Origin of the sequence: Nodosilinea nodulosa PCC 7104, assembly GCF_000309385.1 — a bacterium.
Lineage (GTDB): Bacteria > Cyanobacteriota > Cyanobacteriia > Phormidesmidales > Phormidesmidaceae > Nodosilinea > Nodosilinea nodulosa.
Window position 1 is genome coordinate 5,907,059 of the sequence record NZ_JH976537.1, and the last position, 113,011, is coordinate 6,020,069.

General features: G+C 58.0%; 104 protein-coding genes and 3 pseudogenes (2 of these 107 cut by a window edge). 60 read left to right on the forward strand and 47 right to left on the reverse strand.

Annotated features, from left to right (window positions below; all coding sequences use genetic code 11):
• Positions 1–598 carry the start of a PAS domain S-box protein gene (locus LEPTO7104_RS35630; protein WP_017301791.1) on the reverse strand. It extends 1,319 nt beyond the left edge of the window, so only the first 598 of its 1,917 coding nucleotides appear in the window; the start codon lies at positions 596–598; its stop codon lies beyond the left edge, outside the window.
• 1,084 nt (positions 599–1,682) lie between these two features.
• Between LEPTO7104_RS35630 and LEPTO7104_RS0127425 the strand changes: the two genes are divergently transcribed.
• Positions 1,683–2,672, forward strand: coding sequence for an IS110 family RNA-guided transposase (locus LEPTO7104_RS0127425; RefSeq protein WP_017301792.1), 990 nt, complete (start codon positions 1,683–1,685; stop codon positions 2,670–2,672).
• Positions 2,673–2,901: 229 nt separating this feature from the next.
• Here the strand turns inward: LEPTO7104_RS0127425 and LEPTO7104_RS0127430 are convergent, their stop codons facing one another.
• From LEPTO7104_RS0127430 to petB, 9 genes are all read right to left on the reverse strand, one after another.
• Complete coding sequence (locus LEPTO7104_RS0127430; protein WP_017301793.1) at positions 2,902–3,693, reverse strand: peroxiredoxin-like family protein; 792 nt, start codon at positions 3,691–3,693, stop codon at positions 2,902–2,904.
• Positions 3,694–3,777: 84 nt separating this feature from the next.
• Complete coding sequence (locus LEPTO7104_RS0127435) at positions 3,778–4,671, reverse strand: M23 family metallopeptidase (protein ID WP_051158638.1); 894 nt, start codon at positions 4,669–4,671, stop codon at positions 3,778–3,780.
• 11 nt (positions 4,672–4,682) lie between these two features.
• Positions 4,683–4,880, reverse strand: coding sequence for a hypothetical protein (locus LEPTO7104_RS0127440; RefSeq protein ID WP_017301795.1), 198 nt, complete (start codon positions 4,878–4,880; stop codon positions 4,683–4,685).
• 74 nt (positions 4,881–4,954) lie between these two features.
• A complete protein-coding gene (gene def, locus LEPTO7104_RS0127445; RefSeq protein WP_017301796.1) occupies positions 4,955–5,524 on the reverse strand; it encodes a peptide deformylase in 570 nt (189 codons plus the stop codon).
• Between the two features lie 96 nt (positions 5,525–5,620).
• Positions 5,621–6,016: a hypothetical protein gene (locus LEPTO7104_RS0127450; protein ID WP_017301797.1), complete on the reverse strand. Its 396-nt coding sequence runs from the start codon at positions 6,014–6,016 to the stop codon at positions 5,621–5,623.
• Between the two features lie 88 nt (positions 6,017–6,104).
• Positions 6,105–7,301 (reverse strand): glycosyltransferase, encoded by a 1,197-nt coding sequence (locus LEPTO7104_RS0127455; protein WP_017301798.1) that lies wholly within the window; start codon positions 7,299–7,301, stop codon positions 6,105–6,107.
• A 59-nt stretch (positions 7,302–7,360) separates the two neighbouring features.
• A complete protein-coding gene (locus tag LEPTO7104_RS0127460; RefSeq protein ID WP_225887060.1) occupies positions 7,361–7,816 on the reverse strand; it encodes an ATP-binding protein in 456 nt (151 codons plus the stop codon).
• Between the two features lie 133 nt (positions 7,817–7,949).
• Positions 7,950–8,432: a cytochrome b6-f complex subunit IV gene (petD, locus tag LEPTO7104_RS0127465; RefSeq protein ID WP_017301800.1), complete on the reverse strand. Its 483-nt coding sequence runs from the start codon at positions 8,430–8,432 to the stop codon at positions 7,950–7,952.
• Between the two features lie 136 nt (positions 8,433–8,568).
• Positions 8,569–9,237, reverse strand: coding sequence for a cytochrome b6 (gene petB, locus LEPTO7104_RS0127470; RefSeq protein WP_017301801.1), 669 nt, complete (start codon positions 9,235–9,237; stop codon positions 8,569–8,571).
• 565 nt (positions 9,238–9,802) lie between these two features.
• Here petB and ctpA point away from each other — a divergent pair.
• Both ctpA and LEPTO7104_RS0127480 read left to right on the forward strand, forming a co-directional pair.
• On the forward strand, positions 9,803–11,044 hold the full coding sequence (ctpA, locus tag LEPTO7104_RS0127475) for a carboxyl-terminal processing protease CtpA (RefSeq protein ID WP_017301802.1): 1,242 nt from the start codon (positions 9,803–9,805) through the stop codon (positions 11,042–11,044).
• 20 nt (positions 11,045–11,064) lie between these two features.
• Positions 11,065–12,348: an HD domain-containing protein gene (locus LEPTO7104_RS0127480; RefSeq protein ID WP_017301803.1), complete on the forward strand. Its 1,284-nt coding sequence runs from the start codon at positions 11,065–11,067 to the stop codon at positions 12,346–12,348.
• Between the two features lie 7 nt (positions 12,349–12,355).
• On the opposite strand, the gene LEPTO7104_RS0127485 is transcribed toward LEPTO7104_RS0127480, so the two are convergent.
• Positions 12,356–13,393: a hypothetical protein gene (locus LEPTO7104_RS0127485; RefSeq protein WP_017301804.1), complete on the reverse strand. Its 1,038-nt coding sequence runs from the start codon at positions 13,391–13,393 to the stop codon at positions 12,356–12,358.
• A gap of 388 nt (positions 13,394–13,781) precedes the next feature.
• On the opposite strand from LEPTO7104_RS0127485, the gene LEPTO7104_RS0127490 reads away from it, so the two are divergent.
• The 7 genes from LEPTO7104_RS0127490 (at position 13,782) to LEPTO7104_RS0127520 (ending at position 22,418) form a co-directional block, all read left to right on the forward strand.
• Positions 13,782–16,382 (forward strand): trans-splicing intein-formed DNA polymerase III subunit alpha N-terminal partner DnaE-N, encoded by a 2,601-nt coding sequence (locus LEPTO7104_RS0127490; RefSeq protein WP_017301805.1) that lies wholly within the window; start codon positions 13,782–13,784, stop codon positions 16,380–16,382.
• 146 nt (positions 16,383–16,528) lie between these two features.
• Positions 16,529–17,935 (forward strand): hypothetical protein, encoded by a 1,407-nt coding sequence (locus tag LEPTO7104_RS0127495; RefSeq protein WP_026073139.1) that lies wholly within the window; start codon positions 16,529–16,531, stop codon positions 17,933–17,935.
• A gap of 179 nt (positions 17,936–18,114) precedes the next feature.
• Complete coding sequence (locus LEPTO7104_RS0127500) at positions 18,115–18,396, forward strand: DUF433 domain-containing protein (protein WP_026073140.1); 282 nt, start codon at positions 18,115–18,117, stop codon at positions 18,394–18,396.
• Positions 18,393–18,740 (forward strand): DUF5615 family PIN-like protein, encoded by a 348-nt coding sequence (locus LEPTO7104_RS0127505; RefSeq protein WP_017301808.1) that lies wholly within the window; start codon positions 18,393–18,395, stop codon positions 18,738–18,740. Before LEPTO7104_RS0127500 ends, LEPTO7104_RS0127505 begins: the two co-directional genes overlap by 4 nt.
• A 17-nt stretch (positions 18,741–18,757) precedes the next feature.
• Positions 18,758–18,979 carry a hypothetical protein gene (locus LEPTO7104_RS0127510; protein ID WP_155523811.1) on the forward strand — a complete coding sequence of 74 codons (222 nt, stop codon included), beginning with the start codon at positions 18,758–18,760 and terminating at the stop codon, positions 18,977–18,979.
• 94 nt (positions 18,980–19,073) lie between these two features.
• Complete coding sequence (locus LEPTO7104_RS0127515; RefSeq protein ID WP_017301810.1) at positions 19,074–21,116, forward strand: thioredoxin domain-containing protein; 2,043 nt, start codon at positions 19,074–19,076, stop codon at positions 21,114–21,116.
• Positions 21,117–21,221: 105 nt separating this feature from the next.
• Positions 21,222–22,418 carry a class I SAM-dependent methyltransferase gene (locus tag LEPTO7104_RS0127520; RefSeq protein ID WP_017301811.1) on the forward strand — a complete coding sequence of 399 codons (1,197 nt, stop codon included), beginning with the start codon at positions 21,222–21,224 and terminating at the stop codon, positions 22,416–22,418.
• 150 nt (positions 22,419–22,568) lie between these two features.
• Here LEPTO7104_RS0127520 and LEPTO7104_RS0127525 read toward each other — a convergent pair whose 3' ends face one another.
• Positions 22,569–23,312: a phycobilisome rod-core linker polypeptide gene (locus tag LEPTO7104_RS0127525; protein WP_017301812.1), complete on the reverse strand. Its 744-nt coding sequence runs from the start codon at positions 23,310–23,312 to the stop codon at positions 22,569–22,571.
• Positions 23,313–23,851: 539 nt separating this feature from the next.
• Positions 23,852–25,030, reverse strand: a complete 1,179-nt coding sequence (locus tag LEPTO7104_RS35635) for an alpha/beta hydrolase (protein ID WP_017301813.1) — start codon at positions 25,028–25,030, stop codon at positions 23,852–23,854.
• A 497-nt stretch (positions 25,031–25,527) separates the two neighbouring features.
• Here LEPTO7104_RS35635 and LEPTO7104_RS35640 point away from each other — a divergent pair, with 497 nt between their 5' ends.
• Positions 25,528–25,968: a hypothetical protein gene (locus LEPTO7104_RS35640; protein ID WP_017301814.1), complete on the forward strand. Its 441-nt coding sequence runs from the start codon at positions 25,528–25,530 to the stop codon at positions 25,966–25,968.
• A gap of 81 nt (positions 25,969–26,049) precedes the next feature.
• Here the strand turns inward: LEPTO7104_RS35640 and LEPTO7104_RS42560 are convergent, their stop codons facing one another.
• The gene (locus tag LEPTO7104_RS42560; RefSeq protein ID WP_017301815.1) at positions 26,050–26,175 is read right to left on the reverse strand and encodes a hypothetical protein; all 126 of its coding nucleotides are present in this window, start codon (positions 26,173–26,175) and stop codon (positions 26,050–26,052) included.
• Positions 26,176–26,407: 232 nt separating this feature from the next.
• On the opposite strand from LEPTO7104_RS42560, the gene LEPTO7104_RS0127545 reads away from it, so the two are divergent.
• From LEPTO7104_RS0127545 to LEPTO7104_RS0127560, 4 genes are all read left to right on the forward strand, one after another.
• A complete protein-coding gene (locus LEPTO7104_RS0127545) occupies positions 26,408–28,189 on the forward strand; it encodes an ABC transporter ATP-binding protein (protein ID WP_017301816.1) in 1,782 nt (593 codons plus the stop codon).
• A gap of 159 nt (positions 28,190–28,348) precedes the next feature.
• Complete coding sequence (gene tumA, locus LEPTO7104_RS0127550; RefSeq protein ID WP_017301817.1) at positions 28,349–28,579, forward strand: antitoxin TumA; 231 nt, start codon at positions 28,349–28,351, stop codon at positions 28,577–28,579.
• Positions 28,569–28,961, forward strand: a complete 393-nt coding sequence (tumE, locus tag LEPTO7104_RS0127555; RefSeq protein ID WP_017301818.1) for a toxin TumE — start codon at positions 28,569–28,571, stop codon at positions 28,959–28,961. The genes tumA and tumE overlap by 11 nt, the downstream gene beginning before the upstream one ends.
• Positions 28,962–30,731: an ABC transporter ATP-binding protein gene (locus LEPTO7104_RS0127560; RefSeq protein ID WP_017301819.1), complete on the forward strand. Its 1,770-nt coding sequence runs from the start codon at positions 28,962–28,964 to the stop codon at positions 30,729–30,731.
• Between the two features lie 36 nt (positions 30,732–30,767).
• Here LEPTO7104_RS0127560 and LEPTO7104_RS0127565 read toward each other — a convergent pair whose 3' ends face one another.
• The gene (locus LEPTO7104_RS0127565; RefSeq protein WP_155523812.1) at positions 30,768–31,559 is read right to left on the reverse strand and encodes a GDSL-type esterase/lipase family protein; all 792 of its coding nucleotides are present in this window, start codon (positions 31,557–31,559) and stop codon (positions 30,768–30,770) included.
• A 269-nt stretch (positions 31,560–31,828) separates the two neighbouring features.
• Positions 31,829–32,107 carry a hypothetical protein gene (locus LEPTO7104_RS0127570; RefSeq protein ID WP_017301821.1) on the reverse strand — a complete coding sequence of 93 codons (279 nt, stop codon included), beginning with the start codon at positions 32,105–32,107 and terminating at the stop codon, positions 31,829–31,831.
• A 98-nt stretch (positions 32,108–32,205) separates the two neighbouring features.
• Here LEPTO7104_RS0127570 and LEPTO7104_RS43815 point away from each other — a divergent pair.
• From LEPTO7104_RS43815 to LEPTO7104_RS39515, 3 genes and pseudogenes are all read left to right on the forward strand, one after another.
• Positions 32,206–32,453, forward strand: a pseudogene (locus LEPTO7104_RS43815) (DUF433 domain-containing protein).
• Between the two features lie 782 nt (positions 32,454–33,235).
• Entirely contained in the window at positions 33,236–33,637 is a 402-nt protein-coding gene (locus LEPTO7104_RS40515) for a hypothetical protein (protein ID WP_155523813.1), read from the forward strand.
• Positions 33,627–34,550: a hypothetical protein gene (locus LEPTO7104_RS39515; protein WP_017301823.1), complete on the forward strand. Its 924-nt coding sequence runs from the start codon at positions 33,627–33,629 to the stop codon at positions 34,548–34,550. Before LEPTO7104_RS40515 ends, LEPTO7104_RS39515 begins: the two co-directional genes overlap by 11 nt.
• Positions 34,551–34,643: 93 nt before the next feature.
• Here LEPTO7104_RS39515 and LEPTO7104_RS0127585 read toward each other — a convergent pair whose 3' ends face one another.
• The 3 genes from LEPTO7104_RS0127585 to LEPTO7104_RS0127595 form a co-directional block, all read right to left on the reverse strand.
• Positions 34,644–35,756, reverse strand: coding sequence for an IS630 family transposase (locus LEPTO7104_RS0127585; RefSeq protein WP_017297916.1), 1,113 nt, complete (start codon positions 35,754–35,756; stop codon positions 34,644–34,646).
• Positions 35,757–36,214: 458 nt separating this feature from the next.
• The gene (locus tag LEPTO7104_RS0127590) at positions 36,215–36,439 is read right to left on the reverse strand and encodes a DUF2283 domain-containing protein (protein WP_017301824.1); all 225 of its coding nucleotides are present in this window, start codon (positions 36,437–36,439) and stop codon (positions 36,215–36,217) included.
• Complete coding sequence (locus LEPTO7104_RS0127595; protein WP_017301825.1) at positions 36,424–36,747, reverse strand: DUF4258 domain-containing protein; 324 nt, start codon at positions 36,745–36,747, stop codon at positions 36,424–36,426. Before LEPTO7104_RS0127595 ends, LEPTO7104_RS0127590 begins: the two co-directional genes overlap by 16 nt.
• 285 nt (positions 36,748–37,032) lie before the next feature.
• Between LEPTO7104_RS0127595 and LEPTO7104_RS0127600 the strand changes: the two genes are divergently transcribed.
• Positions 37,033–37,242, forward strand: coding sequence for a hypothetical protein (locus LEPTO7104_RS0127600; protein WP_040697735.1), 210 nt, complete (start codon positions 37,033–37,035; stop codon positions 37,240–37,242).
• 90 nt (positions 37,243–37,332) lie between these two features.
• Here the strand turns inward: LEPTO7104_RS0127600 and LEPTO7104_RS0127605 are convergent, their stop codons facing one another.
• The gene (locus tag LEPTO7104_RS0127605) at positions 37,333–38,022 is read right to left on the reverse strand and encodes an SOS response-associated peptidase (RefSeq protein WP_017301827.1); all 690 of its coding nucleotides are present in this window, start codon (positions 38,020–38,022) and stop codon (positions 37,333–37,335) included.
• Positions 38,023–38,095: 73 nt separating this feature from the next.
• On the opposite strand from LEPTO7104_RS0127605, the gene LEPTO7104_RS0127610 reads away from it, so the two are divergent.
• On the forward strand, positions 38,096–39,073 hold the full coding sequence (locus LEPTO7104_RS0127610) for an SDR family NAD(P)-dependent oxidoreductase (RefSeq protein WP_017301828.1): 978 nt from the start codon (positions 38,096–38,098) through the stop codon (positions 39,071–39,073).
• Here the strand turns inward: LEPTO7104_RS0127610 and LEPTO7104_RS0127615 are convergent.
• Positions 39,070–39,666: a DUF6962 family protein gene (locus tag LEPTO7104_RS0127615; protein ID WP_017301829.1), complete on the reverse strand. Its 597-nt coding sequence runs from the start codon at positions 39,664–39,666 to the stop codon at positions 39,070–39,072. The two genes, LEPTO7104_RS0127610 and LEPTO7104_RS0127615, sit on opposite strands and share 4 nt — an antisense overlap.
• A 92-nt stretch (positions 39,667–39,758) precedes the next feature.
• Positions 39,759–40,667, reverse strand: a complete 909-nt coding sequence (locus tag LEPTO7104_RS0127620) for an SDR family oxidoreductase (RefSeq protein WP_017301830.1) — start codon at positions 40,665–40,667, stop codon at positions 39,759–39,761.
• Positions 40,668–40,878: 211 nt separating this feature from the next.
• Between LEPTO7104_RS0127620 and LEPTO7104_RS0127625 the strand changes: the two genes are divergently transcribed.
• From LEPTO7104_RS0127625 to LEPTO7104_RS0127640, 4 genes are all read left to right on the forward strand, one after another.
• Positions 40,879–41,292 carry a MerR family transcriptional regulator gene (locus LEPTO7104_RS0127625; protein WP_017301831.1) on the forward strand — a complete coding sequence of 138 codons (414 nt, stop codon included), beginning with the start codon at positions 40,879–40,881 and terminating at the stop codon, positions 41,290–41,292.
• A complete protein-coding gene (locus LEPTO7104_RS0127630) occupies positions 41,252–41,668 on the forward strand; it encodes a carboxymuconolactone decarboxylase family protein (protein WP_017301832.1) in 417 nt (138 codons plus the stop codon). The genes LEPTO7104_RS0127625 and LEPTO7104_RS0127630 overlap by 41 nt, the downstream gene beginning before the upstream one ends.
• A gap of 348 nt (positions 41,669–42,016) precedes the next feature.
• On the forward strand, positions 42,017–42,991 hold the full coding sequence (locus LEPTO7104_RS0127635; protein ID WP_017301833.1) for an aldo/keto reductase: 975 nt from the start codon (positions 42,017–42,019) through the stop codon (positions 42,989–42,991).
• Between the two features lie 264 nt (positions 42,992–43,255).
• The gene (locus LEPTO7104_RS0127640) at positions 43,256–43,831 is read left to right on the forward strand and encodes a TMEM175 family protein (RefSeq protein ID WP_017301834.1); all 576 of its coding nucleotides are present in this window, start codon (positions 43,256–43,258) and stop codon (positions 43,829–43,831) included.
• 423 nt (positions 43,832–44,254) lie between these two features.
• On the opposite strand, the gene LEPTO7104_RS0127645 is transcribed toward LEPTO7104_RS0127640, so the two are convergent.
• Entirely contained in the window at positions 44,255–44,950 is a 696-nt protein-coding gene (locus tag LEPTO7104_RS0127645) for a VTT domain-containing protein (protein WP_017301835.1), read from the reverse strand.
• A gap of 219 nt (positions 44,951–45,169) precedes the next feature.
• Between LEPTO7104_RS0127645 and LEPTO7104_RS35650 the strand changes: the two genes are divergently transcribed.
• Positions 45,170–45,757, forward strand: a complete 588-nt coding sequence (locus LEPTO7104_RS35650) for a DUF421 domain-containing protein (RefSeq protein ID WP_196358160.1) — start codon at positions 45,170–45,172, stop codon at positions 45,755–45,757.
• Positions 45,758–45,978: 221 nt separating this feature from the next.
• On the opposite strand, the gene LEPTO7104_RS42565 is transcribed toward LEPTO7104_RS35650, so the two are convergent.
• The 3 genes from LEPTO7104_RS42565 to LEPTO7104_RS0127665 form a co-directional block, all read right to left on the reverse strand.
• On the reverse strand, positions 45,979–46,101 hold the full coding sequence (locus tag LEPTO7104_RS42565) for a hypothetical protein (RefSeq protein WP_017301837.1): 123 nt from the start codon (positions 46,099–46,101) through the stop codon (positions 45,979–45,981).
• A gap of 80 nt (positions 46,102–46,181) precedes the next feature.
• Positions 46,182–47,270 (reverse strand): sensor histidine kinase, encoded by a 1,089-nt coding sequence (locus tag LEPTO7104_RS0127660; protein WP_017301838.1) that lies wholly within the window; start codon positions 47,268–47,270, stop codon positions 46,182–46,184.
• A complete protein-coding gene (locus LEPTO7104_RS0127665; protein ID WP_017301839.1) occupies positions 47,261–47,977 on the reverse strand; it encodes a response regulator in 717 nt (238 codons plus the stop codon). The genes LEPTO7104_RS0127660 and LEPTO7104_RS0127665 overlap by 10 nt, the downstream gene beginning before the upstream one ends.
• Before the next feature lie 363 nt (positions 47,978–48,340).
• Here LEPTO7104_RS0127665 and LEPTO7104_RS0127670 point away from each other — a divergent pair, with 363 nt between their 5' ends.
• The 6 genes from LEPTO7104_RS0127670 to LEPTO7104_RS41890 all read left to right on the forward strand — a co-directional run bounded on the left by LEPTO7104_RS0127670 (position 48,341) and on the right by LEPTO7104_RS41890 (position 56,690).
• On the forward strand, positions 48,341–49,444 hold the full coding sequence (locus tag LEPTO7104_RS0127670; RefSeq protein ID WP_155523814.1) for a hypothetical protein: 1,104 nt from the start codon (positions 48,341–48,343) through the stop codon (positions 49,442–49,444).
• 147 nt (positions 49,445–49,591) lie between these two features.
• Entirely contained in the window at positions 49,592–51,571 is a 1,980-nt protein-coding gene (locus LEPTO7104_RS0127675) for an ABC transporter ATP-binding protein (RefSeq protein ID WP_017301841.1), read from the forward strand.
• A 114-nt stretch (positions 51,572–51,685) separates the two neighbouring features.
• Positions 51,686–53,761: a potassium channel family protein gene (locus LEPTO7104_RS0127680; RefSeq protein WP_017301842.1), complete on the forward strand. Its 2,076-nt coding sequence runs from the start codon at positions 51,686–51,688 to the stop codon at positions 53,759–53,761.
• 130 nt (positions 53,762–53,891) lie between these two features.
• Entirely contained in the window at positions 53,892–55,553 is a 1,662-nt protein-coding gene (locus LEPTO7104_RS0127685; protein ID WP_017301843.1) for a S8 family serine peptidase, read from the forward strand.
• 79 nt (positions 55,554–55,632) lie between these two features.
• Positions 55,633–56,355 carry a lipase family protein gene (locus LEPTO7104_RS0127690; protein WP_017301844.1) on the forward strand — a complete coding sequence of 241 codons (723 nt, stop codon included), beginning with the start codon at positions 55,633–55,635 and terminating at the stop codon, positions 56,353–56,355.
• A 107-nt stretch (positions 56,356–56,462) separates the two neighbouring features.
• Complete coding sequence (locus tag LEPTO7104_RS41890; RefSeq protein WP_225887061.1) at positions 56,463–56,690, forward strand: hypothetical protein; 228 nt, start codon at positions 56,463–56,465, stop codon at positions 56,688–56,690.
• 293 nt (positions 56,691–56,983) lie between these two features.
• Here the strand turns inward: LEPTO7104_RS41890 and LEPTO7104_RS37500 are convergent, their stop codons facing one another.
• Positions 56,984–57,307, reverse strand: coding sequence for a hypothetical protein (locus LEPTO7104_RS37500; protein WP_017301846.1), 324 nt, complete (start codon positions 57,305–57,307; stop codon positions 56,984–56,986).
• 477 nt (positions 57,308–57,784) lie between these two features.
• Between LEPTO7104_RS37500 and LEPTO7104_RS38740 the strand changes: the two genes are divergently transcribed.
• The 4 genes and pseudogenes from LEPTO7104_RS38740 to LEPTO7104_RS43820 all read left to right on the forward strand — a co-directional run.
• A complete protein-coding gene (locus LEPTO7104_RS38740) occupies positions 57,785–58,453 on the forward strand; it encodes an Abi-alpha family protein (RefSeq protein ID WP_071527337.1) in 669 nt (222 codons plus the stop codon).
• 162 nt (positions 58,454–58,615) lie between these two features.
• Positions 58,616–59,683, forward strand: a complete 1,068-nt coding sequence (locus LEPTO7104_RS38745) for a hypothetical protein (protein ID WP_017301847.1) — start codon at positions 58,616–58,618, stop codon at positions 59,681–59,683.
• A gap of 266 nt (positions 59,684–59,949) precedes the next feature.
• On the forward strand, positions 59,950–60,738 hold the full coding sequence (locus tag LEPTO7104_RS40525) for a hypothetical protein (RefSeq protein ID WP_155523816.1): 789 nt from the start codon (positions 59,950–59,952) through the stop codon (positions 60,736–60,738).
• 238 nt (positions 60,739–60,976) lie between these two features.
• Positions 60,977–61,183, forward strand: a pseudogene (locus LEPTO7104_RS43820) (PIN domain-containing protein); the annotation flags it as partial.
• A gap of 243 nt (positions 61,184–61,426) precedes the next feature.
• Here the strand turns inward: LEPTO7104_RS43820 and LEPTO7104_RS0127705 are convergent.
• A complete protein-coding gene (locus tag LEPTO7104_RS0127705) occupies positions 61,427–65,131 on the reverse strand; it encodes an NACHT and WD40 repeat domain-containing protein (protein ID WP_017301848.1) in 3,705 nt (1,234 codons plus the stop codon).
• 240 nt (positions 65,132–65,371) lie between these two features.
• Between LEPTO7104_RS0127705 and LEPTO7104_RS0127715 the strand changes: the two genes are divergently transcribed.
• The 3 genes from LEPTO7104_RS0127715 to ybaK all read left to right on the forward strand — a co-directional run bounded on the left by LEPTO7104_RS0127715 (position 65,372) and on the right by ybaK (position 69,566).
• Positions 65,372–67,888: a cyclic nucleotide-binding domain-containing protein gene (locus LEPTO7104_RS0127715; RefSeq protein WP_017301849.1), complete on the forward strand. Its 2,517-nt coding sequence runs from the start codon at positions 65,372–65,374 to the stop codon at positions 67,886–67,888.
• 213 nt (positions 67,889–68,101) lie between these two features.
• Positions 68,102–68,962, forward strand: a complete 861-nt coding sequence (locus tag LEPTO7104_RS0127720; protein ID WP_017301850.1) for a hypothetical protein — start codon at positions 68,102–68,104, stop codon at positions 68,960–68,962.
• Between the two features lie 130 nt (positions 68,963–69,092).
• On the forward strand, positions 69,093–69,566 hold the full coding sequence (gene ybaK, locus LEPTO7104_RS0127725) for a Cys-tRNA(Pro) deacylase (protein WP_017301851.1): 474 nt from the start codon (positions 69,093–69,095) through the stop codon (positions 69,564–69,566).
• A gap of 42 nt (positions 69,567–69,608) precedes the next feature.
• Here ybaK and LEPTO7104_RS0127730 read toward each other — a convergent pair whose 3' ends face one another.
• Both LEPTO7104_RS0127730 and LEPTO7104_RS0127735 read right to left on the reverse strand, forming a co-directional pair.
• Positions 69,609–70,016, reverse strand: a complete 408-nt coding sequence (locus LEPTO7104_RS0127730) for a L,D-transpeptidase (protein ID WP_225887111.1) — start codon at positions 70,014–70,016, stop codon at positions 69,609–69,611.
• A gap of 263 nt (positions 70,017–70,279) precedes the next feature.
• Positions 70,280–71,158, reverse strand: coding sequence for a LysR family transcriptional regulator (locus LEPTO7104_RS0127735; protein WP_017301853.1), 879 nt, complete (start codon positions 71,156–71,158; stop codon positions 70,280–70,282).
• 245 nt (positions 71,159–71,403) lie between these two features.
• On the opposite strand from LEPTO7104_RS0127735, the gene LEPTO7104_RS0127740 reads away from it, so the two are divergent.
• Positions 71,404–72,108: a pirin family protein gene (locus tag LEPTO7104_RS0127740; protein WP_017301854.1), complete on the forward strand. Its 705-nt coding sequence runs from the start codon at positions 71,404–71,406 to the stop codon at positions 72,106–72,108.
• Positions 72,109–72,188: 80 nt separating this feature from the next.
• Positions 72,189–72,425, forward strand: a complete 237-nt coding sequence (locus LEPTO7104_RS0127745) for a CDGSH iron-sulfur domain-containing protein (RefSeq protein ID WP_026073146.1) — start codon at positions 72,189–72,191, stop codon at positions 72,423–72,425.
• Positions 72,426–72,558: 133 nt separating this feature from the next.
• Here LEPTO7104_RS0127745 and LEPTO7104_RS0127750 read toward each other — a convergent pair whose 3' ends face one another.
• From LEPTO7104_RS0127750 to asnB, 4 genes are all read right to left on the reverse strand, one after another.
• Complete coding sequence (locus LEPTO7104_RS0127750; protein ID WP_017301856.1) at positions 72,559–72,744, reverse strand: hypothetical protein; 186 nt, start codon at positions 72,742–72,744, stop codon at positions 72,559–72,561.
• Between the two features lie 172 nt (positions 72,745–72,916).
• Positions 72,917–73,384, reverse strand: a complete 468-nt coding sequence (locus LEPTO7104_RS0127755; protein ID WP_017301857.1) for a globin family protein — start codon at positions 73,382–73,384, stop codon at positions 72,917–72,919.
• Positions 73,385–73,638: 254 nt separating this feature from the next.
• Entirely contained in the window at positions 73,639–73,953 is a 315-nt protein-coding gene (locus tag LEPTO7104_RS0127760; protein ID WP_017301858.1) for a hypothetical protein, read from the reverse strand.
• Between the two features lie 190 nt (positions 73,954–74,143).
• The gene (gene asnB / locus LEPTO7104_RS0127765; RefSeq protein ID WP_017301859.1) at positions 74,144–76,177 is read right to left on the reverse strand and encodes an asparagine synthase (glutamine-hydrolyzing); all 2,034 of its coding nucleotides are present in this window, start codon (positions 76,175–76,177) and stop codon (positions 74,144–74,146) included.
• A gap of 419 nt (positions 76,178–76,596) precedes the next feature.
• On the opposite strand from asnB, the gene LEPTO7104_RS35660 reads away from it, so the two are divergent.
• The 4 genes and pseudogenes from LEPTO7104_RS35660 to LEPTO7104_RS40530 form a co-directional block, all read left to right on the forward strand.
• A complete protein-coding gene (locus tag LEPTO7104_RS35660) occupies positions 76,597–77,313 on the forward strand; it encodes a DUF1028 domain-containing protein (protein ID WP_040695701.1) in 717 nt (238 codons plus the stop codon).
• A gap of 428 nt (positions 77,314–77,741) precedes the next feature.
• The gene (locus LEPTO7104_RS0127775; protein WP_017301861.1) at positions 77,742–81,395 is read left to right on the forward strand and encodes a hypothetical protein; all 3,654 of its coding nucleotides are present in this window, start codon (positions 77,742–77,744) and stop codon (positions 81,393–81,395) included.
• Between the two features lie 103 nt (positions 81,396–81,498).
• Positions 81,499–82,011, forward strand: coding sequence for a YcxB family protein (locus LEPTO7104_RS0127780; protein WP_155523817.1), 513 nt, complete (start codon positions 81,499–81,501; stop codon positions 82,009–82,011).
• A gap of 196 nt (positions 82,012–82,207) precedes the next feature.
• A pseudogene (locus LEPTO7104_RS40530) lies at positions 82,208–82,318 on the forward strand (IS630 transposase-related protein); the annotation flags it as partial.
• 91 nt (positions 82,319–82,409) lie between these two features.
• Here LEPTO7104_RS40530 and LEPTO7104_RS0127790 read toward each other — a convergent pair.
• Positions 82,410–84,044 (reverse strand): ABC transporter permease, encoded by a 1,635-nt coding sequence (locus LEPTO7104_RS0127790; RefSeq protein WP_225887062.1) that lies wholly within the window; start codon positions 84,042–84,044, stop codon positions 82,410–82,412.
• A 429-nt stretch (positions 84,045–84,473) separates the two neighbouring features.
• Here LEPTO7104_RS0127790 and LEPTO7104_RS0127795 point away from each other — a divergent pair, with 429 nt between their 5' ends.
• From LEPTO7104_RS0127795 to LEPTO7104_RS35675, 9 genes are all read left to right on the forward strand, one after another.
• A complete protein-coding gene (locus LEPTO7104_RS0127795) occupies positions 84,474–85,601 on the forward strand; it encodes a YdcF family protein (RefSeq protein WP_017301865.1) in 1,128 nt (375 codons plus the stop codon).
• A gap of 90 nt (positions 85,602–85,691) precedes the next feature.
• Complete coding sequence (locus LEPTO7104_RS0127800; protein WP_017301866.1) at positions 85,692–87,440, forward strand: ABC transporter ATP-binding protein; 1,749 nt, start codon at positions 85,692–85,694, stop codon at positions 87,438–87,440.
• Positions 87,441–87,553: 113 nt separating this feature from the next.
• Positions 87,554–87,796, forward strand: coding sequence for a hypothetical protein (locus LEPTO7104_RS0127805; protein ID WP_040697745.1), 243 nt, complete (start codon positions 87,554–87,556; stop codon positions 87,794–87,796).
• 2 nt (positions 87,797–87,798) lie between these two features.
• Positions 87,799–88,224 carry a type II toxin-antitoxin system VapC family toxin gene (locus LEPTO7104_RS0127810; protein ID WP_026073147.1) on the forward strand — a complete coding sequence of 142 codons (426 nt, stop codon included), beginning with the start codon at positions 87,799–87,801 and terminating at the stop codon, positions 88,222–88,224.
• Between the two features lie 305 nt (positions 88,225–88,529).
• Positions 88,530–88,901 carry a hypothetical protein gene (locus LEPTO7104_RS35670; protein WP_225887063.1) on the forward strand — a complete coding sequence of 124 codons (372 nt, stop codon included), beginning with the start codon at positions 88,530–88,532 and terminating at the stop codon, positions 88,899–88,901.
• Positions 88,902–89,045: 144 nt separating this feature from the next.
• Positions 89,046–89,213: a hypothetical protein gene (locus LEPTO7104_RS0127820; RefSeq protein WP_155523818.1), complete on the forward strand. Its 168-nt coding sequence runs from the start codon at positions 89,046–89,048 to the stop codon at positions 89,211–89,213.
• A 160-nt stretch (positions 89,214–89,373) separates the two neighbouring features.
• A complete protein-coding gene (locus LEPTO7104_RS0127825; RefSeq protein WP_026073148.1) occupies positions 89,374–90,288 on the forward strand; it encodes an alpha/beta hydrolase in 915 nt (304 codons plus the stop codon).
• A gap of 15 nt (positions 90,289–90,303) precedes the next feature.
• The gene (locus LEPTO7104_RS43825) at positions 90,304–90,672 is read left to right on the forward strand and encodes a DUF6629 family protein (protein WP_422879841.1); all 369 of its coding nucleotides are present in this window, start codon (positions 90,304–90,306) and stop codon (positions 90,670–90,672) included.
• Complete coding sequence (locus LEPTO7104_RS35675; protein WP_225887064.1) at positions 90,599–90,979, forward strand: DUF6629 family protein; 381 nt, start codon at positions 90,599–90,601, stop codon at positions 90,977–90,979. The genes LEPTO7104_RS43825 and LEPTO7104_RS35675 overlap by 74 nt, the downstream gene beginning before the upstream one ends.
• A gap of 345 nt (positions 90,980–91,324) precedes the next feature.
• Here the strand turns inward: LEPTO7104_RS35675 and LEPTO7104_RS0127840 are convergent, their stop codons facing one another.
• A complete protein-coding gene (locus tag LEPTO7104_RS0127840; protein ID WP_017301874.1) occupies positions 91,325–92,776 on the reverse strand; it encodes an MFS transporter in 1,452 nt (483 codons plus the stop codon).
• A 161-nt stretch (positions 92,777–92,937) separates the two neighbouring features.
• Positions 92,938–93,876 carry a glycosyltransferase family 2 protein gene (locus LEPTO7104_RS0127845; RefSeq protein ID WP_017301875.1) on the reverse strand — a complete coding sequence of 313 codons (939 nt, stop codon included), beginning with the start codon at positions 93,874–93,876 and terminating at the stop codon, positions 92,938–92,940.
• A 145-nt stretch (positions 93,877–94,021) separates the two neighbouring features.
• Between LEPTO7104_RS0127845 and LEPTO7104_RS0127850 the strand changes: the two genes are divergently transcribed.
• On the forward strand, positions 94,022–94,552 hold the full coding sequence (locus LEPTO7104_RS0127850) for a hypothetical protein (RefSeq protein ID WP_155523820.1): 531 nt from the start codon (positions 94,022–94,024) through the stop codon (positions 94,550–94,552).
• Between the two features lie 22 nt (positions 94,553–94,574).
• Here LEPTO7104_RS0127850 and LEPTO7104_RS0127855 read toward each other — a convergent pair whose 3' ends face one another.
• Positions 94,575–97,724 carry a UPF0182 family protein gene (locus tag LEPTO7104_RS0127855; RefSeq protein ID WP_017301877.1) on the reverse strand — a complete coding sequence of 1,050 codons (3,150 nt, stop codon included), beginning with the start codon at positions 97,722–97,724 and terminating at the stop codon, positions 94,575–94,577.
• A gap of 433 nt (positions 97,725–98,157) precedes the next feature.
• On the opposite strand from LEPTO7104_RS0127855, the gene treZ reads away from it, so the two are divergent.
• A complete protein-coding gene (gene treZ, locus LEPTO7104_RS0127860) occupies positions 98,158–100,005 on the forward strand; it encodes a malto-oligosyltrehalose trehalohydrolase (protein WP_026073149.1) in 1,848 nt (615 codons plus the stop codon).
• A gap of 281 nt (positions 100,006–100,286) precedes the next feature.
• Here treZ and LEPTO7104_RS0127865 read toward each other — a convergent pair whose 3' ends face one another.
• From LEPTO7104_RS0127865 to LEPTO7104_RS0127890, 6 genes are all read right to left on the reverse strand, one after another.
• Positions 100,287–100,976: a DUF4079 family protein gene (locus tag LEPTO7104_RS0127865; protein ID WP_017301879.1), complete on the reverse strand. Its 690-nt coding sequence runs from the start codon at positions 100,974–100,976 to the stop codon at positions 100,287–100,289.
• A 137-nt stretch (positions 100,977–101,113) separates the two neighbouring features.
• Positions 101,114–101,881, reverse strand: coding sequence for a hypothetical protein (locus LEPTO7104_RS0127870; RefSeq protein WP_017301880.1), 768 nt, complete (start codon positions 101,879–101,881; stop codon positions 101,114–101,116).
• A 428-nt stretch (positions 101,882–102,309) separates the two neighbouring features.
• A complete protein-coding gene (locus LEPTO7104_RS0127875) occupies positions 102,310–102,915 on the reverse strand; it encodes a TetR/AcrR family transcriptional regulator (protein ID WP_017301881.1) in 606 nt (201 codons plus the stop codon).
• Positions 102,916–103,078: 163 nt separating this feature from the next.
• On the reverse strand, positions 103,079–103,636 hold the full coding sequence (locus LEPTO7104_RS0127880; protein WP_083887154.1) for a DUF4168 domain-containing protein: 558 nt from the start codon (positions 103,634–103,636) through the stop codon (positions 103,079–103,081).
• 54 nt (positions 103,637–103,690) lie between these two features.
• Positions 103,691–104,542 carry an S-formylglutathione hydrolase gene (gene fghA / locus LEPTO7104_RS0127885; RefSeq protein ID WP_017301883.1) on the reverse strand — a complete coding sequence of 284 codons (852 nt, stop codon included), beginning with the start codon at positions 104,540–104,542 and terminating at the stop codon, positions 103,691–103,693.
• 125 nt (positions 104,543–104,667) lie between these two features.
• On the reverse strand, positions 104,668–105,777 hold the full coding sequence (locus tag LEPTO7104_RS0127890; RefSeq protein ID WP_017301884.1) for an S-(hydroxymethyl)glutathione dehydrogenase/class III alcohol dehydrogenase: 1,110 nt from the start codon (positions 105,775–105,777) through the stop codon (positions 104,668–104,670).
• A 279-nt stretch (positions 105,778–106,056) separates the two neighbouring features.
• Between LEPTO7104_RS0127890 and LEPTO7104_RS0127895 the strand changes: the two genes are divergently transcribed.
• Positions 106,057–106,617 carry a pilus assembly FimT family protein gene (locus LEPTO7104_RS0127895; protein WP_017301885.1) on the forward strand — a complete coding sequence of 187 codons (561 nt, stop codon included), beginning with the start codon at positions 106,057–106,059 and terminating at the stop codon, positions 106,615–106,617.
• Positions 106,618–106,691: 74 nt separating this feature from the next.
• On the forward strand, positions 106,692–106,883 hold the full coding sequence (locus tag LEPTO7104_RS0127900; RefSeq protein ID WP_017301886.1) for a hypothetical protein: 192 nt from the start codon (positions 106,692–106,694) through the stop codon (positions 106,881–106,883).
• 109 nt (positions 106,884–106,992) lie between these two features.
• Here LEPTO7104_RS0127900 and fcl read toward each other — a convergent pair whose 3' ends face one another.
• Positions 106,993–107,946: a GDP-L-fucose synthase gene (gene fcl / locus LEPTO7104_RS0127905; protein WP_017301887.1), complete on the reverse strand. Its 954-nt coding sequence runs from the start codon at positions 107,944–107,946 to the stop codon at positions 106,993–106,995.
• A gap of 473 nt (positions 107,947–108,419) precedes the next feature.
• Here fcl and LEPTO7104_RS0127910 point away from each other — a divergent pair, with 473 nt between their 5' ends.
• The 3 genes from LEPTO7104_RS0127910 (at position 108,420) to LEPTO7104_RS42570 (ending at position 111,449) form a co-directional block, all read left to right on the forward strand.
• Positions 108,420–109,427 (forward strand): ArsJ-associated glyceraldehyde-3-phosphate dehydrogenase, encoded by a 1,008-nt coding sequence (locus LEPTO7104_RS0127910; RefSeq protein ID WP_026073151.1) that lies wholly within the window; start codon positions 108,420–108,422, stop codon positions 109,425–109,427.
• 148 nt (positions 109,428–109,575) lie between these two features.
• Entirely contained in the window at positions 109,576–110,820 is a 1,245-nt protein-coding gene (gene arsJ, locus LEPTO7104_RS0127915; protein WP_017301889.1) for an organoarsenical effux MFS transporter ArsJ, read from the forward strand.
• Positions 110,821–111,317: 497 nt separating this feature from the next.
• Positions 111,318–111,449, forward strand: coding sequence for a hypothetical protein (locus LEPTO7104_RS42570; RefSeq protein ID WP_017301890.1), 132 nt, complete (start codon positions 111,318–111,320; stop codon positions 111,447–111,449).
• Here LEPTO7104_RS42570 and LEPTO7104_RS0127925 read toward each other — a convergent pair.
• Positions 111,446–112,318, reverse strand: coding sequence for a phosphatidate cytidylyltransferase (locus LEPTO7104_RS0127925; RefSeq protein WP_026073152.1), 873 nt, complete (start codon positions 112,316–112,318; stop codon positions 111,446–111,448). The two genes, LEPTO7104_RS42570 and LEPTO7104_RS0127925, sit on opposite strands and share 4 nt — an antisense overlap.
• A 326-nt stretch (positions 112,319–112,644) precedes the next feature.
• Positions 112,645–113,011 carry the 3' portion of a 7-cyano-7-deazaguanine synthase QueC gene (gene queC / locus LEPTO7104_RS0127930; protein WP_017301892.1) on the reverse strand. It continues 311 nt past the right edge of the window, so only the last 367 of its 678 coding nucleotides appear in the window; its start codon lies beyond the right edge, outside the window — the gene reads right to left on this strand; the stop codon is at positions 112,645–112,647.

Here is a 113,011-nt window from a genome sequence, read left to right on the forward strand (position 1 = left end):
AGTCAATGCCACAGGCTCCGATCAACGTTCCACCACTGGGATTGTAGACGGGAATACTGGTGGCGATCGCGGGCCAGTGGGTCGTGAATCCTAAATAAATCGGGCTCCAGGTGGGCTGACGAGCCTCCTTTGCCGCTTTGTACCAGGGGCGGAGGCGAGCATCAAAGGGCTTGGCATCTTTGTCAAATTCGCCATTGCGGTTGCCCTGCTCGTCCAGGCCGTAAAAGTAGGGAATATGGTTGGTCGAGTCATTCACGAGCCAGGTTTGCAGGTGGACCTTATTGGTCATTTTGCCCACGCCCACCAGGTTCCCTTTTTCGTTGCCGCAATAGACGAAACTCGCCGTCGAAAAAATCTGATTTTGCTGCCAGAACGTGGTTTCTCCGGCGGCGCTGTCCGGGTTAATGTCTCCCCTGGCCAGGGCGATCGCATTCAGGCGATTGATGTTGTGAGCCACCTGGACATAATCGTCCAGTTTGTCTTTAATCTGATGGAGAATCTCGTTTTGCAGTTCGTTCGCAACCTGGTTGACCGCCCGCTGGCCATTTCTAAAGGAAAGATAACCGACAACCCCAACCGCCCCCGTCATCAGCAGCATCAGAGGTACAATGAGGACGACTCACAGCGGCAGCTTGTTAGGCAGATCAATAATTTCATTGATCAACGAATTCCTCCTCAGTTTCACCCCCATCGGATCAATGCTCCTGTGAATGTGAGGCCTTGTGGTTATTTAGTATTTAGTTGGAGCGTGCGATGAATGAATCCCTGAAAGGTAAGGGCTTAGGCCCTGCTGGGCGAAGTTTGGCTGAAAATTAAAATTTTTTGTTCAGCAAACATTGTTCAGCGCCCAGCAAAACATCCTGCATTCTCTTCTATATTGATCAAACCTGATTGGTTAAACCTGGAACTTCAGTCGCTTAAGACACTTAGCTCAATGGGTATGGGTCAGCGAAACGGTTGGCCAGATTCGGAGCATCTCCCCTAGAGCCTGTCCGAACACCGTTGGGCCGATGCCAGTGTGTGTTATTTACCCTACAGCAGATCAAAGCGTCTAGCAATCAGCACCGATCGCTAGACGCCTATTTTGGGTCTACCCTGGGACTCTCGCGTTTGCTCAATCGCCGCCGCCGCGTCTGGTATGCCGTTTGAAAATGCTGCCAATCCTCACCTGGCAACTGCCCGCTCAGGGGTTCCATCGGGATGACTCGACGCCAGATTGCCGGGGTTTGCGGTGATTTTGACTTATCCCTGACAATGCACAGCCTGGTACCTGGTTGACTGACAAAACCCCTGAAACCCTTATGCTGCCGTAGCCGCCGTAGGTTGTGGTTGATCGAAGTGTTCGCGTTGGCGACGTCGCCCCTTTGGGGCTAGCGTCTCCAGGGGTGAAAACCCAACACTAGCAAGGGTTTTGTTGGGTTTCCTGCGTCAACCCAACCTTGTATATAAGCGGTACGCCCCTCGGATTTATCCTAAAGGCCTATCGTTGTGGGGAGGACTCCGAACCCAACCTCAAGCTTCCAAGCTTGCTTCGTAGATTCATCAGAGCCTCCCCACCCCTCAAGCCGTCACCCCAAGCAGCCTGGACAGTATGCTGGGCCACCCTCTAGTAGGAACCCGGATTCCGCAAGGATAGTGCGCTTGTAGAGTGACTCGGTGACGACAAACACAGGAGTAGGCTGATGAGTGCATCCCCGATCGCGGTTCCGTTAGGTATCGACATTAGCAAAGCCAGGTTTGACGTGGCCTTGCTGAAAGAGAGGCATCGCGCGAAACGAGCCAAATTCGACAATACAGCCGCTGGTTTCGACCAGCTCAAGGCGTGGCTGAGAGCTCAAGCTATTGAGCAGGTCCACGCCTGCCTGGAAGCCACCAACACCTACGGTCATGCCCTAGCGCGCTATCTGCACCACCAGGGCCATCAGGTCAGTATCGTCAATCCAGCCCGTATCAAAGGCTATGGCAAAAGTCAGCTGAGTCGAACCAAGAATGATGCCGCCGATGCCAGTCTCATCGCCCGCTTTTGTCGCGATCTCAAACCGACGCTCTGGCACCCCGCCCCTGATGAGGTCGCCACACTCCAGCGGCTCACTCGGCGCTTAGAGGCGCTTGAACAGATGATGACGCAAGAAAAGAACCGCCGGGAGCTGTGCGACGACGACGAACTCAGGGCCGATATTGACGCTCATATTGAGTTCCTGGAGGCGCAGGAGACGTCGCTAAAAAAGCGCTTGCAGCAGCTTATTCAAGTCCATGACCGCCTAGCTGAGCAACAGGCCCTCTTGGAATCCATCACCGGCATTGGAACCCAGACCGCGCTCACCGTGCTCGGCGAGATTGGCTCGATTGAGGTCTTTGGTTCAGCACGCCAATTAGCAGCGTTTGCCGGGCTTACCCCCCAAGAGTTTCAGTCCGGTAGCTCTATCCACGGGAAAACCCGGTTGTGCAAGATTGGCCATGCCCGTCTGCGTAAGGCCCTCTATTTCCCAGCCCTCGTGATGATTCGCTATTGCCCTGAAATCCAAGCCTTTCGCCAACGCCTCCTAGACGCTGGCAAGCAGAAGATGCAAGTCGTCGGTGCCGTTATGCACAAACTCATCCGCATCATCTACGGCGTCTTGTCTTCCGGGAAAACATTTGACTCCGCTAAATTAGTCTCTCAGAACACTTGACCTACAGCGACTTAAACAGTATCTACGGCAGTATAAGGGTTTAAAGGGTTTTGTCAGTCAACCAGCAAGAATGCTCACACCAAAAGTCAAGTGGCACTTCTGAGTAACCCACGAAACTAAATGGAATGTGCCTCCCCACCTCCCCCACCTCCTCTTAGATAGGCGGTTTCTGCCGACAGCCTTGCCGACTTAATCTTGCCAATTCAATTGAGTTTTAAGCGATCGATCGCTAGGGTCGCTCCGCCACCGGAGCGCAGTCAGCCAAAAACGCCAGCGGGTTAGCCATGGTGGCGGCAAAGCCGAGAATGCCGCGATCGCGGTGTTCGTACAGCAGCGCCCCCGAGGAATCAAACAAAAAGGTGCCCCCTCGCTGGGTCAGGTAGGCGGCATTGGGCACGTAGGTGCCCCAGTGTCTCAGCACCTCAGTCATGTTGCGCAGGCGCAGGGTGGCCAGTTCGAAGGGGCGCTGAAACCCTTCGCCCCCGGCCCAGCGAAAGGTTTTGCCCGACAGCGGCAGCAGCGGTCCGGCTTTGACCGTGTCATCGTTGTCGATTAGCTGGGGGGCGCGGCGATCGCCTGTGTAGCCGCGCAGCACCTCGCGGAGCGTGCCTGGGCTGGCGATTCCGGCGCACATCAGCATCAAATTGAGCCAGGCGGTCTGGGGAGGGTTCAACCCCGGCAGATTCAGGGTCAAGCCTTCGTACAGACCCAGTTCTCGGTGCAGGGCGGCGGTTTCATCCACAAACAGGTGCTCGGCGGGAAAGCCTGTGTAGGCACAAAACCGCTGGCCCGAGGCGCGATCGCCAATGCCCACCGCCCGCACGGCAATCGATCGCTGGCGCAGGGTCTCGGCATCCCGCTGCACCCACCAGGCGTATTCCAGGCTGTCGAAGTCGCCCAGCTGGGGCCACACCAGCACCAACATTTGAGCCGCACTTGCGCAGCCTGTTAGCAGGGGTACAGTTTCGCCATCGCTTACCCGCTGCCGATGGGTCTGAGCAAAGCTGTCGTAGAGGCTCATTCAATCGTCCTTGGCGATCGCGTCAACCTGTTCTGGCGATGGTGGGCGGTGGTCTCCAGCGGCGATCGCCCTAACCCACCGGCTCTACCCAAAGCCGCCGTTGCGCCACTGGGCCGGGTCCACTGCAATTTCGTGCACGTACAGCCCCCAGTGCAGGTGCGGCCCGGTGGATGCGCCCGTGGTGCCGATGGCCCCAATCGTTTGGCCTGCCTGCACCATGTCGCCCTCGTTTACGTTGATACGGCTGAGGTGAATCATGATGCTGAGCACCCCCTGGCCGTGATCGACGCCGATGGTGTTGCCGTTTAGCTCAAACCCTTCCGACACCCGCCCCACCAGACCAATCCGCCCGGCGGCGGGGGCAGCTACGGGCGATCCGGCGGGGGCGGCGTAGTCTACCCCCCGGTGGTAGTAGTCCTGGGCAAACACGCCGTTGTAGTAGCGACGGACGCCGTACTCGGTGCTGACGCGGCCCTGGCTGGGGCGCTGCATGGGGCCATGCCAGTACTGCTCGGGGCTGACGGTGCGCTTAAAGGCGGCGATGCGGTCAAACTCCTGCTGGGTGCCCAGGTCGCTCTGCCCAGGCGACAGCGTGATCCGCTGGGTGGGAAAATTGCGGCTGCGCAGCCCCACGGCCAGGTTGCGGGTGTCTTCGCTGCCAATCACCCGAATGACCGTGCGACCGGGCGGATCGAGCGGGCTGGTGGGTATTAGCGCCCGAAACCGATTGCCGCCGATGGGAAAGGTGGGGTATTCGGTGGTGTCGTTGACGGTTACTTTGGGGGCGGTGGCGGCCCCAGGGTCTTTGGGAATGACAACCACCGAGATGGTATCGCCCAGCTGGGGGGCGGTGGGGTCAATCAGGACGTCGTAGGCCTGGGCCGGGCGGCGACCCAGCAGCACCACCGTTGAGCCTGCCGCCGCCGCCGCCAGCAGCGATCGCCGGGTTAGCAAAGGGATATTTTGATTTGGCTCCATGGCTTCGCTCGTCACTCTTGATTGGCCTTGGCGTCTTTTACCGCCGCGTAGAACAGCACGCCCACCAGCGGCACGCAGAGGCCCAAAATCACGGTGGTGGGTACTGTTCCCCAGTCGGGGCTGCCGGAGGATAGCTCAAAGATAGAGCCTACCGCCGCGATCGCAGCAATGCAGGAACCAGCCAAAAAAAGGCCACTCTTGGGGGTCACAGAGGTTTCTCCTAAAGGTCTGCCCAGGCCGTTCGCGGCCCTATCGAGGCAGCATACCACGGGGCCTTAACCAATTATTTGACCGTTACCGGCTGCACATCTTTGGCGTAAAAGCCGTGCTTTTTCAGCTCCTGATTCAGGGCCAGGGCATTCTCCACGCGATCGACAAACAGGACGCCAGTGAGGTGGTCCATCTCGTGCAGAATGCAGCGGGCCAGCAGATCGCTGGCCTGAAGTTTTTTGGGCCGCCCGTTCTCGTCTTTGTAGGACACCTCCAGGGCAGCGGGGCGCACCACGTCTAAATAAACCCCAGGAATGCTGAGGCAGCCCTCCTGACCAGTGGCCAGCTCCTGGGAGATTTTAATGATTTGGGGGTTGATCAGCACCAGGGGCGGGGCGGCGGCATTTTCGGGGTCAACATCGACCACCAGCAGCTGCTTGTTGACGGCCACCTGGGGTGCTGCCAAACCAATGCCATCAGCGCTGTACATGGTTTGCAGCATCTCCCGCACCAGCGACCGAATCTCATCGTCGACCTTGGCCACCCGCTTGGCGGGCTGGCGCAACGCGCGATCGCCCAGGGTGTGAATCTCCAGGGGCGGCTGTTTGAGCTTGGTTTTCTCGACTTGAATGGCGGCGGGCATAGCGATGCGTTCCAGGGGATGTCTTGTTCTGGTATCTATCCTAACAACACAGACTCACTTCGACATAGCAGATGCTCATAACCCACCAGGGGCAGGTCAGTCGCCTTCGGGTAAAACGGGTTTGGCATCTACCGTGACATCGACGGCGGTGATGTCAATGGTGCCCGCCTCGGTCACCCGCGTAAACCCATCGGCTTCGGTGTGTAGCGGCGTGCCGCAGCTGAGGCAGCGGGTTTCGGTGCCTTTAATGCCGGTCAGCGCGGTGGAGCACACCGGGCAAGGCCCCTGCACCAGATTGCGCCGCAGCCAAAACCGCAGGCCAATAAACCCCAGCACCGGAGCCGCCAGCAGCAGCACGATCAGCACCGCCAGCGACTTCACCAGCCAGCCCAGGCCCACGGCCCCCAGCAGCCAGACGACGCCGATCAGGGTGAGCCAGCAGCCCAGACCCGATAGATTGACCCGAATTTGGTTGAAGTTATTTTGGTTCACGGGGGCTGTCTCAACTCGGCAAAGGCTGGAGCAAGCTTGCCCCAAAGGCAATGCCCTGGCTCTAACACTGTATTGTAACGCCGCTGCCCTACCCCGTTGTGGGTAGCTCCCCAAGCCCCCCGCCAAGGGCCTGATGCAGCTGCTGGGCCAGGGCGTCGGGGCCAAAGGCCGCCAGGGTTTCCTGCCGCAGCCATGCCCCCTGGCAGCGCGGGTCTTGGCCCGCCAACATCTCCAGGCAGGCGGCGGCGACGGCCTGGGCATCGCGGTGGGGGACTCGCCAGCCCAGGCGACCATCTTGCAGGGGATCGGCGGACCCGTCGCGATCGCCCGCCAGCACCGGCACGCCGCAGGCCATGGCCTCCAGATAGACAATGCCAAAGCCCTCCTGGGAGGGCATGACGTAGGCATCGGCCAGGCGGTAGTGGGCCGCCAGCGCCTCGTTGGGCACATACCCGGCAAACACCACGCGATCGCCCACCCCCACCGCCTCAGCCAGGGCAGCCAGCCGGGGCTGATCGTCTCCCCGGCCAATCACCAGATATTTCACCGTGGGCTCGGCGGCGACAATGGCGGGCAGCGCCCGAATCGTCACATCCACCCCTTTGTAAATATCCCCCGACCACAGCCGGGCTACGGTCATCAGCACCCGGCATCCGGCCAGGCCGTAGGCTTCCACTAGCTTCGGATCGGCGGGGCCGGGGCTAAATACATCGCCATCCACCACGCAGGGAACCAGGCGAACTCGATCTGGGTCAAGGGCGTTGGCGGCGCAGGCGCGATCGCGGCTGTAGCGGCTGATCGCCCACACCTGATCGGCCCGGGCCAGAGCCGTTTGCTGCCGGGGCGGCAGGGGATCCCACACCTCCTTGCCGTAGGTGACGACGCTGTAGGGCAGCCTGAGCCAGCGGCAGATAGGGGCCACCAGGGGCAGCAGCAGCACGTGGCCGCACACCACCCGACCGGGGCGCTGCTTGAACAAATGCCCCAGCAGCAGCGCCCCTAGCCTGGCCCTGCTCAAGGGGGCGCTGGCCGAATCTAGATAGTGAAATCGCAGCGGGGACAGATCGTAGGGATTGTCGACCTCCGCCCCATCCCGCAGCAGAAAGACCTCCGCAGGCGATGGGTAGGGCCGTTCCAGGTAGGCCTTGAAGAGGTCTTTAATATAGGACTGAATGCCCCCTTCGCAGGAGAAAATTTGGATAAAAACAAACGTAACCGTCCCTGAGTCAATTCCAGACGACCTGGCCAGATCGGGGACAGATAAGTTGGTAGTCGAAGAACCCATCGCAGGCAGCAATCAAACGGCAGTTTGCCCCTAGGCTACCCACTCGCCCTCTGGCAGGCTCAGGGCAGGCAGGTGCCATACTTCACAATCGACAGGCAGTTGCGTCCGTCCTTTGAGCGGTAGTACGTTACCTTATCTGCCAGACGGCGCAGCAAAAACCAGCCGTAGCCGCTCTCCAGCAGCTCCCCTGGCTGGGGCTCAGGCAGCAGCTCTGGGTTGAAGGGATCGCCGTAGTCCCAAATCCGAATTTCCACCTGGTCGGTGTCGAGGGCCAGGTCAATATCAATGCCGGTTTCTGGGGGCAGGTGGGCGTGGGCATGGCGCACCGCGTTGGTAAAGCCTTCGGTCAGGGCCAGGGCGAGGCGATCGCAGTGGCTGCCCACCCAGGCCGAGTCCCCCTCCAGCGAACGACAGGTGTCGCGAAACCAGCGCTGCACCTGGGCTACCACATCGAGCTGGCTTTTGACCTGTAAATGCACTCGTCTAGACGCCCGCCTGGAATCTGCCATTGCCATAGCTCACTCCCGTATCAACGCCTACCAGCCGCCCTTAAATTTAGCTTAGCGAAAGAGTAGTCCCTCAGCAAAAAGACCTGCGTAAAACGATACAGTTCTACGCAGGTCTTGCATAACCAATAGAATTAGCCGCCTAGAACAGGCCCAGGGTCAGCGATTCTTGGATGGGGAAAGTAGCCCCGATACCCAGCCACAGGGTCACCGCCGTGCCAAACAAAAACAGGGTGGTAGCCACGGGGCGACGGAAGGGGTTCTGAAACTTGTTGACGCTCTCGATAAAGGGAATCAGCATCAGGCCCAGGGGAATGGCGGTCATGGCGCCAATACCCAGCAGCTTGTTGGGCACAATCCGCAGAATTTGGAAGGTGGGATACAGGTACCACTCAGGCAAAATTTCTAGCGGGGTGGCAAAGGGGTCAGCGGGTTCACCCACCAGAGCGGGATCTAGCACCGCCAGACCCACGCAGCAGGCAATGGTGCCCAGAATAACCACGGGAAAGATGTAGAGCAGGTCGTTGGGCCAGGCGGGCTCGCCGTAGTAGTTGTGGCCCATGCCCTGCTTGAGCATTTCTCTTAACTTAGGATCACTCAGATCCGGTTTTTTAATGGTCGCCATCGAAAAACTTCTCCTGTTACAGCCAGTTGGGCCAGGCCCAAAGTTTAAACCATCCAGCTAGGGCAATTGGTCCAGCAGAAACCAAACGTCATGCCCCCCAGTCTTGCCTTCCTAAAGGCACGCTCCCAAGGAATCTTTAGAGCGGGCCAGAGATGCCCTGCTTGCGAATCATCAGGAAGTGTAGCAGCATGAACACCGCGATCGCCCAGGGCAGAACGAAGGTGTGCAGGCTGTAGAAGCGGGTCAGGGTTGATTGCCCAACGGCCTCGCCGCCGCGCATCAGCTCGACCACGGTGGAACCCACGACCGGAATAGCACCGGGCACCCCAGACACAATCTTCACGGCCCAGTAGCCCACCTGATCCCAGGGGAGAGAGTAGCCGGTCACGCCGAAGGTAACGGTGATCACCGCCAGCACCACGCCGGTCACCCAGGTTAGCTCGCGGGGCTTCTTAAAGCCGCCGGTGAGATAAACCCGAAACACGTGGAGAATCATCATCAGCACCATCATGCTGGCCGACCAGCGGTGGATGGAGCGAATCAGCCAGCCGAAGTTGACGTCGGTCATCAGGTACTGCACAGAACTGAAGGCTTCAGTGACCGTCGGCTTGTAGTAAAAGGTCATCGCAAACCCAGTGGCGAACTGGATCAGGAAGCAGGTCAGGGTAATGCCGCCCAGGCAATAGAAAATATTGACGTGGGGCGGCACGTACTTGCTGGAGATGTCGTCGGCCAGAGCCTGAATCTCAAGCCGCTCGTTAAACCATTGGAAGGTCTTAGAGTCAGTAACTTGCTTGGTAAACATGAAGCGGGTAACTCTATATATCAATAAATGCCGTCAATGAAAAATGTAACATAGCCGTAATGGCTGCGCTAAATTCTCTGCTATAGATTCTAAGGCCTGGGGGACCTACTGCCATCTTCCCCGCCTTCGGGATGGAAGAAAATCGGACTTTTAGGGCAGAAATCAACCTCCCTGGCCACCAAAGTTCCTAAAGATATAGATGAGAATCCTTGGGCGGCTTGCAACATTTCGTTACAATTTGACAGCGCTGCTGCGGTGAGGCGAGACCCTGGCGCTGGTCGGGCATGCCCTGGGGCAATTGGGTGAAGGGTCGGCCGCTGCGGCAGGGGGGGCTACCGGCCAACGGGCATGCCTGGTGCCGGTTGGGTGCAATTGGCAAAAAATGGTCAGAATAAACTAATGTGAAGCCGATGCCGCACGGCTGTGTATATCGCCCATTCTTGAATGCAGCTGGATTGCAGTCAAACCTAAGGGTAATGGTCGAAGATTAGTTATCCTGGCGTGACCCGTTTCGGCGCGATCGCCCTCTCCGCTCAGTACCACCGCCTGCCTTTGCTCTGCTTGTATGTTCAGACCCCTATTGCGTCTCAGTATTCTCTGCCTGTGTCTGATTGGGCTGGCGGTCGGCGGCGTGTCAGCCGGTCCGGCCCTGGCCCTTACCAACGAGCAAAACCTGGTGGCAGAGGTATGGCGCATTGTCAATCGAGCCTACGTCGATGAGACCTTCAACCACCAAAACTGGTGGTTTACTCGCCAGCGAGCCCTGGAGCGCTCCCTGGCCAGCCGCGAAGATACCTACCAGGCAATTCAGGACATGCTGGCGGGGCTGGATGATCCCTACACCCGGCTGCTGCCTCCCAACCAGTACCGCAGTCTGCAAACCAGCACCGCTGGCGAGCTGACCGGGGTGGGGCTGCAAATTTCTAAAGACGAGCACCCCGGCTGGCTGCGGGTAATTGCCCCGATCGAAGGGTCTCCGGCGGAGCAGGCCGGCATTCAGCCCCAGGACGTGGTGCTTGAAATCGACGGTACGGCCACCACCGATCTGACCCTGGATGAGGCGGCGGCTCGGATGCGGGGGCAGCGGGGCACGATGGTCACTCTGCAACTCCGTCGCCCCGACGAAACGGCCTCTCGCCAGGTCTTGCTCACCCGCGATGTCATCACCCTCAACCCCGTGGTGTCGGCCCTAAAAACCACATCGACCGGGCAGCGGGTCGGATACCTGCGGCTGAGCCAGTTCAACGGCAATGCCGTGGAGAAGTTAGCCACCGCCATTCGCGATCTGGCCGACCAGGGGGCGGAGGGGTACCTGCTGGATCTGCGCAACAACCCCGGCGGCCTGCTCCAGGCCGGGATTGAAATTGCTCGGCTGTGGCTGCCCCAGGGCACCATTGTCTACACCGTCAACCGCCAGGGCATTTTAGACAGCTTTGAGGCCTTTGGTCAGGCCATCACCGACGCGCCCCTGGTGGTGCTGGTCAACGAAGGCACCGCCAGCGCCAGCGAAATTTTGGCCGGGGCGCTGCAAGACAATGGCCGCGCTACCCTGGTGGGCAGCACCACCTTTGGCAAGGGGCTGATTCAGTCGCTGTTTGACCTGTCGGATGGGGCGGGGCTGGCGGTGACCGTGGCCAAGTACGAAACCCCGGCCCACCACGACATCAACAAGCTGGGCATTAAGCCCGATCGCATGGTTGCCAGCGTGCCCCTCAACCGCGACACCGTGGCTACCGAGGCCGACCCCCAGTACCAGGCCGCCCTGGAGATGCTCAGCAAAGCCCCGGTCCTGGCCAGTGCGCCTTAACCCAGCACCTCTGCAAAGCCATGTACCTTAAGGCCAGCCGCTCGTACCACGACCCCCTCCACGGCGCAATTACCCTGCACGCCAGCGACCCCGACGAGGCGCTGCTGACCCAGCTAATTGATACCCCAGCTTTTCAGCGGCTGCGGCGAATTCGCCAGCTTGGCCCCGCCAGCCTCACCTTTCACGGCGCGGAAAGCTCGCGCTTTACCCACTCGCTGGGGGTGATGGCGATCGCCCGTCGCGCCTTTGACCAGCTCCAGCGCCGCTACCCCGAACTGGCCCCCCACCGGGCTACGGTGCTGGTGGCCGCCCTGCTCCACGACATTGGCCACGGCCCGTTTAGCCACACCGCTGAAGAGGTGTTTGGCCTCCAGCACGAGCACTGGACCCGCACCATCATTCGCGAGCTGCCGGAGATTCACGACGCCCTAGAGGCAAGGGCGGCGGGGCTGGCGGCAGCGGTGGATCAGGTCTACACCCATCAGCACCCCGTCGCGCTGGTGTGGCAGCTGGTGAGTAGCCAGCTCGACTGCGATCGCCTCGACTACCTGCTGCGCGACAGCTACTTTACCGGCGCTAGCTACGGTCAGCTCGATTTAGACCGCATTCTGATGGCGCTGCGGTTTGAGCCAGCTAGCGGTCGGCTGGTGGTGGCCCACAAGGGTCTGTCTGCGATCGAGCACTACCTGGTGGTGCGCCACTTTATGTATGTGCAGGTGTACAACCACCCCAAAAATATTTCCGTTACCTGGCTGCTGGAGCGCGCCTTTGAGCGCGCCCGCGCCGACCTGCAAGCGGGCAAGCTGGAGGCCGATCCGACGGTGACTGCCTGGCTGCTCGCCCCCGATCGCCCCCTGCCGCTGGAAACCTACCTGGCCGGGGACGACATTGTCTTCACCTACCATCTCCAGCGGTGGCGGCACAGCCCCGACCCACTGCTGGCCGACCTGTGCCGCCGCTTCCTCGATCGCGACCTGCTCAAAACCCTGGAAGTAACGCGGCTGTCGGCGGAGCAGCAGAGCGACCTGCTGCGCACCGTGCGCACCCACCTGGACCAGCAGGGCTACAGCAGCGAACAGTACAGCGGCCTGCGCCGCACCTGGAGCCGGGGCTACACCACCTACAACGAGGGCATTTGCCTGCACAGCGACAACGCCTTTGTCGACATTAAAGACCTGTCGCCGCTGGTGCAGACCCTCAGCCAGCCCTTCGAGCGCACCTGGCTGCTCTACCCGCGCGACATTCACCCCTGGCTGTGGCAGACCTGGGCCAGCTACGGTTCCACCGCCGCAGAAATGGTGTAGGCACAACCTACCCTCGACCCGGCCGGGGCAGCGGCGGCACCAGCTCCACCAGGGCCAGCAGCGTCAGGCTGAGGGGCCACAGAAAATACTGCAAAAACAGCACCGAATTGAAGTAGAGAAACACCATCATTACCATGGCGGAGGCGACTAAAAGACTCACCTTTTCCCGCCAAAAACTCAGGTAAATGAGCCCCATTAGCGACAGCATTAGCAGTTTAGCTTTTAACCCCACCATCCACGGCAACTGCTGAGAAAACATCACATCAAAGGAAGGGGCGCCGTCAATGTGCGAACTTCCCCATCGGGTGGCCGAAAAAAGGATTGACTTAAAGAATCCTTCAGCGTTCCAAACCAGGAACGGCAGTGAGGTTAACACCGGAATGCTCACAATAATTAAAAACCCCCATGCCAAATTTTTTAGGCGTGCATCTTTGTCCCCATTGGTCCAGAGATAGATCAGGTAAAGGGGCAGCAAAAAGATGGCGATTTGCTTGATTCCCAGGGACAGGCTAAAAGCCAGCAGCGACAGCCTGGGTTTTGCCCGCAGGAGCACTAGCGAAAGCAGCAAAAAAAAGATGGCCGCAAATTCCAGGTGGTGAACCCGAACAATATAAATGCTCCAGCGCCCCAGCAGGAGAATAGCGGCGGCGGCAAAGCCCAGCAGCCCCAGACCCCGCCGGTAGAAATAATGCAAAACCAGGGCTACTATGCCCATGTGAAAGAGAAACGAGAGGGGTCGCCACAGGTAAAGCCACTGCAAGAAATCTGGCAGGCCCAGTATTTGCACCAGCGCCGAGGCGAGATAGGCCAGGGGAAAATAGGTCGCGTACTTATCGTTAACCCGCATGTCGCTAGCCAAAACCCTGGCGTAGGGGTTTTCCCCGGCGATAATTCGTTTGCCTTCCAGCCAAACGTAGTAAATATCCTCGCCCATCAAATCTTCGGCGGGGATAGACCAGAAGCTCATGTGCACGAGCAGCCCGGCAGCGATTAGCAACAGCAGCGCCAGCCAGTATCCTCTGTTTTTTTGGTACAACCCTGGCATGGTCAAGGCTATTCTCCCGACGTGCTGTTGTTGCTGATCTAAAGCACCCCTGGCGCTGAATTGGCCCGGGTTTTCCTGCGGCCTGGGGCGGGGGCAGGTTCTGGGCCGAAGTCGTGGGTGACCGAGCAGCCCGGGTCTGGGTTTCGTTCGGCGCAGACCAGTGAGGGCATATTGACACAGAGTGGCCTGGCAGGCTAGACGCTAACCCGCCCTGACCTCTACATGTGGGGGTTTTAAATTCTGTAGATCTGAAAAATCGCTAGATGTAGGTTCATAGATCAGCCCAAGATCCGTTAACCTAGGGGTCAGCTTGGGCGCCCTGGCCCGGGTTGACCTGGCAAAAATGAGGCCCAGGACAGTAAAATTGTACTAATAGAGCCGCTGCGCCATGTCCTTCGTTGGTCTCCATATCCACAGTGCCTACAGCCTGCTCGACGGGGCCAGTCAGCTGCCCCAGCTGGTGGAGCGGGCCAAGGAGCTGGGCATGCCCGCGATCGCCCTCACCGACCACGGGGTGATGTACGGCGCGATCGAGCTGATCAAGGTGTGCAAGGGGGCGGGCATCAAGCCGATTATCGGCAACGAGATGTACCTGATCAACGGCGACATTTCGCAGCAGCAGCGCCGCCCCCGCTATCATCAAGTCGTTTTGGCCAAAAATACCCAGGGCTACAAGAACCTGGTCAAGCTCACCACCATCTCGCACCTGCAAGGCGTGCAGGGCAAGGGCATTTTCTCGCGCCCCTGCATTAACAAAGACCTGCTAGAGCAGTACCACGAAGGGCTGATCGTCACCAGCGCCTGTTTAGGGGGCGAGGTGCCCCAGGCCATCCTGCAGAAGCGGCCTGATGTGGCCCGCAAGGTGGCCCAGTGGTACAAGGATCTCTTCGGTGAAGACTACTACCTGGAGATTCAGGACCATGGCTCCCCCGAAGACCGGGTGGTGAACGTGGAAATTCTCAAGATCGCCCAAGAACTCGACATCAAGGTGATCTGCACCAACGATTCCCACTACATCTCCTGCAACGATGTCGAGGCCCACGACGCGCTGCTCTGCATTCAGACCGGCAAGCTGCTGACCGAAGATAAACGCCTGCGCTACAGCGGCACCGAGTATGTTAAATCTGCCGACGAGATGCGGCGGCTGTTTCGCGATCACATTCCTGAAGATGTGATCGAAGAATCGATCGCTAACACCCTGGAGGTCGCCGAAAAAGTTGAAGAGTACACCGGCATCCTGGGCCAGTCGCGCATTCCCGACTTCCCTATTCCGCCAGAATTCAACGAAGACGCCGGGGCCTATATGGGCCACGTGGCCAGGGAAGGGCTGGTCAAGCGGATGAAAGTGGCCAGCTACGGGGAGATTGAGCAGGAGTACCGCGATCGCCTCGAATACGAAATCGAGATGATGATCCAGATGGGCTTCCCCACCTACTTTCTCGTCGTGTGGGACTATATCCGCTTTGCCCGCGACAACAACATTCCCGTCGGCCCCGGTCGCGGCTCAGCGGCGGGTTCCCTGGTGGCCTACGCCATGGAAATCACCAACATCGACCCCATCCACCACGGCCTGCTGTTCGAGCGCTTCTTGAACCCCGAGCGCAAGTCGATGCCGGATATTGACACCGACTTCTGCATCGATCGCCGGGAGGAGGTGATTCAGTACGTCACCCGCCGCTACGGCGAAGAGCGCGTCGCCCAGATCATCACCTTCAACCGCATGACCTCCAAGGCGGTGCTCAAAGATGTGGCCCGGGTGCTGGACATCCCCTACGCCGAGTCGGACCGAATGGCCAAGCTGATTCCCGTCGCGCGGGGCAAGCCCACCAAGCTCAAGGTGATGATCTCCGACGACACCCCCGCCCCCGAATTCAAAGAAAAGTACGACAACGATCCCCAGACCCAGCGCTGGATCGACATGGCCCTGCGCATTGAGGGCACCAACAAAACCTTCGGCATGCACGCCGCCGGGGTAGTGATTTCGAAAGACCCGCTGGATGAAATTGTGCCCCTGCAGCGCAACAACGACGGCCAGGTGATCACCCAGTACTACATGGAAGACGTCGAAGCCCTGGGCCTCTTAAAAATGGACTTTTTGGGCCTGCGCAACCTGACCATGATCCAGAAAACCCTGGATCTGATCGAGGCCACCCACGGCACCAAAATCGACCCCGACGACCTGCCCATGGATGACCCCGCCACCTACAAGCTGCTGGAGCGCGGCGACCTGGGCGGCGTCTTCCAGCTGGAGTCCTCCGGCATGCGCCAGATCGTGCGCGACCTCAAGCCCTCCGGCTTGGAAGACATCTCCTCCGTGCTGGCCCTCTACCGACCGGGGCCGCTAGATGCGGGGCTGATTCCCAAATTCATCAACCGCAAGCACGGGCGCGAAAAAATCGACTTTGCCGACGAAATCCTCAAGCCGATTTTGAGCGAAACCTACGGCATCATGGTCTACCAGGAGCAGATCATGAAAATCGCCCAGGATATGGGCGGCTACTCCCTCGGCCAGGCCGACCTGCTGCGGCGGGCCATGGGCAAAAAGAAAATGTCGGAAATGCTCAAGCACCAGGAAAACTTCGTCAACGGTGCCATGCAAAAAGGCGTCGCCAAAAAGGTGGCCGAAGAACTCTGGGACCAGATGGTGAAGTTCGCCGAATACTGCCTCAGCGCCGACACCGAACTGCTGACGCTGGAATACGGCCCGTTGACCATTGGCGAAATTGTGGCAAAGCGCATACCCTGCCACGTGTTTAGTGTGGATGAGAGTGGCTACGTGTACACCCAGCCCGTGGCCCAGTGGCACCAGCGCGGACACCAGGAGGTGTTTGAATACCAGCTCGACGACGGCACCACCATTCGCGCCACCGCCGACCACCAGTTTATGACCGAGTTGGGAGAGATGATGGCGATCGACGAAATCTTTCAGCGCGGGCTAGAGTTGAAGCAGGTGGAAGCACCCTGGCCGCAGGTGCTGCGCAGCGCGTAGAAAAGGCAAGGTCAATTTTGGCAAAAACACTCCAGCAAAGATCGGTGCATTATCATTGATAATCCTTGTGTCAATCAGGATTAAAAGATAGGAGAAGATAGCTGAATCAAACACAAGCAAAACATATATTGCTAGATTGAAAGAAAATGCCTATCAAACGCTTCGAAGGTAGCAATAAATCTGAAAGATACTTGAAGTCTCTCTGTGATCGAACCTTTCTGTCTTTATGGGGATATTCAGGAGTTTATAGTGATGAAGGTTTAGACAGGCGAGGCCAGGGAGAAGAGGTCTGCGACCTGTTGGTTGTCTTCGAGAATAAAATACTAATTTTTTCTGATAAAGACTGTAAATTCCCAGAAAGTGGAACTCTTTTGACTGATTGGAAAAGATGGTTTAAGAAATCTATCCAAAAATCTGTCAAGCAACTTAGAGGTGCCGAGAAATGGATAAGAAGTCGCCCAAACAAACTATTTCTAGACAAAAAATGTAGTCAACCTTTTCCCATTTATTTACCTGAAAAGTTAAATTTTCATTTAATTGCTGTAGCTCACAATAGTTCTAACCGTAGCAAGAGAGAAATTGGTGGGAATGGAAGTTTGAATATCGAAGTACCTTCTCTCCAGGAAAACAAGGAGATTAACTTTGAGGAAACTCCTTTTTGCATTGGAGATTTAGATAGAGATAAGACTTTCATTCATATTTTGGATGATATCTCATTGGATATGACCTTAAGCGTGCTTGATACGGCACCAGACTTCATATCATATTTAGAAAAGAAAGAACTCTTATTTAGATCGGGCCGTAGAATCTCATCTCCAAGTGAACTGGATTTATTAGCTTACTATCATCAATTTATAACGATTGAGGATAAGCGTGACTTCGCAATAATGCATGAGCCTGAAGGAGCGATGCAGAATCTTATATTAAGTGATGAGTGCTGGCCAAGATTCAACCATAGTCCTGACTATCAGATTAAATTAGAAATGGACTCTATTAGCTATCAATGGGATGCATTGATTGAGAGATTAAGTCACCATGCATTACAAGAGAGCTTATTTTTTTTAGGTCAAGACACTTTGGCTGAACAAGAAATATTGATACGCCTCTTGGCAAGGGAGTCTCGCTTCCATAGAAGGTTTCTTTCTAAACTTTTATTCGAACTTATTTCGACTGCACCGATGGATAACACCGTGACAGTTCGATATGTACCATCCCTAACAAGTCATGACACTATATACGTCTTTTTGGTATGCTCGTACTCTCAAACCATGATTTATGAAGAATACCGGGTTGTAAGAAAAGAAGCTCTCTACTCAAGATGCTTAGTTGCAAAGTCACGTTTCCCAGAAATTCAACATGTAATAGGTATAGCTACCGAAAATATGTTTTTAGGTGTGGAAGGCCGATCTGAGGATCTTATTCATGTTGACGTAACAGACTGGACGGAACAAGATGAATTTCAAGTCAAGAAAATAAGACAAGATTTAAAACTTGATCAGGATTTAAAGGTTAGAGTCCATCATGATGATGAATATCCTCAATTCTTGCAATAGAAATTCTAAAGTTTCCTAAAGAATCTAGACATTGTTTTCTTGATAAGTCTTTAGAGTAGGTAGGTTGGGTGAAATAGAGGCGAGCGAATTAGTAAGTAGGTTGGGTGAAACCGAGTGGAACCCAACACATTGGAAGGCTTCGCTAAGTCTTGAATTCAGTTTGATTCCAGGGAGTGAGTATGGTACAAGCAACCGAATATCTCTACATAGTACGAGATGACAGCATTCTCAACGGAGAGCCGATTATTCAAGGCACACGTACTCCTGTCAGAGCTATTGTAGAAACCTGGCGGATGGGGGTTGCCCCAGAAGAGATCCCCCAAGGATTGCCTCATCTAACTTTAGGGCAAGTTTTTGGAGCCTTGACCTACTACAGCGATCACCAAGACGAAATCAATGGCTATATCGAAAAAAATCGTATTCCCGATGAGTTGATCGACCCATTGGTTAGAGACCTGTGAATAACCTTTTCATACGTCTGTACCTGGATGAAGATGTTCACGTCTTGGTAGCTGATTTGCTCCACGCACGAGGGTTTGACGTAGTGACTGCGCGAGATGCAGGAAAACTTCAGAACTCAGATGAAGAACAATTAGCCTATGCAGTCAGCCAAAGTAGAGCACTAGTAACCCACAATAGAACAGATTTTGAAGCTCTCGTTCAAGACTATTTTACTGCTGAGAACATGCACTATGGTGTTATTTATGCAGTGCGTCATCCACCTCAAGTTATTGCCCAACGGCTCCTTATAATCCTTAATCAGGTCACGGCAGATGAGATGCAAAATCAAGTTCGATATATTTGAATGTGGCTAAGGATACTTTGCAATCATCACTGACGCGCCTCAAACGCTACTTAGCAGAATATCGGCCGCAGCTTGAGAAGGCGATCGCAGCCATTCAAACCCTTGAAACCCCCGATGCAGACGAAGAAACCTTCAGCCAAGCCCTGGCTGACCTCCACAGGTGTGCCACTGTCCTAGAGTCTTACTCCGAAGGGATGGTGGATGCGATCGACCAATTTACTGAGGAGCAGCCGGATTAGAATGAAACCGCCCTGCTGTCGGAAGAGCAGGAAGTACAGCCAACCATACGTTCAGTAGTGGTAGGGTGTTCATGCCCTCACCCGCCTCGCTCCTATGACTAATCGCCTGGCAGATTCGCCCAGTTTGTATCTGCGTAAGCATGCCGAAAACCCGATCGCCTGGTGGCCCTGGTGCGATGAGGCCCTCGCGCAGGCCAGACAGGACGACAAGCCGATTTTTCTCTCGATTGGCTACTCCAGCTGCCACTGGTGCACAGTGATGGAGGGCGAGGCGTTTTCGGATGGGGCGATCGCCGCCTACATGAACGCCAACTTCATCGCCATCAAGGTCGATCGCGAAGAGCGACCCGACATCGACAGCATTTATATGCAGGCGCTGCAAATGCTCACCGGGCAGGGGGGCTGGCCGCTCAACGTGGTGCTGCACCCAGAAACGCGGGTGCCCTTTTATGGCGGCACCTACTTTCCGGTGGAGCCGAAGTACGGACGGCCCGGTTTCTTGCAGGTGCTTACGGCCCTGCGCCAGTTTTACGACACCGAAAAAGCCCGACTAACGGAAGTCACCGATGCGGTGCTGGGCAGCCTGCAGCAGGGGGCGCAGTTGCCAGTCACCGAGGGGATGCCTCTGGCAGAATTGCTGCAACCGGGGCTGACGACGAATGCCAAAATCCTGATTCCGAGCGGGCAAGGCACCTGCTTCCCGATGATTCCCCACGCGACAGCCGCGCTGGGCGGGCTGTGGTTTGATCTGGAACTAGATGTGGCCCATATCTGCGGCCAGCGGGGGCGCAATCTGGCCCTGGGCGGCATTTACGACCATGTCGGCGGCGGCTTCCACCGCTACACCGTAGACCCCAACTGGACGGTGCCCCACTTTGAAAAAATGCTCTACGACAACGGGCTGATTGTGGAGTATCTGGCCGACCTGTGGGCCAGCGGAGAACGAGAACCGGCCTTTGAGCGGGCGATCGCGCTGACCCACACCTGGCTACGCCGCGAGATGACCTCCCCTGACGGCTACTTCTACGCCGCCCAGGATGCTGACAGTTTTGCCACTCGCCACGACGCCGAACCCGAAGAAGGCGCCTTCTACGCCTGGCCTTACCCGGTGCTGGAATCTGCGCTGACTGCTGAGCAACTGGAGGCGTTGGCCAAGGCCTTTGCGATCGCCCCCGAGGGCAACTTTGAACAGCAGATCGTGCTGCAACGAACCTCCCTTGGCCCCCTCTCAGCCGCCGTGGAGTCCGCGCTGGATAAACTGTTTACCCTGCGCTATGGCGCTCCGGCGGCAGATCTGGCCACCTTCCCTCCCGCCACCACCAATCAGGCAGCCAAAACTCAGCCCTGGCCGGGCCGTATTCCCCCAGTGACCGACACCAAGCTAATTGTGGCCTGGAACAGTCTGATGATCTCTGGCCTGGCCAAAGCGGCCATGGTGTTGCAAAACCCCGATTATTTTGCCACCGCAGCGACGGCGGCTGAGCATATTCGCCAGCACCAGTGGATTGGCCGTCATCTATATCGCCTCGGCTACGACGGCAGCCCTCAGGTCGAGGCCCAAGCCGAAGACTACGCCCTTTTAATTAAGGCGTTCCTCGACCTGCACCAGGCCAGTCTGGCTCTGGCCAACTCCCCGGCAGAAACTGACTGGCTGACGCTGGCCATGTCTACCCAGCAGGAGTTTGATCAGCAGCTGTGGAGTGCTGCGCCGGGCGGCTACCTCAGCGCCCCCGCCGATCGGGCGCTGCTGGTGCAGGAACGACCTTACCAAGACAGCGCCACCCCAGCGGCCAATGGGGTAGCCGTCGCCAACCTCGTCCGTCTATCGCTGCTCACCGACAATCTGGACTACCTGAATCGCGCCGATTGCGCCCTGCACGCCTTTGGCACCGTGATGGAAGACATGCCCCGCGCCTGCCCCAGCCTGCTGGGCGGTCTCAACTGGTTTCTCCACGGCACCGTGGTCAAGGCCCAGGCCGCAATCGTCCCTGAGCTGGCAACAGAATACTGGCCCACGACCGTCTTCAGAGTCGGCCACGACTTGCCCCCCCAGGCCGTTGGCATGGTCTGTCGCGGCACCAAGTGCCTGGCCGTGGCAGACTCCCTCGACAAACTGCGGCAGCAGCTCAAAGGATAAGCCATATACCCCTGCCATCAGTACCTCCAGCCACACAAAAGCCCATTGCGCCTCCCCCCCCTCCCCCCATCTCCCCATCTTCCCCATCTCCCCCGCCCCCCGCCCATGCCCCACAATCCAGCTCTATTCGAGGCCTTACGCGATCGCATCCGCCAGTCACCCCAGGGCCGCATCCCCTTTGCCGAATTCATGGAGCTGGCCCTTTACCATCCCCAGGGCGGCTACTACACCAGCAAAGACGCCATCCTCGGGTTTGAGGGCGACTATGTCACCTCCGCTCACCTGGGCCACGACTTTGGCGAACTACTGGCCGCCCAGTTTGCCGAAATGTGGGAGCATCTGGACGGCCCAGAGCGTTTCTCGCTGATCGAAATGGGCGCTGGTCAGGGCTTAATTGCCGCCGATGCCTTGGGTGCCCTGCAAAACCACTATCCCCAGTGCTTTGCGGCCCTGAGCTATCAAATTGTGGAGAAGTCTGCGCTGCTGAAAACGGCTCAGAAGCAGCGCCTCGCCCCCTGGGCCGACAAGGTCGCCTGGGTAGAGCTAGAGGCGTTGCCTGACAATAGCGTTACCGGCTGCCTGTTCTCTAACGAGCTGGTCGACGCCCTGCCCGTGCATCAGGTGGTGATGGCCGAAGCGGGGCTGCAAGAGGTCTACGTCACGCTCTCCGACACCGCTGGCGGATCTGGACAAGAATCTGTGCAAGAACTAGTGGATGTGCCCTCCACCCCTCGCCTCGCCGACTACTTTGCCTTCGTTGGCATCGACTTGGCCGACCCCCAGTACGCCCCGGGCTATCGCACCGAAGTCCACCTGGCGGCGCTGGACTGGATGAAAACCGTGGCCGCCAAGCTCAATCGGGGCTACGTCCTCACCGTCGACTACGGCTATCCCGCCAGCCGCTACTACAGCCGCGCCCGCGCCCAGGGCACGCTCCAGTGCTACTATCAGCACGCCCACCACGACAATCCCTACAGCCACCTGGGCCACCAAGACATCACCGCCCACGTCAATTTCACGGCCCTAGAGCGCCAGGGCGATCGCTGCGGTTTAGAGACCCTGGGCGCGACCCAGCAGGGGATGTTTCTGATGTCCCTGGGGTTGGGCGATCGCATTGCCGCCCTCGGCCAAATTCAGGCCAGCGACCCGGCCACCGTCAGCCTCGCCATTCAGCGCCGCGACCACCTGCACCAGCTCATCAATCCCATGGGGTTGGGAAATTTTTTAGTGCTGGTGCAGGGCAAAGGGCTGTCGGCCCCGGCTAAGGTCCTGAAAGGACTCACGGTGCCGCCGCTGATCTAGGGCGGTGCTCCAGGGCACAGCGATCGCCGCCCCGCAGCTCTACTCAAAACATGTAAAAAAAGCCCTCCGGCAGTGCCGGAGGGCCAAGTCACAGGCGAACTTTACAGCCGCAATAGAGCAGAATTTCTGCGGGCGCTGCCCCGCCGCCAGCTAGAGCGAAAGCCAGCCGAACCACGACAGCACCACCGCTGCCGCCACTAGGCCGAGGAAAACGGCTAGTCCAGCCGTCACCGCTCCAGCCGCCTTGCGGACCTCATCCGGAGTCTCCATCCAGTCGCCCTGGTTCAGACGGCGATCGCGCGAGAAGTCGTAGCCCAGGGCCTCCAGCGTTGTCAGGTGGTCGTGGGTGTAGCGGGGCATCCGCTCAAAGGGAATGTCGCCCTGCGATCGCTGGGGCAGCACCCGCCGCCGCTGGTAAGGCACCGTGCGATCGCCAAAACCTGTCCTGTATTCCTCGCTCTCCAGCAGGGCATCCACCAGCCCTTCTACCCCCTTTGTTGCCAGCACAATTGACCAGGCCAGGGTTTCCTTATCATCGTAAACATTGCGCCCCAGCAGCCGCTGCACGCACAGTTCGACAAAGCGATAGTTGTTGTTTACCTCATAGTTCCAGGTGCGAAACGCATCGGAGATCGCCAGTCCGCGCACAAAATCTTTCACCGAAATCAAACCGCCCCGCAGTTGCGACTCCAGCAGCGTTTGGCGATTGCTCTTCAGCATTTGCTGTTCATGAAATATCTGCCGATACGCCGCCGAAATCAGCGCATCCATATCCACAGTGGAGAAGGTTTTATCTAGGGTAAAAATCCCAGAATGCTCGTCTCCCGGCACCTCGTAGCCCTCCACGCGCTGGTTCTGGCTGCTGGGCTCATAGGCTAATAGCGGCAAATTCACGGCTAGTTTTCCTCCACTTACGAAATAAAAATCTGCTTTTCCGACATACAGAAACTGTAGGCAGATGGCAGCCTTCACCACTATTTTCGGAGCCAAATACACCCCTAGCCGATAGTTAAATCAGCGCAATAATGGCTAAGGTTTAGCCTAGAAGAAGTGGGGATCAGGCATTCTTATTTCGACAGGGAGAGTAACAAACAGACATGTTTCTTCAAACTATCGAGAGCGGATCGATTAATCTTTTATAGGAAATTAATTATCGCCCCGCCATCTGTGTGAAAGTGTGTGAAAGGTTTAGTCTGAGGGCATTCGCAGCGGCACCCAGGCCTGACGCGATCGGCCAGATTGCTCAGGCCACCGCAGGACGAATGTCTCTGAAGCAATCGGTTCGCGATCGCCAAAAACCCTGGTTTGCCCCAGGGCGGGCGGTGTCTGTCGGCCTTAACTCAGCGCTATTCGCCCATAGGCAGACCGTCCATCGATCAAATTCAGTTTTGGCGCTAGGGCGTGATCTCCATGGGCGGCCTCAACCCGGCGGTTTAGCCATCGCTTTTGTAGCTTATGATTTCGCGGGCTATTTTTTCGGCAATGCCCTGGGTATCAAAGTAGTTGCCGTGGTCAATTTGCATATTGCTCAAGGTTGAGGCATTGAACGAATACATGTTGGGCGGGGCCGGGGGCGGGGCCGGGTTGAGTCCCAGACTGTCCTCGTAGAGATTATTTATGTTGCGCCCCACGATTAATTCTTTGAGGTCGTCGGCCCGCTCCCTCAGCTCTTTTTCTACCTTAGAAGCTTTGAGGGCCTCGTCGTGGCGTGAGTAGAAGAGATATACCCCGCCCACCAGGTGCAGCAGCCCTTCAAAAAATGGCCCCAGGTAGTAGACGTCTTCCATTTCGTTCTCTTTTTGGGCCGAATACTGCTCGCGCTGGTAGGTGGGTTCGCCGCTTCTATAGCACTTGGTCACGTGGCGACGCTCCACATCCGGGGCCAGCATGAAGTAGCCATCGATAAAGAATTTGTCAGAACCGCTATTCTGGCCTCGCAGAGACAGTTGTCCCTGATCGTACTTGTCGTAGTCGTAGGGTACATACTCCCGGTCAACGAGCTGCTTGAGCATGTTGCAGGCGAGAAAATTACCCATGCTGTGGGCGATTACAAAAATCTCCGCCGCCGGGTTAAATTTGTGGATGATGCTGATCATATTGGCCAGGGCCGGGCCGGAGCTAACCGCCTCGGTGCGGTCAGAATTGTAGGCCAAAACGCTGCCGTTGGCGGGCCAGGAAAAGCCCACCACAGCCGTTAGATTGTCCTCAGTGTTGAGTCGATACTGCTCTTCGGGCAGGAGCGGATCGACAATTAAATTTAAGCGGTTTTCAGGGGGCTTGAATGCATCGAGGTCGCGAATGGTGTCGGCCAGGATGGAAAACGAGGTCAGTGCCCCGTGGAGCGGCACGTTAAAGCCGTGGATGCCAATAATAATTCGCCTGATCGAGGGCTTAGACAAAAATGCTTGAAATACCGTCTCTTCAGAATTAATTATTAGCGATTCTTTGGGCATTTGTTGGGCATTGGTTTCGGCCAGATAGTAGGCCATGTACCGTCTGGCATCGATCCAGTTGTAGCCCCCGCTCTGCATATTTTTGCGGTCTTTGAGGGAGACATCGCGGGCCAAATTGTCGCGATCGCGGTTGGTGGCAAAGTAGCGAATATAGGTCATAGCTGTGCCCCTGGGCTGTACTTTGGCGGATCGAACCTGGCGGATCGAACCTGGCGGATTGTACCACTTCCGACTGCTGTAAACCCTGGCTCACCCGCCAGCGCCATCGGAGATTGTCGCCAGGCAAAATTAGGCCCTAATCCCCAAAGGCGATCGGCCCTTCCGGTGCTGAGGCCAGTCGATTGGTGGTTGCCCCTTCAGCGACGGGTGGCCTGCTATTGCCCATCTATAGACCATAGCCCCCGGCACCATCGCCTGCACCGCCTGCCTGCAAGAGACTGTAACCCTGTTGGCGGTAGGTTTGACACTGGTTTGACACATGCCCTTTCTATACTTCGGCAAGTATGTGTTCATTCCAGGAAGCCGACATGAAATTTCAGCTAGCCACTGCTCTTTTAGCCGGTTCAATGGTCTTTTACGCTGGTTGCAGCGCTGGTTCACATTCCGACGGAATATCGATCACAAATCCGGCTGGGGAAGCTGCCCTGCGGAACCAGTTGTCTGGGCAGACTGGCGAGAAGGCCACAGCGGTTTCGGAGACAACAACTGGGCAAAAACACGCCTCAGGACTGTCGGAGCTGTCCAATATTATTGATGTGCGCATTGCCGACGACAAAATTACGACCAGCTACGACAAGGCCGATGCGGGCATTGTCAGCCTGGATATTCGCAATGACAGCGGCAGATCGCTAAATTTAATCCTGCTGAAAACCGATTTATCCGCTGACCAGATTCCTATCAAAGCGGGCAAAATTGACTTTTCTGGCAAAACGGTTGCCCTGTCGGGAAGTTTACTCAGCAATCCCCTGCCCGCTGGTGGAACAGATTCAATTGTTAGCGATCTCGATCCGGGCAACTATATCTTGATGGCCTATGCTCCAGGCAATGTCAGGGCAGCTATAACCCAGCGCATAACCGTTCAGGCTCCGGGCACCTGATGGTCGTCGCCCTGCGGAAGGGCCAGGCGAATTGTTTTGCCTTCAGCTCTGGGCTGGCGGGCTTTTGGAAAATCGCGGCGTTTACCGTTTCTTTTTCTTGCGGGTGCTCGGGGCTGTGGAAGGAAACAGCCAGGCCAATATACCCATACTGGCCAGGAGCAGGAGGGCCAGCACTAGCACCCCCGCCGGAACCGATAGCGTCGCCATGGCGAATACCTTATATTTCTTAAACCCTCACAGTAGGAACTGTGAGTGGCTAAGCTGTGCCAAGGCTGTGTCAATTCGGCAGCGGCACGGATTTTAGCAGCCGCTCTGTGGGGCGGATCTATACCAGGGCCGCTGGCCTCGCCTGTAGAATTCGCTACCCTGCCGCAAGAATTTCGCCAGAGAATTCTGAGCGCACCGTCTAGAATGATGCAGACGCTGTAGGAGTAGGGGATTGGTGCAGGTTTCTGGGCCTCAAGACGGGTCTTCGCTGCGGCAGCTCCAGCGGGTGTTGGGGAGCTTGAGGGTTTACCCCTGGCTGGCCCTGGGCGCGTTGGGCAGTGCCCTGCTGCTAGTAGCTGCCTATGCGGTTACGCCGCAGCTGTTTCGCTGGGCCATCGACCAGGGCATTGCCGAAAATAATTTGACCATCGTGCTGCAGAGCGGGGCGGGGCTGGTGGCGGCGGCCCTGGCCCGGGGGCTGTTTAACTTTGGCCAGAGCTTTTGCGCCGAGGCGCTATCCCAGAGCGTGGTCTACGATCTGCGCAACCGCATTTTTAGCAAGATCCAAACCCTCAGCTTTAGCTACCACGACCAGGCCCAGACCTCCCAGCTGCTCACCCGCGTCACCAGCGATATTGAGCAAATTCGCACGTTTCTCAGCACCAGCCTGATTCAGGTGATTAGTGGGGTGGTGACGCTGGTGGCGATCGCCATCATTTTGCTGGCGATGAACTGGCGGCTGGCGCTGATTAGCCTGACGGTGGTGCCCGCCGCCGGATGGCTGATGGCGCGGTTTTTTAGCCGCAACAACCTGCTGTTTCGCCAGGTGCAGGAGCAGCTCAGCGACCTGAATGCGGTGCTACAGGAAAACTTGCTGGGGGTGCGGGTGGTAAAAGCCTTTGTGCGGGAGGAGGTCGAAACCGATCGCTACACCCAGCTCAACAACGGCCTGATTGCCGCCAACATGAAGACCATTTTGGCGATTCGCAACACGTTTCCGTTTATTTTCCTGGTCAGCAACCTGGTGATTGTGGCGGTGGTGGGCTACGGCGGAGTAGCGGTGATTGACGATCGCTTTTCGGTGGGGCAGCTGGTGGCCTTTAACGCCTACCTGCTGCTGATTTTGCAGCCGATTTTGCTGATTGGCTTTGCCGCCCCGGCGATCGCCCAGGCGGCCTCGTCGGCGGAGCGGGTCTACGAGGTGGTCGATGCCGCCATTGAAATCCGCGATCGCCCCAACGCCGTTCCCTTTGCCACCTGCGGCGGACGCATCACCTTTGAGCATGTGTCGTTTCGCTATCCGGGGGCGACCAGCCCGGCCCTGTGCGAGATTTCCTTTGAGACCAAGCCCAACGAGCTGATCGCTATTTTGGGCATGACCGGCTCGGGCAAAAGCACCGTCACCAACCTGATTCCCCGCTTTTACGATGTCACCAGCGGGGCCGTGCGCATCGACGGGCGCGATGTGCGCGACTTTACCTTAGAAAGCCTGCGATCGCACATCAGCACCGTGTTCCAGGAGACCACCCTGTTTTCGGGCACCATTTTCTCGAATATTACCTACGCCAAGCCCGAGGCCACCCTGGATGAGGTGATTACAGCGGCCAAAGCGGCTCAAATTCACGACTTTGTGGCAGATTTGCCCGACGGCTACGACACCGTGGTGGGCGAGCGCGGGGTGGGCCTCTCGGGGGGGCAAAAGCAGCGAATTGCGATCGCCCGCACCCTGCTGACCAACTACAGCATTTTGATCCTCGACGACAGCACCTCCGCCGTGGATGCCCAGACCGCCGCCCAAATTCAGGCTGCCCTCGACGACCTGATGCGCCGCCGCACCTGCACCGCCTTTGTCGTCGCCCAGCGGATCAGCACCGTGCGCACCGCCGATCGCATTTTGCTGATGGATAAGGGCCGCCTGGTGGCCCAGGGCACCCACGAGCACCTGATGGCCACCAGCCCGCTCTACGGGGTGATTTTAGAGTCACAGGTCGGTGCCACTCCGGTGCTGACTTAATTTTTCAGGGCAGTCAGCCCAGAAAACTTCGGAACCTTCTATACAACTTTACAATTGGACGATGCGGCATGCCCAAATAAATACCCTAATCACAAGGTATTGTTTACGGTGGTGAGTATTAGATAAAGCGGTGAAAGTATTTGATTTCAAGGATTACTTATGCGTAAACAAATTACCGAATATACGTCTCCCCTAGATGCATTGATTGCCCTAGCCAAGCAGCTAAACACGTACGAAATTCAGTACCAAATGGATTCTGCTGAATTCTTCACCAAGTACAGTCAGGGCGAAACCTCTGACGCAGAAGACTTTGTTGAGTGGGCTGGCAACTACCAGCACTACTTGGCCCTGCATCAAGAACTCGCAGACAGGCTGCAAAATGTCGCGTAGTGCTCTACTAAACTATTTTGACGGCATTGAGCAGCAGTTCTTCACGTTGCCTAACCTATATGTTGAGCAGTTCAATGCCACCATTCTGACGGCAGAACGAGGCAACCTCAAACTGCGGTTACGGTTCAAAGGTAGATACCTGCTAGCTATCAGCGAAGCCCTACAGGTTGTGAATGGTCGCATTACACAGATTGACTATCGCTATCACCTCCAAGACGAGAAAAATCAGCTAATCTTTCGCTACGACAGCACTCCTCACTTTCCTGAACTGCCCACCTTTCCCCACCACAAACATCTCCCCGATACTGTTATCTCTGCAAATAAACCTGACCTTGTTCAAGTGCTCCAGGAGGCTAGTACTTTTGTTGAGGCCCAAAACTAGATGACTACCGCTGCAACTGACTCGATCGCAGAACCCAAGCCCAAGCTCTCCACCGTGGGGCGCTTTTTGCAGTACTTTGCGCCCTACCGCCAGGATCTGCCCGTGGCGCTGCTGCTGGTGGCGATCGGGGCGACTACCCAGGCGATCGGGCCGCTGCTGATTGGCTGGTCGATCGACAACCTGATTTTGGCGGGCAACCTGCCGGGCCTGGCAAAAATGCTGGCGGCGCTAACGGCCATTTACCTCGTGGGCGTCTGGGCCATTCGGGGCCAGATTTTGCGCATGGGCTCGATTGTGCAGCGGCTGCTGGGGCAGCTGCGGCAGGATATTTTTGACAAAGTGCAGAGCCTGCCCGTCAGCTTTTTTGACCGCAGCGAGGCGGGCGACCTGATGAGCCGCCTGCTCAACGACGTGAACACCGTGAATCAGGCCTTTGGCCTCACCATTCCCCAGGTGCTGGGCCAGACCCTTAGCCTGGTGGCCATCATCATCGCCATGCTGTCGATCAATTTGCAGCTGGGGCTGCTGAGCAATCTGGTGGTGCCGCTGATGATTTTCACCACCGGGTTTTTCTCCCGCTGGGCCAGGGGCAGGTTTCGGGTCACCCGGCAAACCATTGGCGACCTGTCGGCCAAGCTGGAAGAAGACATCGGCAGCGTGAAAGAGGCCCAGGCCTTTAACCGCACCCAGCTCAACATTGAAGAGTTCGACAGCCTCAACGCCGCCAACCGCAAGGCCAACGTGCAGGCGGTGGCGGTGACGGCGGCGTTTTTGCCCTCCATCGACTTTCTCAACACCCTGGCCACGGCTGGGGTAATGGCCTACGGCGGCTATCTGGCCGTCACCGGGGTAATGACGGTGGGCACGGTGACGGCGTTTTTGCTCTACGTGCAGCAGTTCTTTCGCCCGATTCAAATTCTCAGCCAGTTTTATACCCAGGCCCAGTCGGCCCTGGCGGGACTCGATCGCATCTTCTTTCTGCTCGATGAGCCGGTCACCCTGCAAGATGCCCCCAATGCCACCGAGATGCCGCCCATTCGCGGCGAGGTGCGGTTTGAGTCGGTGGGGTTTGGCTACACCCCCAACCAGCGGGTGCTCAAGGATGTCAACCTCTGCGCCCAGCCGGGGCAGATGATTGCCCTGGTGGGGCCAACCGGGGCGGGCAAAAGCACGATTATCAACCTGATCATGCGGTTTTATGACGTGTCGGAGGGAGCGGTCAAGATCGACGGCATCGATGTGCGCGATGTCACGCAGGCCAGCCTGCGCCGCCAGATCGGCATTGTGCTGCAAGACAATTTGCTGTTTACCGGCACCGTGGCCGAAAACATTGCCTTTGGTTCCCCCAACGCCAGCCAGGCCGAGATTGAGGCGGCGGCCCAGGCGGCCAATGTGCACGAGTTTGTCAGGTCGCTGCCCCAGGGCTACAGCACCCGCCTGGGCGAGCGGGGCGCCCCGCTTTCCCAGGGGCAGCGGCAGCTGGTCAGCATTGCCCGCGCGGTGCTGATCAACCCGCGCATTTTGGTGCTCGATGAGGCCACCAGCAGCATTGACACCCGCACCGAGGCGCTGGTGCAGGACGCGATCGCCACCCTGCTGCAAAACCGCACCAGCTTTGTGATTGCCCACCGCCTTAGCACCGTTACCCAGGCCGACCAGGTGCTGGTGATTCAGCAGGGCGACATTGTAGAGCAGGGCACCCACGCCGAGCTGATCGATCGCCAGGGCATCTACGCCAACCTGTACAGCCTCCAGCTGGGCGCAGATTAGCGATCGCCCACCCCGTACCCAAATCCAAAATTGCCCTCAGATCCGGCCCAGATAGGCCGTCAGCAACCCATACCCCTGCTCGTTGAGATGCAGTCCGTCAGTGGTCAGCTCCGCTCGCAGCAGCCCCTGGCTATCTTTAAAGGCGGGCTGGAGATCGACGAAGGTTGCCCCCCGCCGCTGCACCGCGATCGCGATCTGTTGATTGAGCTGGCCCACCGCTGGCTGGGGCAAATTGGATAACCGGGTCGGCAAAATAGACAGCACCACAATCCGCGCCTGGGGATGCTGAACCCTGAGCCGCTGCACAATCAGCTCCATATTCGACACCGTGACATCAGGGGCAACCCCGGTCTTCAGGTCGTTGACGCCCGCCATGACGTAGACCACGCTGGGCCGTGCGCTGGCAAAGAAGGTAATCCGCCGCACCATGTGGGCGGTGGTTTCGCCAGAAATGCTCTGGTTGAGCCAGAGGCGATCGCGCGGCAGCTGCTCCTGGGGCAGCCACAGACAGAGCGAATCGCCCACCACCACCGCCAGCGGGCTTTGTCCCTGGCTGGCCGCCATGGTGGTCGCCTCGTGGGCCAGCAAACTCTGCCACTGCTCGTGGGTGGGCTGCTGCCAGGGGGCCTGCCACTGGGCCGCGAAGGTGCCGGGCGCAATGCGGCTGTAGAGCTGCCCCGCCTGGAGGGTAGCGACGCGCTGTACGTAGAGCTGGCCGCCCGTGTGGGGGCGGAGCGCACCCAGGTTGGGGGTGTTGGCGCTGTGGCCTGGGGCGGCGATCGCCACGCCCAAAAGGCTTAAAAAAATCGACGGTGCCAAACGCCGCATGGTGGGTTGCCATCCTGTAGCCAATGCGCTCAAAGCACCGTAACTATAGCAATCGGCTGTTAGGTTGGAACAGGTTTGCCGTGGCTATCTCAGGCCGCATTGAGGGGTTTGATGCTACTGGGCACTCTCCACCTTCGACATAGCGTGGCGCGGCGGTGATGTGGGGAGGGAGCGCGATCGGCACGAATTCGTTGTAAGACTGGCTGATAAACGACTTTTATCGGCTTTGCACAGGATCTTCAGCAGGGGGATGGCGACCCACCGTTTTGTTAATCGGTAGGCTGTGGCTGGTTAAGGTAGAGGTTGCGAATGGCGCGGTTCACGAAGCTCAGATAGTCGTCGATATCTTCATAGCGATCTAGTTCGACGACTTCTTCTAAACTGAGACCGTCATCTGCTTGCTTATCAATTAAAGCTTCTATGCGCTTCTGAACGATTTGAGAAGCCCGAAAGATAGGAATGCCTTCTTCTACCACAATGTTTACGGCTCCCTCGACGGGGAGGGAGTCCGGGAAGGTTTGTAGCTGAGGGGGAAGGAGAATGCTCATAGGGTCTATGCTGGCAGCTCCTCCTAGGAGTTATCCCCCATTGTCTACCCTACTAGCTAAAATGTTAATCAATCTCATCCACTACAGCGCTAGCGACGATGACTGATAATGAGCTTTTAGACCGAATTGCCACCGATCCAAAAATTATGGTTGGCAAACCTGTGATTCAAGGTACTCGCCTTACGGCTGAATATATTCTGAATCTTCTGGCCATGGGGCGACGATAGCTGAAATTCTAGAAGAATACGAAGGCTTAGTTAAAGAGGATATTCTGGCCTGTCTTCTGTTTGCCTCACGGTTTTTAGAAAGCGCAAGTTTTATGCCTCTAGAGAAGGAGATTGCTTAGTTGCGCTTTTTGGTTGATGAGAACACGGGAGTTGTCGTTTTGCAAAGTGAATAACCTGCACGACAACCAGATGAAGCATGGTTTGATGCAGTGCCCTATCAATAGGAGTTTTCAAGTTTTCGGCGGTTTGTCAGGGAGGGTTTTTATGAGGAAGATTGGGGATGCAAGTGCAAAGGGAAGGAGACAGTAGTTGAGTTTGAGGGGGAGGGGTTGGTGGTGGGTGAGTAATGGGGTAGTGGGCATTGCCCACCCTACTAGCTACATCCATTAAAATCTAGTTGGTCGCGAATTGGTGCACGCTCTGAAAGATTAGTCCTATTCAATCTTCCATCGCTGCTCTGTTGAGCATAGAGGATGGCTTGAAGATTGTGGAATTAAGATCAGATTAGTTTGCTGGAGAAGATTGGTACAGAGTAAAAGCTTCTGCTATGTGCTGGATTTTACGCACACACCCCGACTCGCAAAAGATTTTCAATCGCACTTATCATGTAGCATTACCTTAAGATCAGATGGAAAATCACATATCTCCTGAAGTGGCAGGCCTTAATCTCGTTCATTATTCAAATAGCTTGAATAAGAGATTTTCAGATGAGGATCTGAGGAAATTTCTGAAAAATTTCCAGCTCAATAAAGCTCTTAGTTTAATAGGGACAACATCATATAATCTCTTTAAAGACTCTCGGACCTTTGGAACAATCAATAAAAAACCTGTCGCCGAGTACATCTTGGCATATATTTCTATTCAGTTCATTAAGTCATCAAACGATTATAAAAGCAAGGTAATGACAGACATTGATCTTGCTTTTGCTTGCGAAATGTATTTCAACTTGGAAGATCCAGTTTATCAGGATTATAAATTTGATGAATTTAACGTCCGTCTAGGAAATAGCCAACTGGATTTTGATAGAGAAAGAAGGAACTCTCTATCTAGAGCATTAGTGATTTACAAAAAATTATGGAATGAATTTGACCACAATCAATTGAATATTGAAAGCTGCATCAAGGAGATAACTGGATTAAGAATTGAAGAATCTTTATTCTTGAGCTACTTCTTTGCTTTAAGTTCTCAAAAAGGTTATTTTCGGCGAGTTGATCTCCAAGAAGCAACCAAAACCGATAAAGAAAACTCAAAAATTATCAATGCTTTGAGCCCCTTAAAACAAAAGATATTTATTGATTATTGATTGGGTCTCCAGGGGTTATGGATTTTTTAGAAAAGATGACGAGCTTGCCATAAATCATTTTTACGATAAATATCAGTTCAATCCTTTAAGGAAGTTTCCTGTCTTAGTTTCCGACAAAAAACTAATTCAAACAGGCACGGAAACTTATATCGTCCCAATACCAAGGCTGTTATATGAACGTGTTTCTCGGGGAATATACTTTGATTTGGCAGACTATCATAAAGGTAATGGTCGGAACAATAAATTTCGCGAATCTTTTGGATACGTGTTTCAGGAGTATGTAGGCGAACTTTTAAGGGAAACTATAGACTATGCGCAAATAATAAAGGAGTGGGTGTATGCAAAACCAAACAACAAGACTCCTGATTGGATTGTTTGTGCAGAAGGCAAAGCTATACTTGTAGAAGTGAAACAATCTGGATTATACTTACGTGCAAAGAGTTTAGGCAATATAGAAGATGTTAAGAGCGACATCAAGAAAACTATTGCCTCGGCTGTCAAACAGTTGTGGAATTTTGAAGACAATATTCGTAATGGGAGATATGAAAATATCGATTTTATCAAGGATTGTGAAATTGTTGAAAGACTGATTGTTGTATACGATTCAAGTTACTTCTTTAATTCTATTTTGAGAGATTTTACTTTAGAAGTGCTCTCTAGTGTTCCCAGTAGTTACTCTTGGCATGTTATTTCAGTTGAAGAATTAGAGCAGGTTCTTGGCTTAATTGACTTGAACCTATTTGAGCTTTTAAAGGAAAAAAGAGTTGATTCGAATGGCTATTTAATGGACTTTAAAAATTATATTGGCCGAAAATATAGGGGAAGAGCTATTAAAAACAGGTATCTAGATTCCATACAAGATGCTTTCTGGACTAATGAACTGGGGCGTTCAATTACAGAACTTAGATATTAACTCACCTTTCCACCCAGCTATTAACAGCCAATCGCGAACGTTACCTTAAACTCCCCTCCCTACTTCCAAATGCCCGGTTAAGCTGTTGCGCATCTAAATTGCATCAATAGCACTTCCCTTGTTTTTCACCTTCCGATGCCAATTTATGGCCAGTTCTCCTTCATTGAGAAGCTTATTGATAAGAGCCTCGAGATCTTCAATAGACTTAAATAAACGATTTGAGATGAACTCTTTTGCTGAATGCCAAACCAATTCGACCAGATTGTAGTCCGGGCTATACTCAGGTAAAAACTCCAAAACTAAATTTGGCATCTCTAACTTTATCTTCTCTGTAAATTCCTCCTTTTTGTGAATACTCGCATTGTCTAAAATAATCACAACCTTAGGCCCGTCTTTCTCAAATTCGCTCACGCTCCTATCCTCGCCAGCCCAGTCATAAATAACCTCCTCGTAAAAGTTCTTGAGAACCTTATAAAAATTTTCACCGGTTCCTTTGGGGAGAAAGTCCACCAACCGCTTCTTGTCCGAATAGCGGATTCCTCCCATCACATTGATACGTCCTTTCCGTCGAATTCCAGAAACCTTCTTGCGCGTCCCTTTCTTGACCCAATCCTTTCGACGTGTCACTCTCAAACTAAAGCCACATTCATCCCAAAACCAGACCTGGAGCTTCTCTGGGGATTCTTTAGTAATTCTTAAATACTCCTCCAGTTTTGCCTTGAAGAGTTTTCGCTTCTCTGGATCTTGCTTCTCCTCTAAGCTATATTTGGCCCAGAGGTAAACGTACTTTTTTGACTTGAGAATCCTCCTCACTTGACTCCCACTTAGCTGAATCCCGGTTTCTTGTTCTAAATATGTGGCGAGCCGAGCCGCCGTCCATCGACCAAATTCGTACCCCAATTCTTGAGGCTCTTTCTCAATGACATCCAATAATAAGTTGACATATTGATCGGTGGCCTTATGATAATTCCCATGCATTCGTTCATCGGTTAAACTGGCTAAGTCACTTGGATTTCCGTGGGCACACCAATAGGCTACTTTCCTTAAGGAGCAACCTAGAAAGTCTGCAATCTCTTGCTGTTTTCTGCCATCATTTCGCAATAGCAGAATTAGAATACGCTCACGAACGTCGGGATGCTCATGAAATTTAAGCTGCTTCTGCAATTCCTGTTTCTCTTCGGCCGTTAGGTAATTCTTGATTGGCATGTATAACTCACCAAAATACACTCCCTGATATGTAGTTTAGATGCTTAACAGCTTATCAACGAGCCTACGCTCCCGGCGGGGCAATCTTTTTCACCCTGGTCACCTCCAACCGCAGACCCATCTTTGCAAAACCCGACAACGTAAAGCGCCTGCGCCAGGCGGCAGCCATCGTTGAGGCTGAAATGCCCGACAAGTTTGAGGGGGAGGGGTTGGTGGTGGGTTAATAGATGGGGTGGTGGGCAGTGCCCACCCTACTTGACGCCTGAGTAAGAGGGCCTTAGTGGTGCAGAAAACTTTTTTGAGTCTCATGATGGACGACCCAGACGGCCAAAATAGCGGCTGAAACCCACTGCCTTCGTTCAATCCCTTAGAAATCCCAAATCTGTTGTCTCAGTAAGAATCCTTTATTCATAAGGGTTTCAGGAGTTTTCTGCACCACCAAGGTAAGAGGGCTAAGGCTAAGCGGCGTCTTCGGTGCCTGCCAAGAGTTCGGCTACTAGCGGTGTTGACTGGGCCAACTGGCTCACCGCCAAAATCGAAAACCCCAGCAGATTGCCATCTTGGTCGATCCGCTCCATAACCGCATCATTGGCGGTTTCTCTCATATACCCAGGTGCATCAGAAAACGTGACCTCTAAAAAATCGGCTTCCCGGTCAAACCACACCTTCACGTGCTTTGCCATAGAGTGTTCCCTCGTTTAGGTTTATCGGTAAAGTAAGCCGTCACGATAAAAGCATCACCTTGCAGGTACTTGACCACCACGCATAGCCACTTGTCGCCAATTGTAGTTTGAGTATAGAAGCGGTAGTACAGCTCTGCGGTTTTGTCACTACGAGATTGGCGCACAAGTTGCGGGTACCGCAAGGTTTCTGCGATCAGAGTTTCCATCCCCGCCATTTCAGGATGGGCCAAGATATGCTCCAATCGCTCGTTGGTTAGGCGAACCTGTCTATCTTGATAGTCAATTAACACAGACCAGTTGTCTCTCATGGTCTAATCCTTACTTCCCGGCCTGACGGGGCAAGCTCCGTCTAGCACTGTAGGGTGGGCCATACGGTTGAAATCACCGATCGCATCAAGTAATATATGCAACGCGGGGAATGAGGCTAGGCGGGGAATGAGAGAGCCACTAACTCTCCCAAACCCCTGATCATTCCGCTTATCCGGGTAAGCTGAAATGACTGGACTCATTTTAGGAGATCTAGACAATCGGTTTCGCACCTTTACGGAGTGCTAGATGAGTTCCCCGTTTTCCTGACCCTAAAGGTGAACACCATGACCTATGAATTCAAACTGCCCACGCGGCAGCAAGAAGTATTGCGCCTAATTGCCCTGGGCGACTATTCAGCCGTACGAGACACGATCCATCAACTCGGGGCAATTGGCTACGCCGACCCCGATCGCTGGACCAAGCTAATACCCACTGGCAGAGAAGGCGAGTATATCTCGATACACACCCGGCGATACGCCCCCGCAGCAGACTAGCCCATGCAAAACCCCTAGGGATTCACTCCCTGGGGGGTTTTTAGAAGTAGGTTGGATGAAACGAAGTGGAACCCAACAGGCCCACAGAAACTAAGGCTGCTGATCGAGGGGTTCAATGCAGTCTGGAGAATCATTCTGGGGCTTGTTCACCACCGTTGAAACCGGGTAGCGCTCCATCGCCTCGGCCTCGTAGGGGCGCAGCATGGCCTGGAGCGCCTGGGGCTGGGCGAAGTCGGGGTCGAGCCAGGCGGCGTAGTCTGCGGCGGGCAAAATCACGGGCATGCGGTTGTGAATTGGCTCCATCAGCGAGTTGGGGTCGGTGGTCAAAATGGTGCAGGTTTCTAGCTCGCCGCCGCCCACCGGGTCGCTCCAGTGCTCCCACAGCCCGGCAAAGGCAAAGGGCTGATGCTCCTTCAAAAAAATGTAGTGGGGCTGTTTGGGCTTGCGATCGCCCGTCCGCTGCCACTCATAAAAACCATCGGCCAAAATCAGGCACCGCCGCCGCTTAAACGCCGCCCGAAAGGAGGGCTTTTCGGCCACGGTTTCGGCCCGAGCGTTGATCATGCGGCTGCCGATCGCCGGGTCCTTAGCCCAGCTCGGAATCAGGCCCCACTGCAAAAAATGAAAGTGCGGGTCTGGGTTTTCTGCGGTGGCCACCACCGCCGCCACGGGCTGCGTGGGGGCAATGTTGTAGCGAGGGGCCACAGGCGGCGCGGGCCTGAGATCAAAGGCCTCGGCCAGGTCTTCGCCGGTCTGATTGAGGCTAAAGCGTCCACACATCGGCGTTTTCCTCCCCAAGCCCTGACCCTGCCATTACCATCTAAATTGTAGCAAGCGCCCCAGGAAAGCCGAGATGAAACCACTTGAGGGAACCATTGCCCTGGTCACCGGAGCCACCCGAGGCCTGGGCAAGGGCATCGCCATCGGCCTGGGGGAAGCCGGGGCCACGGTCTACCTGACCGGGCGCACCCTGGCGGCCACCGCCGAGTCGGTGGGGTCGCTAGAAGAAACCGCCGAGGCCGTGACTCGGGCGGGCGGAGTCGCCATCCCCGCCCAGGTTGACCACAGCGACGACGACCAGGTGCGCGCCCTGTTCGATCGCATCGAGAGCGAGCAGGGCGGACGGCTCGACCTGCTGGTCAACAATGCCTACGCCGGAGTACATGCCCTCAAAGCCGCCTACGGCAAACCCTTCTGGGAATCTGACCCCGACTTTTGGGATGCCTGCAACAACGTCGGGCTGCGCAGCCACTACGTGGCCAGCGTCTATGCGGCCCGGCTGATGGTGCCGCGCCAGCGGGGGCTAATCTGCACGCTGTCGTCGTGGGGCGGGCTGTCGTACATTTTTGGGGTGCCCTACGGGGCGGGCAAGGCCGCCTGCGATCGCATGGCCGCCGACATGGCCGTCGAGCTAAAAAAGCACCGGGTCACCTCGCTCTCCGTCTGGCCCGGCATCGTGGGCACCGAGCTGATGAGCCAGTTTGCCGCCGACATGGGCCTGGGGGGTAGCGCAGTCAACGATGGTCCCGCCGCATCGATCGCAGCCAACTACAACTGGGAAACGCCCCTGCTGACGGGCCGCGTGATTGCCGCCCTAGCGGCCGATCCCCAGCTGCTGCGCCGCACCGGGCAGGTGCAAATTGTGGCCGAGCTGGCCCGGCAGTACGGCGTGGTGGATGCCGACGGCAAGCGGCCCGCCTCGCTGCGATCGCTGCGGTTTGTGCTGCCCTCAGCGGTGCCGGGGCTGAGGGACTACGCCGAACTGGTGCCCGATCTAGAGCTGCCCTGGCCGTTTTTGCTGCTGGGGCCGCTGGGGTCTCCCAAGGCTTAACTCCCTTTGACGCTGCGGTAAATGCAGTACAAAGCCACCATTTGCACCAGGTGATAGCCCGCCAGGGGGCTGATGATGAATGCCTCAGGCGGAAGCAAAAGAACGCAGGCCGCTAGCCCCGAGATGGCGATGCCCGCCGCCAGCCAGCCTGGCTGAGCCTTGGGGTGGCGGTGGCTTAGCCTTTGGCCCAGCTGCACCAGCAGCACGATCGCCAGAGCGCTCAGGTAGTCGGCCACCCGCAGGGCAAAGGCCCAGAGGCTGGTGCTCAGCAGCGTCACCAGCGCCAGTTTGGCCGCCGCCAGGCTCAGCAGCCCCAGGCGCAGGCCCCGCCCCAGGGGGCTGGCGGCGGCCACAACGGCCAAAAAGCTGGTCAGGCTCAGCCCCAGCCCAATGCCCTGCCAGAGCCAGAGGCGGTGCGGCCAGGAGAGAAATTCTGCGAACCCGTGGTAGGTGCCGCCCAGGGCCGCCGCCCCGCTGACGCTGATAAAGACCGCCGCCCACAGCCAGGCGGCCCGGCCCAGCAGCAGCCCCGCAAACACCAGGCACTCTAGGGCGATCGCGTAGTCGGTCAGGGTTGTCAGGGGTTCTGCCATGCCGGGGGAAAACGGGTAGGGTAGGCCCAGGGCGATGGGGGCGATCGCCGCTGTGGCCTAGATTCTAGCGAGAACCTGCCCTGGCGCTAGCGTCAGGAAATCGGTGCGCCACCCGTGACGCCAATGATTTCACCTGTGGTAAAGCCTGACTCCTGGGTCGCTAGAAAGACAAAGGTGGAGGCAATTTCCGCTGGCTGGCCGGGGCGCCCCATGGGCACCGAGGTGCCAAACTGCTCTAGATTATCCTGGCTTTGGCCACCCGAGGGTTGCAGCGGCGTCCAGAATGGGCCGGGGGCAACCCCGTTGACGCGAATGCCTTTTTCGAGGGCCTGGGGTGCGAGGGCTTCGGTGAAGCCGCGAATGAAGAACTTCGTCGAGGCGTAGTCAAGCAAGGCGGTTGGCGGCTTAAACCCCACCACTGAGGTCACGTTGATAATGGTCGATCCGGGCGGCATCAGCTGGAGGGCTGCCTTGCTCAGCCAGAACATGGCGTAGCAGTTGGTCTTCAGCGTCTGGTCAAATTGTTCAGTGGTAATGTCCTGAATCGACTGCTGCATGACCTGCTTACCGGCGTTGATCACCAGCGCGTCAAGTCCACCCATTTGCTCGGCTGCGTTTTTGACCAGGGAGGTGCAGAAGTCCTCATCCATCAAGTTGCCGGGCATGGGAATAATGGTGCCGCCTTCGCGCTCGGCCAGATCTAGCAGCGACTGCACATCCTGTTGCTCCTCTTCCAGGTAGTTGATGGCGACGCTGGCCCCCTCGCGCATGTAGGCGATCGCCACGGCCCGGCCAATCCCCGAATCACCCCCGGTAATTAGCGCCTTGCGGCCCTTCATGCGGCCTAAGCCCTGATAGCTTTTTTCCCCATGGTCGGGCTGGGGGTCCATTTTGGCGGCCAGCCCCGGCGCTTCCTGGGGCTGACGAGGAAAGGGCGGCTGGGGGTATGCGTTGCGAGGATCGCGAATGTCGTATTGGTTAGCGGTTTGAGTAGTCGTCATAGGTTGCGTTGTGTTGGATTGCGTTGTGTTGTGAGCCGTGAGAACGCTAAAGAGATGGCCGTATGCCTCTTTTCAGGTTCACACCTGTTCATGGTTAACCCTTGTCTCGGTTTTGCAATCTTCAAAGGGGATCAATCAAAAGATAGACATCCGACATCAGCCAAAATTTCTGCTTGACTTAGAGTGCGCTCTAACATTTAACGTGCAACCTATGGAACAGGAACTCACCATTCAGCAGGTCGCCGCCGCCACCGGGCTCAGCGTGCACACCCTGCGCTACTACGAGCGCTGCCGTCTGATTGCAGCGATCGGGCGCTCCACCAGCGGCCATCGGCGCTACTCAGCCGACGACCTGCGCTGGATTGAGTTTTTAAACAAGCTGCGGCTGACGGGTATGCCCATTCGTCAAATGCAGCAGTATGCGGAGCTGGTGAGGTCTCAGCCCAACTCCGGGTTCCACAGCCGACGGCAGATTTTAGCCGACCACCGCGAAGCCGTGCTGGCCCAAATTCAGCAGCTTCAGGACAATCTGGTCGTCATTGACTGGAAGATTCAGCACTACTGCGAGCTAGAGGCAAATTTCAATGACTCCCTCAAACCTTCTCCACAAACCCAATCCGCCTGAGGCGCAAACCGATCGCTTTCAGCAGGGCTGGCAGCAGCTCAAAGCCATTGACGGGGCCGCTGGCGAACAGGTGATCGCCAGCCTGCAAGACATTGCCCCCGACCTGGCCCGCTACGTGATTGAGTTTCCCTTTGGGGACATCTACAGCCGCCCGGGGCTGGACTTAAAATCGCGAGAAATTGCCACAATCGCCGCCCTTACCGCCCTCGGCAACGCCAAACCCCAGCTCAAAGTCCACATTCAGGCGGCGCTCAATGTGGGCTGTAGCCGGGAAGAAATTGTCGAAGTCGTGATCCAGATGGCGGTGTATGCCGGGTTTCCGGCGGCCCTAAACGGCATGGGCGCTGTCAAGGAAGTTTTTGCCGAACAGTCTTAGGGAGGGGTGAAAAGTGATCTGCTGTAGCTTTAGCCACCTGCTAATCCCCCCTGCCCCCCTTAAAAAGGGGGGTAAAAGTCCCCCTTTTTATAGACGCTTGCGGCTTTCCTCAGGGTAGGGGGATTTAAGGGGATCTCCACTTTTGCTGCAAAAAATAGGACTTTTCAAACACCTCTAAGGGGCCGCTAGCTTGGCCCCGGTCAGCTAAATCCCCCCCTTGCGCGGGGTGAAGGGCAGGCAGAGTTTGGGCGATTTTGAACAATCAGGCCACCTTTAGCCTGGAAAAAGCCGACCTACTTTCACCCACACAGATCAGAATCAGCATCAACACAATCTAGGAGTTAATTCATGAAAACCCGTAAATTAGGTCAGCTAGAGGTTTCCGCCATTGGCCTCGGCTGCATGGGCATGTCGGAGTTCTACGGCGATCGCGATGAGGCAGAGGCGATCGCGACTCTGCACCGCGCCCTGGAGCTGGGCGTCACCCTGCTCGACACCGCCGACATGTACGGTCCCTTTACCAACGAAGAGCTGGTGGGCCGGGCGATTCAGGGTCGCCGCGACCGGGTAGTGCTGGCCACCAAGTTTGGCAACGTGCGCACCGCCGAAGGCGGCTGGGGCGGCGTCAACGGCAAGCCTGAGTACGTCAAGCATTGCTGCGATGCCTCGCTCCAGCGCCTGGGGGTGGATGTGATCGACCTCTACTACCAGCACCGGGTGGACCCCACGGTGCCCATCGAAGACACCATTGGCGCCATGGCCGAGCTGGTGCAGGCGGGCAAGGTGCGCTACCTGGGCATGTCAGAGGCGGCCCCGGCCACCCTGCGCCGCGCCTGCGCCGTGCACCCGATCACCGCTCTGCAAAGCGAGTACTCCCTCTGGAGCCGGGAGCCCGAGGACGAGATTTTGCCCACGGTGCGCGAGCTGGGCGTAGGTTTTGTGCCCTACAGCCCCCTGGGGCGCGGGTTTCTCACCGGCGCCTTCCAGAGCCCCGACGACTTTGCCCCCGACGACTATCGCCGCCACGCGCCCCGCTTTCAGGGCGAAAACTTTGACAAAAACCTGGCCCTGGTCGATCGGGTCAAAGAGATTGCGGCGGAAAAGGGCGTCACCCCGGCCCAGCTGGCCCTGGCCTGGCTGCTGGGCCAGGGCGACGACATCGTGCCCATCCCCGGCACCAAGCGCCGTAAGTACCTGGAGGAAAACGTGGCGGCAGTGGAGATTGCCCTCTCCCCGGCTGAGCTAGAGCGCCTGGCGGCGGTGGCTCCCCAGGGGGCGGCGGCGGGCGATCGCTATGCCGACATGAGCACCGTCAACCGCTAGGGGCTGTCATCAATTAGTTGCTGATGGGCCAACAATCAACGGTTACAGCCCCTAGCCTGTTTTTGGGGTCGGGCGTGACAAGGCTGGTGGAATCAGGATCTTAGCCAGAATTGATGACCCGCCCTAGGGCCAATCGCTGGCCCGGGGATCTAGAACCAATCGCTATAGGCTCGTCATCGGGTTGTCACATGGCTTCTGTAAAGTCTTGCCAGACAACCCGGCGGGCTTTTATTGCACCGCCGGATAGTGCCTGCGGAGGGACCCATGAAGCGAGACAAACTCGGGCTAGACCGGATTATATTCTTTAGCGATGCCGTATTTGCGATCGCCATCACGCTGCTCTCCATCAATCTCCAACTGCCCCGCTATGCCGCCCAGGACGGCATCTCCGACGATCTGCTGCACATGCTGCCGGAGTACCAGAGCTACGCGATTAGCTTCGTTGTAATCGGCCTCTACTGGGTCAGCCACCACTACTACTTTCGCTTTATTCGGCGCTACGACTACACCTTTGTCGCCATCAACTTTGGGCTGCTGATGTGCATTGCGTCGCTGCCCTTTGCCACCTCAGTCCTCAACAGCTACGGCGATCACCGCAGCGCCGTGGCGTTCTATGCCCTCTGCATGGCCGCCACCGGACTGATGAAAACCCTACTGTGGCACTATGCCGCCCACAATTCCCGCCTCATTTCCAGCCGTCTCTCCGCCCAGCGAGTGCGGCGACTGACGCGCCAGGCGGCTATTCCACCCCTGGTTTTTCTGGCCTCGATCGCCATCACCCTGTTCAACCCAATGCTGGCAAAGCTGAGCTGGGCCAGCATCGCCCTGATCTTTGCCTAGCCGCTGCCCGCAGAAATCAATAGCGCTGCCCTCAGCTCAAAACGCTCAAACGCTCAAACGCCTCCGGATGTCCCAACCTATGTAACCTGAGTTCGGGATCAGAAAAGACCTTGGCAAAGCAGGCCCACTGTCCCCTCCTTGGGAGGGGTAGGGGTGGGTTGTCTATGCCAGCATGGCAACTCACCCTATCTAGAAGCTTGTATTTTGCCGTAGGTTTAACCCACCCCGCCCTTCGGGCACCCCGCCAAGGAGGGGACAGCGTTATCCCGAACTGAGGTTATGTAGCTGTCGCTATCAATCAACGATTCCCTAGTCCCTAGTACTTGAAGGCTGAAATATGCCGACTATTCCAGCTCGCTTGGCTCCCCAGCCCCCCTGCTCCTTCGCGATTGACAACAGTCGTCACACTTGTGCCGCAGTCTACTAGGGAATCGTCTCGTTTGAGTCGGAGCTGTTAAATTTGGACCGAGAAGCAGACTGCGCCTCGGTCCTGCTTACCAGCCGCTGCCGCCGTCGCAGCGCCCGCTTGTGGGCCTGTTTAGACTGCCACAGGTGCAGCGCCGAAGGGGCCACCGACACCACCACAATGGCCACCACGATGGGCAGCAAATAGCGATCGACATTGGGAATCGCGTTGCCCAAAAAAAAGCCCAGCAGCGTCAGAACAACGGTCCACAGCAGCCCGCCCGCCAGGTTGTAGCCCAAAAACGTGGGGTAGTGCATGGCCCCCATGCCGGCCGTAATGGGCGTAAACGTGCGCACCACCGGCACAAACCGGGCCAGCACCAGCGCCTTGCCGCCGTGGCGCTCAAAAAAGCGCTGGGCCTTCCTGAGATTGTCCTTGTGGAACAGCCAGGAGTCCTGGCGCTGAAACAGTCGCGGGCCAAGGTGGCGCCCGGTGGCGTAGCCCACATTGTCGCCCAGCACCGCCGCCACCGCCGCCCCTGCAATCAGCAGCCAGGGGTTGAGCAGCCCCTGGGAGGCCAAAAAACCAGCGGTAAACAGCAGGCTGTCGCCGGGCAAAAAGAACCCAATCAACAGCCCAGATTCAGCAAACACCATAGCCCACACCCCCAAATAACCGATCGATTGAATCAGCGTGGGCAGGTCGATGTGCATAGTCGGTATCCAAACAGTAAAAAGAAGAGGGGGCCTGCACTGGGCAAGCGCTCTCAACTTAGACCATCCGTGTGTCAAAGGGATGGCAAATTTGTGCTGGTTTAACGTAGCTTTAGCCTGGGCTGGCCAAGCCAGTTAGCAGCTTTACCGAGGGGGTAACTGGGGTATCCAGACCCCTCAATTTGCGGCATGATGCGCTCAAAAGCGCAGGTGACCCCTATGACCATGGCCAGCGATCTGTGGATACCCGACATTTCCATTTTTGAGAAGATATTGCGCCCCATGGTGGTCTACGGCTTTTTGCTGGTGGCCCTGCGCCTGGGGGGCAAGCGCGAGCTGGGGCAGCTCACCGGCTTTGACCTGGTGGTGCTGCTGATGCTCTCCAACGCCGTGCAAAATGCCATTATTGGCAGCGACAATTCCTTGACGGGGGGGCTGATCGGGGCCGTAACGCTGCTGCTGACCAACTACCTGATGGTGCGGCTGGCCTACCGCTATCCCCGCATCGAGCACATGGTAGAAGGTCGGCCCACGCTGCTGCTCTTAGACGGGCAAATCATCCCCGAAAACCTGGCCAAAGAGCTGATTAGCGAACGGGAGTTTCGCACGGTGCTACGGCGGCAGGGATTTGAGGATCTGGCCGAAATCAAAGCGGCCATTCTAGAGACCACCGGCAGCCTTACCGTTGAGCGAGCCGTCGATCTGCCCACCCCGGTGGAAGCCGAAATTCTCCAGCGGCTGGAGAGACTGGAGCGGCAGCTCCAGCAGTTGTCGGCCCCCTCCCCGCCGGAGGAGCCGTCTTCCTAGGAGTCTCACACCAAATCCGGGCCGCATACCCCCGGTTCCCCAGGGCCAGCCTTTAGGGGCGGTGGCGCTGCTATGCTCGCAGCATAGAACATTCGCCCTGAGCAGTCGGGCGTAACCCAACAGAATGTATAGCCACAGTCACTTAGGTTGTTAGGACATCCAAAAACGTTCGAGCGTTTGAGCGAAATGTCTTAACCAGACCGGCTACATCCATAGCATCCCTAGCGGTTCTTTCGATTGCCGTCGAGGGAAGCATGGGGAAACAGCCGGGTCAAAATGCCAACGCTGAGCAGCAGCAGCAGGACAATGGGCAATAGCCCGGCAAAAATTGGCAGCATCATCATAGCGCAGCTCTCCACGAGTAGATGATTTTCACTCTAAGAACTGGGGATGGCAAAACTATGTCCAGGCTGTGTCAAATCGACTAGGCTTTGGGCAGCCAAAACCTGAAGGTGCTGCCCTGGCCCAGGGTGCTCTCGGCCACGATGTTGCCCCCCTGGAGTTCTACCAGGCGCTTGGCGATCGCCAGCCCAATGCCCGTTCCGGTGTGGGCCTGGGCCACGGCCTGGGAGGAGCGCCAAAACCGCTCAAACACGTGGGGCAGTTCGGCGGGGGCGAGCCCAACCCCCGTATCGGTCACCGCAATCCACACCTGAGCCCCGGCCTCCCAGGCGCTGAGGGTAATGTGCCCGTGGTGGGTGTGTTTGATCGCGTTGCCCAGCAGGTTGACCAAAATTTGCTCCAGGCGATCGGGGTCGGCCAAAACCTTGGCGATCTCCTCGTCGCAGCGCCAGCCCAAGTGCGGCCCATCCTCCACCACCTGGGTCTCAAACCGCAGCAGCAGCTTTTCAAACAGGGGCGGCAGGGCAATGGGTTGGAGCGTCAGCGGCAGCTGCCCCGCCTCAGCCCGCGAGAGCTCTTGCAAATCGTTGACCAGGCGCTCTAGCCGCCGGGTTTCGCGCACCAGCAGGTGGGCCGTTTCGGAGGTGATGGCCTGGCGCTGTTCGGCAACTTCCTCTAGATACCCCCGCACAATGGTTAGCGGCGTTCTAAGCTCGTGGGTCAGGTCGCCAATCAGCTCCCGCCGCTGCTGCTCCACATCCTGCAGGCTCAGGGCCATGCGGTTGAAGCTGGCGCTCAGCCGCGCCAGTTCGGGAATATCGCTGGTGGGTACGCGCTCCGATAGCTGTCCGGCGGCAAACAGCCGGGCCGTGCGCTCCATCTGGGCCAGGGGGTGGGTAATCCGGTGCGCCACCCAGTAGCTCAGCCCGGCGGCGGTCAGCCCACCAATGATCAGCGACCAGGTGGTGCTGCCGTTCCAGGCGGTTTCAAAGCCATCCACCAGCTCCTCACGAATTTCATCGATGGCTCGCCCCATGTGGGCCATTTCATCGAGATGCCCCGTAAACAGGTGATGGGAGGTAGCCCGACTGATCACGATGAAGCTGGACAGCCCCACCAGCATGACCACCAGGTGGGAGAAAAATAATCGCCCCTGCAACCCTACTCGCATGACTCCCCATCCTCGAACTTGTAGCCAATGCCCACGACGGTCTGCACAAACTTGGGATGGGCGGGGTCTGGTTCAATTTTTTTGCGCAGGCGGGCTACGTGGGTATCCACAACCCGCTCTTCGCCAAAGAAATCGTCGCCCCAGAGTTTTTCGACCAGGTAGGCGCGGCTCCAGGCCCGCCCAGGGTGGCTGAGAAAGGTGGCCAAAAGGTCAAATTCTATGGTGGTGAGGTCCAGGGGCTGGGATTCTCCATCCACCTGCTGGGTGGCCAGATGACGATCGATATCGATGGTGAAATGGGGGGTGCGGTAAATCTGGCTCTGGGCCTCCTGGCGCAGGCTGCGCCGCAGCAAAGCCCGCACCCGCGCGATTAGCTCTATGGGGCTAAAGGGCTTGACCAGGTAGTCGTCGGCTCCGGTGGAGAGGCCGATCACCCGGTCAAACTCTTCGCCCTTGGCGGTGAGCATCAAAATGTAGGGGTCGTGGGCTCCGGCCTGCTTGCGAATGCGGGTACAGACCTCTAGCCCATCGAGACCGGGAAGCATCCAGTCGAGAACGACCAGGTTGGGTTGATGGGCCTGACACTGGCGCAACGCATCCTGGCCGTCCCGACTGTGAAGGCAGCTGAAGCCTTCTTTTTCTAAGAGCTGCTGAATAAAGCGGGCAATCTCTGCCTCGTCTTCGACAATGAGAATGGTTTGAGCCATGACCTAACTGGAGATAGGTGTCAATTGCTGCTGATGGGAATACCCTAGCACTGCCAGGCTCAGGGCACCCTCCCAACTAAATTGGCACCGCGCTCCGATGATATGGCTGTAACCAGTCTGGTTAAGACGTCTGGTTGAGACATGGCTCCTATGAATGTTCAAACGTTTGAACGTCCATAGGGTTTCTGGATGTCCTGACCGACGCGACTGTGGCTATAGCGCCAACGCTGGACGCTGCCCCGCATGGCTCTGTTCCGTATCGGATTTTGTAACTGCCGCCGTGGCCCAACCGGCGCTGGCTATTTTAGAGAAACGCCCCAATTTCTCCCTGTTTCCAGGGATTTACAACAAGGAGTTTGTCTAGTGTCCCTTCGCACCGTTGGTATCTGCGCCAGTTTGATGATGTTGGCCAGTCAGGGCGCGGTTCTCGCCGCCCAGCCCTCTGCCCCGATGCCGCTGGCTGCGAGCGATCGCGCCGCCCAAATTACGTCCCCCGCCCCAGGGTCTTTTTCCCGCACGGTGCCCCTTCGCGTTCAGCGCGACTTGGCCAGCCGCCTAAACGTCGCGCCCAACAGCCTGCAAATTATTGAAGTCACCCCGCAGACCTGGCCCGATCAGTGCCTGGGGTTGGGGCGACCCAACCAGCGCTGCATGGGCGGCGAAGTGCAGGGCTGGCAGGTGCAGGTGGCCAGCGCCCAGCAGATGTGGACCTATCGCAGCGATCGCTTCGCTCGCCACCTGAAGCTGGAGCCGCTGGCCGCCGCCCCCGACTTTGGCACGGGCGACTTTTCGATCGAAACCAGCCAGCGGCTGCTGCAAACCGTCGCCCAGCAGGTGAACCGGCCCGTCGATAGCCTGGAGGTATTGGCGGTTCAGCCCGCCACCTGGAACGGCTGCCTGGGTATTTACGAACCCGACCGGGCCTGCACCGCGATCGCGATCGCGGGATTTAGAGCGCTGATTACCGACGGCCAGACCGTCTGGGTTTACCACCTCAACGAAACGGCCGAGCAAGTTGCCCAAAACGAAACCGCCAGCGGCGCGGGCGATGCGCTCATGGTGTCTTTTGCGCCGGTAGACACTGCTCCAGACTCCATCGACAGCCAGATTGTGTTTCAAAGCCAGCTCAGCGGCGATCTGGCCGGTTCGGTGCACAAAACCATCCTCACCACCGACGGCCAGCTCTACCGGGAACACACCAGCTACCTCAATGGCGGCCGCGTCGTTCGCGAAGACCTAAAAACCCTCACCCCGGCGGAGGTACAGGCCTTTCGCCAGCAGCTAGAGCAGCATCGCTTTGCCAATTTTAACCGCCTGCGCTATCTCACCTCAGCGGCCTTGGCCGACTATCCCACCACGCGCCTGCAAACGGCCTATGCCGCCGTCGACTACATTGACCTGGAAGCGGAAAATCTGCCCCCCGACTTGCAGGCTGTCATCGCCGCCTGGGACGAATTGGCCCAATAGTCAGCGGCGATCGGGTTTGAACGGCAGTAGGCAGGGCAGATGTGCCCTGTTTCAGTTTCGGCATCGAGAATCGATCGCCCATCTGAATTGATTTCGCGCCTAAACTGAAGACTGCCCCCGCCGTTCTCCCGCTAACGCATCGCCTCTATGACCGCTACCCCCACCATCCCCAGTAACGACAGCAGCCGCCACCCCGACAGCGACTGGCGGCTGTTTATGCGCATGTGGCCCTACCTGTACCAGCACCGCCGCGCCATGGTGCTGCCGCTGGTGCTGCTGGTGCCCCTGTCGCTGTCCAATGCCCTGCAGCCGGTGCTGATCGGCCAGGCCATTTCCCTGATTCGCCAGGAGCCGGTGATGGGGTTTCTGGAGGGCCGCACCCTCCAGGGGGGGCTGAATTTGCTGGTGGGGCTGCTGGTGGTCACGGTTTTAGTGCGGCTGCTGCTGGATGGCTTTCAGAGCTACCTGGTGCAGGCCGTGGGCCAAAACATTACCGCCGACATTCGCACCGATCTGTTTACCCACGTCACCTCCCTGGCGGTGCGCTTTTTTGACCGCACCCCGGTGGGCAAGCTGATCACCCGCATCACCAGCGATGTGGACGCGCTGGGGGACGTGTTCTCCACCGGGGCGGTGGGCATTATCACCGACATTGTGTCGATGCTGGTGCTGGTGGTGGTGATGTTTACCATGCAGTGGGAGCTGGCCCTCATGCTGCTGGGGCTGCTGCTGCCGGTCACCTGGCTGATCATTTACTTTCAGCAGCAGTACCGCAAGGCCAACTATAAGGCCCGCGAGTACCTCTCTGAGCTCAATGCCACCCTGCAAGAAAATGTGGCGGGCATTAACGTGGTGCAGCTGTTTCGGCGCGAGCGCTACAACGCCGAGGGCTTTCGCCGCACCAACCAGACCTACATCACCGCCGTCGACAAGACCATCTTCTACGACTCCGCTGTGTCGTCCACCCTGGAGTGGATTTCCCTGGTGGCGATCGGCGGGGTGCTGTGGCTCGGCGGCCTGCTGGTAATGCAGGAGGCCCTCACCTTTGGTACCCTGGCCACCTTCATTCTGTTTGCCCAGCGCCTCTTCGACCCCCTGCGCCAGTTTGCCGACAAATTTACCGCCATCCAGGCCGGGCTGACGGCGATCGAGCGGATCACCGACCTGTTTAACGTGCCGGTGGAGATTCGCGACCCGGAGCAGCGGGGGGGTGGGGACGGTGGGGACGGTGAGGAAGATGGGGAGATGGGGCGCAGGGGCGCGAATGGGCTGGTGCGTGACGGTTCTTTAGCGGCAGGAAACGGTAGCTCAGGCCTCTTTCCCACCACCTACCCGTCCACCCATCCACCCACCGATTCTTCCCCAACCCCTCATCCCCTCATCCCCTCATCCTCAAAGGCTTCCGAGATCTGCTTCGACCACGTCACCTTCGGCTACAAGGCCGACGAGTACGTGCTTAAAGACCTCACCTTTACCATTCGCCCTGGCGAGAAGGTGGCCCTGGTGGGGCCGACGGGGGCGGGGAAAAGCTCGATCATTCGCCTGCTGTGCCGCCTCTACGACATCAACCATGGGGCTATTTTGCTGGATGGGGTAGACATTCGCGACCTGCCCCAGGCGGAGCTGCGGCGGCGGATGGCGGTGATTTTGCAGGATGGCTTTTTGTTTGCGGGGGATGTGAAGAGCAACATCACCCTGGGCGAGGAGTATCCCCTGGAGGCGGTGGTAGAAGCGGCCCAGAAGACGAATATCCACGGGCTGATTGAGCAGCTGCCCCAGGGCTACGATACCGAACTGCGGGAGCGGGGCACCAACCTTTCGGGCGGGCAGAAGCAGCTGCTGGCCTTTGCCCGCGCCGCCATCCGTGACCCCGGCATTTTGGTGCTGGATGAGGCCACCGCCAACCTGGATGTGGGCACCGAGGCAATGATTCAAGAAGCCCTGGAGCGACTGCTGGAAGGGCGCACGGCGATTATCATTGCCCACCGGCTGTCGACCATCCGCAATGTCGATCGCATTTTGGTGCTCAAGCACGGCGAGCTGGTGGAGCAGGGTAGCCACGACGAACTGCTGGCGCGGGAAGGGCTGTATTCCAGCCTGTACCGCCTGCAGCGGCTGGGGGTTTAGAGCTTTTCTCAAAAACCTCAGGCTCGCTCTTACAATGGCCCCTAGATGCGATGTCTAGGGTAGCGTTCTAGGCAGCGCAATCCGCTGGGTTTTGTCTCCATTGTTTGATGCGCTATGGTCACTGCGGCTCCCCCACCTGAAAAGCGCGCAACTCCGCCCTCGAACGACGGCTTTTTGGTCTGTGGGTTGGGCAGCCTGGGGCAAAACTGCGTGGCCAACCTGAAGAGTTTTGGGGTGCCGGTGCACGCCATCAACGACGCCCTGCCCGACCAGTGGGAGGTGCCCCACCTGCGGGATTTAATTGACCACCTGGAAATCGGCGACTGCCGAACGGCGGCGGTGCTGGAGAAGGCGGGCATTCGCCAGTGCCGGGCGGTGCTGCTGGTCACCCAGGATGAGCGGGTCAACCTGGAGGCGGCGCTGACGGCACGGGTGCTCAACCCCAGGGTGCGGCTGGTGATGCGATCGGACAAGCAGAACCTGAACGACCTGATTGGGCAGCAGTTGCAGAACTTTGTCGCCTTTGAACCCACTCAGCTGGCGGCGCCAGCCTTTGCCCTGGGAGCCTTTGGGGAGGAGCTAATCGGCTACTTTAGCCTCGACGGCCATCGCTTTCAGGTGGTGAAGCAGCGGCTGGAATCAGGGCAGCCCTGGTGCGATCGCCGCCAGATCCACGAGCTCGACAACAGCCGTCGCCGGGTGCTGTGCCATACGGCGGCGCCTCAGTGTTCGGCCACCTCCATCGACAGCCCCTCTACCCTGTTCTATACCTGGCTGCCGGACACCGTCCTGCGGGCGGGGGACGAGATTGTCATGGTCGACTGCAACGCCGAGCTGCGTGCCCTCTACAGCGGCGTGCCCGCGCCCCCTCCCGCCCAGCGGGGGGTACTGAAGGGGCTGAGGCAGGCGATCGCCCGCCTGCGCGACTGGCCCGCCCTCAAGCAGCTTTTCCTCAGTTTCTGGCAGGCCGGAGCCGAACAACAGCTGCGCCGGGTCGCTCTCATCTGCGGGGTGACGGTGGTTGCCCTGTGCCTGGTGGGCACCCTGCTGCTCGATGCCAACTCGCCTGGGGAAATCTCTGTTTTCCAGGCATTTTTGTACACCTTTATCACCCTGTTTGGCGGCTACGGCGATGTATACGCCGCCCTGGAAAACTTTAACCACCCTCAACTGGTGCAGGCTTTTGGCCTGGTGCTCACCGTGGCCGGGGCCGCCTTTGTGGGAGTGCTCTACGCTCTGCTCACCGAAAAGCTGCTCACCCTGCGGTTTGAGTTTATGGAGCGGCGTCCGCCCGTGCCCGAAAAAGACCACGTGGTCGTGATCTGGCTGGGCCGGGTCGGTCGTCAGGTGCTCACCATGCTCCAGGAGCTAGAGCAGCCGGTGGTCGGCATTGCCCCCCAGGCCCCCGACGGCGACCTGCTGCCTAAAATTCCGCTGCTGACGGGCAATGTTATCGCGGCGCTAGACAAGGCCAATCTGGCCACCGCCAAGAGCGTGGTGGCAGTCAGCGAAGACGAAATTCAAAACCTGGAGATGGGGCTGCTGGCCCACCGCCTCAACCCCCACTGCCGGGCCATCATTCGCACCTACGACCAGCAGTTTACCGATCGCGTCGCCCAGATTTTTCCCTTTGCCCAGGTGCTCTGCGCCTCGGCGCTGTCGGCGGAGGCCTTTGCCGGGGCCGCCTTTGGCGAGCACGTGATTGGCCTGTTTCGGCTCCACGACCAAACCATTCTGGTCACCCAGTACGAGCTGGAACCGGAGGATACTCTGACCGGGCTGCTGCTGGCGGAAGTGGCCTACGGCTATGGCGTGGTGCCCCTGTGGCACCAGCAGCAGGGGGCGCCGGGGAGCATTATGCCCTCTGACGATACTCGGCTGCGGGCGGGCGATCGCCTGGTGGTGCTGGCCACCATTGGCGGCCTGCGCCGCATTGAGCAGGGCCACCTGGCCCCCCGAGATTGGCACATTCACCTCGAAGCGGCCCTGACCGCCAATGCCCTGTTCGACGGTGCCGCCGAAATTGCCCGCAGCTCCGGCTACCGCCTGGGCGAGGCCCGCGAGTTCATGGCCCAGCTGCCAGGCACGCTGCCTGTACCTCTCTACCGCCACCAGGCCCTCAGGCTGGTGCGGCTGCTCACCCGCGCCCAGGTCAAGGCCCAAGTCATTTCTCCCCCCAATTCTGCTTAACTCTCCCCGCCAGGATCCCAGCCCTGGGGCCGTATCTCTGCCTAGGTTGCAAGATCCAAAATTTTCATGCTCTAGGCCTAGCCTTTGCGATAGAGTTTGCCCAGGGATTAATCCAAGCAGGACATTAACTATGGCTAAGCAGCGCCGGGGGCAGTGGCCCAAAACCCGCCCCTCAGGGCCATTGCCCATTGTCAAAGCCATTCTCTGGGCCGCAGGCGTGGGTGGTCTGGTGCCCCTGGCCCTGCCGGCCCTGGCCCTGAGCGAGTCGGTCGGCCCCGGCGGCATCGACGCCCTGCGCCTGCACGCTGCCCCCTACAATCTGACCGGGGCCAAAATCGGCATTGGCCAGGTCGAGATTGGCCGCCCCAGCCAGTTTGGCCTGGATAAAGTGGCCACCGAAACCCTGCCCGTGATGGTGCGGCGGGTGCTGCTGCTCGACGGTGTCGCCCACCCCGATGAATACGTCGATGGCCATGCCGCTAACGTGGCCAGCGTCATGATCAGTCAGGACAAAAAGCAGACCGGAGTTGCCCCCGAAGCCATGCTGTTTTCCGGCGCGGTCGGTCCCCTGGGCGATCGCAGTTCCCAGCCCGAAGAGTGCCTGGCCGCCCAGTCCGTAGCCCAGGCCAACAGCGGCGACGTGCGCGCCATCAACTTCAGCTTTGGCGAACCCCTCACCCGCGACCCCCGCCCTAGCCCGGTGCTCGACGGCAACGCCCTGCTCACCCAGTGCATTGACTGGTCGGCCCGCGTGCACGGCGTGCTGTACGTGATTGCTGGCAACCAGGGACGCGGCGGTATCCCCATTCCCACCGACAATTTTAACGGCATCAACGTGGCCTATTCGCGCCAGGTCAACGGCGAATTCAACCGCGTTGACTCCTCCAATCTGGGCAGCGAACCGACCATTGCCGCTCGCCCAGGGGCACCCTTTGAAACCAACGAAGGTCCCCGCCGCTCGATCAATCTGGTGGCCCCCGGCAGCGGCATTGAGCTGATCGATCCCGATGGCCAGCTGCGCACCTCCAGCGGCACCAGCTTTGCCGCTCCCCACGTGGTGGGCACCATCGCCTTGCTAGAGCAGCTCGTCGATCGCCAGTTTCGCGCCGGAACGCCCAACTGGCCCCTGGAGGGCCGCGATCCCATGGTGATGAAGGCGGTGTTGCTGAACTCCGCCGACAAAATCAAAGACAGTGGCGACGGCCTGCGCCTGGGCATGAGCCGCACCCTGCTCGACAACGCCAGCCACTCCTGGCTGGAGTCAGACGCCTACCGCGATCCCAAAATTCCCCTCAACAAAGACCTGGGCACCGGCCATCTAAACGCCTACCGCGCCTACGAACAGCTCTCCCCCGGTGCCTTTGGCCCCGACCAAGCCATCCCGGCGATCGGCTGGAACATTGCGGCCCTCCCTTCCCCAGCCGGGCCAGCCGCCTTCCAGGACTACGTCTTTGAGGCTCCCCTGAAGGGGGGCAGTTTTCTGTCGGCTACCCTGACCTGGGAGCGGCTAGTCGATCTGGTGGACACCAACAAAAACGGCATCTACGACCTGGGCGAAGGCTTTACCGACAAGGGCCTCAACAACCTGAATCTGTACCTCATGCCCGCCGACAGCGACGACATTGCCCAGAGCATCTGGTCATCGGTGAGCGATGTCGACAGTGTTGAACATATTTTTTATCAAATTCCGGAAACGGGACGGTACAAACTGAGAGTTATCTATCAGCAGCAGGTGCATGACGAACCCAGCCAGCCCTACGCCCTGGCCTGGTGGTCGGTGCCTGCGCCCTAGGGGTGAGCAGAGTTGAGCCATGGGGCTGCGGCTCTGATTGCTCCCAGGAGAGATCCCCCGCTCTTTTGAGGACCAGCCCATGGTAGACTACGCCGCCGCGCTCAAATGTGCCCACCTCTGCCAGGAAATCTACCGCGACTTCAGCGGTCTGCGGTTTTCGGATTACCCCGATGTCGAACCGGTGTTTGCGGAAAGCCAGGACAATGGCTTTACCGATACCCAGGTGGCAATTCTCAATCAGCTCAACAGCGATCGCCTCTATATTGTCTTTCGCGGCTCCGACAAATCCGTCGACTGGATCAACAATTTTGAGTTTCGCCAGCAGATCTACCCCTACGGCGACGGCAACACCGACGTGCAGTTTCACCGGGGGTTCATGATGGCCTACTTTGCCGTGCGCAAGCAGCTGCTGGAGGCCATGGACAAATTTGTCGGTCAGCACGTCGTCGTCACTGGGCACAGCCTGGGCGGGGCGCTCGCCACCATCGCCGCGCTAGACATTCAGTACAACCTGGGCCAAAAGCGCGACCTCAGCTTTGAGGTCTATACCTTTGGCTCTCCCCGCGTCGGCAACAGCGCCATGGTCAAGTCGTACAATGGCCGCATTCCCAACAGCTACCGCTTTATCCACGGCTGGGATATTGTCACCCGCGTTCCCCGCACCTGGCAGGGCTTTGACCACGTGGACAAAGCGATTCAGATTGGCTCGCGCTGGACCTGGGAAGTGCTCAGCCGTCGCTTCAAAGATCACGCCATTGAAGGCTACAGTGCCGCCCTAAAAGCCGAAATTGGCGCGTCGTAAGGGGACTGAAAACCGGGTTTACGATCGCCGCCGCCGCCGCCGTAGGTGGGGTGAAGCTTCAGCGAAACCCAACAAAACCGTCTGTGGATGGCCTACGCCACGCCCGTATGGCACGAGGCGCAGGCCGCCCTGGCCTTAGGGCGATCGCCGATCTGCAAGAGGCGTTTGATGAGAGCGATCTGCCGTTTAGGGTTGATCTGCTGGGGTGCATGAGCTGCCCCAGCAATTTCACCAAACCATTGCGGCAGACTATGCGGTGGTGCAGCAAGGTCTGGGCCGCGATTGCCAAACTGCTGCGCCACTTTAGCGATCGCAGGCTTGCAGTTAATAATTAGCAGAGGCAACATGCTAAACAGCTGTGCCACTTTAACGATCACAGGCCTGTGTTTAACGATCATCGGGCTGAATACGTTAAACAGCTGTGCCACTTTGCCAAACAGCGGTGCCTGCTTAACGATCACAGGCCTGTGATTAGCGATCGCGGGGCTCAACATGCTAAACAGCGGTGCCACCTTGGCGATCGCAGAGCGCAGATTACGAATAGGGGCAGTAAGGTACCGGGTTCCTGGTGCTGTTGCCCAAAACCAGGCTATGAGCAAAGAAACCCGGTACCTGCGACGAAGAGGCTTTACTCAATCAGCACGGTTTTGGTAAGAATGGCCATCCAGGTTTGGGGTTGGCCAGGGTGCCCTGGCTCGATGCTGGTGGGTGGCACAGGAATAGGGTCGCTCCAGTCATTGGGGTCGGCGTAGCCAAGGGCGTGGAGGATTTTGATGGTGCGGTCTATTCCGGCGAGGCTGCCGTAGAGCATGTGGCGCACTTTCTCGGGGGTTGGGGGCTTTAGGGACCGGGTCCCTCTGTCGTTGCCCCCAGTTCCTAATGAAAGCGGCAGGGACCCGGTCCCTGGGTTCATTTGATCGTCGCTGGCGTCGGGTTCGAGATAGTCAAACATCGGTTCTGTCTCCAGGTGTGGGTTAGGAAGACAGAACGCGAAAACCCTAGCATCCGCAGTTAAAGTGCAAACTGAGGGGGCTAGGGTACGATGGACCTTAGCCTCGCAATCTGCCGGTCAGACTTGCGGGGTTAGCTGTCTGTTGGTGTTCCACCACCTTCAGACAGCGCCAAGATTTTCGAGTTCTGCGTAACCACCGCTCTGCTGAACGGCTTAACGCTAGACAATAGCGCTACAACCGCTCCCCGTCAACCGTGGAGAATGGCACGATGATCTGGCAAATACTTAGACAGATTAGTTCTGCCTATTTAACCTTGCGAGGGCTATTATGCAAATTATTCGCTACCTATTTAACCTCTAAGAGGTATTAGACTGCGAGTAGTCTGCCTATCTATTCCGCAGAGAGCATTAGGCAGACAGGAGCGATCCAATGACTTGTTAAGTCGCAGTGTCACACATTATTTCATTTAGGAATTTATGTCTGAAGATCGAAGCCTTGATATTGCCGGTATCGGAAAGCTTGCTGAAGCTGTTCCTGATCAGGTGTGGACATCAGTAGTAGATACAGCTTGTATTACCTTCAAGCAGTTGATTTCACCACTTACGGCGATTACAAGTGGCACTGGACGATTAATTGAAGCGAAATTCGATCGATTAGTTGATGCTGAGAAGGTCATTGCATCTCAAACTATATCGCATGCCGTTGACAAGGCATCGCATAGTAGTCGGAAGCGAAAAAATGAACCAAAACCTTCAATTATATTGAAAGTCATAGAAGATTCATCTAGCGAGGTTGATACGACGCTACGGGAACTGTGGACAAATTTAATTGCCAACGAATTTGTGGATGGCTCTGTTCATCCAGAGCTTGTCCGCATTTTGTCGCGACTAAGTGCTGTCGATGCTCAAAGGTTGATAGAAATTGCACAAAAAACCGAACAAAAGCTAACAATTAAATTAGCTTTAGAAATTCTAAATCTATTAAATTCAAAAATCCCTCTATCTGAAGATGAGCCCACAACCTTCATTGATGCTCACTTATCAAATCTAAACTTAATCAAGAAATCAGATGGTATTTGGAAGCTGACTGTTACAGGCAGGGCGTTTCTTGAAGCTGTAAGTGATCCCTCTATAGAAGCGACCTAACAACCGCAATGCACCGGAACTTTGGAGTATAGTAGTTAGTAGCCGGAGTTGTATGAGTCCGGTGTTGCGAACGTTAGACTAACTTCCTTCTAGGATTCACAATCTTAGAATATAGTAATCGCAAGCTTAAATAGTGTTAAGTTAATCAAAGATTTGCTAAAGATGACATCCCAGCGAGAAGCAATTATTTTCATTCACGGTTTCTATCTAGGCAAAGATAGAAGCTACTTTGTTGATTGCCTGACAACTGGTTTTACAGAGCTATTAGAGGCAAACAAAGTTGAGGAGATTGGAGAAGAAAAAATTGCAGGACACATAGGAAAAAAATTTAAGGTATTTCTAGGCAAGAATGAAGCAAAAGAGGTAGATCTTTATGATGCTTACTGGAATGACTTAATCGGCAATGAGTTAAGTAGTAAAAGTTTAAAAGAACAGGTATCTCGGGGCATTTATATGCTCTTTTACTGGCTTTCCATAAAAAACTTTATTTCCTTAAGAAATTCTCCACCTTTACTTATAGGTCTAGGCATATCTTTTCTGTTATGGATTTTTTGGTTTTATGGAATTATTGCACTTATATTTGTAGCTATAGGTCAAGAACCAAGCTTATTGGGCTTTACTATTCCTAATGATTGGTCAAGCTGGATTGGTTCTTTTGGAAAAAGCATGACTAATTGGTCAGTTTGGCTTGTTGCCAGCGGAGTAGTGAGTTTTGTGCCAATTAACATGATTGCTAATATGGCAGATTTTGCCACACGATATTTGGAGGAGAATCCGGAAGGAAAGATTACAAGATCAAAGATCCGAAAACAAGTTGCAGATATATTAAGTCATGTATTAGAGGCAGGTGTTTATGACAAAATAACCGTCCTAGCTTCTTGCTTCGGGGCTGTGATTGCAACTGATGTGCTTGCTGATTATCATCAAGATCATCAAATTCGGTACATTACTTTAGGTACATCTCTCAAGCTCTTCTCCTCGAAATCGGCAGAAATTGAAAAAGAGATTAGAAGGTGTATAAATAATGTTCACATAAACGAGTGGATTGACTTCTATTCACATCAAGATTGGCTATGCTCAAAAGCACCTGTACCTAAAGGTTGTAATCCCGAAAGAATTTTTCATCGAGAAAACAAGCTCCCTTCTTCTCTAATAAAGCAGCTTAGTGGAAAGTATCATGATCACTATCTTATTAATGAAGAGGTTTTAAAGGCAGCTTTGAATTTATAGAGTCAAGATAAATTACTGTATATCTTCTGATTTTACATGTATCTTGGCTCCAATTGGTCTAACTATTCAAATGCAGTGGGCAGAGCGATCGCAGATCTCCTGTAGGTTGGGTTGACGAAGGAAACCCAACAAGCTCGAAAGGACTTTGCTCTCAAACCATTCTGTCTTGAGGGATGATATGTTCATCAGTTCCTGAATTATTTTGGTTGAATGGTTGCGTCGTTTTTTTAAGTGTTGGGTTTCGCAAACTACTAATTAAAGAAGAAATGACTCAAGTTAATCTTGATAATGTTTTAAACATTGCTTGTCTCGGTATCCGTCGAGCCATCATATTCATGGGCTTAGGTTTAAATGCAGCTACCGATCCAAACTTCAAAGACTATAGCTTAATTCCTCATACTGGAATCTCGCTTGTACCTAATGCAGCATCAGACGAAGTAATTGAAGAATACAAACGTGAGTTTTCTTCTTGGATAGTTGCTGGAGGTTTACGTGAAATCATTGAGTCATTTTCAGTTTTTCTCGATGAGGTCTATACATTTTGTTTGCAAACATCTATTTCCAACGATACCCTGACATTGGAGGATGCTCAGAATAAGAACAAGTGCTTCAAGCAAGTTTTTCTGAATAAAAAGCTCAAGCTTCTTTCAAAGGATTATCCTATCGATTCTGAAATCAATCAGCTTCTTCTAGACTTAGGGCGGGTTCGGAATTGTCTAACGCATCGAAGGGGAATCGTTTCCAATGAGGATTGTAACACTGAGCATGGATTACAAGTGTCCTGGAAAGCGTTAGAAATAGTAGCTAAGCAACAGACCGGAGCTGAAACTCCTATTCCATTCCCAATTAAAGAACCAGTTTTTCTAGCACAGGGTGGAACCTTGAATGCTCAATGGTATATTAAGTCAGCTGTTTTCCCAGTAGGAACTTCAATTCGCTTAAAGCCTAGAGACTTATCAGAAATTGCCTTTTTGGTCAATGAGGAAGCCAAAAAAATCATATCTTCTGTGATTTTAATAGCTCGTTCTGCAGGAGCTGACATAACAGAACACTAATTTATTTAAAGCTAACACCTTAGTGTAGCGGATTGTCCAAAACTACTTGGATGAGAGCGATCGCAGATCTCCTGTAGGTTGGGTTGACGAAGGAAACCCAACAAGCTCGAAAGGGCCTTACTCTCAAACTATCGTGACTTGAGGGATAATATCTTCATCAGTTCCTAAATTATTCTGGCTGAATGGTTGCGCCGTTTTTTCAAGTGTTGGGTTTCGCAAACTCAACCCAACCTACAAACTCACGAAAAGTAATCTTCCACCTAAAGCTGCTGACGATGCTCTTCATATTGCAGTCGCTACAGTTTTCGGCTTGGACTACTTGCTAACATGGAACTGTAAACATATCGCAAACGCTCAAATCCAGAAAAAGTTGGCTCAGATTAGTTTTAATGCTGGGTATGAGCTGCCAACAATTTGTACACCCTACGAATTAATGGGAGATTAGAAATGTGGAAAGATGAGGTTTTAGAGGAAATCTATAGAATTCGAGAGGAGCACGCGAAAACATTCAATTATGATTTGAAGGCTATTTGCAATGATTTGCGGAAACGACAAGCAGCAGGTGGTAGAAAAATAATTTCTCAACCTCTCCGCCAGCCTCGCTAACCCCATAACAAGTCGCTGCACTCGACCGTCTGAAAGCTATCTGCTGAGAGTCATAAGTTTTGGCGACGGGTGAGCCTGGTTGTTAAACCCCGATCGCGCCCAGCATTTGCAACGTCGCCCGCGTTGCTGGGGTCAACCCTGTAGCCCCGCTCAAATTCATACCCTCATAGAGCCGCTTCGCAATCAGCACCCGCAAACAATCCCCCGTCGCCGCATCCCAAATTCGCACCGTCTGGTCTTGAGACCCAGTGGCAATGGCACCCCCATCCGCACTAAACGCCAGCGACGACACCAGGTGCTGGTGCCCCTCGCAAATCTGCAAACAGTCCCCCGTCGCCACATCCCAAATTCGCATCGTGTGGTCGTGGGCAGCACTGGCCAGGCGCCTGCCGTCTGGGCTAAACGCCACCGCAAACACCCAGTTGCGGTGGCCCCTGAGCACCTGAATGCAATCCTCCGTTGCCACCGACCACAGGCGAATCGATCGATCGGTGCTGCCGCTCGCCAGATTGCGCCCGCAGGGGCTAAACGCCACCGACCACACCCGGCTATCGTGGCCCGTCAGGGTTTTGAGCAGCTGGCCCGTAGCCGTTTCCCACAGTCGAATGGTCTGGTCGGCTCCGCAACTGGCCAGGTATTGCCCATCGGGATTAAACGCCACGCCGAGCACCTTGGCGCTGTGCTGGTTCAGGGTGTGCAGGCAGCGGCCCGTGGCGCAATCCCACAGTTTGACCGTACAGTCGGCGCTGCCCGTAGCCAAAATGGGGGCGCTAGGGTGAAACGCGATCGCATTGATCCAATCCCCATGCCCCTGCAACACCTGAATGCAGCGCCCCGTTTCCACCTCCCACAGCCGCGCCGTGCAGTCGGTGCTGCCGCTGGCCAAAATTTGGCTGTCGGCGCTAAACGCCACACCATAGACAAAATCGCCGTGGCCACGCAGGGTTCTCAGCGGTTCTCCGGTCTGCCAATCCCAAAGCACCACGGTTTTGTCGTTGCTGCCGCTGGCTAAATAGCGATCGTCTGGGCTAAAGGCTACCGGCAGCGCCCAGTCGGTGTGGCCTTCCCAGGTGTGCAGGCAGTGGCCGGTGGCAATATCCCACAGCTTCACCGTCTGGTCGAGGCTGACCCCCACCAATCGCTCGCCGTTGGGGTGTACCGCCACCGCGCACACCTCGTTCTGGTGGCCGTAGAGGGTTTGCAGGCAGGTGTCGGTGTGCCAGTCCCAGAGCTTAATGGTGCGATCGCCGCTGCTGCTGATCAGCCAGTCGCCCGTGGGGTTAAAGGCAACGCTGTAGACGCTGCCGCTGTGGCCGCTGTAGGTGGCGAGGCAGTCCCAGCTGCGGCAGTCCCAGAGTTTGAGGGTGCCGTCGCCGCTGCCGCTGGCCAGCAGTTGCCCGTCGGGGCTAAAGGCGAGGGAGTGCACCCAGCCGCTGTGGCCCGTCAGGGTGCGCAGGCATTCTCCAGTCGCTGTGTCCCAGAGGTGAATCTGGTGGTCGGCCCCGCCGCTGGCCAGCAGCAGGGTATCGGGGTGGGCCAGGGGGGCAAAGGCCAGCGATCGCACCCAGTCGGTGTGCCCCGCTAGGGTTTGCAGACAGGCTCCGGTGCCCACATCCCAGAGCTTGACGGTGTTGTCGCCCCCGGCGCTGGCCAGAGTTTGGCCGTCGGGGCTGAAGGCGATCGCAAACACCTCGTGGCCGTGGCCCGTCAGCGTTTTCACCGCCACGCCATCGGCAGAATTCCACAGGCGAATGCTCTGGTCGGCCCCGCAGCTGGCGATTAGCTGGCCAGTGGGGCTGTAGGCCACCGCCCGCACCCAGTTGTTGTGCCCCCGGCAAATCAGCAGCAGCTGCCCGGTTTGGGCCTCCCATACGCGCACCTGGCAGTCGGTGTCGCCCGTGACCAGGCGCTGCCCCGAGGGGCAGAAGGTGGCCGCCAGCACATTGCCCAGCGATTCGGTAAACACACAGCCGCTCAGGTCGGCCCCGGCAAAGTTGACCCCGTGCAGCTTCACGTCTTGCAGGTAGGCCTGCCACACCGTCAGCCCCGAGAAGTCGTAGCCGGTGATATCGACGGGCAGCTGCTGCAATAGATTCAGGCTGTTGCCCCCGGCGTAGCCCATCGACTGGGGCGTGCCGTCGCGCAGCTTGCTCAGGAGTTGCTGAAGGGCGGCAGCAATCTGGTGAGCGCTGCCGAGGCGGTTGGTCAACTGGTCGGCAATGGGCTTGAGAATCAGGTTGATCTGGGTTTCGCGCAGGTAGTCTTTGGCCTGGGCCTTGGTCAGGGCATGGCTGATGAAGAGTTTAGGGGTCTGCCCCACAATCTCATCGCTGATGCGATCGATCAGCTGGCAGATCACGTACTCCATCACCACCGGCTGCTGGGTGAGGCCGTTGCCCTGGCGCTCCACTAGCGATCGCCGCTGCAAGGAGTTCAGCGATTCCCACAGGTCGCGGGGGGGCACGCGGGTCAGCAGGTCGGCCTGAATATCGGCAATGGTGGAGGGTTCGCGGTTGATCGCCAGCCAGTACATGGCGGCCTTTTCTAGCTCGGTAAGCCGCTCAAAATGCTGCTCCAGCAGGTCGCGAATGTCGTCGAACAAAAAGCCGCCCTGCTGCGACACCGCCAAAAACTGGGCAATATCGCCATCAAAAAAATCGCGAATCGACGACGCCACAATCTTCAGCGCCAGCGGGTTGCCGCCGTAGCGATCGGCCAGCCTCTGCCACTGCTCCTCCGTCGCCTGAAAGCCCCCCTTGGTGTTAAACAGAGCCCGACTGTCGGGCCGCTCCAGGCCAACCAGCTGAAGCGATCGCACCGGCAGCGCCTCCCCCTCAAACGCCGCCAGCCCCTTGGGTTTCTCCCGCGAGGTCACGATCACACAGCTCTGGTGAGCCGTTTCAGCCACACAGCGCAGCACCTCGCCATAGCCCTCAAACCCAGCCCGGTAGCGCCCGGTGCGATCGCCGCTCTGCAAAATCGACTCGGCATTATCCAACAGCACCAGACAGCGCCCCTGCCGCAGGTAGTGCAGCAACCGCCCCAGCCGCCCCTCCAGCGTTGTAGGCAAATCTCGCTCCTGCTGCCGGGAAAGCACCTGAATTAGATCGGCCAGCAGGTCTTCGGGCGGTGGGGCGTTGCGGAGCGATCGCCAGAGGATGTGGGTGAGGGGTGGATGGGTCGATGGGTGGATGGGTAGATGGGTAGATGGGTCGGGGTCGGGGCAAACATCATCCACGCTCCCACGCTCCCACGCTCCCACGCTCCCACGTCCCAGTTCCTTCGCCAACCGCACCGACAACGCCGTCTTACCAATGCCGCCCATGCCCAGCAGCGTCACTAACCGACAGCGGTCTTCAACCACCCAGCGCCGTAGGGTGTCTAGCTCACTCTGCCGCCCGTAAAAGATCGCATCGTCGGGAGCGCTGCCCCAGTCAACCAAGACTGAAAACAACTTAGGCGATGCAGTCGAGTTGATCTCCGCCGATCCGTTCTGGATAGGGCTGGGTTCTTCTGGCTCAGCCTCAGCTACAGCCTGCCAGTCCAGCCCCAGCACTTCGCAATAGGCCCGAAAGGCGTCGGCATTGATCGCCACTTTGCCCGCCAAAAACCGCTTCCAGGTGCCCTCAGAAATACCCGCCGCCAGCACCCCCGCCGTCTCCCAATCGGTGCCGAGGACCTGGCTGGCCGCCTGCATCCAGCGAAAATCGCTCGTGGCCCAGCCCCGCCGCAGTCTGGCCTGCCTAATTTGAACCCGCCCTGGGGAAGACGCCTTGAGGGTAATCACAGCCTTTTTAGATCAAGTGCTCTACGCCTAGCTAACGCACAATATAAAATGCAGCCACAACACTAGCGACCAACGCTAACCGATGTAAATAGGCCTAACAGAAATCCCCGGTCGGGCGGCCTACTTGGCGTGGCTGAAGGCCACCGCCGCCGCAATAATTAAGCTGAGTAATGCCAGGGGCACCCAGAGGTCATTTGCCATCATCATGGGGCTACACCAAGATCGCAGGGGTGAACTGCCATGACTGTATCCGACCGGGTGATCTTTTTACAGGAGCGCACGCCCCTGACCCTGCTGCCTGCGACCACCCTGGCCCCCCTGGCCCGCCGCTTAGACACCATTTCCCTGGCGGCGGGTGAGACGGTGATCGAAGCGGGGCAAGACCCAGACGGGCTCTACATTGTTTGGCAGGGCAGGCTCGAGACCGTGGCCGAGCTGGGCGGCGTCAGCTTTTTGCCCGGCGCAGTATTTAACCTGGAGGCGCTGCTGCTGGAGCAGCCCGTGGAGCAAACCGTTCGCACGATCACCGATAGCACCCTGTGGTTTATCGATCGCGCCCAGTTCCAGGCGCTAGTCGAGCAGTACCCCGGTATTTTGCAAACCTTCACCAGGCAGCTGGTGGATGCGGTCAAGCGGCTGTCGTTTCAGTTCGACCTGGAGCAGGAGCGCCAGGGGGTGCTGCGCCCCTACCAGGTGGCCAAAGCGCGGCGGGGGGTAATTGGCCGCAGCCGCTACGCCGATCGCCTCCGGGCCGAAATTCGCGAGGCCGCCAGCCACCGCAAGTCGGTCCTCATTTTTGGCGAGCCGGGGCTGGAGAAAGACAACCTCGCCGCCCTGATTCACTTTGGCTCGACCCAGCGGCGGCTGCCGATTATCAAGGTAGACTGCGGCCAGCTCCAGGCCAGCGGAGCCGATCTGTTTGGGCGATCGGGCGGGCGGCTGGGTCTGTTAGCCGCGCTGGGGCCAGGAACCCTGGTGCTCAACAACCCCAACGAACTCGACGCCGACCTGGTCAAACCCGTGGCCCAGCTGCTCAAAACCGGGCAGTATCGGCCCGTGGGCCGCAACGGCGAAACCGCCCCCCTGGTAAATGCCGAAGCCCGGATTATTCTGCTCTCAGAACAGGGGCTGCCTGCGCTGAGCGAGGCGATCGCAGAAACCATCAAGGTGCCGCCGCTGCGGGTGCGCAAGGCCGATATCGAAGACTGGGTCAACTACTACCTATCGCTGATCTGCCGCCGCCGGGGCACCGGGCGCATAACGGTGACGCCCGAGGCGATTCGCCGCTTGCAGTCCTACGATTTCCCCAACAACCTGCGCGAGCTAGAGAACCTGGTGGAGCGGGCCGCCGCCCAGATGGCCGGGGGCGGGCTGATTACCGAAGAAATTATCTGGCCTGCCCAGAGCAAAAAGAAACAGCTGCGGCTGAACTTGCTCAACCGCTACCCCGACCTGCGGCGGTTTTTGCGCAGCCCCTGGTGGCCCGATCGCATCAACTACGGCATCACCCTCACCCTGTTTGCGGTGGTCATTGCGGTGCTGTGGTTTGGCCCTCAGCGGCGCGAAGAGAACGTGGCGCTGACGGTGTTTTGGGCCTGGTGGTGGCCCCTGGTGCTGCTGAGCTTTCCCTTTGTGGGGCGGCTGTGGTGCGCCGTGTGTCCGTTTATGATCTACGGCGAAGTCACCCAGTGGATGTCTCAAAAGCTGTTTCCCGGTCGCCTCAAACGCTGGCCCCGGCAGTCGGCGGAGCGCTGGGGGGCCTGGTTTTTGTTTGCCCTGTTTGCCCTGATTTTGATCTGGGAAGAGGTGTGGCACCTGGAAGATGCCGCCTACCTCTCCGCCTGCCTGCTGCTGCTGATTACCGCCGGGGCGATGATCTTTTCGGCCCTGTTTGAGCGCCGGTTTTGGTGCCGCTACCTGTGCCCCATCGGCGGCATGAACGGCATGTTTGCCAAGCTCTCCATGACCGAGCTGCGGGCGCAGCAGGGCACCTGTTCCGCCGAATGCACCACCTACCAGTGCTACAAGGGCGGCCCCGCCAAGGGAGAAGGCCAGGAGACCAACGGCTGTCCGCTGTACTCCCACCCGGCCCAGCTGGAAGACAACCGCGACTGCGTGCTGTGCATGACCTGCCTCAAGGCCTGCCCCCACCGCTCGGTGGAGCTGAACCTGCGCCCCCCCGGCATTGAGCTGTGGACCACCCACAAGCCCCGCGCCGCCGAGGTGGCGCTAATGTTTTTGCTGCTGGGGGCGGTGTACCTGCACCGTCTGCCCGAGATCCAGGCTCAGCTGGGCCTTCAGCTGCCGCTGGATACGGCGCTGGGGCACAGCCTGGTGGCGCTGGGGGTGCTGGCGCTGCCCGCCCTGCTGCCCCTAGGTGTCGAGGGCATTCAATGGATCTGGCGGAAAAGCCGGGGACTGCCCCGGCGCCCGGTGGTGCGACTGGCCTACGGCTATTTGCCCCTGGTGTGGGCGGCCAATTTGGCCCACTATCTGCGCCTGGGTCTGGGGGAGGGTGGGCGTATTTTGCCCGTGTCTTTAGCCACCTTTGGCGGCTCAGGGGTAAATCTGCCGGTTTGGGTTGCCCACCCCGCAGTGGTAGCCTTCTTGCAGGGTGCAACGCTGCTGTTGGGCGTGGCGCTGTCGCTATGGCTGACGGCTAAGATTGGTCGCCAGTCTGGCCCGCAGCGGCGGGTTCAGCACGTCTGCACTGGACTGCTGGGGTTGAGCCTGTGGTGGCTGATCCCAGGGTTTTGATCAGATTAAATCAGGGTTATGGCCCCTATCGATTTGCCCCCCGTCGCCGTGTAAAGTTTTAGCCTGGGTTTGGCCCCAGGTAATGCCCCCAACAGTCGCCCCCAGGTACAGCCTGGTAGGGTACCTTTTACTCCAAGAGAGCGCACCTACGACTAACCGTTTACCCTCCAGTTTCGTCACTCTGCTTTGAGTTCCTACCTATCGGTTTTGCCCATGTTCCAGGAAAGTTCGCTGGACTTCAAACTGGTTCAACGCGTCTGCTTGCTCCAGCAGGCCCTCGATCAAGCCAAAGAATCTATCGAAGAGATGCAGGAGCAGATGGCCAACCACCAGATGCTCCAGGCCCACCTCGCCCAAACCGAGGAATATTCCAACGTTCAGCAAAAGATTATTGTCAACCTCAAGCAGCAGCTAGAGGCCAAAGACCATTGGCAGTCCGACGTGCTCGAACAGCTGCTGGTCGGCGTTAAGGCCCTGGTGGCCGACCAGCAGCTTGAGCTAGAACGGCTGCGGGTGCGCATTCACCAGGGCCAGGCGGAGGTGCAGGACTACCTGGTGCGGCTAAAGAACTATTACCAGGGTTTGGCCCTGGGCCGCGCCCCGGCCCAGGATCTCGACTTGAACTCGGAGGTGATGATTGCGCGATCGCTGACCGTCAGCCTGAGCAGCCAGCTCCAGGCGGCCCAGCAGCACATTCAGCACCTCGACAACACCCTCACCCGCCACCAGGTCACCATGGCCCGCATGCAGGCCTACATCCACGGCGCGGGCGTGGGCGGGCCGGTCGAGTCTGCGGCCCCCCTTGCCCTGGCCCCGGCGGCCCAGATCCAGGCCCAGAGCCTAGAGGATGACCCGGTGGCGCTCAAGGCTATCATTGAGGCCCAGCGGCAAAAAATCTCCGAACTCAGCGCCGAACTGGGCTACCAGTTTCACCACCAAACTAACCTCAAGTACCGCTGCCAGGAGATCGCCGCCGAGCGCGATGGCCTCAGGCAGCGGGCGGTGGCCCTGAGCCTGGAAAATGAGGCCCTGCAGGAGCAAATCTGGCACCAGGACGACGACAGCGTGGGGTAGGGTAAGTCAGTGGCCTTCATTTAACCAATTGGCACGCCAGCCCCAATCGGGTCTGCCCCAGACTCACGGACACGAAGTCAGGGGGCTGTTCCGCGCTGGCCATACCCCGCCCATTGCCTACCGTTGCCCCGTGAGTAAAACCAACGCCGCCCGCATTCTCGATCGCCTCCATCTGCCCTACGAGCTGCTGGAGTACGCGGTTGACCCCGACGATCTGGCCGCCGAAAGCACCGCCGAAAAGCTGGGCCTGCCGCCGGAGCAGGTGTTTAAAACGCTGGTGGCCAAGGGCGATCGCAGCGGCGTCTGTCTGGCCGTCATTCCCGGTAGCGCCCAGCTCGATCTAAAGGCGCTGGCGGTGCTGGCGGGCGATCGCAAGACCGAGACGGTTCCTCTCAAAGACGTGCAGCCCCTGACCGGCTATATTCGCGGCGGCGTCACCGCCCTGGGCACCAAAAAAGCCTATCCGGTCTACGTGGACAGCTCGATACTCACTTTCGAGACGGTGGCGGTGTCGGCGGGCAGGCGGGGCCTGATGCTGTGGCTCGCGCCCCAGGCCTACCTGACGGCAACCCAGGGACGGCTGGGGGCGCTGACCAAAGCCTAATGCGCCGCAAATAGCCGGGCCGAGGGCGCACGAGAGCGCAAGTCACGGCTGCACGACAACGGGCGTCCCCAAACTGGCCCAGTTGAACAACCACCGGGCGTGGTCAACGGCCACATTCACGCAGCCGTGGCTCACGGGCGTGCCGAAATTGTGGTGCCAATAGGCCCCGTGAATGGCGTACCCCCGGTAAAAGTACATCGTCCAGGGCACATCGGGCACGTCATAACCGGCGCCCCGCATGCGGGCCGTCCGATACCGCGACTGAATCTCAAACACCCCGGTCACCGTTGGCGTTGAGGGCTTACCCGTCGAGACAATCACCGCATAGACTGGGGTGTTGCCCTCCCAGGCAATCAGCCGCTGGCTCGACAGGTCTATCTGCAACCAGCGATCGCCTGACTGTTGCAGCCGCGCAACCTGTGCGGCTATTTCCCCGCTAGTGAGGGCCATGGCAGGCCCCACCGCCGGAGAGCAAAATAGCCCCGCACCGCTCACCATTAAACTCAAAAAAGCACCTGCTCCCCAGCGTCTGAGCCAGTGCCGTTGAGGGCCTAACATTGCCTTACCTCAACCGTTTAGTGATTAATTACTTCAGCCCCTCCAGTCTAAAATCCTGACGACGGTAATGATTCTTTAGGCCTGCGCCGCATCTGCTTCCAGGTCTTGTAGATGCCGCCCATGCCTGGGCTAGGTTGAGCGAGCGGGCCGCCGACCTAGATTTTTGCGGCCAAAAACTCCACCAGCCGGGTTACTTTCGCCGACAGGTGGCGATTCACCGGGTACAGGGCGTAGATATTGATGGCCGGCGGCGGGTAGTCGGCCAGAATGGGGTGCAGGCGCCCCTCTTTTAGATCTGCTTCCACAATGAAGTCGGGCAGCATGACGATGCCCAGATCTGCGATCGCCGCCGCCCGCAGCACCTCACCATTGTTGCAGCACAGCGGTCCGTGGATGGCGACCGTATGGGCCTCATCGCCGACCAGCGTCCAGCTCGTATCCTGCGATCGGTGGCCATAGTGCAGACAGGCGTGGTGCTTTAGGTCGTCGGGGTGGACGGGCGTGCCGCGCCGCTGCAGGTAGGCGGGAGACGCGCACAGCACCAGTGGGCAGGGGGCCAGGGTGTGGGCAATCAGCCCCGAGCCGGGCGGTTTGTCGGCAATTCGCACGGTGATGTCAAAGCCCTCTTCAATCGGGTCAATGCGGCGATCGTTCAGCACCAGCTCCACCTGCACCTCGGGGTACTGGGCCATAAACTCCACCACCAGCGGAGCCAGGTGCAGCGTGCCAAAGGTCATCGGCGCATTGATGCGCAGGCTGCCGCGCGGCTCTTGCTGGAGCCGCGTCAGAGACAACTCAGCCTCTTCCAGGTCGGCGAGGATGGTGAGGCAGCGATCGTAGTAGGCCCGCCCGGCGTCCGTGGGCGAGACTTTGCGGGTGGTGCGGTGCAGCAGCTGGGTTTGCAGGTGCTCCTCCAGGTTCATCACCAGCTTGTTCACCGCCGATCGCGACAGATCCATCCGGCGGGCGGCGGCGGCAAAGCCCCCGGCTTCGACAACCTGGGTGAAGGCGCGCATGCTTTCGAGTTTGTCCATAGGGCGGGGCGGGGATGGGGGGTGGTTTCTGGGTGGAGTGGGGCGTGGGGGCGTGGGGGCGTGGGGGATGGGGGGGGAGCGTAGGAGCGTGGATGGGGGGAGTCGAAGGGAGGGTGAGGAGCTATTGTCCAATATTAGGCGACAGTGGGTCAATTAAATTGAGTATTGTCAATTAATTAGATTCAGTATATCTTTAATTTATTCGGATGTTTCCAATCCATTGACGCTAATAGGAGGTGTCTCTAATGATTACGGTTCGTCCTGCTAGTGAACGCGGTGCCGCCAACTTTGGCTGGCTCGATTCTCGCCACACATTCTCCTTTGGCAACTACTACGATCCTCGCCACATGGGTTTTGCCAGCCTGCGGGTCATCAACGAAGACAAAGTTACCCCCAGCCAGGGCTTTGGCACCCACGGCCACCGCGACATGGAGATCATTACCTACGTGCTCGATGGGGCGCTGGAGCATAAAGACAGCATTGGCACTGGCTCTGTCATTCGCCCTGGGGATGTGCAGCGCATGTCGGCGGGCACAGGTATTCGCCACAGCGAATTCAACGCCTCTGACACCGAGCCAGTGCACTTCCTGCAAATTTGGATTTTGCCTGAGACGGAGGGCATTGACCCCGGCTATGAGCAAATTTCCATTGCGCCGGAAGCCAAGCAGGGCCAGCTGCGCCTGGTGGGTTCCCGCGATGGCCGCAATGGCTCTGTCACTATTCACCAAGATGTGAGCTTGTACGCCACCACCCTGGCCGATGGCGACGCGGTGGAGCACACCCTTACCCCCGGTCGAGTGGCCTGGGTGCAGGTGGTGCGGGGGGCCGTTGACCTCAACGGCCAGGCTCTCACCGCTGGCGATGGTGCCGCCGTTAGCGACCTGGACACCCTCAGCCTGGCGGGGGCCGCCCAGGAGACTGAGGTGCTGGTGTTTGACATGGCCGCCTAACCAGTTTGCTGCGGCAGGAAAAACCTTTCTGCCGCAGCGAGATGTTCGTGAAAAAACCTGATTTACAAAGAGGAAAAACTATGGCTGAGCCTGTAATTGCCGATACCAGGCCCATGGTAATGGAGCTGGAGGCAGGGGACTACTTCTGGTGTACCTGCGGCCAGTCGAGCAATCAACCCTTTTGCAACGGTGCCCACGCAGGCACTGAATTCACCCCCATGAAATTTACCCTGGAGGAAAAACAGCAGGTGGCTCTCTGCGCCTGTAAGCACACCGAGAATGCTCCGTTCTGCGACGGTAGCCACGCCAAACTATAGGACTTATCGTTCTGGAGCTGCGAAACTGAGGGATGAGTCTGTCTAAACCGCAGCCATCCCCTAGGGTATGTTTTCGGATTTGCGCTGGCACAGCGCCATCTGTCTAGAACAGTCCCACTAGAGTAGCCTCAGCCTAATAATTCTGCTGCAGCCGCCCTCGGGTACGACCGCTGAGGCGCTCAGACACCAGGTCGCGGTCTTTGTCGGTGAGGCCGCTGATGCGCTGCTGAGCCTGATTGAGCTGCTGATTATCCGACAGACGATTGATTAGATCGGCTTCGTAGGAGCGCTGTCGAGGACTGAGACGAGACTTTCCCATGGGTGAACTACTCTGGCAGGAACTAGCATTATGAACCTGCCCCTAGTCTAAGTTCAAACCGGGTATCTGCGGAATCGGGTGAGTTTTGGCAAAAAATTGTTACCAAGGCCATGCAGCCAGAGCTGGTTTTAGCTGTCAGCCGCTGGGTCACGGCTGATCCAGCCTGTCTACGCTAAATGCCAGTATCCAGGGCCTCAGTGAGCTTGTCCAGGTACATCAGCATGAGGTTGCTCTGGTCACCGGGCATGGTGGTGCGCACTTCTTCCTTGAGCATTTTGTAGGCGACCACGCAGGCGCTCTGGCGGTTAAAGGAGCGAATGATGTTCTGCATCCAGACCAGATATTCTTCCATAAAGCCGTCTTCGTCGTAGAGCAGAATGCCCTTAGAGACGTGCTCCAGAGTGTACAGCATGTCGCGCTGGCACTGCTGAGCATGCTCTTGCACAACCTGGCGGTGGGGGGTTTGCATCAGCCGGCGCAGGGCGTTGAGCACCAGCTCTTTGCCATTGTCTCTCACGTGGTTGTAGAGGCTGACGCGGGTTTGAAACCCTTCCATCATCTGGTCAAAGGGGCGCAGTTCAGCATCGCTCAGGTAGCGACCATCGGCATCGCGGATGGAAGTGAGTAAGGCGTTATTCATGGCAGATAAGGGCGCGATCGCGCTATCTCGATGGGTTCCCACCCAAGGTGCCCAGGAGAACTGGTGTAACCAGGGATACCTCAATATTTCTTCGCACTGAAGCAAGCAGCCTCTGGCAAGCGATCTCCGGTGAAAAAGCCAACAATTTGTCCAACCTGTGCCGCTCAGATACAACTATCCTTTAGGCCCCATAGCCGGACGACCCTGGGAAATAGCTTTAGAAATTCTCAGTTCTGGCTTTGGCTATGGGGCGACTATTTCTGCTCTGGCGGCATTTCCATCCCAGGCATCGATGGGGAAGAACCGGGCTGCATGTTATGGATTTGGTGAAGCCCCATGGTTTGCTTGCCAAAACTGGCGAGACCCATGGCCACCAATCCCGAGCTGAGCAAGCCCATAGACACAAGGCCAAAGGAAAAAACGCCCATGGACACTACACCAATCGAAATAATGCCGTGGGACGCAACGCCAATGGCAACGACACCGTGTGCCGAAATGCCAATTGCCAGATAGCCATGGGCACCGATGCCGATGGAGACCCGCCTGATTTTTTGAGGAGATGAAGCCATGCTTTAGCGCTTTCAATACCTGTGACGACTGCTGCGATGCCACAGTAGTCGGATGGCCAAAGGCTGTCAAAAGACAGCCTGTCAACTGGCCAACCCTGCGTCCCAAAATGAGCGGCAGAGCCGTAAAACCAGGTTGCCCAGGGGGAGCTAGGGCACAGGGATGTCTATTTTCAGATACTGTGCCGATGCTCTAGGACACCCTAGCGGCATTGAGCTGGCTGGCCCAGCCCAGATCCCTGGCCTGTTGCTGGGCCAGCTCTGGCACATCCTGGGCGACGAAGTGCTGGTGGAGAATCTGGACGCTGAGCAGGTGATTGATCACGGCATCGAGCTGGACCCGCTCGGCGACGGGGGTGGCCTCATCCCGGTGGCGGTGCAGCAGGGTTTGCACGGCGTCGTAGTCGAGCAGGGCGGCGACCTCAATGGCAGTGCGGCTGAGGTAGTTGTCGGCCAGGGCCTTCATCGCCTGCTGCTTGACCACATCGGTGTGGGAGGGCGGCGCCATAAAGGCAAATTTTTGCCGCTTGTAGAGGGTTTCGGGCAGCAGCTCGCGCATGGTTTCGCGCAGAATGAATTTGTCCTGGTAGCCGCGAAAGCGCAGGCTGGGGGGCAGGGTGACGGCAAACTCCACCAGGGGATGGTCGAGAAAGGCGGGCCGCGCTTCTAGGGAGTTGGCCATATCGACGCGATCGCCCGCCCAGCCCAGCACCTGCGACTCAAACTGGGTTTTGATCCACACGTACTGGGCTTTGTCGAGGGGGTGGCGATCGCGCAGCTGCTTGTCATCCAGGGCGGCGGCGATCGCGGCCCCCGGTGAGTAATTTTCCAGGGCAGCGCGATGGTCGGGGTGCAGCAGCTCGGGCACCTGGTCGGCCAAACTCAGCCACGACTGCAAGCAGCTGGGCGTGAAGCCCACCACCTCATTCAGGGCCTCATCTTCCAACGGTTCTTCAGCCAGCAGGTTGCCCTTAAAGAGTTTATTGCTCTCCGCCAGCCAGGCTTCCAGGTCGGCCCGTTCCTCGGGGGTGGCGTGGGCCATGCCGTGGCGAATCATGTCCAGCCGCAGCTGCGGGTAGCCCGCAAATAGCTCGTCGGAGCCTTCGCCCGTGACCACCACCTTGTAGCCCGCCTCGTTAACGTGCTCACTCATCAACAGCTTGGCCACGGTAAAGGTGTTGTAGATGCTGCGCTCGGTGTGCCAGAGGGTGCGGGCAAAGTGGTCGTAGAGCTGGGTGCCATCGACGGTGAGAATATCCTGGTCGGCCCCCACGGCGGCGGCCATCTCGCGGGCGATCGCGGTTTCGTCGTAGTCGCTGTCGTCAAAGCCAATGGTGAAGGCTTTCACGGGCGACTGCTGGCAGGCAGCCGCTACCCCGAGGATGGTGCAGGAGTCGATGCCCCCCGACAGGTAGCAGGCCACGGGCACATCGGCCTCCAACCGCAGCTGAATCGCCTCCACAAACCGCTGCCGCAGCTCCTCCATATAGTCTTCGTCGGTGCGCTGGGGCCGGGTGCCCAGCAGCGGAAAATCCAGATCCCAGTACTGCTCTTTGTGCAGGGTGAGCTGGTCGCCCTGACGCTGCACCACCACTTTTTGCCCCGGCTCCACGGTGAAGACTCCCTCGAAGGCGGTAGAGCCGGGCACCATGGTCTGCATCAGCTGGTGAAACAGCCCCTGGGAGGAAAATTTGCGCTGCACCGCCGGGTGGGCCATCACCACCTTGATCTCGGAGCCAAACACGATCCCCTCAGGAGTGAGGCTGTAGAACAGGGGCTTGACGCCAAAGCGATCGCGCACCAGGGTCAGCCGATCGAGCTGCTGCTCGTAGACCGCAAAGGCAAACTCGCCGCGCAGGTGGGGCAGCGCGCCGTCGAGGCCAAAGCGATCGCTCAGGTGCAGCATCAGCTCGGTATCGCTCTTGGTGCGAAAGGTGTAGCCCCGCGAGGTGAGGTCGGCCCGCAGCCGCTTGTAGTCGTAAAACTCGCCGTTGTGGGCGATCAAAAACTGGCCATCTTCCGAGCGAAAGGGCTGCCGCCCCCGCTCGGGATTTAGATCAATAATCGACAGACGGGCGTGGGTAAAGCCGACCCCGCGCCCCTCGACAATGTCGTAGCCAAAGCCGTCTGGCCCCCGGTGGTGCTGAATGGCCGCCATGCCCACCAAAATCTGTGGATCCACAGGATGGGCCGGGTCTGCGTACATGACGCCGCCAATACCGCACATAGTGATTGTCCTCCGGGTTAATTGGTCATCCTAAAAGCCGAGGAACCCGCAGCGGGACTTTTTTTAGCAAAACTCAAGGGTTTGGGGAATTTTAGACTGACAAAAGTTCTGATGTAGGTTGGTGTTGAGCGAAGCGTTCGCGTAGCGTTCCCAGAGGAAAAAACCCAACTCCAGTAACGGTTTTGTTGGGTTACGCTAACGCTAACCCAACCTACGGCAGTCTAAGGGCTTCAAGGGTTTTGTCAGTCAACCAGGCTAGGCTGACTGCTCAACAGCTAGCCCACAGTAAATTGATCGCATCTCAATCTAAAATCGCCAATCCAAAATCGTATGATTCGCCACAGTCTTTAGTTTAGAATTCGTTAACAATTGCCGTAGCTCTGTGTACTGCATACACCTATTATAAATCCAGCGTTTCTATGACCTTTTCTATTGTTGCGTGGGATCCACAGACGGGCATGACCGGGGTGGCGGTGGCCACTAAGCACCTGGCGGTGGGGGCGCTGGTGCCCCACGCGCGGGCGGGGGTAGGGGCGATCGCCACCCAGGCCCAGACCAACCCGCTGCTCGGAATCTGGGGACTAGAGCTGCTGGAGCGGCGTCAGGCCACCGAAAGCCCCTTCAGCGAGGCCTCTGCAGAGGTGGTGCTGGGATGGCTGCTGGAGAACGATGGCGATCGCGATCGGCGCCAGGTGCATTTAGTCGATCACACCGGCCACACCGCTGCCTGGACGGGCCGCGACTGCACAGGTTGGGCGGGGCACCGCACCTTTGCCAATGTCTCGGTGGCGGGGAATATGCTGACTGGAGCAGAGGTGCTGGAGGCGATGGCCGCAGCGTTTCATCAGGGTGAGGGGATGGGTTTGAGCGATCGCCTGCTGCTGGCCCTGGAAGCGGGTGAAGCCGCCGGGGGCGACAAGCGCGGTCGCCAGTCCGCCGCCCTCTACGTGATGGATAAAACCCCCTACCCTCACCTCGATCTGCGGGTCGACCACCACGATGACCCGATCGCGATGCTGCGCACCCTGCACAGCGAGGCCCACAAAGACTACTACCAATCCTTTCGCCAGAGCATGCCCAGCCAGCTAGGGATACCCCAGCCAGACCAGGCTGCCTGGTTACCTAAAGCGGTTTAGCTTTAGGCGCATTTAAGCTGTTGCCAGACAAAAGTTCTGAGGCAGGTTGGTGTTGAGCGGAGCGTTCGCGCTGGCGAAGCCGCCCCTTTGGGGCTAGCGTTTCTAGAGGGGAAAACCCAACACCAGTAGTTGTGTCAGTCAACCAGGGAGCAGAGTCCCTGCCGCTGCCACCCAACTTTGGGGCTACCAACATAGGCTGCCCGCTGGTATCTGACCGCCGTCGCCCTGCTAGCTCCGGCCCAAGTGGCGGGCATTGCCCACCCTGCGACGGGCATCAGACGGCGCTGCAACTCGCGCAGCGTTGGGAAGTTGGCCCCCAGCGAGCATCCGTTGCACAATCGCCGCCAATATCCTTCATTTAACCTAACAGTGGCGGTTTTGGCCCCAGCCTTAGAGTAAAATCTCGGCACATTGTTGAGAGTGGGCCAATGCTAGATCGCTTCTGGGAAGTGCTGGGTTACGTCTTTGCCCTCAACGCCGAGGCCTTTCGCATTGCCACCACAATACCGGCTGGGCAGAAGCTGGCGCTGGTGGTGGTGCTGCTGGCGGGGCTATCCCAGGGTATTGGTCAGAGCATTATTCTTTTCATCAACCAGGTGCGGCCTGCCCGGTTTGTGCTCAGCCTGGGCATTAACGCGGTGCTGTTTGCCTTTGGCTTTTTGGCGCTGGTGCTGAGTACCTGGCTGGTCACCCTGACCCCCTGGTCACAGAACATGCTTTTGGGGCAGCTGGTGACGGTGCTGGGGTTGGCCTATGCGCCCCTGCTGTTTAGCTTTTTGGGGGCCATGCCCTACCTGGGAGTGCCAATTCTCAACCTGCTGTCCGTGTGGCATTTGCTGGCCATGGTGGTGGGGTTTGGGGCGATCGCCCATCTGGGCATCGGCAGCGCCTTTAGATACGTCGTCCTGGGCTGGATTTTGCTGCAACTGTTGCAGAACACCGTCGGTCGGCCCATTGCCAGCCTGGGCAAGCGCATTGCCAACCGGGCCGCTGGGGTGGATCTCGTCACCAACCGCCGCGATCTGACCGAATCGTTTCAGGCTGGCCTGGCCCAAACCTCAACCCGCTGGCAGGAAGAATTTAACCAGCGCATTACCGCCCTGAACCAGGGCGACGTGGTGGCCGCCGTGACCGGCGAGCCAACGGTTCTGGCGATGGCCGGAGCCGGGGAATCGGTCATTTCTGTAGACGCTGGGCCAACCGCAGACGGGAGCAATTCATTTAAAGCACTGCTGGGGCTGCTTGCCATGGCGGTGCTGACGGTGGTCGTGCTGGTGCTGCTGCGCCCCATTCGCGAGTGGTGGTTTAGCTGGGTGGGTAGCCTGCCCACCCTGGTGCAGCTGGTGCTGAATTTTGTCTGGATTGGCGTAGTCGCCCTGGTGGTAGCCGGGCTGCTGGCCCCGCTCGAAACCCTGGGCTGGTGGGCGGGTTGGTATGACGATGACGTCAATACCACCGTCAACGCCGGGGAGCTGGCCGAGCCTAGGGCCGACGCCGGACCGGTCAGCCGCTACGTGGTCTACCTCGACGGCATTGGCATCTCCAGCTTTGAATACCTGCCCGACATCGAAGAATTTCTCGACACCCTGGCCCCTACCCTGCCCAAAGATGTGGCGCTGATTCGCGGCATCATGCCCTACTCGGTGATGAATGCCCCCCTCAATGAAGATCGGCCCCTGTCGTTTCTGTGGCGCTATGCCGACAAACTGCGGTTTGCCAACCCCATGAGCGTGCTGGGGCTGCTGGTGAACATTCGCAACGTGCTGATTGTGGGCGTGTCTGCCGACAAGCGCTACGGGCCGCTCTACAACCAGGGCATTGCCCAGGTGGTGTTTAACGGGCTGGTCAAAAACGGCTACCAGATGGGCAGCGGCACTCCGGTGACGCTGGTGGGCTACAGCGGCGGTGGGCAGATGTCCTGCGCCAGTGCCCCCTACCTGAAGCGGGCCATCGGTGCCCCCATCGACGTGATTTCGCTGGGCGGGGTGATCAGCGCCAATATCAATCTTCTCAAGCTTGAGCACCTGTACCACATGGCGGGCGAAAAAGATGCGGTAGAGAAGCTGGGGACGAAGATTTTTCCCGGTCGCTGGAAGCTGTTTCCGCTGTCCTACTGGAACCGGGCCAAGCGGCGGGGCAAGATTAGCTTTATTTCCATGGGGCCGGTGGGGCACCAGGTGCCGGGCGGTATTCTCGACCCCAAGCTAGTGCTGCCCGACGGCCGCAGCTCCCTGGGGCAGACCATCGACACGATCAACGCCATTCTGCGCGGCGAAGTTTTGGAGACGGGGCTAGAGCGCGGCAGCCCCGCCAACAACTACGATATTTTTTGCGCCAACCCCCTGGTGCAGTACCAGAGCTACCCCCTCGACCTGCGGCCCGATCCCGCCCTCTACGTCCCCATTGCCGACTGGATTGGGCGGCTGATTTTGCCCGCCAAGGGCGATCGCTTTGGCGGCGTCTTCTACGAAATACACCATGCGCCAGACGGCCACAGAGGCCTGGTGGGGCAGGTGGTCAAGCTGCGCTGGTCCGATGCTCCGCTGACCCAAAAGCTGGTGCAGGCGGTTACCCACGATGTGCACTTTAGCGCCGATGCCGAGCACGCCAGTCGCGTTGGCGGCGTGATCAATCCGGTGCGGCTAAACCACTGGCTGCGGGTTGACCCGCTGGAGTCCCTGGCCGGGTCGCTGCCTGGGGACGACATGATTGTGGCGGTTGAAAATCCCCGGGTGGTGCTCGATAGAGATCGGGTAATGCTCCTGATCGACGCCCAGCCGATGGAGGTGACCGGGCGCTACTACGGCCTGGTGCAGTTTGGGGCGCCAATGCCGGCAGACCAGTGGCGGGTGCGGCACTTTAACCGGACCAGCCGCGCCTTTGACGGGGCTGAAGCGGTGGTGAGCCTGCCCCCGGTGGCCACGATGGCGGCCTACGGCAGCGACCCCTCGACGACGCAGGATCTTGAAAAATCGCCCTACAACGAGTCGGGCTGGTACATCTACGGGGCGCCCAATGCCAGCGGCATGTTTGTGGTGCAGGCCCTTGGCCCCAGGGCGCTGTTTCGTCTCCAGCCCCAGCGGGTGGTGTTTGGCGGGGCCAAGGCCGCCTACCGCTACATTCGCAGGGAAGCCTGGGCTGAGGTGGCGGCCCAAAAAGGGAAGATCGGCTCAGTATTGTGCACCGCGCGGGATAACGGTCGTCCGGAGGCGATCGCGGAGGCCATTGACGAGTGGCAGGTGGGCGATCGCGCCCTAATTCTCCACAACTACGGCGGCATCGGCGGCAACAAAAAGGAACCCGCCGCCTTTAGCCCGATTTTCTTTGGCCACTTTGCCTACGGACGGGCCGAGGTGGTGCACGACCCCCTGGCCGACGAACGCCGCTTTGAGATCCGCTACTACCAGGTCTACGCCCACAACATCGACGGGCTGATTGCGGGCACGCTGCACTGGTCGAGGTATCAGGGCGATCGCCAGCGGGGCTGGCTGGGCACTCGGCCCAGCTGCGATATTCTCGTCAAGCTCGACGCCTTCAATCGCTACTACCACTTTGACGATGAGCGCAGGTCTCCCCTCTCCCGCATGGAGGCCCACCTGCAGGCCATGACCGCCCGCTACCGCATTGGCGACGGCACTGGCGGCACCTTTGTCGGCCCCTCCAACAACTGCTCCCAGGACTCAAACCAGGCGCTGTTTGCCAGCCTGCAAAGCACCGCCGACAGCCTCAACCGCCATGCCGATGCCCTCATTGCCTGGAACCAGGCGCACCCCGATCAGTCGGCGGCACTGCAGCAGCTCGCGGTCTTTGGCCAAGATCTCAAAGGGGTTTTGCAGCCGCTGGGGGGCCTGCGACCGGCCTGGGAAAAAAACGAGTTCAACCTCGGCAGCTCCATCGAAGACGAGCCGCTGCGCAACCTGGTTATGGGGCTGGGCAGCTGGCGCACGGTGTTTCCCCGCAAGGCTAGCGACACCGTGGTGCACAAGTTTCTCAAGTACGGGGCTTCGGCCTGGGTACTGCGCACCAGCCAGGTGGGCGGCCACGACCCCGATATTGAACCGATCGCGCCGATGACGTTTTAAGAGGTTCATTCTCAGTTAGTACATAGAGAATTTTGGGCATACAAATAGCGGCATACCTAGCTTGAACCATGCCCGATTTAAATAGAAGGGGGAGAAGTGCCCAGTGGAAATTACATATAAAAATAGTTTTTTTGATGTTATGTCTTTTCATGTCTATCACATTCCAAGAATGACAAGCATGAGAATTTTCATATTGTTTTTCATTTCGCTTATTGTGTACGACAGTTATAGAACTTGGTCACCAGGCGAAGACTCAATCTTTGTCTTTATTGCTTCAACACTTCTATATGCAGCTTCTTGTTTGATGTTTTTGGCTTTCGCTGAGTTCTTATTCTTAGCGATATGCTTCCTGCCAAAGCTTAAGAAAGGTGGTATAACAGAACATAAAATGTTGGTTTCTGAGGCAGGAATAGTTGAAGAGACAAAGTTCAACCGCACTGAGCATACCTGGGAAGGCATCGCAAAAGTCTCACAAAACCGAAACTATATTTTTATTTATATTTCGCAGCATGCTGCACACGTTATTCCAAAGAATCGTACTTTCGATGACGTTTATCAAGTCGAATCGTTTTTCGAAAATGCATACAGTTTGTGGCGAGTTGCTGTTCGTCGTTAACTAAATTTTCATGTCCATCAGCGAATCGAGATTGCTCATAAACATGGGCTAACAGTTGCCATATAGATTGGGTGGTGCGCTGGCAGAACTCAGCAGAATCAGTCTGCGGTTGGCTAAACTTGATCACGACTTATAGCTATGGCCAAGGTGATTAGGACGTAGACTAAACGCGAGAGTCTCATGGTGTGTGAGTGACATGGCCAAACCCTACAGCCTTGATTTGCGTCAGAAGGTGATCGATGCCATCGAACTCGATGGATTGAAGAAGCGTGAAGCCAGTGCGCTGTTTCAAATCAGCCGTAACACCCCGTAACACCATCGACTTTTGGCTGAAGTACAAAGCGGCGACCGGTTGCCTTGAGCTTGACTCAAAAAAGTGGACAGTTCTGACCTTAAAGCTACTTCCCCTCGCTGGCAATCTGCTTGCTCAGCCACAGCACCGGCAGCAGCCCCACTAGAATGATCGCCAGGGCCGGGGCCGAGGCCTCGATCAGCCGCTCGTCGGCGGCGTACTGGTAGACCCGCACCGCCAGGGTGTCGAAGTTAAACGGGCGAATGATCAGCGTCGCGGGCAGTTCTTTCATCACGTCTACAAACACCAGCATGATCGCCGTCAGCAGGCTGCTGCCGAGGAGTGGGCGGTGGACTTGTAGCAGGGTTTGGCTGGGGCTCTGGCCCAGGCTGCGGGCGGCATCATCCAGGGAGGGCTTGATCTTGCCCAGGCCTGCCTCCACCGCCCCAAAGCTGACCGCCAAAAACCGCACCAGGTAGGCAAACAGCAGCGCAATGATCGTGCCGCTGAGCAGCAGCCCGGTGGAGACGCCAAAGGTCTGGCGCATCCAGCTATCGATCGCATTGTCAAACCCCGCCAGCGGAATCAGCGTGCCCACCGCGATCACCGCCCCCGGTACGGCGTAGCCCAGGTTGGCCCCCTGCACCGCCAGCTTTAGAAAGGGGGTGCCGTTGAGCCGCAGACCGTAGGCCATTACCAGCGCCAGCACCACCGCCAGCAGGGCCGCCAGCACCGCCAGCACCAGACTGTTGAGGCCCAGCACCACAAAGTCGCCGTTGAGGGTGGCCCCGGCGTTGCGAATCGTCATCGCCAGCAGCAGCCCGGTGGGAATTAGCAGCCCAAGCAGCACGGGCACAGCGCAGGCCAGCCAGGCCCCGATCGCCCGCAGCCCGGTGAGACGATAGCGCGACTGTGACACCGATCGCCCCATGCCCTGGTAGTAGCGGGCCTGCCGCCGCGACCTTTGCTCCAGCACCACCAGGGCAAAGATAAACAGCAGCAGCACCGCCGAGAGCTGCACCGCCGCCGGGCGATCGCCCATGCCAAACCAGGTGCGGTAGATGCCCGTGGTAAAGGTTCCCACGCTGAAGTAGGCCACCGTGCCAAAGTCGTTGAGAGTTTCCATCAGGGCCAGGGCGGTGCCGGCGGCGATCGCGGGTCGGGCCAGGGGCAGCGCCACCGAGCGGAAGCTGCGCCAGGGGCCACAGCCCAGGGAGCGGCTGGCCTCCAGGGTGGCGGTAGACTGCTCCAAAAACGCCACCCGCGCCAGCAGGTACACGTAGGGGTACAGGGTCAGGCTAAACAGCAAAATCGCGCCGCCCACCGAGCGAATATTGGGAAACCAGTAGTCGGTGGCTCGCTGCCAGCCAAACAGACCGCGCAGGGCCGTCTGCACCGGGCCAAAGTACTCCAGCGTGTCGGTATAGACGTAGGCGAGGATGTAGGCCGGGGCCGCCAGGGGCAGCAGCAGCAGCCACTCAAACCAGTGCCGCCCCCAAAACTGGCAGGCGCTCACCAGCCAGGCGGTGCTGATGCCGATCGCCAGCACCCCCGCCCCCACCCCCACCATCAGCATCAGCGAGTTGCGCAGGTACTCCGGCAGCACCGTGGCCGCCAGGTGCCCCCAGGCATCGCTGGAGTTGGTCAACAGGCTGGCGAGAATGATTGCCAACGGCAGCAGCATCACCAGGGCGATCAGCGCCACGCCAACCGTCCAGCCATCGGGCCGTTTTAGAGACATGGGCCGGGGAATGCCGAGGGATTTCATCGCCAGTGATTATTGCTACCCATTCCTTTTAACACAGAACGAAACCCCGCCCGCCCATGGCAGCAAAAGAGCCCTGCGGGAACGGCTGTAGGTTGGCGTTGAGCGCAGCGTTCGCGTAGCGTTTCCAGAGGAAAAAACCCAACAAAACCGTTACTGGTTTTGGGTTCCGCTGGAGCTTCACCCAACCTACCGCAGCATAAGGGTTTCAAGGGTTTGGTCAGTCAGCCGGGCCATACCGTGCTGCCGCACTCTCAAGGAAGAAATTGAGGCGATTGGGGCCGCAGCTACGCCGAGTTTTCGCTACTGAAGTATGCTTTGCAGAGAGTTCCTGCGGGCCGAGGCCCCACGGCGCGGTTTTCGCCCCTCCCTGACAGCGCTCGACTTTCCAGTGCAGACCCGACCATGGATGTTCTCAACCTACTGACCCGCCTGCTGCTGTGGCTTGGCCTCGGCTATTTTTTGTGGTGGATTCTGCGGAAGTTTATTCCGGTCAACTTTCTCACCTGGTTTGGCGGGGCCATGCTTTTGGCCCTGGTTGCCGTATCGTTTTTGTTCCCTGAAGACAGCACAATCGGGGTGTTTGGGCAGTTTTTGTCGTTTCCGCTAACCCCCCTGGGCGGGGCGATTGTGCTGCTGATGTTCTCCTTTAGCGAGAACTTTAAAAAACAAGGCTCAAAAATGGTCACCGTAGCGCTGCTGATTTTGGTTTTTGCCAGTATGCCCCTGGTGGCGCGGGCGCTGGTCAACCATTCAGAAAGTGCGGTACAGCGGGCCTATGCCAGCCAGCAGCGCCTGTGTAGCGACATTTGCCCCGCCGTCGATCAGGTGCCGGTCGACCGGGCGGTCTCGCTGGTGGTGATTGCTGAAAACGCCGATGCCTACCGCCTCACCAACGCCCTCAACAGCCGCATTGACGCCAATAACGAACTCAGTCCGGTGCTGGTGGCCCGGCTCAACAGCGCCGCCGATGTGTATAACCGAATTAGCCTGGCCCGCCCGTTTGTAACGGTTACCGCCGGACCACGGTTTGGCACAGCGGAGGAGCAGGAGCCGCTCCGGCAGGCCATTCGCCAGCAGTTGGTGAGCCGAGGCATACCCGGCGAGAGCATTCGCATCGAGAACACGGGCACCAATATTCGCGCGGCGGTGCTCAATCAGCGGGATTTTTTGACGACGCAGGGGTTGTTTACCGAGCCGGTTCGCAGTGGTCCCTTTGATACGGCTCGCAGCAATCGCGACGCCAACCGCATCGTGCTGGTGGCCCCGGCGCTGACCATGCGCCGCGCTGCCCTGGCCTTTGAGAATGTGGGCATTCAGGTGGTGGCGGCTCCGACTGAGCTTTACAGCACCATCGGCTTGAGCGATCGCGACACCCTGGCCCGCCTGGCCGATCTGGTTCCTGACGTCAATGCGCTGGTGTTGACTACGCGCTACTGGAGCGAGCTGCTGGGCTCGATATACTACTACCTTCAGGGCTGGCTCCCCCCCGTCAGCATGCAGTGGGAGCAGGTGGTCGAGACGCTTCCGTAGCTCTGGTACTCGCATCGGCGATCGCCAGAGCGATCGCCGATGCAGCCCCTCAAATTCGTCTAGGATAGGGGGGCAATTAGGGCAGATTCTATGGCGCGATCGCAGCTACAAAAACTGGGCACCTACCTCCGCCCCCACTGGCAAAAGGCTGCCCTGGGGGTTGCTGCACTGTTTATCGTCAACCTGGTCGGCGTGTGGATTCCCCTGCTAATTCGCAACGGCATCGACGAATTACAGGTCACCTTCAGCTTTAACCGGGTAATGTACTACGCCCTGATGGTGCTAATTTTGGCCTCGGTGATGTGGGTAATTCGCATGGTGTCGCGCATTACCCTGTTTGGGGTGGGCCGCCAGGTGGAGTTTGACCTCAAGCAGCGCATCTTTGAGCACCTGCTGCGCCTGGAGCCCGCCTACTTTGGCCGCAACACCGCCGGAGAGCTGATCAGCCGCGCCACCAGCGATGTCGACAACATTCGCCGCCTGCTGGGGTTTGCCATTTTGAGCCTGGCCAACACCCTGTTTGCCTACGCCCTGACGGTGCCGGTCATGCTCTCCATCAGCGTGCGGCTGACGGTGATTTCGCTGCTGGTCTACCCGCTGATGCTGGTGCTGGTGCAGTCCTTCAGCAACCGCCTGCGGGTGCAGCAGCTCACGGTGCAGGAGCGAATCTCAGACCTCAGCGACCTGATCCAGGAGGATATGAGCGGCATTTCGCTGATTAAAATCTACGCCCAGGAAGACAACGAGCGCCGCGCCTTTAACCGCCTCAACACCAATCTGCTCGACGCCAACCTCACCCTGGCCCGCACCCGCAACACGTTGTTCCCGCTGCTGGGGGGGCTGGCCAGCATCAGCCTGCTGGTGATTTTGGCCACCGGGGCCGGGGCGATCGCCAACGGCGCGCTGACGGTGGGCGATTTTGTCGCCCTGCTGCTCTACGTGGAGCGGCTGGTGTTTCCCACCGCGCTGCTGGGCTTTACCATCACCGCCTACCAGCGCGGCGAGGTCAGCATCAACCGGGTCGAAGAAATTCTCGATGCCGAACCCGAGGTGCAAACCGCCCCCTCCGCCATTCCCTTGCCCCTGGAGCAGGTGCAGGGCACCCTAGAGGCCCGCCACCTCAACTACGCCTACCCCGACAGCAAAACCCCCGCCCTCGACGAGGTGAGCTTCAAGATTTTGCCGGGCGAGCGCATTGCCATTGTCGGCCCCATTGGCTCGGGCAAGTCGACCCTGGCCAACGCCCTGCCCCGCCTGCTCGACATCGGCCCCGGCCAGCTGTACCTCGATGGCTACGATGTCACCGAGCTGCCCCTGGGCGATCTGCGGCGGGCGATCGCCTACGTACCCCAGGACAGCTTCCTGTTCAGCACCACCATCAACAACAACATCCGCTACGGCGAGCCGCTGCTGGAGTTTCCGGAGGTGCAGTACGCCGCCAAACAGGCCCAAATGGACGAAGAAATTCAGAATTTTCCCCAGCACTACGACACCATCGTCGGCGAGCGCGGCATCACCCTCTCCGGGGGCCAGCGGCAGCGCACCGCCCTGGCCCGCGCCCTGGTGGTCGATGCCCCCATTCTGGTGCTCGACGACGCCCTCTCCAGCGTCGATAACCGCACCGCCACGGCCATTCTCAACGCCCTCTCGGAGGGCACCCAGCAAAAAACGGTGCTGTTTATCTCCCACCAAATGTCCGCCGCCGCCACCGCCGATCGCATTTTTGTGATGGACCAGGGCCGCATTGTGCAGCAGGGCTGCCACCGCGATCTGGTGCAGCAGCCTGGCCTCTACCGCAACCTCTGGGAGCAGCACCAGCTAGAGTCAGTGTTGCAGTAGCGAGCCACTTTGCCTGGGGAGTGTGGAGCAGACTCAGCCTGGGCTGACGGGAAAGAAGAACAGCCAATTAAACCCAGACCAGGGTAAAAAATACAGCAAGGGAGATGATCCTTATGGAAAGTATTAAAGTGCGGCAGCACGTTGGGCAAGATGGCATTCTGCGCCTCGATTTGCCTGTCGGGTTGGCCGACCGAGATTTAGACGTGATGGTGATATATCAACCCGTACAGGCTTTAACTCCTGTAGAAACGTCCTTATCAGCGCTATACGGCATCTGCGCTGATGACCCAATTGTGACTGATGGACAGGGCATTTCGGTTGTCCTGGATGATGAGCTGACCGGAGCTTTCGATTAGGCATGCTCTACTTACTCGATACCAACGTATGCGTCATGTTTTTGAATGGGCGCTCGACTTTAGTGCGCGATCGCCTACTGTCTACACCAACTGACGCTATGGCTATTTGCTCAGTAGTTAAAGCTGAGCTTTTTTACGGTGCCCTGCGCAGCAAAAATCCAGCCCAAACGCTAGAGCGGCAACAGCTGTTTTTAGGGAAATTTACTTCGCTCCTCTTTGACGATGGGGCGGCTTTGGCGGCTGGTAGAATTCGAGCAAATCTTGCCAATCTAGGAACTCCTATTGGCCCCTATGACCTGCAAATAGCCGCGATCGCCCAGGTAAACAATCTAACTTTAGTCACCCACAACACGCGAGAGTTCGATCGCGTAGATGGTTTACAGCTTGAAGATTGGGAACTTGCCGCTGAAAGCAGCGAGGCTGGTTAACTGACAAAACCCCACGACCTTTATGCTGCCGTAGGTGAGTTAGCTTTAGCGTAATCCCAAAAAACCGTTACTGATGTTGGGTTACGCTTCGCTCAACACCAGCCTAGATCAAAGCTTTTGTCAGCCAATCAGGCAGTGCAGTTGCCTCGGCCTGCGATCAGGAACCCACCGGGTCAGTTACAACTCGGCGGCGGCCTGTCCTGCTACCCCAATGACACGGCACGGCGACAGGATTGCCATACGGTTTACCTATAACAAAAATGTTCGCTCCTCATCACCTCATATCCCTTCAAAGAGGTACATCCATGGATAAAATTTTGGCAGGTTTAGCGTCTTTGATGGTCGTGACCGCTGTCCCTATGGTGGCCCAGGCCCAAACCCCAGCTCCATCTGCACCTCGTGGCACCACAACGGTGTCGCTAACCCAAAATCTTACTCCGTTTCAACTGGTCAACCTGGCCTATGAGGGTGGCCTCCAGGCCCAGGGCATCCCGAGCTACGGACAGTTCGAAAATGCCTACGCCCAGAACAAGGTCGATGCTCACAGCCTCGTTGCAGCGGCCATTCAGGGCGGCTATGTGCCAGCCAACACCGCGCAGGACGGCGGCTATCTCAATGGCGTGCGATTGCAGCTCCGCTCTGTTGCCCCCGATAGCAACAGCTACCGTTTCCCCTAGGAGGCTGGAAAGTTCTGGGACTATCGGCCAGGTGCTTCCCCACCTGGCTGGTTCACCCCAGGACCGCTCCAATTTTGTCATCCCTTTGCTGACTCTATTCTGCTGAACCTATGCAAGGTTTTTCTCGTGAGCTACGAAATCACTATGAAAGCCGACCTAGAGATTGAGCTGCTGCATGACAAGATGAACCTTTTGCGGGAAGAAGAGGTAGTCACCATCCTTGAAATACTCAAAGAGCAACAGCATTGGCTAAGGCAGGTTAAGGAAATACTTCAGGGTCATCCCCTCAAACCAGAAGGGGATACGGTGTGATTGTAGATCACAGGGACATTGATCACTTTTCTTTAGAACATCTGACATTGCTCTGCCGCAGAATTGGCACACATCCTCCCTAAATTAAGCCTATGAGATTGGCTCAAAAGCCCTTCTCAAAAGCGGGCTGATTCCACAACCCTAGGGAGGGAAAAACGCCATGAAAGTCAAGGAATTGGGTATTAGTTTAGCCGGAGCAATCCTATTAACCATAGGTGGATTAGCCCTCTACGATCGCCTCTCCGTCGGTGCTGATTCTATTCCTGCGGCGGAGAGTGAAGCCCTCGCGGCGCTGCCGATGCAGACTGAGCGCTTTTATAGCCAGGCCATGGGCACAAACCGTCAGTACGGCGTGATTTTGCCCCCTGACTATGACCAGCACCCCGACCAGCGCTATCCCGTCATTGTGCTGCTTCACGGGGGGCACGATGATCTAAGGGCCTACGCCGACCAGTACGGCATTGCCCAGGTGTTGCAGCAACTCTACGCCACCCATCAGCTGCCTTCTGCGATTGTGGTCATGCCCGATGGCAACGACAACCGAGGCTCCAGCTATCTATGGGATCCGCAATATTTTGACGGCCCTAACGGTAAGCTCGGTACGCTGATTGGCTCTGAACTGGTACAGCAGATTAAAGACCACTACCGCACCCTGCCGGGGCCTCAGTTTTGGGCCATGGGCGGAGTGTCTTCCGGCGGGTGGGGGGCCGTCAACATTGGCCTCAGACATCTAGACAGCTACGGCATTCTCTTTAGCCACAGCGGCTACTTTACCGATAGCAGCGGTGCCCAAAACAGTCCTGAAAGTTTTATCAAACAGCTGCCAGCCAGTTCACTCCACCACCTTCACATCTACATGGATGCGGGCGACAATGGCTTAGACACCGATATGCGAACCTCAAGCCAGACCTTTCACCAGACCTTGGAGCAAATGGGAATTAGCAATGTCTTTCATATCTTCCCCGGTGGGCACGGCATGTCGGGGCCTGATATTGGCTGGAACTATTTTCACAAACACCTGACGGACTCGCTCACCTACGTGGGTCAACAATTTGAACAGTCTCAAATGCGATAAGGCGAGGATCAACCCGTGTGTTTTTCAGCTTCGGTTAGCTTTGCCGCCAGTGCCGTTCTAATTCCGGTCGGCGTCTATTGCATTAGAGTGGCGCTCTCCAACACGGCCTATTTACCCTTTGCTGCTGTGCCCCTGGCTTTTGGCATCCAGCAGGGGTTTGAGGGGGTTATCTGGTCGGGCATTCACGCCAACAATGCCGTCGCCATGCATTTTGGTGCATTGGCGTTTCTTCTTTTTTTCCCACTGGTTTTGGCTCGTTTGGCCCCCTTACATTGCGCTACGACTCGAACCCAATCAGAGAATTCAGCAGGTGTGTCGCGGCTTTTTGCTGGCAGGGGCACTGGCTGGAGCGCTGCTCTACCTGCCCCTGGTCATTCACTATGACTGGCTATCGGTCGCGGTCAGGCAGGGCTCCATTGAGTATCAGGCCCGATTTATTGGGGAGGTCATACCGAATGTGTTTACTCGCCTACTCTACGCGCTGATAATTTTTATTCCATTGCTTATCTCCTCCAATGCAGATATCAGAATTTGGGGGATGTTAATTGCAGCGTCTGCTCTGATGAGTTCCCTGATCTTTAGCTATGCCTTCGTCTCGGTGTGGTGTTTTTTTGCCGCACTTTTATCGCTCTACATTCTGCGCACGCTTTTGAAGGCCAACCCGGTACTGCCAGAGCAAGCTATGCCATAGCGGCACTAAAGTCACCTCCATAACAAATTCGTGATGTCCTAGGGCGGACAGCCTGGTGGGTAGCCGTGGGGCTAGTTGCGACCTCCATGCCTTTGACCAAACCCTGGCCGATAACCTGGAGGTCTGCCAATCCTCGGGTCGGCGGTTCAAGCCCGCCTCCTGGCGTACCTTGTAACCACTCGGGCATGGCAATTTGTTACGATTTCAGGCTAATCGGCAGTTGGGACGAGGCCGAGTTAGAGAAGTTAGAGAAGGAGGAGAATGGAGAAGGAGGAGAATGGGCAAGATTTTTTTGACACCGCCCGCTTCCCCTCGTTTAGCCCCTGGGGAAAGCGGGGTTAGCGTTTAATCAGGGGCCAAGCTGGCCGTTTTGATCTCCGCCGCCGCTGCGGTTTCTAGGGGCTGGCCGCTGGTTTCAATCTGAAAAATAAACGTCACCACCGCCGCTAGAACGCAGCAGCCCGACAGGGCCAACAACAATGGCGGCACCCCCCAGGTCTTTTGCAAAATGGGCAGCACAAAGGTGCCCACCACCGCCCCGGCCTTGGCAAAGGCCGCCGCAAATCCTACCCCTGTGGCTCGCATAGCGGTCGGAAATACCTCCCCTGAGAGCAAAAACGTGGTGGCGTTGGGGCCAGCATTCATCATCAGGTTAAACACCAGGAACCCCGCCAGCACCAGCCCGATCTCGCCGCGACTGCCGGTGGGCAACAGCCCTGAGGCGGCCAGAATGCCCAGGCCCACCGCCATGCCCAAAAAGCCGAGGATCTGAAGCCGAATGCGGCCCAGCGTTTCGACCAGCGCGATCGCGCCGAGAAACCCCAAAATCAAAAACACATCCACCGCCGCAGCCCCCTGGGCCGCACCCATCTCACGGGCCATAAAGTCGGCCTCACCCGCAAAGGCCAGGACGCCGATAATGGCCGGGGTAAAGATGCCGATGCCGTAGGTGGCAATGTCTTGCAGAAACCAGGGCACCGAGGCCAGGATGGTGCGGCGGCGATGGGCGGGGGCGAACAAGGTGCCGTAGGTGGGGCGATCGCCTGAGACCGGCGGCTCTAGCGCTGGGGTAATGGCGATCGGGGTTTCGAGCAGCTGGGTCGCGGCTTTGGAGGCCTCGGCGTATTCGCCCCGGCTGATGTAGTAGCGGGGACTCTCCAGGCCAAAGCTGAGCCGCACGATCGCCACCGCCACCGCCAGCACAACCCCCACCCCCAGCATCCAGCGCCAGGCGTAGTGAATCGCCATCTGGTCGCTGTCGGGGTAGAGGGTGCGAAACAGGTGAATGGTCACCAGGCCGGTGACCGCCCCCAGCAAGGCCCCCACCGCCTGGAAGGTAAACGCCCCAATCACCATGCGGCCCCGGTGGCGGGCCGGCACATTCTCGGTGATGTAGGACACGCTGATCGGGTAGTCGGCCCCAATGCCCACCCCCACCAAAAAGCGAAAGGCAATCAGCGAGGCGACATTCCAGGCCAGGGCGGTGCCAGCGGTGGCGACCACAAAAATGGCCACATCCACAATCAGCATCAGCTGGCGGCCAACCCGATCGGTAATCGGCCCCAGGGTGAGGGAGCCGACCAGAGACCCGGCCACCGCCGCTGTGGCGATCGCCCCCACCGCCGTGGCCCCCAGCCCAAAGTGGCGCTGCAAAAACGGCATCGCCACCCCAATAATGAAAAAGTCGAAGCCGTCTAGGGCAATTAGCCCCGCCGACAGCAGCCACAGCAGCCCCATGGTGCGGGTGATGGGGGAGGCATCTAGCTGGGCTTCAAACGAGGCTGGGATTGGCGTCATGCATCGGCCTCCTTGGCTTTGGAGCTGGCTCCAGGGGCTTCATCCTCAAGCTGGAGCAGGCGGTTACCGGCGGGTAGGTCTAGAATTGGCGCGATCGCGCGTAGCCGATAGGCTGCATCAATATTCCCCCGCCAGCTCAGGCAGCATGGCTCCGCCGTCTGTTAACCTTCCTGCTGCATTTCGCGGTAGGCGGCATAGACCCCCTGCACCGTGTACCAGTTGAGGAAAATTCGGGCAAGTTCCAGGGCCAGGGCCGGTTTTCCCTGGTCAATCAGCCAGCGCAGCAGCGGTGCCATAGTCTTTTCGTTGAGGGTGCCGCCAGCGGTGAGTAGCCCCCACAAAATGCGGTGCAGCCAGGTCATTTGAATCATCATCCTGACGTCGCGGGTGGGGTGCTTTTGGTAAAACAGCGCTCCCATGCGGCCCCGCTGAATTTCCTGGTCAATCATTTTGGGAATTTGATCGAGGGAGAAGGGGGCGTGGTAGTGGTAGCCGGTGGCCTCGGGTACCTTGACCATCGACACGCCCAAGTTTTTGAGCCGCACCCCAAGCTCTAAATCTTCCCAGCCGTAGAGGCGAAAGTCGAGGTCAAACAGCCCGGCGGTGGTGAGCCAGTGCTTGGCGATCGCCACGTTGGCGGTATCAAAAAAGGCGTTGGAAAAGTCGGTGACCTTGGCTGGTTCGGCGGTGGGCTGCTCAAAGTTGGCGGTGTTGACCAAGCGACCGGCGGTAAAAACGCGGTCATCGCCCAGGCGCTGGTAGGCGTCGGTCAGGGCCTGGGCGTGGGCCTGTAGCGCCCCCGGCACCAAAATTACGTCGCTGTCTATAAAGGCGATCACATCGCCCCGGGCCACCTCAACGCCGTAGTTGCGGGCTGCCCCAGCCCCCCCGTGATCGCGCTCAAACAGCCGCACGTGGGGAAATTCAGCGGCGTTTTGGCGCAGCCAGTCCTGGGTGCCGTCGGTCGAGCCGTCGTCTACCACCACCAGCTCGAAGTCGGTAATGAGCGCCGGGTCATAGGTCTGCTGCTCCAGGGCGCGGAGGCATTTTTCCAGGATGGGTTTGCGGTTATAGGCGGGGGTAACAACGCTGATAAACACGGCAGGCCTTCACAATAGCGTTCTCATCCTAGCGCCTTCCCTTCGCCCCACGCGATGGCACTGGGCCAGGAACCTGTGCCGCCCTAAACGATCCGTGGCATAATTCAGTATGGATGAACTTTAGTTCAAATGTATCTTTACTCCGTTGCGGGTCACGGAAGGTAAGCAGGGTGTACAGCGGGGACGCACAGTGGTGAGCGATCGCGGGCAGGGTAAGGGCTGGTGGGGTAGGGGGCTATTGGCCCTGGTGCTGCTTGGCGGGCTGGCAAGCTGCTCGGCCCCTGCCGATGCCCCTGGCCCCCGCAACGTCACCCTGTCGCAAAAGTGGGCACTGCAGCCGGGCGATCGCCTGGCCGGCTACGAGGTGCAGAGCGGCCTGGGGGACATCACCCTGGACATTCGAGGGAATCGGGTGTTTATGCCCTTTGACGGCGAAGTCCAGCCCGCCGAGGGGAGCGAAAATCTGTGCGTGATTTTGTCGAGCCCCGACGTGCCCGCCTACCTGTTTCGCCTCTGCGGGCTGCGGCAGGTGCAGATGGGCGATCGCGCCCAGGGCGACCCCATCGGCAGCGGTGACAGCGTAGCCTTTGCCACCCTTCGCCGCCAGGCCGACGGCACCTGGGCCATGGTGGAACCCGCCAAAGAGCTGATCGCCCAATTTTTAGATCAGCCCTAGTCGTCTGCGGCAGACTCCGGCGCTATGGCTGGACGTCCGGCAGGCCCAGTTCCGCCCCGTTGGCCGAAGCGCCGGAGGGCGTCTCGATGTCGATCAGGCCGGGGAGAGGATTGTCGTCAGGGGCATCTTCGTTCAGGTCGCGCAGAATGGGGGCGGCAGGGGCGGGGGTTTCTAAAAACACCGCCGACAGCACCGCTTGCAGGGTCGGGGCCATGGCAATGCGGTTTTTGTAAACCATGATCACCCGCGTCAGGGTCGGCACCTGATTTTGCTCGGCCACCAGGTACAGCGGTTCGACGTAGATCAGCGATTGCTCGATCGGAATCACCAGCAGATTTCCCTGCTGCGCCCGCGACCCCTGGGTATCCCACAGGGAAATGCGCTGGGAAATTTCGGGGTCCTGGTTGATGCGGGCCTCGATCTGCTCGGGGCCAAACACCAGCTCTTGCTTGGGGAAGCGGTAGAGCAGCCGCAGCCCGTAGCGATCGCCGTCGGACCTGGCCGCCAGCCAGGCGATCAGGTTGTTGCGCTGGGCTGGGGTAAACAGCCGCAGCAGCACAAACTCCTCGGTATCCTCCTGGGGCAGCTTCATAATGAGGTAGTAGGGTTCCACCGTCTGCGACTCGTTGGCGTAGATTTCGCTGGGGGCGCGCCACTGGTCTTCTCGGTTGTAGAACACCTGCGGGTCGGTCATGTGGTAGGTCATCAGCGAGTCGGCCTGCACCGAAAACAAATCCTGGGGGTAGCGAATGTGGGCGCGCAGCGTCTCTGGCATCGCCTCCAGGGATTCAAACATGCCGGGCAGCAGCCGACTCCAGGTTTGAATGATGGGATCGCTGGGTTCAGAGACAAAAAAGCTCACCGACCCGTTGAAGGCATCGACCACCACCTTGACCGAGTTGCGAATGTAGTTGAAGTCGTTGCTGCCGGGGTCGGAATAGGGGTAGCGGCCGCTGACGGTGTAGGCGTCAACAATCCAGTAGAGGTAGTTCTCGCCGGTTTGGGAGTTGAAGTTTTCGGCAATAAAGCTGGGGTCGCGATCGCGAAACGCATCGAAGTCGATACTCGCCGGAGCGCGGCTGCCGTGGCTGGGACCAGTGCCCCACTGGCTGGAGGCATCGCCAATGTCGACGGTGACCAGGTAGGGGTCGGTGTCAAAGCGCAGAAAGGGCGCGATCGCCCGCACGCGATCGGCAATGTTGCGACGAAACAGCAGCCGGGTGTCGCCGGTAAAGTCTTCGGTAAACAGCATCCGCCAGTCCAGCAGGTGGCGGGCAAACAGCAGCCGCCGCCAGCCGCTTTCCAGGTTAATGCCGCCCCGGCCCAGGTAGGTGGTGTAGATGTTCTCGTTGCCGCTGGGGTAGTCCAGCTCCAGCGCCTGGGTATTGGTCATGATGTAGGTGTTGGTCAGCTCGCCAAAGTACAGGCGCGGATCGCCGATGGGAATGCTCTGGCGCACCTCCTCGCTGCTGGGAACGTTGTCGATGCCGCGCACAAAGTAGGTGGGCAACCCATCCGGACCTGCCGTATTCACCGGGCTCATGGTGAAGCCGAACCCGTGGGTGTAAACCAGGTGCTCGTTGACCCAGGTCTTGGCGATGTCGGGCACGCGCTCATAGTTCAGCTCCCGCGCCGAGATCATCACCTGGCGGCGCTCCGAGCGGCGCTGATCGTTCAGAATGCTGTAGCGATCGAAGTCGGCGTCGGTAAACTCGTAGTACAGCCGAATTTGCTGGAGCTGGCGGTTGCTCTCCAGCAGCGGGCGCGGGTCCCAGAGGCGAATATTTTCCAGGGTGAGGTCGTTGTTTTCCAAGTCGGCAGTGGTCAGATCGCCGCTGGGGTCAAAGGGCTCCGACTCAATCGCCTCCAGGTCAAAGGCCGCCCGAGTCAGCGCAATGGAGTCGGTGATGAAGGGCCGCTCGCGCTGTAGCTCGTTGGGCTGCACCACCAGCCGCTGCACCACCAGTGGGGCCAGCACCAGCCCCAGCACCGTCAGCACCAGGTAGCCGCAGATGCCCTTGACCAACAGGCTGGTGCGGCCAAAGCCTGCCCCCCAGCCCAGGGGCGCCGTCTGCACCCTGGCCCGCGATCGCCCCATGGGGTTGATATAGCCCGGTACTTCCAGGCGCCCGCGCAGGGTAAAGACCAGCCCTAAAATCAGCGTAAACAGGGCCAGCGCCCAGCTGGCGGGCAGCAGTACGTGAATGTGGGTGTACCCGGCCCCGTACACCACCCCTTCGCGGGAGTAGAGGATCTCGTAGCGGCCCAGCCAGTGGCTAAAGCTGGTGGCCAAAAACAACAGCCCCGCCAGGGTGTAGAGGTGCTGCTGCTGCGGTGGCGAAAAGCCGTAGAACCGCCCCTGGCTGAGGGTGTTGTTGACGAGGAGATAGACCAGATAAACGCTGACCAGGGTAAAAAAGAGGGTGCCAATCACCCAAAACTCCAGCAGGTGCAGTACCGGCAGCCGAAAAATATAGAAGGAAATATCGCGCTTAAAAATTGGGTCTACGCTGTCGTAGGAGGCCGGGTTGAGCGCCAGCAGCAGGGTAGGCCACTGCTTCGCCAAAATGAGCCCATAGCCCAGACTCATGAACACCGCCGCCAGCCGCCCCAGCTGCCGGGGGTAGATTAAAAACGCCACGGTGCTGATGCCCAGGGCCAGAATCAGCCAGGGCTGGGTAATAAAAATTTGGCCAATAACGTTAAACAGCTGTAGCTTGGGCCACAGGGGCAGCGGCGTGCTGGAGTCGTAGAGGGTCGACGTCTGCTGCCAAAAGTCTCTGGCAATTTGCCCCTGGTAAATCAGCTGCACCCCAACGAGAAAGCTCAGGGTGGCCCCCAGCACCAGCAGCCCAGCTAGCCCCAGACTGCGGGCTCGGGAGTCGCGATCGCTCGGTACATCGAGGGGTTTAGCCCGGTCAGCCAGGCTGAGGTTGCTCCAGGTAAAGAGCAGCGTCAGCGCAATGGGGACCAGCCCGAGGAGCAGCTGCGACCGGAGCCGCAGCCAAAACACCTCCAGGTAGTTGACCTCAGCAAACCAGAGGCGCTCGGCCTGGAGATTAACGATCGCATCAAAAAACAGCAGAGCCAGTAGCCCCAGCCCCAGACTCAGCCACCCCCACCGGGGCAGACCCCACCGCGACAAACTCTTGGCGATCGTCTTACTTACCATTGACCCTACGGATGGACAACTACCCCAGCAGTGCCTAGATTGTAGCGCTGCTTCCCTGAGCCACTATGATGGGCTGCTTTGGCCTAGCTGCCCCTCCTATCACGGCTGTCAATATGACGTTCAACCGGTTTATTCTCAGTAGGTGGAGGATAGGACATAAATCCTGACAGCAAGAAACTGATTCAGAGATCGCGGCCTGGTACAACTGGGCGAAAATCAAGCCACTGTTCTAACTCCCATAGCTCCCCTGCCCCCTTGTGATCGGCAATAGTCAATAAACTTGTGCCGTAGTCTACGTAGTAATTCCCCGCCAGTAAAATCGCCCATAGCTCGTGTTTTGGGGGAGCATACCGCCAGATAGATGCCGTGGAGGCTCAAAATCTCCAGAATTCTTGCAGCTACATCATCGAGCCATATAGAAAAGCGAGTTCGTATGAGAATTGGTGCTCATTATCTAGAAGACAGATGCTGCGAATTTACAGTTTGGGCACCGAAGGCAAAAACTGTTGCCGTACAAATTCTGGGTTCTCCAGAACGCCTACTCCCCTTAGAAGCACAAGCGGACGGGTATTGGCAGGCCACCGCAGCCGACGTTGAACCGGGAACCCGGTACCTTTACCAGCTAGACGGAGAGACGCTCAGGCCCGACCCGGCCTCTCAGTTTCAGCCTCAAGGCGTTCACCAACCGTCTCAGGTGGTGGATCCTAACTTTGACTGGAGCGATCAAAACTGGCAGAATCAGCCGCTGGTCGAGCTAATTCTCTACGAACTCCATGTCGGCACTTTTACCCCGGAGGGCACCTTTGAGGCGATTATTCCTCGCCTGCCCGATTTGAAAGCCCTGGGCGTGAATGCGATCGAGCTAATGCCGATCGCTCAGTTTGCGGGCGATCGGTCTACGGAGCACGAGGCTTACCGCAACTGGGGCTACGATGGCGTATTTCCCTTTGCGGTGCAAAATTCCTATGGACAGCCGCAACAGCTCAAGCACCTAATTGATGCCTGTCATCAGCAGGGCATAGCCGTCTTGCTCGATGTGGTCTACAACCATTTCGGCCCCGAGGGTAACTATTTCGACGACTTTGGCCCTTACCATACCGAAAAATACCGCGCAATTTGGGGCAACGCGCTCAACTTTGATGATGCCCATAGCCCCGCTGTTCGCAATTTCTTTTTGGAAAATGCGCTGTACTGGTTACGCGATTTTCACTTTGACGGATTGCGAATCGATGCGGCTCAGGCAATCTATGACCTAGGAGCAATTCATTTCCTAGAGGAATTGGCGACTAAAGTATCGGCGCTTGAACAACAGATCGGACGCCCGCTGCACTTAATCGCCGAGAGCGATCTCAACGATCCGCGCCTGATTCGTCCGGTGGAATTGGGTGGATACGGCTTAGACGCCCAGTGGGCCGATGACTTTCACCATGCTCTTTATGCCCTGCTCACAGGAGCTGATACCGCCTACTACCAAGATTTTGGCCGATGCGAACATTTAGCCAAAGCCTATCAAGAGTCATTTGTCTATGACTGGAAATATGCGCCGCACCGCCACCGACTTCATGGTCGCTCGGCGGTGGATCGATCGCCTGCTCAGTTTGTCGTTTGCATCCAAAACCACGATCAGATCGCCAATCAGTTGCCTGGGAATCGGCTTTCAAAGCTTGTTTCGTTCGAGGCTCTCAAGCTAGCGGCTGGGGCCGTGCTGCTGTCGCCCTCTATTCCGCTGCTGTTCATGGGTGAAGAATATGGCGAAGAAGCACCGTTCACCTACTTTGTTAGCCATTCCGATCCAGAGCTAATTGAGATGGTTAGAGAGGGGCGTAAAAAGGAATTTGAGTATTTTCATACTGAGGAAAAACCGCTGGACCCAGAAGCGTTTGAAACGTTTTCGATCAGCAAATTGAACTGGGAGCAGCGCCAGCAGGGAAACCATCAGGTGCTCTGGTCCTTCTACCAGCGCCTAATCCAGCTGCGGCAAACGCTGCCGGCCCTGCTGGAGCGAAAGAAGCGCACCATTGAGGCGTTTAGCGATGAGGATAAGCAGCTGGTGGGCTGGCATCGCTGGCATGGAGCCGATCGCGCGCTGTGCTTGATGAACTTCAACGCAAACCCGATTACGGTGCAGCCCCCGATCGCAGATACATCATGGCAAAAGGTGCTTGATTCGGCTGAGCCAGACTGGATGGGCAGTGGCACCCTTGCTCCAGAACAGTTGCCCAGCGGCCAGGACATTACCCTACAACCCCACAGCCTGGTGCTGTACAGCGTGTCGCCCTAAAATCTCTATTCCTGCCATCACCGTGTAACAGCTGCGATCGCAGCTGCAACCCAAATGCCTACTGATCAGGACTGTCAATTCGGGGGTATGGGCGATCGCTTGGCTCACATAAGAGCAACAAGCTGAGCATGCCAAGGCCTTCATTTGTCCTAGGTAATAAATTTAAGGGGGAAGTTGCAGAAATGCTAGGTCATGACAATGACCCACCCAGCCGTATAGCTGGGCGGGGATGAAGCGGCTTTTGCCTGGAGCAGGCTTGGAGGGGCGGGCGATCGCCATCCCTAGCAGGTCTTATTCACAAAATCACACTTGTAAATAAAGGGTTCCTGCCACTGCGGCGGAATCTCGAGCAGATCGCGCACGCCCGTCACGCCCTGGCTAATAAACAGCAGCACCGCCACCGTATTGAGGGCCGCGTGGGCGAGCCGCCAGCGCTTAGATTTATAGATTTCGGGCAGGGTGGCCAGGGCAAAAATCATTAGCATGGCCGCCGCCATACCAAAGTAAAAGTGGGAGAGATACCACTCATAGTCGCGCCGAAACACCCCCGGCTGCATGCCCAACAGCCACAGCCCCATGCCAGTCAGCGTCGCGAATACGCCGCGCCACTGGGGCGCGCCAGAGCGATACAGCAGCACCAGAGTGGCAATGGTAAAGGCGTACATCGCCGCCACAAAAATGACCCGAAACGGGTCGCTGGCCCAGGCATTGTCACTCACAATGGTCTTGAAAATCGGGTGGGCTAGCCCCAGCAGCACCAGGCTGACGACGGCCCCAGCCAGCCATTGCCCCACGCGGACGTGCTCCCTGCCCACCACCGGAGCGATCGCGGTCTTGGTTTTGTTGACTACGGCTAACCGCCGCTGGCGCGTCTGCGCCGCAAAGTACACCGCAACGCCAATCAGCGGCATGACCAGCGTAACGGCCATAAACGGGTGCAGCATTCTCAGTAGATCGGTGGCATCCAGCATGGGGGCTCCTCAGGGCAAAGGGTCAGATCGGGCAGGGGGCTTTCTTAGAGTAGGGCAATGCCTCAGCCAGCGCCGTGCTGCGGTTAACCAGGGCATGCCAGCCATCAAAAATGCTTGGACTCAATGTAGCGATCGCCCTAAACCCAAAGATTAAAGCGAGATAAGTGTTGCTCTAGCGCCCTGGGCAGCTGCTTGGCCACCTCGGCCTTAGTTTTGAAGGTCAGTCGATTCTGCGCGGGCAAATCAAAGGGATACTGCCCCACCAGATCCGATCGCTCCATCTGGGCCAGCAAAATCTGCTCGGCGGGCTTGGCCTGGAGGGCATAGCCCATCTCCACGCACACGTGGGGGCTGGGCACCAGCAGGGTGGTGTTGCCCTCCACCGCCACAATTGGGGTGCCGTCGGCCACAAACAGCAGCGACTTGCGAATTTTGCGGGTGAGGGCGCTGTTGAGGCGAGCGGGGCCGTCGCTGAGCCGGTGCGACACCTCCAGGCTGAGGGCAACGCGAGATTTTTTGTTCAGGCTCTCTACCGCCGCCATCAGCCCCTGATGCAGAACCTCCGCCGACTCGCCGTACTCCTGCTGGTAGCAGAAGTAGATGATCGGCTCCAGGTGGGCCATCACCTCCTGTTTGGTGAAGTAGATCTCGTGGCTGATCAGATCGATGTTGGCGATCGCATAGCCGCCGCTGCCCTCAATGTAAAACTCCACGGTTTCGCCATCGAGATAGCGCTGAAACCAGGCCGACTGCTTGACATCGGCGCTGTCGTCCAAGAAATCGGCCCGCAGCGCCGACTTCAGCAGGCTATTTTTGCTCAGCCGCAGGTCGTGGGGGCGTTGCTCTAGCTCCCGCACCGGCTCGTAGGCTTCGAGATACCAGGCTTTGAGGGCAATGATGGCCATAGGGAAGCATCCTCTGGAGCTATGCGCTGACCGGCTTAAGCCAGGCTTGGGCGATCGGGCGCGGGGCAGAAATTATCGCTTGATTCTAAGCCCAGATGGCATTTTTCAAAGGAACAAAATTGAAAGAAATGTTGCATTTCCGCAGTAGGATTTCCCCAAACTGCCCAAGAACCGGCCTTCCTTTGGGCAGCCACCCGGCCAGAGAACCATCGCGATCGCCATTGCCATCCGCCCAATCACCGCCCTGGCGCCGTATTTTATAGTTCAATTGTACTACATTATTGACAAATCTGCTATTCCTGCCGAGTCTGCTGGGCCAGTGTGGCCCGCCTCTGCGCCCCGACTCTCATTGTCAACATGTCCCCCGGCACCTGGCCTACACAGCCCGGCGACAAACCGCTGGCTCATCTGTCTTGCTTACTGGACGTCTACGCCAGCACGCCGTTTAGGAAAATATCCGTCAAACATTCCGCCAGCTCTTTCATCGACTGGGGCGAGGCGGCTTCGTCGCCCAGGGTGTCCTGGCTGAACCCGGCGACGGTGAACATACCCAAAAAGACCCGCGCCACCATGCGGGCGTTCATCGGGCGGTAGACGCCGCGATCCATCGCGGTCTGAAAAAAGGCTTCGGCCACGTCGATCATTTTGCCGATCACCTCGGTCTGAATCTGCTCGCGCAGCTCGGGGTGAAACTGCGCCTCCATAAAGCACACCCGCATCAGGGCCGAGTTTTTTTGCAGGTTGAGCATGCGCCGCTGCATTACCTGACCGATCGCCTTGTAGCTGCCCATTTCGCTCAGCTCCGTCAGCAGGTCGGTGAGGATTTCGACCCAGCCCTGGCTGGCCACCGCCACTAAAATGGCCTTCTTATTCTCAAAATGGCGGAACAGAGTGCCCTCGGCCACCCCCGCCACCTGAGCCAGCTCGCGGGTGGTGGTGCCGCCGTAGCCCCGTTTGGCAAACAGCTTTAGCGCCGCCTGCAAGATCTTAGTTTCGGTATCGACTTCGGCGGCGGCTTTAAAGAAAGGCACCATGACTGTAGACCTCTAGGAATGAGCGCAAGCGGGCTCTTGTGGCCCATTGTGACTCCATAATCTTGAGGCCTGAAGCGAGGTTTACATAACCTCATAAAACCTGAAATAACTACTCCTGAGGGTCGCCGCCGAGGGTACATCCTGGCGCTCCCCCCAGTCGTTTTTAGGAGGCAGCTTCTGAGGCAGCCAGAGTTTGCTTCACAATCTCATCGCTGATTTTCCGCTGCAGGTCGGTATCGTCGGCAGACTGTTCCAGAATGGCGTTAAAGGTGTCTACCGAGAGGCCATCGGCTTCAATGACCTTTTCCATTTCCCCTTCGGTGCTCTGGCGAATCGCAATAATGCGGTCTACGGCAGCTTTAAACTGCTTGTCTTCTTTTTTTGAGAACTTCGCCTTGGCGGCCGCTTTGGCCGGGTCGTCGCCCTGGGCCGCGCTGCCGATCTGGGTTTCGGCGATCGCGTTAAACCGCTCAATGCTCAGCCCTTCGTCTTCAACCGCCTCGGCCATCTCCTGCTCGGCCTGCATGCGCAGGGTTTGCACCGTTTGATAGGCCTTAGCAAACAGAGGAATATCGCTATCGCTGATCGCCGCCTTGGTCACTTCAACCACCTCAACTGTGGGGGCCTGGGCAACCAACGAGGGTGCAGAGCTGGCCCAGGCGGTGCCTGGAACGAGCCATGCCAGCAGCATGATTAGGGCAGCAGCACAATATCTCACCATAGCGGAGTCTCCTGATTAAACGATCGCAACTTGGCCTGGATAGTCTTCCCTAGCCTATCCCCTTGTTAGCACATCGGCATGGTGGCGCAGGTGGTCGGCCATAAAGGAAGCCATAAAAAAGTAGCTGTGATCGTACTCCGGCTGCATGCGCAGGTTCAGGGGTTGCCCGGCCGCTTTGCAGGCGGCGGCGAAGAGGTCCGGCAGCAATTGATTTTGCTTCAAAAAGGGGTCGGCGGTGCCCTGGTCGATCAAGATGGTGCGCCTCGGCTGGGCAGCGGTTTTGACCAGTTCGGTGGCATCGTAGTCCTGCCATGGGGCGGTGTCGGCACCCAGGTAGCCCGCAAACGCCTTCTGCCCCCAGGGGCAATGGGAGGGGGCGGCGATCGGCGCAAAGGCCGAGATCGACTTGAACAGGTCGGGGTTGCGCAGCCCGCACACCAGCGCCCCGTGGCCCCCCATGGAGTGGCCGAAAATGCCCATGCGATCGCGGTTTATCGGAAACTCATGGGCAATCAGCTCCGGCAGTTCTTTCACCACGTAGCTGTACATGTTGTAGTGAGTGCTCCAGGGCGCCACCGTCGCATCCACATAAAACCCAGCCCCTTTGCCAAAGTCCCAGGCGTCGGCCTCATCGGGCACCGCCTCGCCGCGAGGGCTGGTGTCTGGGGCCACCAGCATGAGTCCGTGTTCGGCCGCATAGCGCTGCGCCCCCGCCTTGCTGGTGAAATTGTCTTCGGTGCAGGTAAGGCCCGACAGGTAAAACAGCACCGGTACCGGGCCAGCCTGGGCCTGGGGCGGCACAAACACCGCAAACCGCATGTCGCAGTGGCATGCGATCGAGGGGTGGCTGTAGTAGCCTACGGTGCCGCCAAAGCAGGTGTGTTGATTGTGGAGGGTGAGGGGCATAGCGGGAGATAGGGGAGAGGTTTGGGGCTTTGGGTGTCGGGTCTACGATCTACGGTGAGCGGTTTACGGTTTGCGGCTTGGGGTTTACGGTAGGTCGTGCACCGTGAACCGCTCACCGTGTCTCCCTAAAACGTCACCACGCTGCGGATGCTCTCGCCCCGGTGCATCAGGTCGAAGGCGGTGTTGATCTCATCGAGCGGCATGACGTGGGTGATCAGGTCGTCAATATTGATCTTGCCGTCCATATACCAATCGACGATTTTGGGTACATCGGTGCGTCCCCTGGCCCCACCAAAGGCGGTTCCCTTCCATTCGCGCCCGGTCACCAGCTGAAAGGGGCGGGTACTAATTTCTTCGCCCGCCGCCGCCACGCCGACAATGACGCTGACGCCCCAGCCCTTGTGGCAGCACTCCAGCGCCTGACGCATGAGGTTGACGTTGCCCACGCACTCAAAGCTGTAGTCGGCTCCGCCCCCGGTCAGATCCACTAGGTAGGGCACCAGGTCGCCCTCCACCTCCTTGGGGTTAACAAAATGGGTCATGCCAAATTTTTCGGCCATTTCGCGCCGGGCGGGGTTAATGTCCACACCAATGATTTTGCTGGCCCCCACCATGCGGCAGCCCTGAATTACGTTCAGGCCAATGCCGCCGAGGCCAAACACTACCACGTTGGCCCCCGGCTCTACCTTGGCGGTGTTGATTACCGCGCCCAGGCCGGTGGTGACGCCGCAGCCGATGTAGCAGACTTTTTCAAAGGGCGCGTCGGATCGAATTTTGGCCAGGGAGATCTCGGGCACTACGGTGTAGTTGGCAAAAGTAGAGGTGCCCATGTAGTGGAACAGCGGCTCACCGCCCAGGGAAAACCGGCTGGTGCCGTCGGGCATGAGGCCGCGCCCCTGGGTGAGGCGAATGGCCTGGCAGAGGTTGGTCTTAAAACTCAGGCAGTACTCGCACTGGCGACACTCGGGCACGTACAGCGGAATCACGTGATCGCCGGGTTTGAGGCTGGTGACGCCGGGGCCGACCTCCACGACCACCCCAGCCCCCTCGTGGCCCAGCACGGCCGGAAACAGGCCTTCGGGGTCTTTGCCCGACAGGGTATAGGCATCGGTGTGGCAAATGCCGGTGGCTTTGATTTCGACCAGCACTTCGCCCTCGCGCGGCCCTTCGAGCTTAACGGTTTCAATACTGAGGGGTTGGCCAGGGCCAAGGGCAACGGCGGCTCTAACATCCACGGGCAAAGTCTCCTTTAGAAAGTTAAATAACACCAACGCCTAGCCGGGGCAAAACTGCCCCGTTGGCAAAGCCACTTCAAAGCAGAAAGAAAAGTAGAAGCAGCTCAATCGGCGAGGCTATTGCAGTACCTTAGCCAGCTTACCGACTTTGCCGGGTTTAGGCTATGTGTCAGCCTTCTCGGACATAGCTCGGCACAATGACCGATGTTGGCTGAGCGATCGCCTGCGGCCCCTTGTGGGTGGGCATCTTGACCGCATTAAGATTTGTGCATCGACGCTATGGCTCACCTCTCGCGACAGTCCGCGCGACTGTCTGACCCGCAGGCTCAACCCGCTGGTTTTACGCTGATTGAAGGATTGATTGTGGTGGCGATTATGGGGCTGCTGGCGGCGATCGCCGCGCCGTCTTTTTTTAGTTTTTGGCAGCAGCGCAAGATCAATATCACCCAGGATATGGTTTATCAGGCCCTCAGGGTTACCCAAACCGACGCTATGCAGCAGCACCAGAGCCGTCGCTGTAGTCTTCGCGAGCGCAACGGGCGAATTGAATGGGCCAGCCATCCCGAATCGACCTTGGCCAGCCAGGTGACGAATTGGCAACCCCTAGTAGATGGCGTTGGCTTTGCCGATATCGACAATACGCTGGTGGCATCCGGTGGTGTCTACTACGCCAAATTTGACATGTACGGCAATGTGCAGGGCCAGCTGGGCACGGTGACGGTGGCCATGTCCGATCGCAAAACCACCCACCGCTGCGTTGTGGTTTCTACGATGATTGGAGCTATGCGCAAGGGCACAGGTCACACCACCGCCAACAGCAACGAACGCTTTTGCTACTGATATCAGGCCACTCCCCTAACTTGGGACAAAACCGAGTTTAATAGGTTAGCACTATGAGTGGTTTGGGAGTGGCAATGCTAGAAAGAAATGAGGGCTGGTACGTGGTTCAAGGGGAAGACGGCAGCTGCCAGGTGCTAACCGCCGAGGGAGTCAGCCGTGAACAGCTTCAGGATCAGCGCCCCATGTGGGGTCCCTACGCCACCCAAGATGAGGCGATCGCCCGGCGAGTGGGGCTGATTCGCAGCGGTAAGTGCAACCCTGTCTGATCCTCCTTCACCCCTGTCCATCCAGCCACAGGGCCGCTAGACCAACCGGCCAGCAGCCCCAGCTAATACCATTTGTACTCCGTCGGGGCATTACACCCGGGGCTAATCCCTAAGCTGCTTCACGTCCGCGCAGAGAGTCGTAACTCTGCAAGAACCAATCGTAGGTTTCCTCCAGACCGGTCTTGAGATCGGTTTTGGGCTGCCACCCGGCGGCGGCAATGCGGGAGTTGTCCATCAGCTTGCGGGGGGTACCGTCGGGTTTGGTGGCGTCAAACACCAGATCCCCTTCGTAGCCCACCACCGCTTTGATGGTCAGCGCCAGTTCTTTGATCGAAATTTCCTGCCCGGTGCCCACGTTGACGAATTCGATTTCGTTGTAGTGGTTCATTAAAAAAATCAGGGCGTCGGCCAGATCATCGACGTACAAAAACTCGCGCAGGGGGGTGCCGGTACCCCACACCGTAACGGCAGGATCGCCATTGATCTTGGCTTCGTGGAACTTGCGCATCAGCGCGGGCAGCACGTGGGAATTGGCCAGATCAAAGTTGTCGTTGATGCCGTAGAGGTTGGTGGGCATGGCCGAGATGAAGTTGACCCCGTACTGGCGGCAGTAGTTTTCGCAGAGCTTGAGGCCGGCAATTTTGGCGATCGCGTAGGGCTCGTTGGTCTGCTCCAAAAACCCCGTCAGCAGGTGCTCCTCTTTCATCGGCTGGGGGCAGAGCTTGGGATAAATGCAGGAAGACCCCAAAAACAGCAGCTTTTGCGCTTCGTGGCGGTAGGCGCTGTGGATGATGTTGGCCTCGATCATCAAGTTGTCGTAGAGAAACTCGGCCCGATAGGTATTGTTGGCATGGATGCCGCCGACCCGCGCCGCTGCCACAAAAATGTATTCAGGTTTTTCGGTGGCAAAAAAGTCGTCGACAGCAGCCTGATTGCGCAGGTCTAGCTCCTGGCTGGTGCGCTGCACCAGATTCTCGTAGCCCTTGGCTTTGAGCGCCCGCACGATGGCACTGCCCGCCAGCCCCCGAGAGCCAGCCACATAAATTTTAGATTGAGTATCCATAGGGTTAGTTTAGATAGAAATTACACGAGAACTCATGTAGATGACCTACCCCCAGCGCCACGAGTCTGGCACTGGTAGACAGCGATGACAACCGTTTAGCCGTTGAGTTTAGCGGTGGTTCACAATGGCGGCGGCACCATGGCGACCTCAGCAGCGCCTTAAACCCCTTTGATTTTGCCATTCATTGCACCCTGGCTCCATCCCTCCTGGCCAAGCAGCGCGGACCATTGCTGACGATTTTGACAATTTTGATCGCCTCTATCGTAGCCCGCTGCCCCGACCGGGCGCCCCCCACCAGGGACGAGCGCCGAGCGACGGCGCAATGTAGCCAGGACAACTTGACAAATCAAGATTTCTTGAAACAATAAAAACATCAACTTTTTTTGAAATGACGAGTTTGCTAGGCGGATAGTTTCAGCTTCCGGCGGCAGCTTGGCGTGCCTGTTACTGAGCGCGATCGCGCCGGGGGGTCTATGGTCAGAGTTGCCATCAATGGGTTTGGCCGCATTGGGCGGCTAGTGCTGCGGGCGGGCTGGGGGTTCCCCGAGCTAGAGTTTGTGCACATCAACGAGGTTAAAGGCGGCTCTGATGCAGCGGCACACCTGCTCAAGTTCGACTCGGTTCACGGTCGCTGGGCCGCCGAGGTAGAGGCCGCCGGCCCCAACAAAATCGCCATTGACGGCACCCCCCTCACCGTCAGCGCTGGGGCCACCCCCGGCGAGGTGCCCTGGGCCGACTACGGCGTAGACCTGGTGCTGGAATGCTCCGGAAAGTTTCGCACCGCAGCATCCCTGGCCCCCTACTACGACCGGGGCGTTAAAAAGGTCATTGTCGCCGCCCCGGTCAAAGCGAGCGCGCTCAACGTGGTCTACGGCATCAACGACCATCTCTACGACCCAGCCGAGCACCACCTGCTCACAGCGGCTTCCTGCACCACCAACTGCCTGGCCCCGGTGGTCAAAGTCATCCACGAAGGGCTGGGCATTCGCCACGGGGTGGTCACCACCATCCACAACCAGACCAACACCCAGACCCTTGTCGATGCCCCCCACCAGGACCTGCGCCGCGCCCGCGCCACCGGAATGTCGCTGATTCCAACCACAACGGGGTCGGCCACGGCCATTACCCTCATCTACCCCGAACTTGAGGGCAAGCTCAACGGCCTGGCCGTGCGGGTGCCCCTGCTAAATGCGTCGCTGACCGACTGCGTCTTCGAAGTCAATCGCCCCACCGCCATCGAAGAAGTCAACCAGCTGCTCAAGACCGCCGCCGACGGCCCTCTGCAAGGCATTCTTGGCTACGAAACCCGGCCCCTGGTGTCGGTGGACTACAAAGATGATTCCCGCTCCTCCATCATCGACGCCCTCTCCACCATGGTGGTGGATAATACCCAGGTCAAAATCCTGGCCTGGTACGACAACGAGTGGGGCTACTCCTGCCGCATGGCCGAACTCGCCCGCAAGGTGGCGCAGAGCTTGTAGCCCCTCCTTCCAAATCCCCTCCTGGGAGGGGTAGGGGTGGGTTGACGCAGCCTCCGAGACCCACCCCACCCTCCGGGCACCCCTCCCAGGAGGGGACGGTAACCTTCCTACCCGCCCACCCACCTACCCATCCACCCTTCACCTCCCCATGACCACCTCCCCCGCCACCGCCAGCCTGCGCAACTACGCCATCATCACCGCCGCCTACTGGGGCTTCACGGTTACCGATGGTGCGCTGCGGATGCTGGTGCTGCTGCACTTTCACGTGCTGGGCTACAGACCGTTTGCGATCGCCATGCTGTTTCTCTTCTACGAAGTGTTTGGCGTGGTGACCAACTTTCTCGGCGGCTGGATTGGCTCCCAGGTGGGCCTACGGATGACCCTCTACGGCGGCATTGCGCTGCAAATTTTTGCCCTGGTGCTGCTGAGCTTTCTCAACCCAGGGTGGGCGGTGCCGGTGCAGGTGGGATTTGTGATGGTGGCCCAGGCGTTTTCGGGCATCGCCAAGGATCTGACCAAAATGAGTGCCAAGAGCGCCATTCGCCTGGTGGTGCCCAAGGAAGCGGCGTCGCGGCTGTTTCGTTGGGTGGCGGTGCTGACCGGGTCCAAGAATGCGCTCAAGGGCGTGGGCTTTTTCGTGGGGGCGGCGCTGCTGGAATGGATCGGCTTTCGTCCGGCGCTGTGGCTTCAGGCGGCAGTGCTTGGGGTGATTGTGCTGTCTGGGACGCTGCTGCCCGCCGACATGGGCAAGATCGGCAAAAAAGTGCCCTTTCGGCAGCTGTTTGCCAAGAGCAAGGAGATCAACGTGCTGTCGGCGGCGCGGTTCTTTTTGTTTGGCTCGCGGGATGTGTGGTTTGTGGTGGCGCTGCCGGTGTTTTTATACGAGGTGCTGGGCTGGCAGTTTATGCAGGTGGGCAGCTATATGGCCATCTGGGTAATCGGCTATGGCATCGTGCAGTTTTTGGCCCCGCAACTGCTGCGCCAAGATCGCACCGGCAAAGTGGCGCCTCGGGCAAAAACCATTCTGTTTTGGACCTCGATATTGACGGCCATTCCGGCGCTGATTGCCCTGACGCTAATGGCGGGAGTGCGGGGCGACATTGCGGTGACGGGCGGCTTAATTGTGTTTGGCGTGGTGTTTGCGTTTAACTCGGCGGTGCACTCGTACCTGGTGCTGGCCTACACCGAAGACCAGGATGTGAGCCTGAATGTGGGCTTTTACTACATGGCCAACTCGGGCGGGCGGCTGCTGGGCACGATTGCCTCGGGTTTGGTTTACCAGTGGTTTGGGCTGGTGGGGTGCCTGTGGGTGTCGAGCCTGTTTGTGCTGGCGGCGGCGCTGATTACGACGCAGCTGAGCGATCCCAAAACCTCAAACACAGTGGCGGTATAGGCTACAGCAGTTACAGATTGGGAGTTGCTGCGCCAGAAACCAGTTTTTCCGCATCGAGTTGCGCGTGATGGGGGGCGGCGGGTTACGGCGGAGCGCAAGGTTTTGGGGTGAAGGCAGAGACGAGAGCCGCCTAACCCACCCTAACCTGAGTTCGGGCTAAAGAAATTCTCTGCAAAAGCAGGTTTGCTATCCCCTCCAGGGAGGGGCAGGGGTGGGTTTTCCGGGGCTAGCGGTGGAATTTCACCGTATTCAGTCGGGTAATTGCTGTAGCCGTTTTGACCCACCCCGCCCTCCGAGCACCCCTCCAAAGGAGGGGACGGCGTTATCCCGAGCTGAGGTTACCCTACGAATACTTGAGGCGATCGCGCGGATTCTGAATAGCTGAAGGTGGCTATTGTCAGGAATAACCTCGTCCAAAGAATTGTAAGGGAAGGGCATTTTGGAGATTTATTCATTAAACTGTAGTTATAGCTACAGTTTTTCTAAGGAAATTGGTCATGGAGAACAAATCTGCCAGTGAGCGGCGTCAGGTAATTGGTGAGTTGCGCCATCAGCTGCGGTTTGCGCAGCCCCAGGAGCGCGATCGCATTCGTCAAGAGCTGAGCTTTTGGGAAATGCGGTGCCGCTAAGCCCCAGGCAGCCTGGGCAGCAGCAGGGTGACGAAGAAGTACACCAGCGCGCCCGTAAACACATAGCTGTCGGTGCGGTCTAAAATGCCGCCGTGGCCGGGGATGAGAGCGCCAGAGTCTTTCACCCCGGCATCTCGTTTCATCAGCGATTCGGTCAGGTCGCCCAGCAGGCTGGAGGTGCCGACCATCAGGCCCAGGGCCGCTCCGGTGGCGGGCCAGAGGGGCCACTGTAACCAGTAGCTGCCCACCAGCGCCACCACCATGCTGCCCAGCATGCCAAAAGCCGCCCCCTCTACGGTTTTCTTGGGGCTAATGTTGGAGAGCGGGGTGCGGCCAATGATTTTTCCGGCGGTATAGGCCCCAATGTCGGCGGCCCAAATGCAGGCAAAGGCCAGCAGCGTCACCACCAGCCCGTAGGGCAGCGCCTCCAGAGCCGGAGGCCAGGTTTCGGGCCAGTAGCCGCCCAGGGGCAGAGCCACACCCGCATCGCCCAGGTCGCGCAGGCGCACCCAAAAGCTGGGCAGGTAGCCGCCGTAGAACAGGCCCAAAATGGAGGCCGCTACATCGGCAATAGTGGCCACCTGGGGCTGAAACAGGAGGTAAAAGCAGATAAAGGTGCCGCTAATGGGCAGCAGCGCATCGGCCAGGGTAGGGGACAGGTGGGCCGTAATCAGCACCAGCTGGCTCACGACCAGCGTCGTTTTGGTCGCTGGCAAAATGCCCTTGGCCTTCACCAGGGCAAAAATTTCGAGCTGGCCCAGCAAAATAATGACCCCGAAGCCCAGGGTAAAGTACCAGCCCCCCAAGCCAATCATGGTGAGGGCCACCACGATGGCAACTAATCCGCTAATTATTCGTGACCAGGGCATAGGCGGGGTACGGAGGGGTTAAGTGGGGCGTTACCCCTGAATTGTGGGCAGTGGCTATGGTGAAGCTTATTACACTGTGCCACATTACTCTGCGAGCACCGTCAGAAAACCAAAGCTTATTGAACTATGCCGGGAAAGACCCGCCCGGGCAGAAGTTCAGGAAATCCACAGGATGATCTTGGATTGGCCCTAGGGCATCATCTCCACCGCTGCCATCGACCCACCGAGCAGGGGCTACTGGCACTAATGCTGCTGGAAATCAAGCCACCCGCGCCAACTCCCCTGGCTCCCTAGCCCCCCTACCCCCTTGCGATCGCCAGGCCAAACTACGGCTGAGTCGCCAGCTCGGGGTAGCCCGCGTCGATCAGGGCGCGATCGCGAATCCGGCAAGAATCACATCGTCCGCAGGGTTCGGCCCCGCCCTGGTAGCACGACCAGGTTTGCGCGATCGGCACCCTCAGCGCCACGGCCCGACGCACAATATCCACCTTAGAATCCATCACCAGGGGCGCAATCAGCTTGGGCGCGTGGCCCTCTAGCCCCGCCTTGGACGAAAGCTGCGCCAGCTGTTGAAACGCCGCCAGATACTCGGGCCGACAGTCGGGGTAGCCGGAATAATCGACCGCATTGATGCCCAAATACACCGCCTCGGCCTGCTTGGCCTCGGCCAGGGCCAGGGCCAGGGCAATGAAC

Excerpts from the sequence above, each read along its gene's own strand:
- LEPTO7104_RS0127425 (WP_017301792.1), top strand. The coding sequence starts at position 1,683 with ATGAGTGCATCCCCGATCGCGGTTCCGTTAGGTATCGACATTAGCAAA.
- LEPTO7104_RS0127430 (WP_017301793.1), bottom strand. The coding sequence starts at position 3,693 with ATGAGCCTCTACGACAGCTTTGCTCAGACCCATCGGCAGCGGGTAAGC.
- LEPTO7104_RS0127435 (WP_051158638.1), bottom strand. The coding sequence starts at position 4,671 with ATGGAGCCAAATCAAAATATCCCTTTGCTAACCCGGCGATCGCTGCTG.
- def (WP_017301796.1), bottom strand. The coding sequence starts at position 5,524 with ATGCCCGCCGCCATTCAAGTCGAGAAAACCAAGCTCAAACAGCCGCCC.
- LEPTO7104_RS0127455 (WP_017301798.1), bottom strand. The coding sequence starts at position 7,301 with ATGGGTTCTTCGACTACCAACTTATCTGTCCCCGATCTGGCCAGGTCG.
- LEPTO7104_RS0127460 (WP_225887060.1), bottom strand. The coding sequence starts at position 7,816 with ATGGCAATGGCAGATTCCAGGCGGGCGTCTAGACGAGTGCATTTACAG.
- petD (WP_017301800.1), bottom strand. The coding sequence starts at position 8,432 with ATGGCGACCATTAAAAAACCGGATCTGAGTGATCCTAAGTTAAGAGAA.
- petB (WP_017301801.1), bottom strand. The coding sequence starts at position 9,237 with ATGTTTACCAAGCAAGTTACTGACTCTAAGACCTTCCAATGGTTTAAC.
- ctpA (WP_017301802.1), top strand. The coding sequence starts at position 9,803 with ATGTTCAGACCCCTATTGCGTCTCAGTATTCTCTGCCTGTGTCTGATT.
- LEPTO7104_RS0127480 (WP_017301803.1), top strand. The coding sequence starts at position 11,065 with ATGTACCTTAAGGCCAGCCGCTCGTACCACGACCCCCTCCACGGCGCA.
- LEPTO7104_RS0127485 (WP_017301804.1), bottom strand. The coding sequence starts at position 13,393 with ATGCCAGGGTTGTACCAAAAAAACAGAGGATACTGGCTGGCGCTGCTG.
- LEPTO7104_RS0127490 (WP_017301805.1), top strand. The coding sequence starts at position 13,782 with ATGTCCTTCGTTGGTCTCCATATCCACAGTGCCTACAGCCTGCTCGAC.
- LEPTO7104_RS0127495 (WP_026073139.1), top strand. The coding sequence starts at position 16,529 with ATGCCTATCAAACGCTTCGAAGGTAGCAATAAATCTGAAAGATACTTG.
- LEPTO7104_RS0127500 (WP_026073140.1), top strand. The coding sequence starts at position 18,115 with ATGGTACAAGCAACCGAATATCTCTACATAGTACGAGATGACAGCATT.
- LEPTO7104_RS0127515 (WP_017301810.1), top strand. The coding sequence starts at position 19,074 with ATGACTAATCGCCTGGCAGATTCGCCCAGTTTGTATCTGCGTAAGCAT.
- LEPTO7104_RS0127520 (WP_017301811.1), top strand. The coding sequence starts at position 21,222 with ATGCCCCACAATCCAGCTCTATTCGAGGCCTTACGCGATCGCATCCGC.
- LEPTO7104_RS35635 (WP_017301813.1), bottom strand. The coding sequence starts at position 25,030 with ATGACCTATATTCGCTACTTTGCCACCAACCGCGATCGCGACAATTTG.
- LEPTO7104_RS42560 (WP_017301815.1), bottom strand. The coding sequence starts at position 26,175 with ATGGCGACGCTATCGGTTCCGGCGGGGGTGCTAGTGCTGGCCCTCCTG.
- tumA (WP_017301817.1), top strand. The coding sequence starts at position 28,349 with ATGCGTAAACAAATTACCGAATATACGTCTCCCCTAGATGCATTGATT.
- tumE (WP_017301818.1), top strand. The coding sequence starts at position 28,569 with ATGTCGCGTAGTGCTCTACTAAACTATTTTGACGGCATTGAGCAGCAG.
- LEPTO7104_RS0127560 (WP_017301819.1), top strand. The coding sequence starts at position 28,962 with ATGACTACCGCTGCAACTGACTCGATCGCAGAACCCAAGCCCAAGCTC.
- LEPTO7104_RS0127565 (WP_155523812.1), bottom strand. The coding sequence starts at position 31,559 with ATGCGGCGTTTGGCACCGTCGATTTTTTTAAGCCTTTTGGGCGTGGCG.
- LEPTO7104_RS0127570 (WP_017301821.1), bottom strand. The coding sequence starts at position 32,107 with ATGAGCATTCTCCTTCCCCCTCAGCTACAAACCTTCCCGGACTCCCTC.
- LEPTO7104_RS40515 (WP_155523813.1), top strand. The coding sequence starts at position 33,236 with ATGACAGACATTGATCTTGCTTTTGCTTGCGAAATGTATTTCAACTTG.
- LEPTO7104_RS0127585 (WP_017297916.1), bottom strand. The coding sequence starts at position 35,756 with ATGCCAATCAAGAATTACCTAACGGCCGAAGAGAAACAGGAATTGCAG.
- LEPTO7104_RS0127590 (WP_017301824.1), bottom strand. The coding sequence starts at position 36,439 with ATGGCAAAGCACGTGAAGGTGTGGTTTGACCGGGAAGCCGATTTTTTA.
- LEPTO7104_RS0127595 (WP_017301825.1), bottom strand. The coding sequence starts at position 36,747 with ATGAGAGACAACTGGTCTGTGTTAATTGACTATCAAGATAGACAGGTT.
- LEPTO7104_RS0127600 (WP_040697735.1), top strand. The coding sequence starts at position 37,033 with ATGACCTATGAATTCAAACTGCCCACGCGGCAGCAAGAAGTATTGCGC.
- LEPTO7104_RS0127605 (WP_017301827.1), bottom strand. The coding sequence starts at position 38,022 with ATGTGTGGACGCTTTAGCCTCAATCAGACCGGCGAAGACCTGGCCGAG.
- LEPTO7104_RS0127610 (WP_017301828.1), top strand. The coding sequence starts at position 38,096 with ATGAAACCACTTGAGGGAACCATTGCCCTGGTCACCGGAGCCACCCGA.
- LEPTO7104_RS0127615 (WP_017301829.1), bottom strand. The coding sequence starts at position 39,666 with ATGGCAGAACCCCTGACAACCCTGACCGACTACGCGATCGCCCTAGAG.
- LEPTO7104_RS0127620 (WP_017301830.1), bottom strand. The coding sequence starts at position 40,667 with ATGACGACTACTCAAACCGCTAACCAATACGACATTCGCGATCCTCGC.
- LEPTO7104_RS0127625 (WP_017301831.1), top strand. The coding sequence starts at position 40,879 with ATGGAACAGGAACTCACCATTCAGCAGGTCGCCGCCGCCACCGGGCTC.
- LEPTO7104_RS0127630 (WP_017301832.1), top strand. The coding sequence starts at position 41,252 with ATGACTCCCTCAAACCTTCTCCACAAACCCAATCCGCCTGAGGCGCAA.
- LEPTO7104_RS0127635 (WP_017301833.1), top strand. The coding sequence starts at position 42,017 with ATGAAAACCCGTAAATTAGGTCAGCTAGAGGTTTCCGCCATTGGCCTC.
- LEPTO7104_RS0127640 (WP_017301834.1), top strand. The coding sequence starts at position 43,256 with ATGAAGCGAGACAAACTCGGGCTAGACCGGATTATATTCTTTAGCGAT.
- LEPTO7104_RS0127645 (WP_017301835.1), bottom strand. The coding sequence starts at position 44,950 with ATGCACATCGACCTGCCCACGCTGATTCAATCGATCGGTTATTTGGGG.
- LEPTO7104_RS35650 (WP_196358160.1), top strand. The coding sequence starts at position 45,170 with ATGACCATGGCCAGCGATCTGTGGATACCCGACATTTCCATTTTTGAG.
- LEPTO7104_RS42565 (WP_017301837.1), bottom strand. The coding sequence starts at position 46,101 with ATGATGATGCTGCCAATTTTTGCCGGGCTATTGCCCATTGTCCTGCTG.
- LEPTO7104_RS0127660 (WP_017301838.1), bottom strand. The coding sequence starts at position 47,270 with ATGCGAGTAGGGTTGCAGGGGCGATTATTTTTCTCCCACCTGGTGGTC.
- LEPTO7104_RS0127665 (WP_017301839.1), bottom strand. The coding sequence starts at position 47,977 with ATGGCTCAAACCATTCTCATTGTCGAAGACGAGGCAGAGATTGCCCGC.
- LEPTO7104_RS0127675 (WP_017301841.1), top strand. The coding sequence starts at position 49,592 with ATGACCGCTACCCCCACCATCCCCAGTAACGACAGCAGCCGCCACCCC.
- LEPTO7104_RS0127680 (WP_017301842.1), top strand. The coding sequence starts at position 51,686 with ATGGTCACTGCGGCTCCCCCACCTGAAAAGCGCGCAACTCCGCCCTCG.
- LEPTO7104_RS0127685 (WP_017301843.1), top strand. The coding sequence starts at position 53,892 with ATGGCTAAGCAGCGCCGGGGGCAGTGGCCCAAAACCCGCCCCTCAGGG.
- LEPTO7104_RS0127690 (WP_017301844.1), top strand. The coding sequence starts at position 55,633 with ATGGTAGACTACGCCGCCGCGCTCAAATGTGCCCACCTCTGCCAGGAA.
- LEPTO7104_RS41890 (WP_225887061.1), top strand. The coding sequence starts at position 56,463 with ATGGCACGAGGCGCAGGCCGCCCTGGCCTTAGGGCGATCGCCGATCTG.
- LEPTO7104_RS37500 (WP_017301846.1), bottom strand. The coding sequence starts at position 57,307 with ATGTTTGACTATCTCGAACCCGACGCCAGCGACGATCAAATGAACCCA.
- LEPTO7104_RS38740 (WP_071527337.1), top strand. The coding sequence starts at position 57,785 with ATGTCTGAAGATCGAAGCCTTGATATTGCCGGTATCGGAAAGCTTGCT.
- LEPTO7104_RS38745 (WP_017301847.1), top strand. The coding sequence starts at position 58,616 with ATGACATCCCAGCGAGAAGCAATTATTTTCATTCACGGTTTCTATCTA.
- LEPTO7104_RS40525 (WP_155523816.1), top strand. The coding sequence starts at position 59,950 with ATGACTCAAGTTAATCTTGATAATGTTTTAAACATTGCTTGTCTCGGT.
- LEPTO7104_RS0127715 (WP_017301849.1), top strand. The coding sequence starts at position 65,372 with ATGACTGTATCCGACCGGGTGATCTTTTTACAGGAGCGCACGCCCCTG.
- LEPTO7104_RS0127720 (WP_017301850.1), top strand. The coding sequence starts at position 68,102 with ATGTTCCAGGAAAGTTCGCTGGACTTCAAACTGGTTCAACGCGTCTGC.
- LEPTO7104_RS0127730 (WP_225887111.1), bottom strand. The coding sequence starts at position 70,016 with ATGGCCCTCACTAGCGGGGAAATAGCCGCACAGGTTGCGCGGCTGCAA.
- LEPTO7104_RS0127735 (WP_017301853.1), bottom strand. The coding sequence starts at position 71,158 with ATGGACAAACTCGAAAGCATGCGCGCCTTCACCCAGGTTGTCGAAGCC.
- LEPTO7104_RS0127740 (WP_017301854.1), top strand. The coding sequence starts at position 71,404 with ATGATTACGGTTCGTCCTGCTAGTGAACGCGGTGCCGCCAACTTTGGC.
- LEPTO7104_RS0127745 (WP_026073146.1), top strand. The coding sequence starts at position 72,189 with ATGGCTGAGCCTGTAATTGCCGATACCAGGCCCATGGTAATGGAGCTG.
- LEPTO7104_RS0127750 (WP_017301856.1), bottom strand. The coding sequence starts at position 72,744 with ATGGGAAAGTCTCGTCTCAGTCCTCGACAGCGCTCCTACGAAGCCGAT.
- LEPTO7104_RS0127755 (WP_017301857.1), bottom strand. The coding sequence starts at position 73,384 with ATGAATAACGCCTTACTCACTTCCATCCGCGATGCCGATGGTCGCTAC.
- LEPTO7104_RS0127760 (WP_017301858.1), bottom strand. The coding sequence starts at position 73,953 with ATGGCTTCATCTCCTCAAAAAATCAGGCGGGTCTCCATCGGCATCGGT.
- asnB (WP_017301859.1), bottom strand. The coding sequence starts at position 76,177 with ATGTGCGGTATTGGCGGCGTCATGTACGCAGACCCGGCCCATCCTGTG.
- LEPTO7104_RS35660 (WP_040695701.1), top strand. The coding sequence starts at position 76,597 with ATGACCTTTTCTATTGTTGCGTGGGATCCACAGACGGGCATGACCGGG.
- LEPTO7104_RS0127775 (WP_017301861.1), top strand. The coding sequence starts at position 77,742 with ATGCTAGATCGCTTCTGGGAAGTGCTGGGTTACGTCTTTGCCCTCAAC.
- LEPTO7104_RS0127790 (WP_225887062.1), bottom strand. The coding sequence starts at position 84,044 with ATGTCTCTAAAACGGCCCGATGGCTGGACGGTTGGCGTGGCGCTGATC.
- LEPTO7104_RS0127795 (WP_017301865.1), top strand. The coding sequence starts at position 84,474 with ATGGATGTTCTCAACCTACTGACCCGCCTGCTGCTGTGGCTTGGCCTC.
- LEPTO7104_RS0127800 (WP_017301866.1), top strand. The coding sequence starts at position 85,692 with ATGGCGCGATCGCAGCTACAAAAACTGGGCACCTACCTCCGCCCCCAC.
- LEPTO7104_RS0127805 (WP_040697745.1), top strand. The coding sequence starts at position 87,554 with ATGGAAAGTATTAAAGTGCGGCAGCACGTTGGGCAAGATGGCATTCTG.
- LEPTO7104_RS0127810 (WP_026073147.1), top strand. The coding sequence starts at position 87,799 with ATGCTCTACTTACTCGATACCAACGTATGCGTCATGTTTTTGAATGGG.
- LEPTO7104_RS35670 (WP_225887063.1), top strand. The coding sequence starts at position 88,530 with ATGGATAAAATTTTGGCAGGTTTAGCGTCTTTGATGGTCGTGACCGCT.
- LEPTO7104_RS0127820 (WP_155523818.1), top strand. The coding sequence starts at position 89,046 with ATGAAAGCCGACCTAGAGATTGAGCTGCTGCATGACAAGATGAACCTT.
- LEPTO7104_RS0127825 (WP_026073148.1), top strand. The coding sequence starts at position 89,374 with ATGAAAGTCAAGGAATTGGGTATTAGTTTAGCCGGAGCAATCCTATTA.
- LEPTO7104_RS0127840 (WP_017301874.1), bottom strand. The coding sequence starts at position 92,776 with ATGACGCCAATCCCAGCCTCGTTTGAAGCCCAGCTAGATGCCTCCCCC.
- LEPTO7104_RS0127855 (WP_017301877.1), bottom strand. The coding sequence starts at position 97,724 with ATGGTAAGTAAGACGATCGCCAAGAGTTTGTCGCGGTGGGGTCTGCCC.
- treZ (WP_026073149.1), top strand. The coding sequence starts at position 98,158 with ATGAGAATTGGTGCTCATTATCTAGAAGACAGATGCTGCGAATTTACA.
- LEPTO7104_RS0127865 (WP_017301879.1), bottom strand. The coding sequence starts at position 100,976 with ATGCTGGATGCCACCGATCTACTGAGAATGCTGCACCCGTTTATGGCC.
- LEPTO7104_RS0127870 (WP_017301880.1), bottom strand. The coding sequence starts at position 101,881 with ATGGCCATCATTGCCCTCAAAGCCTGGTATCTCGAAGCCTACGAGCCG.
- LEPTO7104_RS0127875 (WP_017301881.1), bottom strand. The coding sequence starts at position 102,915 with ATGGTGCCTTTCTTTAAAGCCGCCGCCGAAGTCGATACCGAAACTAAG.
- LEPTO7104_RS0127880 (WP_083887154.1), bottom strand. The coding sequence starts at position 103,636 with ATGGTGAGATATTGTGCTGCTGCCCTAATCATGCTGCTGGCATGGCTC.
- fghA (WP_017301883.1), bottom strand. The coding sequence starts at position 104,542 with ATGCCCCTCACCCTCCACAATCAACACACCTGCTTTGGCGGCACCGTA.
- LEPTO7104_RS0127895 (WP_017301885.1), top strand. The coding sequence starts at position 106,057 with ATGGCTCACCTCTCGCGACAGTCCGCGCGACTGTCTGACCCGCAGGCT.
- LEPTO7104_RS0127900 (WP_017301886.1), top strand. The coding sequence starts at position 106,692 with ATGCTAGAAAGAAATGAGGGCTGGTACGTGGTTCAAGGGGAAGACGGC.
- fcl (WP_017301887.1), bottom strand. The coding sequence starts at position 107,946 with ATGGATACTCAATCTAAAATTTATGTGGCTGGCTCTCGGGGGCTGGCG.
- LEPTO7104_RS0127910 (WP_026073151.1), top strand. The coding sequence starts at position 108,420 with ATGGTCAGAGTTGCCATCAATGGGTTTGGCCGCATTGGGCGGCTAGTG.
- arsJ (WP_017301889.1), top strand. The coding sequence starts at position 109,576 with ATGACCACCTCCCCCGCCACCGCCAGCCTGCGCAACTACGCCATCATC.
- LEPTO7104_RS42570 (WP_017301890.1), top strand. The coding sequence starts at position 111,318 with ATGGAGAACAAATCTGCCAGTGAGCGGCGTCAGGTAATTGGTGAGTTG.
- LEPTO7104_RS0127925 (WP_026073152.1), bottom strand. The coding sequence starts at position 112,318 with ATGCCCTGGTCACGAATAATTAGCGGATTAGTTGCCATCGTGGTGGCC.